At 31.5% G+C, this 105,125-nt stretch carries 91 protein-coding genes, 2 tRNA genes, 1 pseudogene and 1 riboswitch; of the genes and pseudogenes, 60 read left to right on the forward strand and 34 right to left on the reverse strand.

The features are described 5' to 3' along the window. Positions 1 to 215 precede the first annotated feature (215 nt). Both HMPREF2629_RS03045 and HMPREF2629_RS03050 read left to right on the forward strand, forming a co-directional pair. Positions 216 to 1,406: an ornithine--oxo-acid transaminase gene (locus HMPREF2629_RS03045; RefSeq protein ID WP_061544368.1), complete on the forward strand. Its 1,191-nt coding sequence runs from the start codon at positions 216 to 218 to the stop codon at positions 1,404 to 1,406. Between the two features lie 108 nt (positions 1,407 to 1,514). Then, the gene (locus HMPREF2629_RS03050; RefSeq protein ID WP_002448212.1) at positions 1,515 to 2,759 is read left to right on the forward strand and encodes a Glu/Leu/Phe/Val family dehydrogenase; all 1,245 of its coding nucleotides are present in this window, start codon (positions 1,515 to 1,517) and stop codon (positions 2,757 to 2,759) included. A gap of 89 nt (positions 2,760 to 2,848) precedes the next feature. Here HMPREF2629_RS03050 and HMPREF2629_RS03055 read toward each other — a convergent pair. From HMPREF2629_RS03055 to HMPREF2629_RS03065, 3 genes and pseudogenes are all read right to left on the reverse strand, one after another. Continuing rightward, a pseudogene (locus HMPREF2629_RS03055) lies at positions 2,849 to 3,652 on the reverse strand (glycerophosphodiester phosphodiesterase); the annotation flags it as partial. A gap of 682 nt (positions 3,653 to 4,334) precedes the next feature. Then, on the reverse strand, positions 4,335 to 5,714 hold the full coding sequence (argH, locus tag HMPREF2629_RS03060; protein ID WP_019835060.1) for an argininosuccinate lyase: 1,380 nt from the start codon (positions 5,712 to 5,714) through the stop codon (positions 4,335 to 4,337). Next, a complete protein-coding gene (locus tag HMPREF2629_RS03065; protein ID WP_019835059.1) occupies positions 5,707 to 6,909 on the reverse strand; it encodes an argininosuccinate synthase in 1,203 nt (400 codons plus the stop codon). The genes argH and HMPREF2629_RS03065 overlap by 8 nt, the downstream gene beginning before the upstream one ends. Before the next feature lie 324 nt (positions 6,910 to 7,233). Between HMPREF2629_RS03065 and HMPREF2629_RS03070 the strand changes: the two genes are divergently transcribed. The 8 genes from HMPREF2629_RS03070 (at position 7,234) to HMPREF2629_RS03105 (ending at position 19,454) form a co-directional block, all read left to right on the forward strand. Beyond that, on the forward strand, positions 7,234 to 8,565 hold the full coding sequence (locus tag HMPREF2629_RS03070; RefSeq protein WP_017175842.1) for a glucose-6-phosphate isomerase: 1,332 nt from the start codon (positions 7,234 to 7,236) through the stop codon (positions 8,563 to 8,565). A 368-nt stretch (positions 8,566 to 8,933) separates the two neighbouring features. Beyond that, the gene (locus HMPREF2629_RS03075; RefSeq protein WP_025987168.1) at positions 8,934 to 9,509 is read left to right on the forward strand and encodes a TVP38/TMEM64 family protein; all 576 of its coding nucleotides are present in this window, start codon (positions 8,934 to 8,936) and stop codon (positions 9,507 to 9,509) included. Positions 9,510 to 9,513: 4 nt separating this feature from the next. Beyond that, positions 9,514 to 10,038, forward strand: coding sequence for a signal peptidase I (gene lepB, locus HMPREF2629_RS03080; RefSeq protein WP_017175840.1), 525 nt, complete (start codon positions 9,514 to 9,516; stop codon positions 10,036 to 10,038). A 14-nt stretch (positions 10,039 to 10,052) separates the two neighbouring features. Beyond that, the gene (gene lepB, locus HMPREF2629_RS03085; RefSeq protein ID WP_017175839.1) at positions 10,053 to 10,619 is read left to right on the forward strand and encodes a signal peptidase I; all 567 of its coding nucleotides are present in this window, start codon (positions 10,053 to 10,055) and stop codon (positions 10,617 to 10,619) included. A 128-nt stretch (positions 10,620 to 10,747) separates the two neighbouring features. After that, positions 10,748 to 14,236 (forward strand): helicase-exonuclease AddAB subunit AddB, encoded by a 3,489-nt coding sequence (gene addB, locus HMPREF2629_RS03090; RefSeq protein WP_070663385.1) that lies wholly within the window; start codon positions 10,748 to 10,750, stop codon positions 14,234 to 14,236. After that, positions 14,229 to 17,894 (forward strand): helicase-exonuclease AddAB subunit AddA, encoded by a 3,666-nt coding sequence (addA, locus tag HMPREF2629_RS03095; protein ID WP_017175837.1) that lies wholly within the window; start codon positions 14,229 to 14,231, stop codon positions 17,892 to 17,894. Before addB ends, addA begins: the two co-directional genes overlap by 8 nt. Positions 17,895 to 18,020: 126 nt before the next feature. Then, the gene (locus tag HMPREF2629_RS03100; protein WP_017175836.1) at positions 18,021 to 18,923 is read left to right on the forward strand and encodes a fumarylacetoacetate hydrolase family protein; all 903 of its coding nucleotides are present in this window, start codon (positions 18,021 to 18,023) and stop codon (positions 18,921 to 18,923) included. A 129-nt stretch (positions 18,924 to 19,052) separates the two neighbouring features. Next, positions 19,053 to 19,454, forward strand: a complete 402-nt coding sequence (locus HMPREF2629_RS03105; RefSeq protein ID WP_017175835.1) for a YisL family protein — start codon at positions 19,053 to 19,055, stop codon at positions 19,452 to 19,454. A 40-nt stretch (positions 19,455 to 19,494) separates the two neighbouring features. Here HMPREF2629_RS03105 and HMPREF2629_RS03110 read toward each other — a convergent pair whose 3' ends face one another. After that, positions 19,495 to 20,817: a CoA-disulfide reductase gene (locus tag HMPREF2629_RS03110; RefSeq protein WP_070813138.1), complete on the reverse strand. Its 1,323-nt coding sequence runs from the start codon at positions 20,815 to 20,817 to the stop codon at positions 19,495 to 19,497. A gap of 82 nt (positions 20,818 to 20,899) precedes the next feature. Next, positions 20,900 to 21,721: a Cof-type HAD-IIB family hydrolase gene (locus tag HMPREF2629_RS03115; RefSeq protein ID WP_048761188.1), complete on the reverse strand. Its 822-nt coding sequence runs from the start codon at positions 21,719 to 21,721 to the stop codon at positions 20,900 to 20,902. Positions 21,722 to 21,840: 119 nt separating this feature from the next. Between HMPREF2629_RS03115 and HMPREF2629_RS03120 the strand changes: the two genes are divergently transcribed. From HMPREF2629_RS03120 to clpB, 3 genes are all read left to right on the forward strand, one after another. After that, entirely contained in the window at positions 21,841 to 22,149 is a 309-nt protein-coding gene (locus HMPREF2629_RS03120; RefSeq protein WP_002448080.1) for a metal-sulfur cluster assembly factor, read from the forward strand. Between the two features lie 485 nt (positions 22,150 to 22,634). Further along, on the forward strand, positions 22,635 to 24,449 hold the full coding sequence (locus HMPREF2629_RS03125) for an acyltransferase family protein (protein ID WP_017175832.1): 1,815 nt from the start codon (positions 22,635 to 22,637) through the stop codon (positions 24,447 to 24,449). A gap of 291 nt (positions 24,450 to 24,740) precedes the next feature. Beyond that, positions 24,741 to 27,350, forward strand: a complete 2,610-nt coding sequence (gene clpB, locus HMPREF2629_RS03130) for an ATP-dependent chaperone ClpB (RefSeq protein WP_061544380.1) — start codon at positions 24,741 to 24,743, stop codon at positions 27,348 to 27,350. Between the two features lie 101 nt (positions 27,351 to 27,451). Here clpB and HMPREF2629_RS03135 read toward each other — a convergent pair whose 3' ends face one another. Then, complete coding sequence (locus tag HMPREF2629_RS03135) at positions 27,452 to 27,652, reverse strand: DUF2929 family protein (RefSeq protein ID WP_017175830.1); 201 nt, start codon at positions 27,650 to 27,652, stop codon at positions 27,452 to 27,454. A 225-nt stretch (positions 27,653 to 27,877) separates the two neighbouring features. Here HMPREF2629_RS03135 and HMPREF2629_RS03140 point away from each other — a divergent pair, with 225 nt between their 5' ends. After that, on the forward strand, positions 27,878 to 28,819 hold the full coding sequence (locus HMPREF2629_RS03140) for a beta-ketoacyl-ACP synthase III (protein ID WP_070813139.1): 942 nt from the start codon (positions 27,878 to 27,880) through the stop codon (positions 28,817 to 28,819). Between the two features lie 13 nt (positions 28,820 to 28,832). Further along, complete coding sequence (gene fabF, locus HMPREF2629_RS03145) at positions 28,833 to 30,077, forward strand: beta-ketoacyl-ACP synthase II (protein WP_049382334.1); 1,245 nt, start codon at positions 28,833 to 28,835, stop codon at positions 30,075 to 30,077. A gap of 52 nt (positions 30,078 to 30,129) precedes the next feature. Here the strand turns inward: fabF and HMPREF2629_RS03150 are convergent, their stop codons facing one another. After that, positions 30,130 to 30,507, reverse strand: a complete 378-nt coding sequence (locus HMPREF2629_RS03150) for a DUF3899 domain-containing protein (protein ID WP_061544382.1) — start codon at positions 30,505 to 30,507, stop codon at positions 30,130 to 30,132. 231 nt (positions 30,508 to 30,738) lie between these two features. On the opposite strand from HMPREF2629_RS03150, the gene opp3b reads away from it, so the two are divergent. From opp3b to HMPREF2629_RS03175, 5 genes are read left to right on the forward strand one after another with little or no spacing between them, the layout of a single operon-like run. Next, positions 30,739 to 31,665 carry an oligopeptide ABC transporter permease gene (gene opp3b / locus HMPREF2629_RS03155; RefSeq protein WP_017175826.1) on the forward strand — a complete coding sequence of 309 codons (927 nt, stop codon included), beginning with the start codon at positions 30,739 to 30,741 and terminating at the stop codon, positions 31,663 to 31,665. Further along, on the forward strand, positions 31,665 to 32,729 hold the full coding sequence (gene opp3C, locus HMPREF2629_RS03160) for an oligopeptide ABC transporter permease (RefSeq protein WP_002448155.1): 1,065 nt from the start codon (positions 31,665 to 31,667) through the stop codon (positions 32,727 to 32,729). Before opp3b ends, opp3C begins: the two co-directional genes overlap by 1 nt. Positions 32,730 to 32,746: 17 nt before the next feature. Continuing rightward, complete coding sequence (locus tag HMPREF2629_RS03165; protein ID WP_070813140.1) at positions 32,747 to 33,832, forward strand: ABC transporter ATP-binding protein; 1,086 nt, start codon at positions 32,747 to 32,749, stop codon at positions 33,830 to 33,832. Then, positions 33,819 to 34,769, forward strand: coding sequence for an ABC transporter ATP-binding protein (locus HMPREF2629_RS03170; protein WP_019835659.1), 951 nt, complete (start codon positions 33,819 to 33,821; stop codon positions 34,767 to 34,769). The genes HMPREF2629_RS03165 and HMPREF2629_RS03170 overlap by 14 nt, the downstream gene beginning before the upstream one ends. 24 nt (positions 34,770 to 34,793) lie before the next feature. After that, positions 34,794 to 36,452, forward strand: a complete 1,659-nt coding sequence (locus HMPREF2629_RS03175) for a peptide ABC transporter substrate-binding protein (RefSeq protein ID WP_048761206.1) — start codon at positions 34,794 to 34,796, stop codon at positions 36,450 to 36,452. Positions 36,453 to 36,502: 50 nt separating this feature from the next. Here HMPREF2629_RS03175 and trpS read toward each other — a convergent pair whose 3' ends face one another. Further along, the gene (gene trpS, locus HMPREF2629_RS03180) at positions 36,503 to 37,492 is read right to left on the reverse strand and encodes a tryptophan--tRNA ligase (protein ID WP_017175817.1); all 990 of its coding nucleotides are present in this window, start codon (positions 37,490 to 37,492) and stop codon (positions 36,503 to 36,505) included. A gap of 268 nt (positions 37,493 to 37,760) precedes the next feature. On the opposite strand from trpS, the gene spxA reads away from it, so the two are divergent. The 4 genes from spxA (at position 37,761) to pepF (ending at position 42,018) form a co-directional block, all read left to right on the forward strand. After that, positions 37,761 to 38,156 (forward strand): transcriptional regulator SpxA, encoded by a 396-nt coding sequence (spxA, locus tag HMPREF2629_RS03185; RefSeq protein ID WP_002448146.1) that lies wholly within the window; start codon positions 37,761 to 37,763, stop codon positions 38,154 to 38,156. A gap of 198 nt (positions 38,157 to 38,354) precedes the next feature. Next, entirely contained in the window at positions 38,355 to 39,074 is a 720-nt protein-coding gene (gene mecA, locus HMPREF2629_RS03190; RefSeq protein WP_048761209.1) for an adaptor protein MecA, read from the forward strand. A 112-nt stretch (positions 39,075 to 39,186) separates the two neighbouring features. Further along, on the forward strand, positions 39,187 to 40,164 hold the full coding sequence (locus HMPREF2629_RS03195) for a competence protein CoiA (protein WP_048682892.1): 978 nt from the start codon (positions 39,187 to 39,189) through the stop codon (positions 40,162 to 40,164). Positions 40,165 to 40,209: 45 nt separating this feature from the next. Next, entirely contained in the window at positions 40,210 to 42,018 is a 1,809-nt protein-coding gene (pepF, locus tag HMPREF2629_RS03200; RefSeq protein ID WP_070813141.1) for an oligoendopeptidase F, read from the forward strand. 267 nt (positions 42,019 to 42,285) lie between these two features. Here pepF and yjbH read toward each other — a convergent pair whose 3' ends face one another. From yjbH to HMPREF2629_RS03215, 3 genes are all read right to left on the reverse strand, one after another. After that, positions 42,286 to 43,083, reverse strand: a complete 798-nt coding sequence (gene yjbH, locus HMPREF2629_RS03205; RefSeq protein ID WP_048761214.1) for a protease adaptor protein YjbH — start codon at positions 43,081 to 43,083, stop codon at positions 42,286 to 42,288. Between the two features lie 23 nt (positions 43,084 to 43,106). Further along, on the reverse strand, positions 43,107 to 43,472 hold the full coding sequence (locus HMPREF2629_RS03210; protein ID WP_048761221.1) for a truncated hemoglobin YjbI: 366 nt from the start codon (positions 43,470 to 43,472) through the stop codon (positions 43,107 to 43,109). A gap of 90 nt (positions 43,473 to 43,562) precedes the next feature. Continuing rightward, positions 43,563 to 44,141 (reverse strand): CYTH domain-containing protein, encoded by a 579-nt coding sequence (locus HMPREF2629_RS03215; RefSeq protein WP_048761217.1) that lies wholly within the window; start codon positions 44,139 to 44,141, stop codon positions 43,563 to 43,565. Positions 44,142 to 44,350: 209 nt separating this feature from the next. On the opposite strand from HMPREF2629_RS03215, the gene HMPREF2629_RS03220 reads away from it, so the two are divergent. The 7 genes from HMPREF2629_RS03220 (at position 44,351) to fabI (ending at position 51,265) form a co-directional block, all read left to right on the forward strand. Then, positions 44,351 to 44,698 (forward strand): UPF0738 family protein, encoded by a 348-nt coding sequence (locus tag HMPREF2629_RS03220; RefSeq protein WP_002448177.1) that lies wholly within the window; start codon positions 44,351 to 44,353, stop codon positions 44,696 to 44,698. Positions 44,699 to 44,714: 16 nt separating this feature from the next. After that, positions 44,715 to 45,344: a GTP diphosphokinase gene (locus HMPREF2629_RS03225; protein WP_054105360.1), complete on the forward strand. Its 630-nt coding sequence runs from the start codon at positions 44,715 to 44,717 to the stop codon at positions 45,342 to 45,344. A 14-nt stretch (positions 45,345 to 45,358) separates the two neighbouring features. Next, positions 45,359 to 46,165 carry an NAD kinase gene (locus HMPREF2629_RS03230; RefSeq protein WP_019835656.1) on the forward strand — a complete coding sequence of 269 codons (807 nt, stop codon included), beginning with the start codon at positions 45,359 to 45,361 and terminating at the stop codon, positions 46,163 to 46,165. Further along, a complete protein-coding gene (locus HMPREF2629_RS03235; RefSeq protein WP_019835655.1) occupies positions 46,165 to 47,031 on the forward strand; it encodes an RluA family pseudouridine synthase in 867 nt (288 codons plus the stop codon). The genes HMPREF2629_RS03230 and HMPREF2629_RS03235 overlap by 1 nt, the downstream gene beginning before the upstream one ends. An 18-nt stretch (positions 47,032 to 47,049) precedes the next feature. Further along, positions 47,050 to 48,435 carry a magnesium transporter gene (mgtE, locus tag HMPREF2629_RS03240; RefSeq protein ID WP_019835654.1) on the forward strand — a complete coding sequence of 462 codons (1,386 nt, stop codon included), beginning with the start codon at positions 47,050 to 47,052 and terminating at the stop codon, positions 48,433 to 48,435. Positions 48,436 to 48,444: 9 nt separating this feature from the next. Further along, positions 48,445 to 50,289, forward strand: coding sequence for a monovalent cation:proton antiporter family protein (locus HMPREF2629_RS03245; protein WP_049434452.1), 1,845 nt, complete (start codon positions 48,445 to 48,447; stop codon positions 50,287 to 50,289). Positions 50,290 to 50,494: 205 nt separating this feature from the next. Continuing rightward, positions 50,495 to 51,265: an enoyl-ACP reductase FabI gene (gene fabI / locus HMPREF2629_RS03250; protein ID WP_019835652.1), complete on the forward strand. Its 771-nt coding sequence runs from the start codon at positions 50,495 to 50,497 to the stop codon at positions 51,263 to 51,265. A 351-nt stretch (positions 51,266 to 51,616) separates the two neighbouring features. Here fabI and cozEa read toward each other — a convergent pair whose 3' ends face one another. Beyond that, positions 51,617 to 52,702 (reverse strand): lipoteichoic acid biosynthesis protein CozEa, encoded by a 1,086-nt coding sequence (gene cozEa / locus HMPREF2629_RS03255; RefSeq protein WP_017175806.1) that lies wholly within the window; start codon positions 52,700 to 52,702, stop codon positions 51,617 to 51,619. A 270-nt stretch (positions 52,703 to 52,972) separates the two neighbouring features. On the opposite strand from cozEa, the gene HMPREF2629_RS03260 reads away from it, so the two are divergent. Together HMPREF2629_RS03260 and HMPREF2629_RS03265 are read left to right on the forward strand one after the other, a co-directional pair. Then, entirely contained in the window at positions 52,973 to 53,716 is a 744-nt protein-coding gene (locus HMPREF2629_RS03260; RefSeq protein WP_017175805.1) for an esterase family protein, read from the forward strand. A gap of 121 nt (positions 53,717 to 53,837) precedes the next feature. Continuing rightward, the gene (locus HMPREF2629_RS03265; RefSeq protein ID WP_017175804.1) at positions 53,838 to 54,347 is read left to right on the forward strand and encodes a 2'-5' RNA ligase family protein; all 510 of its coding nucleotides are present in this window, start codon (positions 53,838 to 53,840) and stop codon (positions 54,345 to 54,347) included. A gap of 48 nt (positions 54,348 to 54,395) precedes the next feature. Here HMPREF2629_RS03265 and ltaA read toward each other — a convergent pair whose 3' ends face one another. After that, positions 54,396 to 55,592 carry a lipoteichoic acid biosynthesis MFS flippase LtaA gene (ltaA, locus tag HMPREF2629_RS03270; protein ID WP_017175803.1) on the reverse strand — a complete coding sequence of 399 codons (1,197 nt, stop codon included), beginning with the start codon at positions 55,590 to 55,592 and terminating at the stop codon, positions 54,396 to 54,398. Continuing rightward, the gene (locus tag HMPREF2629_RS03275; RefSeq protein WP_017175802.1) at positions 55,567 to 56,745 is read right to left on the reverse strand and encodes a diglucosyl diacylglycerol synthase; all 1,179 of its coding nucleotides are present in this window, start codon (positions 56,743 to 56,745) and stop codon (positions 55,567 to 55,569) included. The genes ltaA and HMPREF2629_RS03275 overlap by 26 nt, the downstream gene beginning before the upstream one ends. A 380-nt stretch (positions 56,746 to 57,125) precedes the next feature. On the opposite strand from HMPREF2629_RS03275, the gene HMPREF2629_RS03280 reads away from it, so the two are divergent. From HMPREF2629_RS03280 to HMPREF2629_RS03305, 6 genes are all read left to right on the forward strand, one after another. Beyond that, complete coding sequence (locus HMPREF2629_RS03280) at positions 57,126 to 58,610, forward strand: UDP-N-acetylmuramoyl-L-alanyl-D-glutamate--L-lysine ligase (protein ID WP_017175801.1); 1,485 nt, start codon at positions 57,126 to 57,128, stop codon at positions 58,608 to 58,610. Next, positions 58,600 to 58,857 (forward strand): YueH family protein, encoded by a 258-nt coding sequence (locus HMPREF2629_RS03285; RefSeq protein ID WP_017175800.1) that lies wholly within the window; start codon positions 58,600 to 58,602, stop codon positions 58,855 to 58,857. The genes HMPREF2629_RS03280 and HMPREF2629_RS03285 overlap by 11 nt, the downstream gene beginning before the upstream one ends. Next, positions 58,854 to 60,416: a peptide chain release factor 3 gene (locus HMPREF2629_RS03290; protein ID WP_017175799.1), complete on the forward strand. Its 1,563-nt coding sequence runs from the start codon at positions 58,854 to 58,856 to the stop codon at positions 60,414 to 60,416. The genes HMPREF2629_RS03285 and HMPREF2629_RS03290 overlap by 4 nt, the downstream gene beginning before the upstream one ends. A 120-nt stretch (positions 60,417 to 60,536) precedes the next feature. Next, positions 60,537 to 60,669: riboswitch (yybP-ykoY riboswitch) on the forward strand. A 56-nt stretch (positions 60,670 to 60,725) separates the two neighbouring features. Further along, positions 60,726 to 61,523 carry a TerC family protein gene (locus tag HMPREF2629_RS03295; protein WP_048682477.1) on the forward strand — a complete coding sequence of 266 codons (798 nt, stop codon included), beginning with the start codon at positions 60,726 to 60,728 and terminating at the stop codon, positions 61,521 to 61,523. Positions 61,524 to 61,756: 233 nt separating this feature from the next. Then, entirely contained in the window at positions 61,757 to 63,616 is a 1,860-nt protein-coding gene (locus HMPREF2629_RS03300) for a trypsin-like peptidase domain-containing protein (protein ID WP_054105367.1), read from the forward strand. An 18-nt stretch (positions 63,617 to 63,634) separates the two neighbouring features. Further along, complete coding sequence (locus HMPREF2629_RS03305; protein ID WP_002488327.1) at positions 63,635 to 64,993, forward strand: TrkH family potassium uptake protein; 1,359 nt, start codon at positions 63,635 to 63,637, stop codon at positions 64,991 to 64,993. 163 nt (positions 64,994 to 65,156) lie between these two features. On the opposite strand, the gene HMPREF2629_RS03310 is transcribed toward HMPREF2629_RS03305, so the two are convergent. Further along, positions 65,157 to 65,759 carry a CPBP family glutamic-type intramembrane protease gene (locus HMPREF2629_RS03310; protein WP_019835286.1) on the reverse strand — a complete coding sequence of 201 codons (603 nt, stop codon included), beginning with the start codon at positions 65,757 to 65,759 and terminating at the stop codon, positions 65,157 to 65,159. Between the two features lie 15 nt (positions 65,760 to 65,774). Beyond that, positions 65,775 to 65,951, reverse strand: coding sequence for a YkvS family protein (locus HMPREF2629_RS03315; RefSeq protein ID WP_002448045.1), 177 nt, complete (start codon positions 65,949 to 65,951; stop codon positions 65,775 to 65,777). A 188-nt stretch (positions 65,952 to 66,139) separates the two neighbouring features. Here HMPREF2629_RS03315 and HMPREF2629_RS03320 point away from each other — a divergent pair, with 188 nt between their 5' ends. Further along, positions 66,140 to 67,129 (forward strand): lipoate--protein ligase, encoded by a 990-nt coding sequence (locus tag HMPREF2629_RS03320; RefSeq protein ID WP_048762301.1) that lies wholly within the window; start codon positions 66,140 to 66,142, stop codon positions 67,127 to 67,129. A gap of 90 nt (positions 67,130 to 67,219) precedes the next feature. On the opposite strand, the gene HMPREF2629_RS03325 is transcribed toward HMPREF2629_RS03320, so the two are convergent. The 3 genes from HMPREF2629_RS03325 to HMPREF2629_RS03335 form a co-directional block, all read right to left on the reverse strand. Further along, a tRNA-Ser gene (locus tag HMPREF2629_RS03325) sits at positions 67,220 to 67,308 on the reverse strand. A gap of 3 nt (positions 67,309 to 67,311) precedes the next feature. After that, a tRNA-Asn gene (locus HMPREF2629_RS03330) sits at positions 67,312 to 67,386 on the reverse strand. Between the two features lie 144 nt (positions 67,387 to 67,530). Further along, entirely contained in the window at positions 67,531 to 68,115 is a 585-nt protein-coding gene (locus HMPREF2629_RS03335; protein WP_017175793.1) for a competence protein ComK, read from the reverse strand. A 207-nt stretch (positions 68,116 to 68,322) separates the two neighbouring features. On the opposite strand from HMPREF2629_RS03335, the gene HMPREF2629_RS03340 reads away from it, so the two are divergent. After that, entirely contained in the window at positions 68,323 to 68,541 is a 219-nt protein-coding gene (locus HMPREF2629_RS03340) for an IDEAL domain-containing protein (protein WP_002488353.1), read from the forward strand. Positions 68,542 to 68,608: 67 nt separating this feature from the next. Here the strand turns inward: HMPREF2629_RS03340 and HMPREF2629_RS11265 are convergent, their stop codons facing one another. Both HMPREF2629_RS11265 and HMPREF2629_RS03345 read right to left on the reverse strand, forming a co-directional pair. Continuing rightward, on the reverse strand, positions 68,609 to 68,707 hold the full coding sequence (locus HMPREF2629_RS11265; protein WP_017175792.1) for an SAR1012 family small protein: 99 nt from the start codon (positions 68,705 to 68,707) through the stop codon (positions 68,609 to 68,611). Positions 68,708 to 68,795: 88 nt separating this feature from the next. Then, positions 68,796 to 69,008, reverse strand: coding sequence for a TM2 domain-containing protein (locus HMPREF2629_RS03345; RefSeq protein ID WP_017175791.1), 213 nt, complete (start codon positions 69,006 to 69,008; stop codon positions 68,796 to 68,798). Positions 69,009 to 69,151: 143 nt separating this feature from the next. Between HMPREF2629_RS03345 and HMPREF2629_RS03350 the strand changes: the two genes are divergently transcribed. Next, entirely contained in the window at positions 69,152 to 69,703 is a 552-nt protein-coding gene (locus HMPREF2629_RS03350; protein WP_017175790.1) for a GNAT family N-acetyltransferase, read from the forward strand. Between the two features lie 47 nt (positions 69,704 to 69,750). On the opposite strand, the gene HMPREF2629_RS03355 is transcribed toward HMPREF2629_RS03350, so the two are convergent. Then, positions 69,751 to 70,689 carry a 1,4-dihydroxy-2-naphthoate polyprenyltransferase gene (locus HMPREF2629_RS03355; RefSeq protein ID WP_049379560.1) on the reverse strand — a complete coding sequence of 313 codons (939 nt, stop codon included), beginning with the start codon at positions 70,687 to 70,689 and terminating at the stop codon, positions 69,751 to 69,753. Positions 70,690 to 70,869: 180 nt separating this feature from the next. Here HMPREF2629_RS03355 and HMPREF2629_RS03360 point away from each other — a divergent pair, with 180 nt between their 5' ends. The 4 genes from HMPREF2629_RS03360 to menB are packed head-to-tail and all read left to right on the forward strand — an operon-like array spanning position 70,870 to position 75,498. Then, positions 70,870 to 72,237 (forward strand): isochorismate synthase, encoded by a 1,368-nt coding sequence (locus HMPREF2629_RS03360; protein WP_017175788.1) that lies wholly within the window; start codon positions 70,870 to 70,872, stop codon positions 72,235 to 72,237. Continuing rightward, the gene (gene menD / locus HMPREF2629_RS03365; RefSeq protein WP_025987184.1) at positions 72,227 to 73,897 is read left to right on the forward strand and encodes a 2-succinyl-5-enolpyruvyl-6-hydroxy-3-cyclohexene-1-carboxylic-acid synthase; all 1,671 of its coding nucleotides are present in this window, start codon (positions 72,227 to 72,229) and stop codon (positions 73,895 to 73,897) included. The genes HMPREF2629_RS03360 and menD overlap by 11 nt, the downstream gene beginning before the upstream one ends. Further along, positions 73,884 to 74,687 carry a 2-succinyl-6-hydroxy-2,4-cyclohexadiene-1-carboxylate synthase gene (gene menH, locus HMPREF2629_RS03370; protein ID WP_054105421.1) on the forward strand — a complete coding sequence of 268 codons (804 nt, stop codon included), beginning with the start codon at positions 73,884 to 73,886 and terminating at the stop codon, positions 74,685 to 74,687. The genes menD and menH overlap by 14 nt, the downstream gene beginning before the upstream one ends. Continuing rightward, the gene (gene menB, locus HMPREF2629_RS03375) at positions 74,680 to 75,498 is read left to right on the forward strand and encodes a 1,4-dihydroxy-2-naphthoyl-CoA synthase (RefSeq protein WP_002448062.1); all 819 of its coding nucleotides are present in this window, start codon (positions 74,680 to 74,682) and stop codon (positions 75,496 to 75,498) included. The genes menH and menB overlap by 8 nt, the downstream gene beginning before the upstream one ends. A 51-nt stretch (positions 75,499 to 75,549) precedes the next feature. Here menB and HMPREF2629_RS03380 read toward each other — a convergent pair whose 3' ends face one another. Beyond that, positions 75,550 to 76,725: an aminotransferase class I/II-fold pyridoxal phosphate-dependent enzyme gene (locus HMPREF2629_RS03380; protein WP_054105422.1), complete on the reverse strand. Its 1,176-nt coding sequence runs from the start codon at positions 76,723 to 76,725 to the stop codon at positions 75,550 to 75,552. 268 nt (positions 76,726 to 76,993) lie between these two features. Between HMPREF2629_RS03380 and HMPREF2629_RS03385 the strand changes: the two genes are divergently transcribed. Then, positions 76,994 to 77,413, forward strand: coding sequence for a MarR family transcriptional regulator (locus HMPREF2629_RS03385; protein WP_002448073.1), 420 nt, complete (start codon positions 76,994 to 76,996; stop codon positions 77,411 to 77,413). 176 nt (positions 77,414 to 77,589) lie between these two features. Here the strand turns inward: HMPREF2629_RS03385 and HMPREF2629_RS03390 are convergent, their stop codons facing one another. The 4 genes from HMPREF2629_RS03390 to HMPREF2629_RS03405 all read right to left on the reverse strand — a co-directional run bounded on the left by HMPREF2629_RS03390 (position 77,590) and on the right by HMPREF2629_RS03405 (position 84,046). Beyond that, positions 77,590 to 81,630, reverse strand: coding sequence for a glucosaminidase domain-containing protein (locus tag HMPREF2629_RS03390; protein WP_054105423.1), 4,041 nt, complete (start codon positions 81,628 to 81,630; stop codon positions 77,590 to 77,592). A gap of 150 nt (positions 81,631 to 81,780) precedes the next feature. Then, positions 81,781 to 82,200: a GNAT family N-acetyltransferase gene (locus HMPREF2629_RS03395; protein WP_017175782.1), complete on the reverse strand. Its 420-nt coding sequence runs from the start codon at positions 82,198 to 82,200 to the stop codon at positions 81,781 to 81,783. A gap of 117 nt (positions 82,201 to 82,317) precedes the next feature. Next, on the reverse strand, positions 82,318 to 82,788 hold the full coding sequence (locus tag HMPREF2629_RS03400; RefSeq protein WP_002448219.1) for a DUF2538 family protein: 471 nt from the start codon (positions 82,786 to 82,788) through the stop codon (positions 82,318 to 82,320). A gap of 19 nt (positions 82,789 to 82,807) precedes the next feature. Continuing rightward, a complete protein-coding gene (locus HMPREF2629_RS03405; protein WP_054105424.1) occupies positions 82,808 to 84,046 on the reverse strand; it encodes an LCP family protein in 1,239 nt (412 codons plus the stop codon). Positions 84,047 to 84,408: 362 nt separating this feature from the next. Here HMPREF2629_RS03405 and HMPREF2629_RS03410 point away from each other — a divergent pair, with 362 nt between their 5' ends. Then, positions 84,409 to 85,578 carry a serine hydrolase domain-containing protein gene (locus tag HMPREF2629_RS03410; RefSeq protein WP_017175780.1) on the forward strand — a complete coding sequence of 390 codons (1,170 nt, stop codon included), beginning with the start codon at positions 84,409 to 84,411 and terminating at the stop codon, positions 85,576 to 85,578. 47 nt (positions 85,579 to 85,625) lie between these two features. Here HMPREF2629_RS03410 and rihC read toward each other — a convergent pair whose 3' ends face one another. The 6 genes from rihC to HMPREF2629_RS03440 form a co-directional block, all read right to left on the reverse strand. Beyond that, a complete protein-coding gene (rihC, locus tag HMPREF2629_RS03415; protein ID WP_017175779.1) occupies positions 85,626 to 86,528 on the reverse strand; it encodes a ribonucleoside hydrolase RihC in 903 nt (300 codons plus the stop codon). A 132-nt stretch (positions 86,529 to 86,660) separates the two neighbouring features. Beyond that, the gene (qoxD, locus tag HMPREF2629_RS03420) at positions 86,661 to 86,951 is read right to left on the reverse strand and encodes a cytochrome aa3 quinol oxidase subunit IV (RefSeq protein ID WP_002448242.1); all 291 of its coding nucleotides are present in this window, start codon (positions 86,949 to 86,951) and stop codon (positions 86,661 to 86,663) included. Next, the gene (gene qoxC, locus HMPREF2629_RS03425; protein ID WP_017175778.1) at positions 86,948 to 87,553 is read right to left on the reverse strand and encodes a cytochrome aa3 quinol oxidase subunit III; all 606 of its coding nucleotides are present in this window, start codon (positions 87,551 to 87,553) and stop codon (positions 86,948 to 86,950) included. Before qoxC ends, qoxD begins: the two co-directional genes overlap by 4 nt. After that, positions 87,543 to 89,531, reverse strand: a complete 1,989-nt coding sequence (gene qoxB / locus HMPREF2629_RS03430; protein WP_017175777.1) for a cytochrome aa3 quinol oxidase subunit I — start codon at positions 89,529 to 89,531, stop codon at positions 87,543 to 87,545. The genes qoxC and qoxB overlap by 11 nt, the downstream gene beginning before the upstream one ends. Further along, positions 89,531 to 90,643 carry a cytochrome aa3 quinol oxidase subunit II gene (gene qoxA / locus HMPREF2629_RS03435; protein ID WP_048762314.1) on the reverse strand — a complete coding sequence of 371 codons (1,113 nt, stop codon included), beginning with the start codon at positions 90,641 to 90,643 and terminating at the stop codon, positions 89,531 to 89,533. The genes qoxB and qoxA overlap by 1 nt, the downstream gene beginning before the upstream one ends. Before the next feature lie 297 nt (positions 90,644 to 90,940). Beyond that, positions 90,941 to 91,258, reverse strand: a complete 318-nt coding sequence (locus tag HMPREF2629_RS03440) for a DUF5011 domain-containing protein (protein WP_017175775.1) — start codon at positions 91,256 to 91,258, stop codon at positions 90,941 to 90,943. A 268-nt stretch (positions 91,259 to 91,526) separates the two neighbouring features. On the opposite strand from HMPREF2629_RS03440, the gene HMPREF2629_RS03445 reads away from it, so the two are divergent. Beyond that, positions 91,527 to 92,672 (forward strand): globin domain-containing protein, encoded by a 1,146-nt coding sequence (locus HMPREF2629_RS03445; RefSeq protein WP_070813142.1) that lies wholly within the window; start codon positions 91,527 to 91,529, stop codon positions 92,670 to 92,672. Between the two features lie 88 nt (positions 92,673 to 92,760). Here HMPREF2629_RS03445 and folD read toward each other — a convergent pair whose 3' ends face one another. Next, positions 92,761 to 93,618 carry a bifunctional methylenetetrahydrofolate dehydrogenase/methenyltetrahydrofolate cyclohydrolase FolD gene (folD, locus tag HMPREF2629_RS03450; protein ID WP_017175773.1) on the reverse strand — a complete coding sequence of 286 codons (858 nt, stop codon included), beginning with the start codon at positions 93,616 to 93,618 and terminating at the stop codon, positions 92,761 to 92,763. A gap of 210 nt (positions 93,619 to 93,828) precedes the next feature. On the opposite strand from folD, the gene purE reads away from it, so the two are divergent. The 11 genes from purE to purD are packed head-to-tail and all read left to right on the forward strand — an operon-like array spanning position 93,829 to position 105,066. After that, positions 93,829 to 94,311: a 5-(carboxyamino)imidazole ribonucleotide mutase gene (purE, locus tag HMPREF2629_RS03455; protein ID WP_002448044.1), complete on the forward strand. Its 483-nt coding sequence runs from the start codon at positions 93,829 to 93,831 to the stop codon at positions 94,309 to 94,311. Next, on the forward strand, positions 94,298 to 95,422 hold the full coding sequence (purK, locus tag HMPREF2629_RS03460; RefSeq protein WP_017175772.1) for a 5-(carboxyamino)imidazole ribonucleotide synthase: 1,125 nt from the start codon (positions 94,298 to 94,300) through the stop codon (positions 95,420 to 95,422). The genes purE and purK overlap by 14 nt, the downstream gene beginning before the upstream one ends. Before the next feature lie 3 nt (positions 95,423 to 95,425). Then, positions 95,426 to 96,130 (forward strand): phosphoribosylaminoimidazolesuccinocarboxamide synthase, encoded by a 705-nt coding sequence (purC, locus tag HMPREF2629_RS03465; RefSeq protein WP_019835351.1) that lies wholly within the window; start codon positions 95,426 to 95,428, stop codon positions 96,128 to 96,130. Then, on the forward strand, positions 96,130 to 96,390 hold the full coding sequence (purS, locus tag HMPREF2629_RS03470) for a phosphoribosylformylglycinamidine synthase subunit PurS (RefSeq protein ID WP_002448160.1): 261 nt from the start codon (positions 96,130 to 96,132) through the stop codon (positions 96,388 to 96,390). Before purC ends, purS begins: the two co-directional genes overlap by 1 nt. Position 96,391: 1 nt before the next feature. Continuing rightward, positions 96,392 to 97,063: a phosphoribosylformylglycinamidine synthase subunit PurQ gene (gene purQ, locus HMPREF2629_RS03475; RefSeq protein WP_017175770.1), complete on the forward strand. Its 672-nt coding sequence runs from the start codon at positions 96,392 to 96,394 to the stop codon at positions 97,061 to 97,063. Next, positions 97,056 to 99,245, forward strand: coding sequence for a phosphoribosylformylglycinamidine synthase subunit PurL (gene purL, locus HMPREF2629_RS03480; protein ID WP_070813143.1), 2,190 nt, complete (start codon positions 97,056 to 97,058; stop codon positions 99,243 to 99,245). The genes purQ and purL overlap by 8 nt, the downstream gene beginning before the upstream one ends. Then, on the forward strand, positions 99,224 to 100,708 hold the full coding sequence (purF, locus tag HMPREF2629_RS03485) for an amidophosphoribosyltransferase (protein WP_017175768.1): 1,485 nt from the start codon (positions 99,224 to 99,226) through the stop codon (positions 100,706 to 100,708). The genes purL and purF overlap by 22 nt, the downstream gene beginning before the upstream one ends. Further along, a complete protein-coding gene (gene purM / locus HMPREF2629_RS03490) occupies positions 100,701 to 101,729 on the forward strand; it encodes a phosphoribosylformylglycinamidine cyclo-ligase (protein ID WP_019835354.1) in 1,029 nt (342 codons plus the stop codon). The genes purF and purM overlap by 8 nt, the downstream gene beginning before the upstream one ends. Before the next feature lie 2 nt (positions 101,730 to 101,731). Further along, positions 101,732 to 102,298: a phosphoribosylglycinamide formyltransferase gene (gene purN, locus HMPREF2629_RS03495; protein ID WP_017175766.1), complete on the forward strand. Its 567-nt coding sequence runs from the start codon at positions 101,732 to 101,734 to the stop codon at positions 102,296 to 102,298. A 15-nt stretch (positions 102,299 to 102,313) separates the two neighbouring features. Next, entirely contained in the window at positions 102,314 to 103,792 is a 1,479-nt protein-coding gene (gene purH / locus HMPREF2629_RS03500; protein WP_017175765.1) for a bifunctional phosphoribosylaminoimidazolecarboxamide formyltransferase/IMP cyclohydrolase, read from the forward strand. A gap of 35 nt (positions 103,793 to 103,827) precedes the next feature. Further along, positions 103,828 to 105,066 carry a phosphoribosylamine--glycine ligase gene (gene purD / locus HMPREF2629_RS03505; protein WP_019835355.1) on the forward strand — a complete coding sequence of 413 codons (1,239 nt, stop codon included), beginning with the start codon at positions 103,828 to 103,830 and terminating at the stop codon, positions 105,064 to 105,066. Positions 105,067 to 105,125: the final 59 nt, after the last annotated feature.

The raw sequence follows: 105,125 nt of genomic DNA on the forward strand, positions 1-105,125 counted from the left end.
TCACTTATCTAGATACTTTATGTCCCGGACTCTTATATTAAAATTTTAGCTAATAGAAATAATTTACTTGTAAAATGATAAGAGGATATGTCATTATCTTTGTAAGGGCTTTCATAAATGGATATAGAGAGACTTTAATGTTTTAAAATAGAATTGCGAAAGCCAGTAAATATAGTGATTAGTTTTAATATAACAATAAGCAAAGGGGAGATATTATGACTAAATCTGAAAAAATTATTGAACTAACAAACCATTACGGTGCTCATAACTATGTGCCGCTACCAATTGTTGTTTCAAAAGCAGAGGGGATTTGGGTTACTGATCCAGAAGGTAATAAATATATAGATATGTTATCAGCATATTCAGCAGTTAACCAAGGTCATCGTCATCCAAAAATTCTTCAAGCATTAAAACATCAAGCAGATAAAGTGACACTTGTCTCTCGTGCTTTTCATAGTGATAACTTAGGGGAATGGTACGAAAAAATTTGTAAATTAGCTGGTAAAGATAAAGCACTACCAATGAATACAGGTGCTGAAGCAGTTGAAACAGCCTTAAAAGCTGCACGTCGTTGGGCCTATGACGTTAAAGGTATTGAACCAAATCAAGCTGAGATTATTGCATTTAATGGGAACTTCCATGGTCGTACAATGGCCCCTGTGTCTTTATCATCTGAAGCTGAATATCAACGTGGATATGGTCCTTTATTAGATGGTTTTCGTAAAGTTGACTTTGGCAATGAAACACAATTAAAAGAAGCAATTAATAAAAACACAGCAGCTGTTTTAGTTGAACCTATTCAAGGCGAAGCAGGCATTAATATTCCTCCAGAAGGTTATTTGAAAACCATTAGAGATTTATGTAATGAACATAATATTTTGTTTATCGCCGATGAAATTCAAGCTGGATTAGGACGATCTGGAAAATTATTTGCATGTGATTGGGATAATGTTAAACCGGATGTATATATTTTGGGTAAAGCGCTTGGTGGAGGCGTCTTACCAATTTCAGTTGTATTAGCAGATAACGAGGTGCTTGATGTATTTACACCTGGTTCTCATGGTTCTACTTTTGGTGGCAATCCGCTTGCTTGTGCAGTGTCAATTGCGGCTTTAGATGTCATTATCGATGAAAATTTACCAGAACATTCAAATGAACTAGGTGAATATTTTAAATCAGAATTACAAAAGATTAATCACCCTGCAATTAAAGAAGTTCGTGGACGCGGGTTATTCATTGGTGTGGAATTACACGACAGTGCAAGACCATTTTGTGAAGCATTGAAAGAAAAAGGTTTATTATGTAAAGAAACCCATGATACAGTAATTCGTTTTGCACCACCTTTGGTTATTACTAAAGAAGAATTAGATGAAGCATTAAATCGAATTAGAAGTGTATTTAAGTAAATAGATATGACGTAATATGGCATGATTTAATTTCTTTAAAAAGTATAGGCGTGTTACAATACTTATGAAAGCGAAAACATTTGTGAAAAAAAAGAGGCGAAAGTGATTATGACTGAGAATAATAATTTAGTGACTTCTACACAAAGCATCATTAAAGAAGCATTGCATAAATTGGGATTTGATGATGGTATGTATGATTTAATTAAAGAACCATTAAGATTCTTGCAAGTACGTATTCCAGTACGTATGGACGATGGTACAGTTAAAACATTTACTGGGTATCGTGCACAACATAATGACGCTGTAGGTCCTACTAAAGGTGGCGTTCGTTTCCATCCTGATGTAGATGAAGAAGAAGTCAAAGCTTTATCGATGTGGATGACTTTAAAATGTGGCATTGTCAACTTACCTTATGGTGGAGGTAAAGGTGGTATTGTATGTGATCCACGTCAAATGAGTATTCATGAAGTAGAACGTTTATCACGAGGATATGTACGTGCAATTTCTCAATTTGTAGGACCAACTAAAGATATTCCTGCTCCAGATGTGTTTACAAATTCTCAAATTATGGCTTGGATGATGGATGAATATAGTGCTTTAGATAAGTTTAATTCTCCAGGTTTTATTACTGGTAAGCCAATTGTCTTAGGTGGCTCACAAGGACGTGATCGTTCTACTGCTCTTGGCGTAGTGATTGCTATTGAACAAGCTGCTAAGCGTAGAGGAAAAGAAATTAAAGGGTCACGTATTGTGATTCAAGGCTTTGGGAACGCTGGAAGTTTCTTAGCTAAATTTTTAAATGATATGGGTGCTAAAGTAGTTGGTATTTCAGACGCGTATGGTGCATTACATGATCCTAATGGCTTAGATATCGATTACTTACTAGATCGTCGTGATAGCTTTGGTACTGTAACTAACTTATTTGAAGATACAATTTCAAATAAAGAATTATTCGAACTTGATTGTGATATTTTAGTACCGGCTGCAATTTCAAATCAAATCACAGAAGATAATGCACACGATATTAAAGCTGACATTGTTGTAGAAGCGGCAAATGGACCAACCACTCCAGAAGCTACACGTATTTTAACTGAACGTGATATTTTACTTGTACCCGATGTATTAGCAAGTGCAGGTGGCGTGACAGTATCTTATTTTGAATGGGTACAAAACAACCAAGGTTATTACTGGTCAGAAGATGAAGTCAATGAAAAATTACGGGAAAAATTAATCGAGGCTTTTGACACTATTTATGAATTAGCTCAGAATAGAAAAATTGATATGAGATTGGCAGCTTATATTGTAGGAATTAAACGTACCGCTGAAGCAGCACGCTATCGTGGATGGGCGTAAATATAACTATTAAAAATGAAACTCCCAATGATGAGAAATATATACTCGTCATTGGGAGGTTTTTTTATAGAGTGATTTAATTAATAAAATTACTCGTTTGGGATAGTAGCTTTATATTTATCAGCAAAATTTGTAAATAGACCGTCAATACCATATTGATTTAAACGTTGCATATCTGTAGTTTTATCTACTGTATAAGGATGAATTAGGAAACCTAAATCTTTTAAATGCTTAGTGTTTTCAGCGTTTAAACTAGTATAATCTGGGCCGACACCTATGGCATATGAGAGAATATGTTGTAAATCTGCTTCACTTTGTTGTTGCAATTCATTTTTATCAAGTAATCGAATCAATGGTACTCGTGAATCTAATTGATGCATTTTTTGTAAACTTTCTTCTGAGAAAGACTGAATTAATATATGTCCATGATTTAAAGAGTTACCAGTTAACATGTGATGTTTTTTTAATGTTTCAAGTAGTTGTTCTTCCATACCTGGATATACATTAGGATTTTTAGTTTCAATATAATAATTAGCCTTTGTACCGTATCGAGATAAAATTTCATCTAGAGTAGGGACTTTAGCATTTTTATATTCTGGTTTCGCATATTCAGGGTGAGCATTGTTAAACCATGACCCAGCATCTAGTTGTTTAAGTTGTGCGAGTGTATAGTCTTCGACACGACCTGTACCGTTTGTTGTACGATCAACGGTTTCGTCATGCATTGCTACAAGTTGTCCATCTTTCGTACGTTGTAAGTCTAATTCAATATACGACGCCCCTAACTCATTATGACTTTTATCATATGCATGAAACGTATGTTCCGGCGCATAGCCACTTGCACCTCTATGAGCGATAGTCGTAAAACGTTCGCCAGTTAAGTTGGTCATCCAATTCGAATGATCTTGATTACGATGTTTACTAATCGCTACTGACGTATATTTATTTTGTGATTGATTAAACTGTTGATGTTCTGCAGCGGAATTAGAAGTAGTGCTATAGTTGTTATGATTATTATTTGCTTCTACTGGATTATGTAATGTTACTAAACCGATAGTGGCTATTGCTAAACTAGATATCATTGCTTTTTTAGAAACCTTCAAAAAATTCATCCTCTCAGTTCAATTTAAAAATACATTAAAACTTTAGCAAAGAGAAGAAATTTTTAGAATAATTTTTTCAAAATTTTAGCAGAACTATTAATTTATTAACAATAAATATAGAGAAAGTTAAAATAATTAAATTAAATTTAACTAAAAAATGAGTCTTGCCAAATCACTTTGTATTTATATGCAATTTTACATTGAAATACTTAAAAAAATAAGGCACTTTCGTATAATTTAATAAACATCACTAAACTAAATTAACGAAGTGCCTTATGCATAAAGATTCTAACATGACTTAACTTACTCTATGAAAAGAAAGTTCAGTACTTATTCTTACAAGTGATGTAATCTTCACAAAATCAAAAACCTTCTTATAAAATGATTAAGCGATTTAAAGTCAATCTTTAAGTAGATGCTTTATTAGAATCTTTATTTATTCAATTTCATAGTCATTTAATAATAGTATTTATTATTGTTTTAAAATATTTTCTGCAACGTTTAATTGATGACGCACAGCATCTTGGCCTGTAGAACCATAACTTTTTCTTCTATTTAAACAATTTTCTGGTTTTAAGTAATCATATACATCTTCTTCGATTTTATCATTTAATTCTTGATAACGTTCAAATGGTACATCTAATAAATAGATGCCTTGTTGAATACATTCAAAGACAATTTTTCCTACAATTTCATGTGCTGTTCTAAACGGTACATTCTTATCTACTAAATAATCTGCAAGTTCTGTTGCATTAGAGAAATCTTGATGCACTGTTTCATTTAAACGATTTGTATTAACTGTTAACGTATTAAGCATGCCTTCAAAAATACGTAATGAACCTTTAATCGTACGAACTGAATCAAATAAACCTTCTTTATCCTCTTGTAAGTCTTTATTATATGCAAGAGGCAAGCCTTTCAATGTGACAAGCATACTCATTAAATGTCCTGTCGTGCGTCCCACTTTACCACGAATGAGTTCAGCCATATCTGGATTTTTCTTTTGAGGCATAATAGATGAACCAGTAGAAAATGCATCGGATAGTGTAATAAATTTCGCTTCATCCGTAGACCAAAAAATAATTTCTTCCGCAAAACGTGATAGGTGAGTCATTGTTAATGATATATTATGCAATGTTTCAATAATGTAATCACGATCACTCACTGCATCAAGACTATTTTCATAAATATATTCAAAACCAAGTAGTTCTTGAGTTTTATGTCTATCGATAGGATGTGTAGTGCCACTCAATGCTGCAGCGCCAAGTGGAGATATATCAATACGTTTTAAACTATCTGCAAAACGTGTATAGTCTCTTTCTAACATCCAAAAATATGTCATGATGTGATGTGCGAAAGAAATAGGTTGAGCACGTTGTAAGTGCGTATAACCTGGCATGATCGTGTCTACATGAGATTTTGCTAAAGTTAAAATAGACTCTTGGAATGAACGAATGAGTGCTTGAATCTCAATGACTTGTTTTTTTACATAGAGATGTAAGTCTGTTGCTACTTGATCATTTCTACTACGACCTGTGTGTAATTTGCCACCTGGATCTCCAATGCGTTGTATCAGTTCATGTTCGATATTTAAATGTATATCTTCTAAAGCATGTTTAAATTCAATATTATGGTTATGAAAATCTGCTTGTATATCTTTCAAACCTTTTACAATGGCATTTTTTTCTTCTTCAGAAATAATGTTTTGGTGTGCAAGCATTGTTGCATGTGCAATACTACCTTGAATATCCTCATCTAAAAGCGTTTGGTCAAAGTCAATAGAAGCATTAAACTCATCTACCCACTCTTCAGGTTGTTGTTGAAAACGACCTCCCCATGCTTTATTACTCATTACTATAACCTCCATGTAAATAAGCATTTACTTGTGTTGGTAGTCCATAAATATCGATAAAGCCGACTGCAGCTGATTGATCAAAAGCATCTTCTTTAGTATAAGTTGCTAACTTTTCATCATAAAGTGTATAAGGCGATTTTCTACCATTAACAATAGCATTACCTTTAAATAATTTAACTCTGACATCTCCTTCAACATATTGTTGAGTGCTATCAATGAATTGCTTTAGACTGTCTGTTAAAGGTGAGAACCATAAACCATTATATGTTTGTTCAGCAAATTGTTTTTCAATGACCGGTTTAAAATGCGCTACATCTTTAGTTAATGTTAATGTTTCTAAAGATTTATGAGCTTTTAATATCACTTCAGCACCTGGCGTTTCATATACTTCACGTGATTTTATACCAACTAAACGATTCTCTACGTGATCGATACGTCCGATACCATGTTTACCAGCTAAATCATTTAATGTTAGAATTAGCTGATCTAAATCATAGTCTTTATGGTTAAGTTGAACAGGAACACCATTTTTAAATGATAAGATAATTTCATCTGGTGTATCTGGTGTATCCTCTAATTCAGCAGTTAAATCATATGCATCTTTCGGTGGAGCAGCATATGGATCTTCTAAAATACCACATTCATTTGCACGACCCCATAAATTTTGATCGATTGAATAAGGTGAATCATGATTAATACTTACAGGAATACCATGTTTGATTGCATAGTCGATTTCTTCTTCACGACTCCAGCCCCACTCTCTAACAGGAGCAAATGTTTTCAAATTAGGGTTAAGTGCTTTAATTGCTACTTCAAAACGTACTTGATCATTACCTTTACCAGTACAACCATGTGCAATACCGATTGACTTTGTTTGTTCAGCAATTTCTACTAATTTCTTCGCTATTAACGGTCTTGAAAGCGCAGATACTAAAGGATAACTATTTTCATACATTAAATTTCCTTTTATTGCATAACTTACATAATCTTCACTAAATTCTTTAGTTGCATCAATAATATGACATTCGATGGCGCCCATGTCTAATGCTTTAGAATAAACAACATCTAAATCTTTACCTTCGCCAACATCTAAACATACTGCCACTACGTCATATCCTTTATCTATAAGCCATTTAACGGCTACACTAGTATCTAATCCACCTGAATAAGCTAAAACAATTTTATCTTTCATATTGTCACCTCAAAATTTTCTGAAAATTGATATAATTCTATACTAACAGATTTATTATGAAAATAAAACCATTTTTTTACATATTTATACAAAATAAAGATAATTTGAATATCATTAATCATCTATTGTTATTTCTATATTTATTGAATATTACTACAACTAAGGAGTTTATTGCTGTTTCGATTGTGTATTCATTACAAGGTAAGGTAATTTAATTATTCTAAAAAAAACAGACTATTTTTTGAATAATTGAACTTGTTCATTGAATAGATAACTTAAAGTTAGTAAAATGAAACTAATTCATAAACATTGGAGGATTTATAAATGACTCATATTCAATTAGATTATGGAAAAACGTTAGAATTTTTTGGTCAACATGAACTTGATCAACAAAAAGATATTGTAAAAACAATTCATAAAACGATTCATGAAGGTACAGGTGCTGGAAGCGACTTTTTAGGTTGGGTAAATTTACCTGAAGATTATGATAAAGAAGAGTTTTCTAGAATTCAAAAAGCAGCAAAACATATTCAATCGAATTCAGATGTATTGGTAGTTATCGGAATTGGCGGTTCATATTTAGGTGCACGTGCTGCAATTGAAATGCTTACTTCATCTTTCCGTAACAGTACAGAATATCCTGAGATTGTATTTGTAGGAAATCACTTATCTTCAAGTTATACACAAGAATTAGTGAATTACTTGTCTGATAAAGACTTTTCAGTAAATGTTATTTCTAAATCAGGAACAACGACTGAGCCTGCTGTAGCATTTAGATTGTTTAAACAATTAGTTGAAGAAAAATATGGTAAAGACGAAGCAAAAAAACGTATTTTTGCTACAACTGATAAAGCAAAAGGTGCATTGAAACAATTAGCAGATAATGAAAGTTATGAAACATTTGTTGTACCTGATGATGTAGGTGGTCGTTATTCAGTATTAACTGCAGTAGGATTATTACCAATTGCAACTGCAGGTATTGATATTGAAGCAATTATGAATGGGGCAAATAAAGCTCGTAAAGAACTATCATCTGAAAATTTAGAAGAGAATATTGCATATCAATATGCAACAATTCGAAATGTTCTTTATAGTAAAGGTTATACAACTGAAATGTTAATTAACTACGAACCATCTATGCAGTACTTTAATGAATGGTGGAAACAGTTATACGGTGAATCTGAAGGTAAAGACTTTAAAGGTATTTATCCTTCAAGCGCAAACTATACTACTGATTTACATTCATTAGGTCAGTACGTTCAAGAAGGACGCCGTTTCTTATTTGAAACTGTTGTAAAAGTAAATCAACCTAAACATGATATTACAATTGAAAAAGATGATGACGATTTAGATGGCTTAAATTATTTAGCTGGAAAAACAATCGATGAAGTTAATACAAAAGCATTTGAAGGTACGTTATTAGCTCATACTGATGGTGGCGTTCCTAATATCGTTGTGAATATCCCACGTTTAGATGAAGAAACATTCGGTTATGTTGTTTACTTCTTTGAATTAGCTTGTGCGATGAGTGGCTATCAATTAGGTGTTAATCCATTTAACCAACCTGGTGTAGAAGCTTATAAACAAAATATGTTTGCTTTACTTGGTAAACCAGGTTATGAAGATAAGAAAAAAGAATTAGAAGAACGTTTATAATATCAACATAAATTTAAATAAAATGATAGTTTAAAGCCTAGGACATGATGAGCTGTCTTAGGCGTTTTTTATATATTGGCAGTCAATGACTCAATTGAATATATACTTATATCAATCTTTTTCAACATACTAGACTTTCATAAAAAGAAGTTTTTGTTTAACGTAATATGGGGTCAAGAGAAGGAAACTGAATTCGTTTTGAATTCAGTCTCACTCTCTTTTAAATGATTAATATGACTAATGTTAAATCTGTTATCTAGTACTTGTGACTGATTTCTTATTGAATTAATAGTTTTTTTAAGAAAAGAGTGTAAAATAATTTTATACTCAATAGAGAATGATGAAATTTCAAGAAAGGATTTGATGATATAGTGTTTCATCAAATTGAACATTGGTTTAATGTGTTACAACAATTAGGATACTTTGCAGGTTTTATTATTCTCTATTTAAGAGCTATGATTCCTGTTTTTCCTTTAACTCTATATGTCATCTTAAATGTTCATGCTTATGGTTTTATTACAGGAACCATTATTAGTTGGTTAGGGATCGTTGCTGGGACATTTACTGTATTTTATTTTTTCAGGAAATTCGTTGATGCATCTTTTATGCAAAGAGTTAAAGCAAAAAAAGGTGTGAAAAAACTTACACATTTTATAGATAAACAAGGACTTGTTCCTATTTTTATATTAATGTGTTTTCCATTTACACCTAATACAGTAGTAAACTTTGTAGCTAGTTTTTCTCATATTAAAATGAAGAATTATTTTATTATTTTATTATTTTCAAAGTTTATTTCCATCTCATTTTTAGCAGTGATGGGTAGAGAAGTGACTACATTTTTAACCCATCCTATAAGAGCAATTATTTTAATTATTGTTACTATAGTCATATGGTTTATTGGAAAAAGAGTTGAAAAACATTTTATGGGAACACATGAGGAGTGACATTTTGCGTCGAATTATAAGTACGAGTATCTCCATTATTTTAGCAATTATTTTTGTGATATTTATCCAAAATTTTTTACTAAGAAGTGCAATTGTTCATACTAATGAGATGGCCCCCACTCTAAATAAAAATGATTATATAATGATTAATAAATTGAAAGTGACATTCAATTTATTAAATGAAGGCGATATTATTATGTATCGTCATCATGATCAAATCCATTTTAGCCGTATTATTGGGAAAGCAGGCGAATCGGTAGAAATAAGGCATGGTAAATTATATAAAGATGATAGACAAGTGAATAAATATTATGCTAAAAATAGAGATATTAATGATTTCGCATTACGAGATTTAGAAAATACTGATGGGGATATTATTCCACCTGACTCATTTTTAGTGTTGAATGATAATAGTAATACATTAACTGATTCGAGAAAATATGGATTAATTAAAAAAAGTGATGTTATAGGAAATGTATGTCTAAGGTATTATCCTTTTAGATCATTCAACTATGAGTTTAATAAATAGATGAGGTGTTATATTTGAAAAAAGAAATAACAGAATGGATTGTTGCGATAGCTGTAGGCTTATTGCTCGTATGGCTTGTAGTCACTTTTGTTGCCAAATCCTATACAATAAAAGGCGACTCTATGGATCCAACATTAAAAGATGGACAACATGTAATGGTTAACATTTTAGGTTATAAGGTAGGAAACATAAAAAAAGGAAATGTTATTGTTTTCCATGCTAATAAATCTGATGACTATGTTAAAAGAGTGATAGGCGTACCAGGAGATAGTGTGACATATAAAAAAGATCAGCTATATGTTAATGGAAAAAAAGTAAATGAGCCTTACTTAGACTATAATGAAAAACATAAACAAGGAGAGTACATTACAGGATCTTTTGAAACTAAGGATCTTCTTAATGCTCATCCTAAGTCTAACGTTATTCCTAAAAATAAATACTTAGTATTAGGAGATAATCGTGAAGTTAGTAAAGATAGTAGAGCGTTTGGATTAATAGATAAACAACAAATCGTCGGTAAAGTATCATTTAGATTTTGGCCACTAAATGATTTTAAATTTAATTTTAATCCAGATAAGTAGGATATCAATTTAAAAATGAAAGTAGAATGTCAATTCAGGTGAATTCACATTCTACTTTTATTTTATCTACTTTACTTTTTAAGAACGTATGTTCCGTGGTAAAATGAGTTTAAAGGAGTGTGTAGATAATGGAATTAAATACATATCTTGGAAGAGCTGGTACCGGTAAATCGTACCATATGATTAAAAATATTAAACAACAAATGAAAGAAAATCCTCTTGGAGATCCTATCATTTTGATTGCACCTACCCAAAGTACGTTTCAATTGGAGCAATCTTTCGTAAATGATCGAGAGTTAAACGGGAGTTTAAGAACGGAAGTTTTACATTTTGAACGTTTGAGCTATAGAATCTTTCAAGAACTCGGAGGATTAACTGAAACACGTTTAACTAAAGCAGCTATTGAAATGATGATATTCAATATCGTTCAACAACACAAATCAGAAATGAAATTATATCAATCTCAAGCAGATTATTATGGTTTTAGTGAAAAATTAAGTGAACAAATCCAAGATTTTAAGAAATATTCTGTAACACCTCATCAACTTGATTCATTTTTAGAAGATCATGAATTACAAACAAGAACCCGACATAAACTAGAAGATATTTCGCTTATTTATCATTATTTTGAAGAACGATTAAATGGAGAATTTATTACCGCTGAAGACAGTCTTAATTATTTTATTGAAATAATGCACAAATCTGAGTGGATTAAGCATGCTGATATTTATATAGATGGATTTTATAACTTTTCAACACTTGAATATCAAATTATTAAAGCATTAGTACAAAATGCTAAACAAGTTACTATATTATTAACTACAGATGGTAATGAAGATCACTTTAGTATGTTTAGAAAACCTTCTGACGTACTTATTCACTTAAAAGAAATTGCAAATGAATTACATATACCTTTAAATGAACATTATTTTACAACACCATATCGTTTCAAAAATAAAGATTTATTACAATTAGAACAACAATTTGACGCACTTCAAGTTAATCCAACTCAATCACATGGTTATATTGATTTACTTGAGTCATCGAATATGAGAGAAGAAGTTAATGAAATAGCACGACGTATTATTAAAGATACACGTGATAAACACTTTAGATATCAAGATATTGCAATTTTATATAGAGATGAAACATATGCCTATCTATTTGAATCTATTTTGCCACAATACGATATTCCTTATAATATTGATACTAAAAAATCGATGACACATCATCCTATAATGGAAATGATACGTTCTTTATTAGAAGTTATCCAAAGTAATATGGGGCTTAGTCCAATGATGAGACTATTTAAAACCAATATTTTATCTCATCAATTTAAAAATAGTAGTTACTTAATTGATCTATTAGAAAACTTTGTCATTGAACGAGGTATTTACGGTAAAAAATGGTTAGATGATAAATTGTTTAATATCGATAATTTTACAAAAATGGGACGTAAAGCGCATCAATTAACTGAAGAAGAAAAAGAAGCATTTGAAGACGTCGTACGCTTAAAGGATGATGTTGTAAATAAAATACTTCGTTTTGAGCAAGCCATGCTTCACTCTAAAAATGTTAGAGATTATGCAACTGCATTTTATGAAACAATGGAAGCTTTTGATTTACCTAAATATTTAATGGCTCACCGTGATGAACTAGATTTAAAAGGGGACCATGAGAAAGCAGAAGAAATTGACCAATTATGGAATGGATTAATACAAATACTAGATGATTTAGTCACAGTATTTGAAGAAGAAGAAATGAGTTTAAATCGATTCTTAGAAGTATTTGACATTGGACTTGAACAACTCGAATTTGTAATGATTCCTCAAACATTGGATCAAGTGAGCATAGGGACTATGGATTTAGCAAAAGTTGATAATAAAAAACACGTTTATATGGTTGGGATGAATGATGGAGTGATGCCACAGCCCATGTCATCTTCAAGTTTAATCACTGATGAAGAAAAACGTTTGTTAGAGGAACGGGGAAGTGTTGAATTAAGTCCAACCTCTGATATCTTACAAATGGATGAAGCATTTGTATGCTACATTGCTATGACACGTGCATGTGAACAAATGACTTTTTCATATAGTCTTATGGGGATGCAAGGAGATGAAAAAGAGAAAAGTCCATTTTTAAATCAGATTCAAGCACTGTTCAGTAATTTGGATATCAAAAATATTCATTATCTTCATCATGCTTATCCTCTTACATTAATGGAACATCCACATCAAACTAAAATTCATTTATTTGAAGCATTGAAATCGTGGTTGGAAGAAGAAGCGGTAGCAGATACGTGGCTTGATGCTTATAAAGTTATAAGTGAAAATGAAGAATTAAATGACAGTATAAACTATTTATCAACAGCTTTAACATATGATAATGAAACCATTCAACTCACACCACAATTGTCAGAAGCATTATATGGAACGTCTATTAATGCTAGTGTTTCACGATTTGAAGGTTATAATGATTGCCCATTCCAACATTATGCTACTTACGGCCTTCGTCTAAATGAACGTACCAAATATCAACTTGAAAGTTTTGATTTAGGTAATATTTTTCATAATGCTTTAAAATATATTTCGGATAAAGTAAATGGAGAATTTAGTCAATTGGATAATCAGAAAATCCATGCACTTACTGAAGAAGCTCTACAATATGTCTTACCACAAGTGCAATTTAATTTAATGGATTCCAATGCATATTATCGTTATGTATCTAAACGTATAGGTGTCATTGTTGAAAGTACCTTAAAGGCACTTCGTTATCAAAATGAGAATACAAAATTTAGACCAAAACGTTTTGAAACGGCTTTCAGAAAGAAACCAAGAACTGAAGAAGAGTTGATTGCACATCCCTTAATGACGACACAAGGGATTCCGATTCATATTCGTGGACAAATTGATCGTATCGATGCTTATACAAAAAATAATACAAGTTTTGTAAATATTATTGATTATAAATCATCTAATCATAGCGCCAATTTAAATTTGAAAAAAGTTTATTATGGTAAACAGATGCAAATGATGACGTATATGGATATCGTATTACAAAATTCAGAGCGACTTGGTTTAAGTTCAGAGGTTAAACCAGGTGGATTGTTATATTTCCACATTCATGATGAACGTTTGAAATTTGAAAAATGGGGCGATTTAACTGAAGAGGCATTAAATAAGAAAAATATTAATCAAGCTATTCTAAAAGAATATAAATTAAAAGGATTAATCAATAGTGATGCTGAAGTTATCGATGCTATGGATATAAGACTTAACGAGATATCTAAATCAGATATTGTACCCGTGACATTAAAAAAAGATGGAGGTATTAGTGCACGGGGAAGCCAAGTTGCTGATGAAACAACGATTCATAAATTTATTCAACACAATAAAAATAATTTTATTGAGACTGCTTCAAATATTATGGATGGTCATACAGAAGTAGCTCCACTTAAATTTGAAGACAAATTACCATGTGAATTTTGTAGTTTCCAGTCAGTATGTCACGTAGATAGCCTTATTGATAGTAAACATTATCGCCATGTAGATGAATCGATTAATCCAATTCAAGCAATTCAAGAGGTCGAATTAGAAAGCGGTGAGGACAATGAATAATATTCCGATAAAACCTAAAGACGCACAATGGACGGATGCACAATGGAACAGTATATATGCAAAAGGACAAGATATACTAGTTGCAGCAGCTGCTGGCTCAGGAAAAACAGCTGTTCTAGTTGAACGTATTATTCAAAAAATCTTAAGAGATGAAGTAGATGTTGATAAATTACTTGTAGTAACATTTACGAACTTAAGTGCTAGAGAGATGAAACATCGTGTAGAACAACGTATTCAACAAGCTTCATTAGAGGATCCTAAGAATGAACACTTAAAAAGTCAACGTATAAAAATACATCAAGCTCAAATTTCTACACTGCATAGTTTTTGTTTAAAGGTGATTCAACAACATTATGATGTTATCCAACTAGACCCTAATTTTAGAACGATTAGTGAAGTAGAAAACGTACTTTTATTGGAGCAATCAATTGATGAAGTACTAGAACATCATTATGAAAATCCTGATATTGAATTTTTGACTTTAGTCGAACAACTATCAAATGATAGAAATGACGATGGATTTAGAGAAATGTTAAAGCGATTTTATTATTTTAGTATAGCTAATCCTTCACCATTTAAATGGTTAGATTCATTAGTTGATCCTTACGAGAATGATGAGAAGCAACAAGACTACCTTAAAGAATTAAAAATACTTGCAGAAATATATATGAAAGCAGCATTTGACTCACTTCTTGAAGCAGAAAATCTTTTATCCTATTGTAATGCTGTTGAAAAACATTTAGAAGTTGTCCAAAGAGAGAAAATGATATGTCAAAGCATATTAGAAGATGGTGTTTTGAATAGAGATGCACTTCTTAATCATACACCTGAAAAATTTCCACAAATGTCATCAAAAATAAAAAAAGAAAATGAAGATTTAGAGACACTTGAAGATATTAAATCTTTCTATAAAGAATATAATGAAACCATTCAAGATGTAAAAAATAAATATTTAATGCGGTCAGTAGATGAACTTAAAGACGATATGAAACAGTTAGCGCCTCGGATAAAATATTTAGTTCAAATCATTAAAGATATCATTAATGATTTTGCTAAGAAAAAACGTAGTAGAAATGTACTAGACTTTGCAGATTATGAACATTTTGCCTTACAAATATTAACAGATGAAAACGGGATGCCTTCTACTATCGCTAAAGATTATCGTCATCAATTTGAAGAAATACTTATTGATGAATATCAAGATACCAATCAGGTACAAGAGGCAATTATATCTACTATCAAACGTGGTGATGAATTAGATGGCAACTTATTTATGGTGGGAGACGTAAAGCAATCTATTTATAAGTTTAGACAAGCGGATCCTACATTGTTTATGAGTAAATATCATCGATTCACTAAAGAAGGGCAACAAACGGGACTTCGAATTGACTTATCTAATAACTTCCGCTCAAGAAAGGAAGTACTTTCAACGACTAATTATCTTTTTGATCATATGATGGATGAAGCGGTTGGAGAAATTAATTATGATGTCGATGCGCGTTTATATTTCGGCGCTCATTATTATCCAGAAAAACCAATGCCACTCGAATTACATGCGCTGATTAAATCTGAAAATGAGGACACAGACTTAGATAGACAGGAACAAGAAGCATATTATGTAGTTGAACAAGTAAAGCATATCCTTGATAATAAACTCGTTTACGATGCGAAAAACAATGCCTATCGTAAAGCAACTTATAAAGATATTGTTATTTTAGAACGTGGAATGAGTAATGCTAGACGTTTGCAAAAAGTATTTAAAGATAATAATATTCCGTTCCATGTTAATAGTAAGGAAGGTTATTTTGAACAAACGGAAGTACGACTAGTACTATCGTTTCTTAGAACGATTGATAACCCATTGCAAGATATTTATCTAGTTGGGTTAATGCGCTCTGTTATTTATCAATTTACTGAAGATGAACTTGCTGAAATTCGAGTAGTCAGTTCAAATGATGATTACTTTTATCAATCAATTTTACACTATATAAAATATGATCAAGCTAACACACAATTAGTTGATAAATTACGTCGTTTTATTGAAGATATACATTTATATCAAGATTATGGGCAAACACATCCTGTGTATCAGTTAATTGATAAGTTCTATAATGATCATTATGTCATTCAATATTTTAGCGGACTGATTGGTGGTAAAGGCAGACGTGCTAATCTTTTTGGATTGTTTAATAAAGCAATAGAATTTGAAAACTCTACGTTTAGAGGACTTTATCAATTTATAAGATTTATCGATGAATTGATAGAGCGTAAAAAAGATTTTGGTGAAGAAAATGTGATAGGACCTAATGATAATGTAGTTCGAATGATGACAATTCATAGTAGTAAAGGTTTAGAGTTTCCATATGTTATTTATTCTGGTCTTTCTAAGAATTTTAATAAAGAAGATATTCGGAAACCTTTAGTATTAAATCAAAAATATGGTTTAGGAATGGAGTACTATGATTTAACAGATAATATTTCTTATCCATCACTTTCATCTGTAGTTGTTAAATCGTTAACAGAAAAAGAATTGATTTCTGAAGAGATGCGTTTAATGTATGTGGCATTAACTCGTGCAAAAGAACAGCTCATTCTAATTGGAACGGTAGATAAAGAAGAAAAGTTAAGAAAGTATGAACGTTTGCCTATTTCAAATCAACTCATTGCACTTCATAAAAGATTATCAGTAGAACGACCTTTTAATCTGGTATATAGTATTTTAGCGAAACACTTATCTCAATCTATCACATCCGATTATCAATTTGAGACATCTATCAATCAATTAGATGACAGTTTGAAACCATATGTAGATTTGAAAATCATTCATTTTGATGAATTATCTTTAATAAGTGATTCAAATGAGACATTACATCGAACTATCAATGATATTGAAGAAGAGGCTCCGAATAATAAAGAAAACGAACAACAAATGATTCATCAATTAACGTTTAAGTATCCATTTATAAAAAATACTCAAAAGCCATCAAAACAATCTGTATCTGAATTAAAACGTCAATTAGAAACTAAAGAAGATGGAACAAGTTACGATAGAGTAAGACAATATCGCATTGGTGCTTATACTTATGAACGTCCTAAATTCTTAAGACAAGAAAGAAAACGTAAAGCTAATGAAATTGGTACATTGATGCATACCGTTATGCAGCATCTTCCATTTAGAGAACAACGATTAACTGAAATAGAGTTAGATGACTATATTCATATGTTAATTGATCAACACATTATTGAAGAAGACGCTAAAAAAGATATCCAATTTGAAAGAATTATGGAATTTATTCGTAGTGACTTATATATGAAAATTGCACAAGCTGATGAAGTATACAGAGAGCTACCATTTGTAGTTAATCAAGCACGTGTAGATGAAATACCAGATTTAGATGAAGATGTCTCCATTATCCAAGGTATGATTGATTTGATTTTTATTAAAGATAATCAATATTATTTTGTAGATTACAAAACAGATGCTTTTAATCGAAGAAGAGGGCTGACGGATCAAGAGATTGGAATACAATTACGTGATAAGTATAAAATTCAAATGAAATATTACAAAAACACCTTAGAAACAATACTAAATAAAAGAGTGAACGGCTATTTATATTTCTTCCAATTCGGTGAGATGAGCATTGAAGATGCTTTATAATATCAATCTTATTTTATTTTAGAAAAGATGCGTCAAATTTCTAAAATTTCAGACATATATATTTGTTATTTATTAATAATTAAAGTTATAATATGAAATAAGATATAGATGAGGAGTTGATAATGAATGAAATTTTTATCATTCAAATACAATAACGCTGAATCATATGGCGTTAAAGTAAAGCGTGAAGACGCTGTATGGGATTTAAAACAAATTTTTGCTGAATTTGGTGAAGGAGACTTCCATCCACAAACGCTACTTGAAGGTTTACAACAAAACCAAACACTTGATTTCCAAGAACAAGTACGTAAAGCAATAGTAGCTGTTGAAAATAGTGGAAAAGCAGATCAGTATAAATTCTCATTTAATGATATTGAATTTTTACCTCCTGTAACACCACCGAATAATGTTATTGCTTTTGGTCGTAACTATAAAGATCATGCCTCTGAGTTAAATCATGAAGTGCAACGTTTATATGTGTTCACTAAAGCAGCTTCTTCTTTAACTGGTGATAACGCAACAATTCCAAATCATAAAGATATTACAGATCAGTTAGATTACGAAGGTGAATTAGGAATTGTTATCGGTAAATATGGCGAAAAGATTCCTAAAGGCTTAGCATTAGATTATGTCTATGGCTATACTATCATTAATGATATTACAGACCGCACTGCTCAAAATGCACAAGATCAAGCATTCTTATCTAAAAGTTTAACAGGTGGTTGCCCAATGGGACCATATATTGTTACTAAAGATGAATTACCTACTCCAGAAAATGTTAATATTGTCACTAAAGTGAATAATGAAATTCGCCAAGATGGAAACACTAGTCAAATGATTAATAAAATTGATGACTTAATTCAAGAAATTTCTAAATATGTTGCTTTACATCCTGGTGATATCATTGCAACCGGTACTCCAGCGGGTGTAGGAGCTGGATTACAACCACCAAAATTCTTACAACCAGGTGATGAAGTTAAAGTAACTATTGATAACATTGGTACTTTGACAACTTATATTGCCAAATAATAATGCTAGTTATGTTTAAAAGGAGAGAAGCTAAGGCTTCTCTCCTTTTTAAATTTTAATACTTAAAAAGTGGAAATATGTTATGATAATTAAAAGAAAATGATTATAAATATTGGAGGTAATCAAGTCTTGTTACATATGCATATTGTGAGTTGGGTTTTAACCATTGTGTTATATATTATTGCATTTTTACACATTTCAAAATCACAGGGGCCAACCCCAACTTTTAAATCATTACATATGGGTCTTAGAGTCTTTATGCTCCTTACAATATTCTCAGGATTTTGGGAATTAATTGAAGAGTTTATGGCAGCGAGTCATGGTGAAGGTGGCAACCACATGCTTCTTACTTTAAAAATGTTATGTGGCTTAGGTGTTGTTGCTTTAATGGAAGTATCATTAGCTAAAAGAAAAAAACATGCACCTAGTCATGGCTTATTTTGGGCAACAATTATTTTAATTATTATTACTATGGCTCTTGGAATTATCTTACCATGGGGTCCATTATCTAAAATGTTCGGTTTAAGTTAAGTAAAAAGAATCGTTTGAGTGTCTACTCAAACGATTCTTTTTATATATTGCGTGCTTTGTAACCAATCATATTGATTAAATCTTTAGGATGACTATAAGGAGGCGCATAGGCAACTTCAAATTCAGCCAATTCATCTACTGTAAGTTGATTCATCATAGCCATTGATAAAATATCAATACGTTTATCGGGGCCTTGTTTTCCAACTGCTGCGGCGCGTATTAATTGTCTATTGTCTTTATTAAAATAGACACGTAAGTGTAGGGGTGTATTACCTGGGTAATATCCTGCGTGTGCACCAGACTTAATTTCAACCATCTCATAATTAAATAGACTTAATTCTTCAGGTTTTATTCCTACGCTCGCAAAAGTGTAGTCAAAAAATTTTACAATATTTGAACCAAGAAAACCTTTAAATGTAATATGTTTATTACCTGAGAGTTGTTCTGCTATAATACTTGCTGCACGATGAGCACCCCAAGCTAAAGGTACTTGAGCATTCATATTTACATGGCGATAATGTGAGGTGATGACATCACCTAGAGCATAAATATCAGGTATATTTGTTTTAAAGCAATCATCAACAGGAATAAAACCTTGTTTATCTATATGAATATTTGATGAACGTAAAAATGATGAATTAGGATGAGTTCCTATACCTTCAATAATGATATCGAAATCTTCATGTATACCAGATTTAAAATAAACAGTATGCGCTTGAATTGATTCAATTTCTTCATTTAATCTATATGAAATGTTTCTTTGATCAATTTCGCTAAAAATGGCTGCATTCATATCTTGGTCCATTAATTTATTGACTTTATCTGAACGATGAATCCATGTCACATCAAGACCACGTTGATAAAGGTTTTCTAATACTTCTAATGAAATGTAACCAGCACCGACAACTAATGCTCGCTTAGCTTTATGACGAGAAATATATTGATCGATTTGGTCCATATCTTCTGCATTTCTTAGAGTGAAAGTAAAATCATTAGTAAATCCAAGAGTATTCGCACTAGCGCCAGGACTTAAGATTAATTTGTCATAAGTTTCGTCGAATGTTTCGCCTGTTTGATGATTTAATACACGTACGACATGTTGTTGATCGTTTACTTCAATTACTTCATGATGTGTTTTAACTACAATATTTTTCTTCTCTTTAAAAATGTCTGGTGTAATAGGCAATATTTGATGACGATCAGAAACGAGATGTCCAATATAGTAAGGTAAACCACAATTAGCAAAACTCATATCTCGATCTTTTTCAAAAATGATAATGTCGCTTTCTTTATCTAAGCGACGAATTTGACTTGCACATGTTGCGCCTCCAGCAACAGCACCAACTATAATAATTTTAGCCATACATATCCTCCATAACTAAGAAGTAAACAAGTGAGATACAATTATAATTTTTAGAATCTTACTTTAAGTACTCTCATTTTTATTATTGATAAGGTATTTCTAGTTTGAAAAATTCATTTAGGTAACGCCCAATTCCATCTTCGTTATTGGAATAAGTGATATGATTAGCGATATGTTTTAAATCATCTAAACCATTGTCCATAGCAATTCCGTATTGAGCATATTTAATCATTTCTAAATCATTATCTTCATCTCCAAATGCAATAATATTAGAAGAATCTATATTTAAATATGATTTAACATAGTCAATGCCACGAGCTTTACTAATACCTCGTTTTACGATTTCAATAACAGGAAAAGGTGCACCCCAACGACGATGTTCAATATTTTCAGCATAAAAACGAGTTAACATTTGTTTAATACGTGTGATATTCACTTCTTCAGCTTCCACTAATATGGAAGTTGGAGATTCATTAAGTTTTTCTAATAAATTGCCTGTTTGGATTTTAGGATTGCCCATTGAAAAACCTTCAAATAATCGAGGATCATGGTCATTGATAAAGACACTGTCTCTCACTTCAGCAATAATGTTTGTAACATTAGCTTTTTGAAGTGCCTCTATCATACTTCTAGCGATATCTACATCTAATACCTCATGTTTGGTTTCAAAGTCATCTGCTTTTGGATGATGAACATAGGCACCATTAAAATTAACAATAGGTGTATTCATGTTAAGTTCATGATAATATATTTGGCTTGCACGATAAGGACGTCCAGTTGCAATCATCAAGTAATGACCTTGTTTTTGTAAGGAAGTTAAAACTTTTTTTGTATAATCACTAATTTCTTTATTATCATTTAATAATGTTCCATCTAAATCTAAACAAATTAAATAAGGTTTCATAAATATCTCCTTGCATTACAGTTCATAAATATTAGTTTATTTGTATCATAGCATTTTATTGGCGTTTTGTCGGATATTTGATATATTAGTGTAAAGATAATTATTGAGAGGTGATACTAATGGAAGAAGCATTAAAAGATAGTATCCTTGGCGCTTTGGAAATGGTAATTGACCCTGAATTAGGTATAGACATTGTTAATTTAGGTTTAGTATATAAAGTAAATGTTGATGATGAAGGATTATGTACTGTAGAAATGACACTTACATCTATGGGCTGTCCACTTGGACCACAAATCATCGATCAAATTAAGACAGTATTAGCCGAAATTCCAGAGATTCAAGATACAGAAGTTAATATTGTTTGGAATCCGCCATGGAATAAAGATATGATGTCTAGATATGCAAAAATCGCATTAGGCGTTGGATAAATTTAAGTGAGCTCAACAGCATTAATTGTATGAAGCTCTTTATTATGAAGAGCTTCATACAATATTTAATAGAGAGTAGGGGATGAATTTTTCTTCTACTCTCTTTTTTAATATATAAGAATGTGACAATTTTATTTTTAAATGAGTAAAAAAGAAATGACACAATTGTAATATAAATTGAATTTACTTCTAGGTTATACTACAATACATAAGACTTATATCTTAAGAAAAGTATAATTTTCAACAATTAAGAATTAATCAATGAAAATGAATTTATATTTTATTTAATTGTATATCAAATTTTCAGTCAACTTAGTATAAAACACAGAATCATATTATACAGTGTATTAAATTCATAGACTATAGAATGACCAATCATACATACAAATTTCTATAATTAACTTTATTGTTATTCTGATTTTAGTGCTTTTATATCTAATGAATTTATTGAAAATTTATTATTTAATAGGGAAAGAATGTGAACAATGAAACAAAATTTAGAAAAAGGCGTTCATGATAAAATAAAAATGCGCTATATGCCTGGTTTAGATGGTCTAAGAGCAATTGCCGTATTAGGCATCATTATATATCATTTGAATAGAAAGTGGCTAACTGGAGGTTTTATTGGCGTAGATACTTTCTTCGTCATTTCAGGATACTTAATTACAAGTTTACTTTTGAGAGAGTATGAAGAAAAAGGAATTATTAATCTTAAACAATTTTGGATTAGACGCATAAAACGTCTACTGCCAGCGGTGATAGCTTTATTAATAACAGTAGGTATTGCGACCTTATTATTTGAACCTCAACAAATTATTAGAGTTAAACATGATATTATTGCGGCGTTATTTTATGTTTCAAATTGGTGGTATATCGCTAAAGATGTTAACTATTTTGAACAATTTTCATTCATGCCTCTTAAACATTTATGGTCTCTTGCTATCGAAGAACAATTTTATTTATTTTTCCCATTCGTTTTAGTGATATTATTACTTACGATTAAAAAATATCGTAATGTGACACTTATATTTTGGATAGTATCATTGGCCTCTTTATTAGAAATGGTCATTATATCACAACCAAATGTGGGATATTCACGTGTTTATTTTGGTACAGATACTCGTTTACAAACATTATTATTAGGCGTCATATTAGCATTTGTTTGGCCACCATTTAAATTAAAAGCTAATCCACCACAACGATTACGTCGTGCAATAGATGGTATTGGTATAGGTAGCCTACTTATCTTAATTATTTTATTCTTTACAGTTAATGACGATAGTGATTGGATATACAATGGTGGGTTTTATTTGATATCTTTAGTGACATTATTTGTTATTGCAAGTGTCGTTCACCCATCTACAATGATTGCTAAATTTTTAGGACATCCTTTGTTAGTGTATATCGGAAAACGTTCATATAGTTTATACTTATGGCATTTCGCCGTCATTAGTTTTCTACATATACATTTTGTTGATGGTCAGTTACCAATATATGTATATATCTTAGATATACTATTAACTGTGGTGTTTGCGGAATTATCTTATCGTTATATTGAAACACCATTTAGACGTGAAGGATTAAGTGCATTTTCTTTTGACCGATTACGTAAACCTAAATTTATAAGAACAATCGTTACTATCATAGCTGTGATTCCATTGTTATTAATATTTATGGGTGCATTTGATCGATTTGGAAAAGATGAAATTGCAAATAAAGCAAACAGTTTTAATACAAGTACTGCTGATAAATATTTAGTCAAAATGATGCCCGGTGAAAATATTAAGTTAAATGGACAAACAAGTAAGAGTGAGAATAAAGATAAAGTTTACACAAATATCAGCCCATTACTTATTGGCGATTCAGTTATGGTAGATATTGGTGAAGAATTTAAATCTCAAGTTCCTAAAGCAACTATAGATGGTAAAGTAGGTCGTCATTTACAAGAAGCCCTGATAGTTGCAAATAATTATACTAATTATAATAAACCATCAAATCAAGTTGTATTAGAACTTGGTACAAATGGAGATTTTACTCAAGATGAGCTTGATCAACTTATTAGTAAATTTGGTAAAGCTAAAATATATTTAGTTAATACAAGGGTACCGAGAAGCTGGCAAGATAATGTAAATAAACAACTTTCAGACGCAGCTAAGCGACATAAAAATGTTGTTTTAGTAGACTGGTATAAACGTTCTGCCGGTCACACTGAATATTTTGCATCTGATGGTGTGCACTTAGAACATAGTGGGGTACAAGCATTATCGGATGAAATACTAAAAAATATGACTAAAAAATAAATAATTAAAAAGGATTAACTAGTTGAGGATGCTCACAAAGTTAATCCTTTTTTAGCATTTAAGAAAAAATTAAGGTAACAATGTTTAAATAGTAAGGTAATATGATAAGTAATGAATGAAACGTAAATGAATGCTTGATATGATAGGATTTATTGAATTGTTAAAAAGATGAGTAAAAGTGTTGATTAATTAGTAAAGAAGGTCTATAATGTAATTAAGGTCAAAGAAAGTCAAAGTCAAACGAAGAAGTATTTGACCATACTCTTATACAAAAAGTAGGGGTGAATACATTTGGATATCAATCAAATGACTTATAAAGTACAAGAAGCTTTGCAAAAAGCAATTGAATTAAGTAAAGAAAATGAATTACAAAATATTGAAATTGAAGCAATACTAAAAGGAACTTTAGAAGAAGACGAAAGCTTGTTTAAAAGTATTTTAGAACGTGCAAATATAGACACTGATCAATTAAATCAAGCGTATAGTGAAAAATTAAAACACTATCCATCAGTACAAGGTGATAATGTTCAATATGGACAATATATTGGCTCAAAAGCAAACGAATTATTAAATAAAGCTGAGTCATATATGAAAGAATATGAAGATGAATATATCTCAATGGAACATATTTTACGTGCTGCTATGGACATTGATGAAACAACACAACAATTTGTAGGAAATAAAGAAGAAGTAGTCAAAGAAATTATTACTAAAGTTAGAGGGGGAAATCATGTGACTTCACAAAATCCAGAAGTAAATTATGAAGCTTTAGAGAAATATGGTAGAGATTTAGTAGAAGAAGTTCGCCAAGGCAAAATGGATCCAGTTATTGGTAGAGATGAAGAAATCCGTAATACCATTCGAATTTTAAGCCGTAAAACTAAAAATAACCCAGTATTAATTGGAGAGCCTGGTGTAGGTAAAACTGCAATTGTAGAAGGATTAGCACAACGTATTGTACGTAAAGATGTGCCGGAATCATTGCTAGATAAAACTATTTTTGAATTAGATTTAAGTGCATTAGTTGCAGGTGCAAAATTTAGAGGCGAATTTGAAGAACGTCTTAAAGCAGTACTTAAAGAAGTGAAAGAATCAGATGGACGTATTATCCTATTTATCGATGAAATTCACATGTTAGTTGGTGCTGGTAAAACAGATGGTGCAATGGATGCTGGTAATATGTTAAAACCAATGTTAGCTCGTGGTGAATTGCATTGTATCGGTGCTACAACATTAAATGAATATAGAGAATATATTGAAAAAGATTCAGCCTTAGAACGTCGATTCCAAAAAGTAGGTGTAAGTGAACCTGACGTAGAAGATACAATTTCAATCTTACGTGGTTTAAAAGAACGCTATGAAGTTTATCATGGTGTGCGTATTCAAGACCGTGCTTTAGTAGCAGCAGCAGAATTATCAGATCGTTATATTACTGATCGATTTTTACCAGATAAAGCAATTGATTTAGTCGACCAAGCATGTGCAACTATCCGAACAGAAATGGGATCAAATCCAACTGAATTAGACCAAGTTAATCGCCGTGTTATGCAATTAGAAATTGAAGAAAGTGCATTAAAAAATGAATCAGATAATGCAAGTAAACATCGATTAGAAGAATTACAAGAAGAACTTTCAAATGAAAAAGAAAAACAAGCGTCATTACAATCTCGTGTAGAACAAGAAAAAGAAAAAATCGCGAAAGTTCAAGAAAAACGTGCTGAATTAGATCGTAGTCGTCAAGCTTTAGAAGATGCGCAAACAGAAAGTAATTATGAAAAAGCAGCAGAATTACAATATGGTACGATTCCACAATTAGAAAAAGAATTAAAAGAATACGAAGAAGCTTTCCATGATGAACAAGGCGATAATGAACGCATGATTCGCGAAGTTGTTTCTGATGAGGAAATTGGAGATATTGTAAGCCAATGGACAGGTATTCCAGTTTCTAAATTAGTCGAAACAGAAAGAGAAAAATTATTAAACTTAAGTGATATCTTACATGAACGTGTCGTAGGGCAAGATAAAGCGGTTGATCTTGTGTCAGATGCTGTAGTGAGAGCACGTGCAGGTATAAAAGATCCTAATCGTCCAATAGGTAGTTTCTTATTCTTAGGTCCAACTGGTGTAGGTAAAACAGAGTTAGCTAAATCACTCGCTTCATCATTATTCGACTCTGAAAAACATATGATTCGTATTGACATGAGTGAATATATGGAAAAACATTCTGTTTCTAGATTAATTGGTGCGCCTCCTGGTTATGTAGGCCATGATGAAGGTGGTCAATTAACTGAAGCGGTAAGACGTAACCCATATTCAGTTATTCTACTCGACGAGGTTGAAAAAGCACATAGTGATGTATTCAACGTGTTACTTCAAATTTTAGATGAAGGACGTTTAACTGATTCTAAAGGTCGTAGCGTAGATTTCAAAAATACAATTATTATCATGACAAGTAATATTGGTTCACAAATATTATTAGAAAATGTTAAAGATTCTGGTGAAATTACTGAAAGCACTGAAAAAGCAGTTATGGATAGTTTACATGCATTCTTTAAACCAGAAATCTTAAACCGTATGGATGATATTGTATTATTTAAACCATTATCTATAAATGATATGAGTATGATTGTAGATAAAATTTTAACTCAATTAAATATTCGATTAATGGATCAACGTATTTCAATTGAAGTATCAGACGAAGCTAAAAAATGGTTAGGTGAAGAAGCATACGAACCACAATTTGGTGCTAGACCACTTAAACGTTTTGTACAACGTCAAATTGAAACACCACTTGCTCGTATGATGATTAAAGAAAATATGCCAGAAGGTACAAAAGTAAATGTTAATCTTAATGATAGTCAAGAATTAACATTTGATGTACAAAAACCTTCAGCTGAATAGTATATAAAAAGGCATTGGAAAGCAAAGCTTTCCAATGCCTTTTCTTATTATTAATCTTGTTAAGAGCGTTATATTACTCCAAACACGTAATACAATACCATTTAGACGTCTCTATTCCCTTTACGAGCGAAATCATTAGGTTTAATCATAGCACCTAAAATGGCAATAGCAATGGTAATGATGATTGCAATAATAATTGGTTTAATCACATCTAAACTGCCGCCACCATTTAAACTATTAAGTACAAAGTTAACCATTTGTGTTAAGATTAACGCCCAAATAAAAGTTACGAGGTATTTCATATATATGACCTCCAATTTATATATATTATCATTTTAAAGTAAAGTGAATTATTTGTATAGTATTAGTAGAGAATGTATAAAAATTTGTGCCATTTTTTATATGAATTATTGGCTCGTGACTGTTTAACAAAATCGTCTAATAAAGTGTAACTACTTGAGTTAGATTTAAAAAGTATGTTAAATTAATACCTGGTATTAAAAAATGAAGTGAGAAGGTGTACGTTCATGAACGTAGGTATAAAAGGTTTTGGTGCTTATGCACCTGAGAGAGTAGTCGATAACGCCTATTTTGAAGGTTTTTTAGATACGTCTGATGAATGGATTTCAAAAATGACTGGCATTAAAGAAAGACGTTGGTCTCGTGACGACCAAGATACATCAGACTTAGCATATGAAGCAAGTAAGAAAGCAATTGAAGATGCTGGTATTAAACCGAATGATATAGATATGATTATTGTAGCTACAGCAACTGGAGATATGCCATTTCCATCTGTAGCTAATATACTACAAGAAAAATTAGGTATTGGTAAAGTGCCTACTATGGATCAACTTGCTGCATGCTCAGGTTTCATGTATTCAATGATTACTGCAAAACAATATGTTCAATCTGGAGACTATAAAAATATTTTAGTAGTGGGTGCGGATAAATTATCCAAAATCACTGACTTAACTGATCGTTCAACTGCTGTACTATTTGGAGACGGTGCAGGTGCAGTAGTAATTGGTGAAGTCTCAGAAGGACGAGGTATTATTAGCTATGAAATGGGCTCAGATGGGTCAGGTGGAAAATATTTATATTTAAATAAAGAGACTGGTAAACTAGTAATGAATGGACGCGAAGTTTTTAAATTCGCTGTAAGAATTATGGGCGAAGCGTCTACACGTGTAGTTGAAAAAGCGGGTTTAGAATCTGATGATATTGATATGTTTATACCACATCAAGCAAATATCAGAATTATGGAATCAGCACGTGAAAGATTGGGTATTGAAAGAGAAAAAATGAGTGTTTCAGTTAACCGTTTTGGAAACACGTCAGCTGCTTCGATTCCTTTAAGTATTCAACAAGAGTTAGAAAACGGAAGAATTAAAGATGATGACACTTTAGTACTCGTAGGTTTCGGTGGCGGCCTAACCTGGGGCGCTATGGTAATCAAATGGGGTAAATAGGAGGATTTAATGTATGACTGAAAACAAAAGAGTGGTAATTACTGGTATGGGTGCATTATCACCTATTGGAAACGATGCCCAAACAAATTGGGAAAATGCCTTAAAAGGTGTCAATGGAATTGATACAATTACACGCGTTGATACTGAAGAATATAACGTTCACTTAGCAGGTGAATTAAAAGACTTTAATATTGAAGATCATATTTCGAAAAAAGATGCGCGTCGCATGGATCGTTTTACACAATATGCAGTAGTAGCGGCAAGACAAGCTGTAGAAGATGCTAATTTAACTATCAATGATGATAATGCTAATCGTATCGGTGTTTGGATTGGTTCAGGTATTGGGGGAATGGAAACATTTGAAGTTGCACATACAATACTGAAGAATAAGGGACCAAGAAGAGTTAGTCCTTTCTTTGTTCCAATGCTTATCCCTGACATGGCTACTGGGCAAGTTTCAATTGATTTAGGTGCAAAAGGACCTAATGGTTCAACTGTTACTGCTTGCGCAACAGGTACAAATTCTATCGGTGAAGCATTTAAAATCATTCAAAGAGGTGCTGCTGATGCTATGATTACTGGTGGTACTGAAGCACCTATTACGCATATGGCACTTGCAGGATTCAGTGCAAGTCGTGCATTATCAACAAACGATGATAAAGAAACAGCATGTCGTCCTTTCCAAGAAGGACGTGACGGATTTATCATGGGTGAAGGCGCTGGTATCTTAGTCATTGAATCATTAGAATCAGCACAAGCACGTGGCGCACAAATTTACGCTGAAATTGTAGGATATGGTTCAACTGGAGATGCTTATCACATTACTGCACCAGCACCTGAAGGCGAAGGTGGTTCTCGTGCAATGCAAGCGGCTTTAGATGATGCAGGTATTGAAGCTAAAGATATTCAATACTTAAATGCACATGGTACAAGTACGCCAGTAGGTGACTTGTATGAAATTAAAGCGATTAAAAATACATTTGGAGATGCAGCTAAAAACTTAAAAATTAGCTCAACTAAATCGATGACAGGACATTTATTAGGTGCTACTGGGGGAATTGAAGCAATTTTCTCTGCATTATCTATTCGTGACTCTAAAGTTGCACCGACGATTCATGCAGATTCACCAGATCCAGAATGTGACTTAGATATTGTTCCAAATGAAGCACAAGATTTAGAAATTGAATATGCAATGAGTAATAGTCTAGGTTTCGGTGGGCATAACGCAGTATTAGTATTTAAAAAGTTTAAAGATTAAAAATTAAGTTAAGAGTAGAAAACCATGCAATAAGATGCATGGTTTTCTTATATTATAGAAAAAGTGAAATGAGAATAGTCAAAATGAAGTAAAATGCACATAGTATTAGAGCAGGTAGTAACCATGTTGAAATGGTATAATGCTCTTTTTTTACTTGTTTTGGATTGAAAAAGTCATCGTTCTCTAAAGTTTTTTTCTTAGAGCGAGAAGCGAGTTGATAACGCATGCGTCTAAAACCAAAACTTGTAGCATCAAATATACCTTCTTGTACAAGGAGAATTAAAAATAACAATATAAATAATACAAGTGATATATAAAATAAGATATTAATAAATGAGATAAACGAATGTTGAGTTACGAACATCCAAAGTAAAAAAGTACATATGAGTGGCAAAAAGAGCCATATAAACCAAGTTTTAATATTGTTCATGTATACCTCCGACTTTTTTATCTATATAGTCTAATTTACTGTAAATTTACTATAAATAAAATCTAAAATTTATATTCTTTTAAATAATATATATAAAAATTACACTTATATTAAGAAAATGTAAAATTATATTGCAATTTTATGAAAATAGTATATATAATATGTATAAATATTTCTGAAAATTTTGAAGGGAATGTTAATTTTGAATATTTAGTAAAGGGGGACTATATGATGACGCGATATATATTAAAACGTTTGGGATATATGGTTTTATCGTTATTTATTATCATCACAATTACATTTTTCTTAATGAAAATGATGCCTGGATCACCATTTAATGATGCTAAATTAAGTGCTGAGCAAAAAGCAATTTTAAACGAAAAATATGGATTAAATGATCCAGTAGCAGTGCAATATCTTCATTATTTAAAAAATGTAGTAACTGGAGATTTTGGCTATTCGTTCCAATATCATAATCAACCAGTTTGGTCATTAATTAAACCGAGATTGATTCCTTCTATGGAAATGGGTATTACTGCAATGATTATTGGAGTGATTTTAGGTTTAATTTTAGGCGTAGCTGCTGCTACGAAACAAAACACTTGGGTAGACTATACAACTACTGTTATTTCAGTTATAGCAGTATCAGTACCTTCATTCGTCTTAGCAGTACTATTACAATACGTTTTTGCAGTACGTTTAAGATGGTTTCCAGTGGCAGGATGGGAAGGATTTTCAACAGCAGTATTGCCTTCCTTAGCATTATCAGCAAGTGTAATGGCCACAGTAGCTCGTTATATTCGAGCTGAAATGATAGAGGTACTAAGTTCTGATTACATATTATTAGCAAGAGCTAAAGGTAACTCTCCGATAAGAGTCCTTTTTGGACATGCATTAAGAAATGCATTAATTCCTATTATTACAATTATTGTTCCAATGTTAGCCGGTATTTTAACAGGGACTTTAACTATTGAAAATATCTTTGGTGTACCTGGTTTAGGGGACCAATTCGTTAGATCGATTACAACAAATGATTTCTCAGTTATTATGGCTACTACAATTTTATTTAGTACATTATTTATCGTTTCAATTTTTATCGTAGATATTCTTTATGGTGTAATTGATCCAAGAATCCGTGTACAAGGAGGTAAAAAATAATGCCTGAAAATTTTAATAAACCATTTGATGACCATTCAAATGCAGCGATGTCACATACCTCTGAGGGAGCGGTTGGGACGGATTTTGTTATTAGAGAACTCGATTTAAATAAAGAACCAGAAATACAACGTGAAAGTAAAAACTTCTGGCAAGATGCTTGGACACAGTTGAAAAGAAATAAATTAGCTATTGTCGGTTTGATTGGACTCATTTTAATTGTCATTCTTGCATTTGTAGGACCAGCATTTAGTAAACATGACTATGCTGAACAAGATGTTACTAGACGAAATTTACCTGCTAAAATTCCAGTACTAGATCAAGTACACTTTTTACCTTTTGATGGAACAGGGGCAGATGGTAAGAGCGCTTATAAAGAAGCGGGCGTGAAAGAAAATTTTTGGTTTGGTACAGATCAATTAGGTCGTGATCTTTGGACTAGAACATGGAAAGGTGCTCAAATTTCATTATTTATTGGCATTGTAGCTGCTGCACTAGATATCTTTATAGGAGTCGTTTATGGTGCTATTTCAGGATTTTTTGGGGGACGTGTTGATAATGTGATGCAACGTATTTTAGAAATTATAGCATCTATTCCTAATCTTATTATTGTTATTTTATTTGTATTGATATTTGAACCATCTATTTGGACGATTATTTTAGCTATGTCTATCACTGGATGGCTAGGTATGAGTAGAGTAGTGCGTGGTGAATTTTTAAAACTAAAAAGTCAAGAATTTGTAATGGCTTCAAGAACATTAGGGGCTTCAAAATTTAAATTAATTTTTAAACATATTTTACCGAATACACTAGGTGCCATTGTAGTAACATCTATGTTTACTGTACCAAGTGCAATTTTCTTCGAAGCATTTTTAAGCTTTATTGGTATAGGGGTACCTGCACCGAAAACATCACTTGGTTCACTCGTAAATGATGGACGAGCAATGTTGTTAATACACCCACACGAATTATTTATTCCAGCTACAGTATTAAGTTTATTAATTTTATTCTTTTACTTATTTAGTGACGGATTACGCGATGCATTTGATCCAAAAATGCGTAAATAACAAAGGAGGCAAAATCTATGTCAGAAAGAGTGTTAGAAGTCAACAACTTGCATGTTTCCTTTGATATTACTGCCGGGGAAGTGCAAGCGGTTAGAGGAGTAGATTTCTTTTTAAATAAAGGGGAAACATTAGCGATTGTCGGAGAATCAGGTTCTGGCAAATCTGTAACAACAAAAGCAATTACAAAATTGTTCCAGGGGGATACAGGGAGAATTAAAAAAGGGACAATTAATTTTTTAGGGGAAGATTTAGCAATTAAATCTGAAAAAGAATTAAACAAACTTCGTGGTAAAGATATTTCTATGATATTTCAAGACCCTATGACGTCATTAAATCCTACGATGCAAATTGGTAAGCAAGTTATGGAACCTTTAATAAAACATCGTCATTATAGTAAATCTGAAGCAAAAAAACGTGCACTTGAGATTTTAAATTTAGTAGGACTGCCTAATGCAGAAAAAAGATTTAAAGCATATCCTCATCAATTCTCTGGGGGTCAACGTCAAAGAATTGTTATTGCAACTGCATTGGCGTGCGAACCTAAAATTTTAATTGCAGATGAACCAACGACAGCACTTGATGTAACAATGCAAGCACAGATTTTAGATTTAATGAAAGAATTACAACAAAAAATTGAAACATCTATTATTTTTATTACACATGACTTAGGGGTAGTAGCAAATGTGGCTGATAGAGTGGCTGTTATGTATGGAGGGCAAATGATTGAGACTGGAAATGTCGATGAAATCTTTTATGATCCAAAACATCCATATACATGGGGATTATTATCTTCAATGCCTGATTTAACAACAAGTAACGAGACAGAATTAATTGCAATTCCAGGTACTCCGCCTGATTTATTACATCCACCAAAGGGTGATGCATTTGCAAGACGTAGTCAATATGCACTAGACATTGACTTTAAGGAAGCACCACCATGGTTTAAAATATCACCTACTCATTATGTAAAATCATGGTTATTAGACGAACGCGCTCCAAAAGTTGAACCGCCAGAGATGGTACAAAAGAGACAACGTCAAATGCCTAATAATTACGACAAGCCACGTCGAGTAGAAAGGGTGTCGTTCGATGGAGAAGAATAAAGAAATATTATTAGAAATTAAAAACTTAAAGCAGTATTTTAATGAAGGTAAACGTAATGAAGTTAGAGCAATCGAAGATATTTCATTTAATATTTATAAAGGGGAAACATTGGGATTAGTAGGAGAATCTGGATGTGGAAAGTCTACAACTGGAAAAGCCATTATTAAATTAAATGATATTACTGATGGTGAAATTCTTTATGAAGGACAAGATATTCAGAAGATTGCTAAAAGAAAAGATTTATTAAAATTTAATAAGAAAATTCAAATGATTTTTCAAGATCCATATGCTTCTTTAAATCCACGTCTAAAAGTCATGGATATTGTAGCAGAAGGTATTGATATTCATAAGTTAGCAAGTGATAAAAAAGATCGTAAACGTCGAGTATATGATTTGCTAGAAACAGTAGGTTTAAGTAAAGAACATGCGAACCGTTATCCACACGAGTTCTCTGGTGGACAACGTCAACGTATAGGAATTGCTCGTGCTTTAGCTGTAGAACCTGAGTTTATTATTGCAGATGAGCCAATTTCTGCATTAGATGTTTCTATTCAAGCTCAAGTAGTGAATTTAATGCTGAAATTACAAAAAGAACGAGGTATTACTTTCTTATTTATTGCCCATGATTTATCAATGGTCAAATATATTTCTGATCGTATAGCAGTAATGCATTTTGGAAAAATTGTAGAATTAGGATCGTCTGACGAAATTTATTATCATCCTTTACATGATTATACTAAATCACTATTATCTGCTATCCCTCAACCTGATCCTGATAGTGAAAGAACAAGAAAACGAATTGTGTATGAAGAAGATGAATCTAAAAATGCAGAACGTAGACTGCAAGAAATTAGACCTAATCATTACGTTTTTGTAACAGATGAAGAAGCAGTACGTTTAAAAGAACAAGATCAAACTCATCTTCAACATAATTAAGTCTGAGGAAGGGAGGACAAGAATGTGAAGAAAAAATATAAATATTTAACGCTATTAGTTATTTTCACTTTAATACTATCAGCGTGTAGTAACAAAAAAAGTTTATATTCTGATGAAGGACAGGTATTCAGAAAAATAATTACTCAAGATATAACTACTTTAGATACAGCTCTTATTACAGATGCTGTTTCTAGCGATGTTGCTGGTCAAACTTTCGAAGGATTATATTCAATAGATAAAAATGACAAAGTAACTTTAGGTGTAGCAAAAGAAACACCACAAAAAAGTAATGGTGGTAAAACGCTGACTATCAATTTAAGAAAAGATGCAAAATGGTCAAACGGAGATCCTGTAACAGCGCATGACTTTGTTTATGCATGGAGAAAAGTTGTAGATCCAAAAACCGCCTCTGAATTTGCATATATAATGAGTGATATAAAAAATGCAGATTTAGTTAATACTGGAAAAAAACCAGTAAATTCTTTAGGAATCAAAGCGTTAAATAAATATAAACTTCAAATTGATTTAGAAAGACCAGTACCGTACATAAATGAATTACTTGCTTTAAGTACGTTTTATCCACAAGATGCTAAAATTGCCAAAAAATATGATAAAAAATATGGAACGAATGCTGAAAGAGCAGTTTATAATGGGCCATTCAAAGTTATCAATTGGCAGGTAGAAGATAAAATACAATTGGTTAAAAATAATCAATATTGGGATAAGAAAAATGTCAAATTAGATAAAGTAAATTATAAAGTTTTAAAAGATCAACAAGCTGGCGCTTCTTTATATGATACTAATTCAATCGATGATACAATCATCACTTCTGAACAAGTAGATAAATATAAAGGCAGTCAAGAATTAAACTATCGTTTAACTGCTGCTACTTTTTATATTAAAATGAATGAAAAAACAGTGCCTGAATTTAAAAATAAAAATTTGAGATTAGCTATTGCACAAGCTATCAATAAAAAAGGGTATGTAAAAACTGTTTTAAATGATGGGTCTCTTGCTTCAAATAATTTCACGGGAATAGGTACAGCGAAGACGCCTGACGGTAAAGACTTCGCAAGTACAGTTGAGTCTCCTTTAAAATATAATCCTAAGGTAGCAAAACAAAATTGGGAAAAGGCAAAAAAAGAATTAGGTAAAAAAGAGTTTGCATTTACAATGAATACGCAAGATACACCAGCTGCTAAAATAGCTGCAGAGTATATTAAATCTCAAATTGAATCAAACTTACCAGGCGTTACATTAAAAATTAAACAAATGCCATTTAAACAAAAAACCACTTTAGAATTAGCTAATAATTACGAAGCGACTTATTCAGGTTGGAGTCCAGATTATCCTGATCCAACAGCATTTTTAGAAACAATGACTAAGGATAATGCTCAAAATAATACTGATTGGGATAACAAAGAATATAACAGGCTTTTAAAAGAATCAAATAGTTCATTGTTACGTGAAACAGAAAAAAGAAATGAAGCGCTACAACGTGCGGAAAGTATCTTACTTCATGATGCACCAGTAGCTCCTGTTTATCAAAAAGGTGAAGCACACTTAACTAATCCACAGGTCAAAGGATTACAGTATCATAAAATTGGTCCAGATACTACACTGAAACATGTATATATCGATAAATCAATTGATCGTGAAACAGGAAAAAAGAAAGATAACTAAAATAAGACCACGAGTATTTTACTTATACTCGTGGTCTTATTTATAATGATTTATCTCTTACGTCCTAAGCCCATTGCACGTTCCATTTTTTTCAGTGTTTTAAAAGAAGCTTTTTGAGCTTTGTCACGCCCTTGATCTAAGATGTCATCCAATCTATCTGAATTATAAAATTCGTTATATTTTTCTTGGAAATGTACTAAAAAGTCTTTAACTACTTCTGATAAGTCTGTTTTGAATGTTCCGTATCCTTCATTCTCGTATTGTGTTTCAAGCTCTTTAATAGATTTATTAGTTAAACTTGAATAAATTGTAAGTAGGTTAGAAATTCCTGGTTTATTGTCTTTATCAAACTTGATAATACCATCTGAATCAGTTACAGCGCTTTTAATTTTTTTCGCTGCAACATTTGGTTCGTCTAGTAATGAGATAAAGTTTTTTTGATTATCATCACTTTTACTCATTTTCTTTGTTGGATCCTGTAAACTCATTACACGTCCACCAACTTTTGGCATACGAATTTCTGGTTTAACTAATATATCGTTATAACGACTATTAAAACGTTCTACTAAATTTCTAGTAAGTTCCATATGTTGTTTTTGGTCTTCACCTACGGGCACAATATTTGTATTATAAATAACAATATCAGCTGCCATTAAAGGTGGATAAGTTAATAAACCAGCTGGAATACCATCTGTACGTTTTTGCGCTTTATCTTTATATTGCGTCATACGTTCAAGCTCGCCAACACTTGAAATGGTTGTTAACATCCAACCGGCTTGAACATGTGCTGGAACTTCTGATTGAATAAATAATGTTGATTTATCTGGATCAATACCTGAAGCTAAATAAATTGCTGCTAACTGACGAATTTGTTTACGCAATTTGATTTTATCTTGTGGGACAGTAATCGCATGTTGGTCTACAATACAAAAGTAACAGTTGTAATCGTTCTGTACGTCTGAAAATTGTTTTAATGCACCAATATAGTTACCTAATGTAGGTATCCCACTTGGCTGTATTCCTGAAAATAATGTCTCCATATAGATGCCTACTTTCTTTAAAAATAATTCATTTTAACTAGATTATAACAGTATTTTTTTAAATTGTAAGTTATGTTATAATAGAGATACACATAAGAAATTAGATTTTGTAGAGAAATTTTTAGAAAATTTGAAATTTCTCAGAAAAATTAGGATTTTCTCATTTAATTTTAATGTTAGCATATTATACTTATAATATAAGCTTAAGACAAATTAGCATAATTATTAATATAATGAATAATATTTATTCAATAGGAGAGTGAGATGTATGGTAACATTATTTACATCACCAAGTTGCACATCTTGCCGTAAAGCGAAAGCATGGTTACAAGAACATGACATTCCGTATACGGAGCGTAACATTTTTTCTGAACATTTAACAATTGATGAAATTAAACAAATTTTAAAAATGACTGAAGATGGAACAGATGAAATTATTTCAACTCGTTCTAAAACTTATCAAAAATTAAACGTAGATATTGATTCTTTACCATTGCAAGATTTGTATACAATTATTCAAGATAATCCTGGACTATTACGTCGTCCAATTATTTTAGACGAAAAACGCTTGCAAGTTGGATATAACGAAGATGAAATCAGACGTTTCTTACCTAGAAAGGTTCGTACTTTCCAATTACAAGAAGCTCAACGTTTAGTCGACTAATATTTAAAATTTAACAACATATTATTTAACAGCACTGGCTTAGCTATAGTGCTGTTTTTTATAATAAAAAAAGGGAATATAATATGATATAGTGTCCTATTTAAAATAGTGAAATTTAATCAAACAAATAAATTGTAATTTAACTTACGTTCTAATACAATATGGTTACTATTCATCGACTGTAAGGAGTGAGATGATATGAGAATAGAACGCGTTGACGACACAACTGTGAAATTATTTATAACTTATGGTGATATTGAAGCAAGAGGATTTAGTCGTGAAGATTTATGGACAAATCGTAAGCGTGGTGAAGAATTCTTTTGGTCAATGATGGACGAGATTAATGAAGAAGAAGATTTTGTAGTCGAAGGACCTCTTTGGATTCAAGTACATGCATTTGAAAAAGGCGTGGAAGTTACAATCTCTAAATCTAAAAATGAAGAAGCAATGAACATGTCAGATAATCATGCAAATGAACAATTTGAGGAACAAGTGAATGAATTGCTAGCTAATACATTAGAACAAGAAGAAAGTATTGAAGATTTATTTGAACAACGTGCACAACAAAAACAAGCACATAAATCTAAACGTAAATCATCACAACAACGTTCTAGTTTAAGAACAATTATTGTGAAATTCGAAGACTTAGAAGAAGTCATTCATTACGCTTATCATCATAATCTATCTACAGATGAGTTTGAAGATTTATTGTATATGAGTGATTCACATTACTACTATGCAATTCACTTCGATAGTACTGTTAGCCAAGAGACAATTAATGATAGCTATAGTCAATTACTTGAATTCGCTTATCCTAGTGATAAGACAGAAGTGTATTTAAATGATTATGCTAAAATTATTATGAGTCATAATGTTACTTCACAAGTACGTCGTTATTTTACTGATTCAGTAGAATAATATATAACGATTAATCGAGAGTAGAGAAGAAATTTAAAATGAATTTCTTTTCTACTCTCTTTTTTTAAAGTAAATGAATCACCTTAAACGTTTAATAGTATGAGGTGAATGCATGTTAGTAGCGATTAATCGTAATAATGAAACTGTATATGCTCATCAAGCTATCATTACTGAAGAATACCGATGTCCATATTGCAAAGAAAAACTTCTTTTAAAAAAAGGGTTAAAAAAGATTCCGCATTTTGCTCATGTTTCTCAAACTAAAAGAAGATGTATGAAAAATGAAACAGAAAAACATTACTACGTTAAATTTTTTATTGCTCAACGTCTAAAACAATATCACTTTAATGTTGAAATAGAGCCTTATTTTTCTGAAATTATGCAGTATCCTGATATTCTTGTGAATGCAAAAGTAGCTATAGAAGTTCAATTTTCAAGAATAAGTATAAAAGAGGTCAAATCTCGATCAAGAGGACTTGAACAAATTGGAGTAGCAGTTATTTGGATTATCGAACAAGTACAATATCATAAGGGTTATTTATACTTGAACACATTTCAAGCTTATTTCATTAATCCGATTGATAGAACGCTATATAGTTGGGAGCATGAAAAACAACTGATAGTAAAATATGTCAATATACAACATATTGGTGGCCGAAAATTTATTGCGCATAGACGAATGATTCAAATTTCTGAATTGTTATCATTCAATGAACAAAAGAATGAGTCATATTGTTATAAATTGTCAAATAGACATATCAGTCGTTATATTTTTAATTGTAGAAAAAAACGTTCAGTGCTAGAACCGTCTTTAAGTGCTATGTATCAATTACAAATAACTGACGATGAGGTATGTAGAGATACAGGTTATATTTTTTCGTATCAAATTTTTATTGAAAATCATCCAGTACAATGGCAACTCAAGCTGAAGTTGTTGTTAAAACATAATCTTCCCAAGCAGTATTTAATGTCGTATTTGAAATTCAGACAATTTTATCTACTGGATATTAATAAAGAAGAAATTACTTTAAAGTTAATAGATGATTATATTCAACAAATAAGCGGGAGTTTAAACGTGCAAAATAAATAAAAGAATGAGAAAATTATAACATTAATTCATTTAGGAGGTACATGTATGAGTCAACAACTTACTAGAGAAGAGCAAGAACGAAAATATCCAAATGAAACTTGGGATTTAACAACTATTTTTGAAAGCGATGAAGCTTTTGAAAAGGCATTAAAAGAGGTAGAGAGCTATCTAGGTAAAGAAGAACAATTTAAAGGACATCTAGGAGATAGTGCTAAAACTTTATATAATGCTTTAGCTTTAGAAGATGAGATTGGAACACAATTAGAAAAGGTATATGTTTATGCACATCTAAAACAAGACCAAGATACATCTAACGATAAATATACTGGTTTTGAATCTCGTGCGCATCAACTCATCATAAAAATTAGCTCAGCGTGGAGTTTCTTAGTTCCAGAGATTTTGCAAATTGATGAAGAGAAATTAGAATCTTTTATTAAGAGTAACGATGATTTAAAACGTTATGCATTTGACTTGAAATTAATTAATGAAAAACGTCCGCATATTTTAGATGCTGATAAAGAAAAATTATTAACCCAAGCGCAAGATGCATTATCAACTCCAGAAAATGTCTATGGTATGTTTAGTAACGCTGATTTAGAGTTTAAAGATGCAGTAGATAAAGATGGGAAAAAACATCCTTTAACACAAGGTACATTTATTAAATATTTAGAATCAGATGATCGTAAATTACGTCAGTCAGCTTACAACAACTTATATGAGGCGTATGGTGCATATAACAATACATTAGGTTCAACTTTAACTGGTGAAGTTAAGAAAAATATTTTCAATGCGCGTGCGCATAACTATAAAACGGCACGTGAACGCGCTTTAAGTAATAATCATATTCCTGAAGAAGTATATGATAATTTAGTTGCAACAGTTCACAAATATCTTCCATTGTTGCATAAATACACTCAATTGAGAAAAGAACTTTTAGGTATTGATGATTTGAAAATGTATGACATCTATACTCCATTAGTTAAAGATGTTAAATTTGAAATGCCATATGACGAAGCTAAAGAATGGATGCTAAAAGCCCTAGAACCAATGGGAAAAGAATATTTAGATGTAGTGAAAGAAGGTTTAAATCATCGTTGGGTAGATGTTTATGAGAATAAAGGAAAACGCTCAGGTGGTTATTCTTCAGGCGCACATTTAACTAATCCATTTATTTTATTAAATTGGTCTGATACTATCTCTGATTTATATACACTTGTTCATGAATTTGGACATTCTGCACATAGTTACTTTAGTCGTAAAAATCAACCATCAAACTCTAGTGATTATTCTATCTTTGTAGCTGAAGTTGCTTCAACATGTAATGAAGCTCTACTAAGTGATTATATGGATAAACATTTAGATGATGATCGACGTTTATTATTACTAAACCAAGAACTTGAGCGTTTCAGAGCAACATTATTCCGTCAAACTATGTTTGCTGAATTTGAACACAAAATTCATCAAATTGAGGAAGCGGGAGAACCATTAACTTCAACTCGTATGAATGAAGAGTATGCTAAATTAAATAGACTATACTTCGGTGATGTAGTAGAAACAGATGATCATATTAGTAAAGAGTGGTCTCGTATTCCACACTTCTATATGAATTATTATGTATATCAATATGCAACTGGATACAGTGCAGCTCAAAGTTTAAGTCATCAAATTTTAACAGAAGGACAGCCTGCTGTTGAAAGATATATAAATGAATTCTTGAAAAAAGGTAGTTCTAATTACCCAATTGAAATTCTTAAGAATGCGGGTGTAGATATGACTACACCAGAACCTATAGAGCAAGCGTGTGAAGTTTTTGAACAAAAATTAAAAGCATTTGAAAAATTAATGAAGCACTAAAAAGAGTGTATTCGTTTTCAATGTGTCTAATTTGTGACGTTTAGGGTGGAAATGTAGTTTAATATTGAAACGACGTTTTGAGCGTGTTATATTATATACATGAAATTAATCACATAACAAACATACCCCTTTGTTTGAAGTGAAAAATTTCTCCCATCCCCTTTGTTTAGCGTCGTGTAATCAGACACGGCGTTTTTTTTATGCTTAATTATTAAATCAAGTTAATATAAAAAGAGCGATACACTTCATATAAGTGATCGCTCTTTGTTATTTCTTAGGCATTTTAGATTGCCAAAATTCGCCGTCAGGATAATTTAGTTTTTCAACTTTTTGTTGTAAAGCTAATTTTTTCAATTCTTTTACGAGTAATTTTTCCGGCCATTCATAAATAGTAAGCAATTCTTCCATCGTTACTAATTGTTTGGATTGAATATAAGTTTCGAGATTTGGAGGTAATTCTTTTTCGATAGGGCATCCCATTAATTCATTAATAATATAAGTATAAATATGATAAGGATAAAGGCCTTCGACTTTCAAACCTTCTTCATGTACATCTTCACTAAAAAATACAAGTGAAGGCGCTTGTTCAATTTCCATTTCTCTTGCAATATGCAAATCTATTTTCAAACTTTCGGTAAGTTTATTTTTTTGTAAGTCTTCTTTGAAAACATCATAATCTAAACCAGCATTTTTAATACAATTACAAATCATTTCTTCAGTGATAATATCTTTTTTCGGTATAATTTCGTTTTGCATTAAATGAATAAAACGTTCCGCTCTTAATCTACCTTGTAATTCAGCAGCTTTATATGCTAAAGCAATATTATCAAAATCTGAAGTACTTTGAGCTTGACATTTAGTCAAGACCTTTAATGAAGGATTCAAAATATGTCTGATTCGAATATATTGATTATACTCAATTCTTAATTTAGAAATAATTGCGGATAATTTAAAACAATCTTTATTAAAAGGATCAAAGAATGAATAAATTTCTATTTTATTTACAGGTGACAGATTAGTGTTTTCACGACTCGCATTATCTACAATTTTAAGTTCTTCAGCCATGTTTAACTCACCTTCAATTATATTTAGGAATTCACCATATGGTTAGCAGTTAAACGCAATCTTTCATACAAGTATTCGCCAACTCCTGCTGGAAATTGAGCTTTATTGATTGCTTTATACATATTTTCTAACCATGCATCTCTTTCATAAGTAGTAATTCTAAATTCCATATGTCTTTTTTTTAACATTGGGTGACCATGTTCTTGAGTGTATAAATCAGGACCTCCTAGAAATTGTGTTAAGAACTGCTTTTGCTTTCTACTTGTTTCTTTAAAATCTCCAGGAAATAAATGGTTGATTCTTTGATCATTCTCTACAAGAAAGTAGAAATAATCAATCATATCATACAAAGCTTTTTCTCCTATTACATCATAAGGTGTTGTAGCCATAGTATCACCAATTTCTATTAATATATTTCTAATATAACATGAATTTTTACATTTAAAAGTAATTTGACTTTTCACAAGTTTATCTCATATCTATCCTAATTGAGCTTGATATTCAAAAAAGCGTTGAACTTTATTTTTAGGGGGCTCATGAACTAGGTCAAATTGTTTTAATAAATTTTGAAATTTTTCAAAGCCTATTTGATAATCATTGACTTCAAATTCTAGTTCATAGTCTGTTTTATCAAAGTATTGACTTTTATCTAATACTAATAGTTCATTTTGAAATTCAACTTCTAATCTTTCAGTTGTCAATGCACCTAAAACACTTAATTCGTTTTCTTCAATATCAAATTCAGTAAGAATTTTTTGAATATCGTTAGGTAATGTTGATTTGACAATTGTTTGTCCAATATGAGGCTTAATATCGATTGGATGATTATATTCTATCAAGCCAACTTTAGCTGGTACTTTTAGTGTGATTTCAAATGTGTTTTGTTTAACACGTATTCTTAAAGCAGAACGATGATCACGTAGTTTGAAACTAGGTGATTCAATATAATAATTTGTTTGAGTGAATGGTGTGAGTTGTTTAAAGTAAGAATCTTTAATCGCGTTATATGTATTGAAATCAATTAATTGCTTAAATTCAATTTCATTATTAGTACTCATAATTACACCTCATTAGAAAATCTTTAGTATATTATTGTAGTTCATTATGACGGACATTTGTAAAAAATTAAAGTAATAACAATACTAAAAATAAAATATATGGAGCTAAATATTTAATCGTTTAGAGCATACTTGAACTATGGTACTCTAATGTGTGTTTGAAAGTTAAATTATGTTAAACTAATAAGGAATAATAAGGAGGAACAAGCATGCGTATATATGTAAATGAAATTAAAATCAAAGATGATAGCATTTATTGCTACTCAGAAGATCCAACTGATGGATTAGATGAAGTAGGACAAATGCTTGTAGATAGTGATAATTTTAGTTTTGCTTATTTATTAGATGATGGCTCGTCGTATTCATATTTGATTTTTGTACAAGAGACGTGGTCAATGTTACATAATAATAGAGATAAAAAAGTAATTATTAACGATGAATTAGAATTAGAACATTTTCAAGATGAATTAAGTTATATCCTAGAAAATGTTGAAGGAAATAATAACTATGGTAAGGAGTTTGTTTCAGCAGTTGAAGAAACTTTCGAACTAAAGTGAAACGGAGTGGAACCATATGAATCAATGGGAGCAATTTTTAACACCATATAAACAAGCAGTCGATGAATTAAAGGTGAAATTAAAAGGCTTACGTAAGCAATATGAAGTTGGAGACAACGCCTCACCCATTGAATTTGTAACTGGTCGTGTAAAGCCTATTACAAGTATCATTGATAAAGCGAATAAAAGGAGAATTCCTTTTGATCGATTACGTGAAGAAATGTACGACATAGCTGGTTTAAGGATGATGTGTCAATTCGTTGATGATATTGATGTAGTTGTTAACATGCTTAGACAACGACAAGATTTTAAAGTTGTAGAAGAAAGAGATTATATTAACAATACAAAACAAAGTGGTTATCGTTCATATCATGTAATTATCGAGTATCCAATTGAAACATTAAGTGGTCAAAAAATGATATTAGCTGAAATTCAAATTCGAACATTAGCAATGAATTTTTGGGCTACAATCGAACATACATTAAGATATAAATATGATGGAGATTATCCTGCTGAGATACAACATCGTCTAGAAAGAGCTGCTGAAGCGGCTTACTTATTAGATGAAGAGATGTCTGAAATTAAAGAGGAAATACAAGAAGCTCAAAAATATTATACTCAAAAACGTGCAAAAAAACATGACTGATGAGGTGTCAATACATGCGTTATACGATTTTATCTAAAGGTGACTCTAAATCAAACACGCTTAAACATAAAATGATGAATCAAATGAACTCTTTTCATATGATGGAGGATACAGAAAATCCAGAAATAGTAATATCTGTCGGTGGAGATGGAACACTTTTGCAAGCTTTTCATCAGTATAGTCATATGTTATCAAATGTAGCATTCGTTGGAGTACATACTGGTCATTTAGGTTTTTACGCAGACTGGTTACCTCATGAAGTTGAAAAATTGATTGATGAAATTCATCATTCTGAATTTCAAGTGATTGAATATCCATTACTTGAAATTATTGTTAAATATAACAACACTAAGAATGAAACACGCTATCTAGCACTCAATGAAGCAACTATGAAAACTGAAAATGGATCAACATTAGTAGCAGATGTCGCAATTAGAGGTAAACATTTTGAACGATTTAGAGGGGATGGTCTATGTATTTCTACACCTTCTGGGTCGACGGCTTATAATAAAGCACTAGGTGGTGCACTGATTCATCCTTCTCTTGAAGCCATACAAATTGCTGAAATTGCATCTATTAATAATAGAGTATTTAGAACGGTAGGTTCACCATTAGTATTACCTAAGCATCATACATGTTTGATTACACCTGTAAATCATAATACAATTAGAACAACAATTGACCATGTCAGTCTAAAACATAAAAATGTGAGCGACATTCAATTTAGAGTCGCAAATGAAAAAGTTCGTTTTGCTAGGTTTAGACCATTTCCTTTTTGGAAAAGAGTTCATGATTCGTTTATTGAAAGTGAAGATGATTGATGAAATTTGTATACCATATTCATAGCGAAGAAATGCTTAAGACATTTTTACAACGTCATAATTATTCAAAGAAAACAATTAGCGCCATTAAACGTGATGGCGCTTTAATTATTAATAGGCAACCTGTGACAGTTAGATATATGTTGAAAAAAGATGATCAACTTATTGTTAAACTGCCGGAAGAAGTTCCAAGTACATATCTTCGTCCTTCAAACAAACATATTGAAATATTATATGAAGATACATATTTAATTATCGTTTCAAAACCGGTGCATTTAAATTGTGCACCTTCAAGAGAACATCCTCATGATAGTTTAATTGAGCGCGTGATGTATTATTTAAATCATTCTACAAATAAAGTACAATATGTAGTACCTCATATTGTTACAAGATTAGATCGTAATACGACGGGCATCGTTATCTTTACTAAACATGGTCATATTCATCACCTTATGTCGACATTTGAAATAGATAAGCGATATATATGTGTGTGTTACGGTAAAACTAAAGAACAATCTATGATAGAGGCACCTATTGGTAGAAACAAAGATAGTATTATTACTCGGTGTATTACGCCATCTGGTAAACATGCAAAAACTGAATATAAAACGTTGAGTAGTCATCACAGTGCAAGTTTATGTGAAGTTAAATTACATACTGGACGAACACACCAAATTAGAGTTCATTTTAAGCATATTGGTCATCCACTTATTGGGGATGACTTATATGATGGTTTTCATCCTCGGATTCAAACACAATCTTTACAGTGTTATAAAGTAAAATTTAGACATCCAATATATAATAAAGAAATCGAGATTATTTTAGACTATAAAAACTTAGAAAAAATATATCAAAGTGTAAATTAAAATTAGGAGGTACATTTGATGTCATTAAATACAGAAACAACTGACATACAACATAATAAAGTATACAATCAAAAACTACTAGATGACAGTTTAAACCGCAATGATATAGATCAATTCAGAAAAGAATTTCTAACTATACATCAATATGAACAAAGTGAATATTTTGAAAATACAACGAATCAGAATAGACAAAGAATATTCGAATTTTTATCGCCTCAAGAAGTGAGTAGATTTTTTAATCAATTAGATATTGAGGGGAAAGAATATGAAATATTATTTGATTCAATGCATGCACATTATGCAAGTGAAGTATTAGAAAATATGTCTACAGATAACGCAGTTGATATTCTAAATGAATTATCTAACTCAAAAGTTGCCAGTTTATTAGCTTTGATGGATAACAGAGTCACAGATAAAATCAAAAAGTTATTACATTATGAAGAAGATACTGCTGGCGGTATCATGACTACTGAATATATTTCATTGGATATTGGTACATCTGTAAAAGAGGCACTCATGCTAGTTAAAAGTCAAGCACCTGACGCAGAAACGATATATGTGATTTATGTCGTTGATACTGCCGGTCAACTCGTAGGTGTTCTATCTTTGAAAGATTTAATTGTAGCAAATATTGATGCTCATGTTGAAGAAGTAATGATTCGACGTGTTGTAAGTGTAAATGTAGAAGAAGATCAAGAACGTGTTGCTCAAAAAATGAAAGATTATGACTTTATTGCTATGCCTGTGATCGACTATCAACATCATTTAGTAGGGATTATCACAATAGATGATATTTTAGATGTTGTAAATGAAGAAGCAGATGAAGATTATTCACGTTTAGCGGGGGTTTCTGATACTAAGTCTACTGATCAATCAGTATTTAAGAAAGCATTGAAGAGATTACCGTGGCTTATTATTTTAACATTTTTAGGTATGATAACAGCAACGATTCTGGGTGGTTTTGAAGATACCTTGTCGCAAGTTGCATTATTAGCAGCATTTATCCCTATTATAAGTGGGATGTCAGGAAATTCAGGAACACAATCATTAGCAGTGTCTGTTCGTAATATTTCTAATGGTGATATTAAAGAAAAAAGTAAACTTAAAATAGCTTTAAAAGAAGCAGGTAGTGGGTTAATCACTGGTTTTGTATGTGCAGTGATTTTATTCTTAATTATTGTCATTATTTATCGTCAACCATTCTTGGCACTGATTGTAGGTGCAAGTTTAACTATTGCCATGACAGTAGGTACGTTAGTAGGATCAATGATTCCAATCTTAATGAATAAAATTCATATCGATCCTGCTGTCGCAAGTGGACCATTTATTACAACTATCAATGATATTGTAAGTATGTTAATTTATTTTGGACTTGCAACAACATTTATGTCATATCTAACATAGGGGGATGAAATGGAATTTTTTTCTTTGGTCATAGTCGTCGTCGCAGCATTTCTTACACCGATTATTGTTAATCGATTAAACGTCACTTTTTTACCTGTTGTCGTAGCTGAAATATTAATGGGAATTATTATAGGAAATTCATTTTTAGGACTTGTCCACAAAGATGAAATGTTAAATATTCTGTCAACATTAGGTTTTATCTTTTTAATGTTTTTAAGTGGATTGGAAATTGATTTCAGCGCATTTAAAAAAGACACAAGAAAGAGACAGGGTATTGATAAAAATGAAAAGAATTTACCAAGTCATTTACAATTAGCACTTACAGTTTTTTCATTAATAATGGTGCTTTCAATCATTTTAGCATTTGCATTTAAATGGTTAGGCTTTGTAGATGATGTATTATTAATGGTCATTATTATTTCAACTATTTCATTGGGTGTAGTTGTGCCAACACTTAAAGAAATGAATATCATGCGCACAACAATAGGACAATTTATATTATTAGTAGCAGTATTAGCAGATTTATTTACGATGGTTTTATTAACTATTTATGGTGGAATCAATGGTGAAGGCGGAGGGTCAATTTGGCTATCTGCAATTTTAATCGTGTTTACTGCAATATTTTATTTGTTAGGTTCTGTATTTAAACGGTTAAATTTTATGCAACGCTTAATGGGTGGTACAACACAAATTGGTATACGGGCCATTTTTGCATTAATCATTTTACTGGTTGCTCTTGCTGAGGGTGTTGGTGCTGAATATATATTAGGTGCTTTTTTAGCTGGTGTAGTTGTATCACTGTTAAAACCTGATGAAGAAATCATTCATACTTTAGATTCATTTGGATACGGATTCTTTATACCGATATTCTTTATTATGGTCGGTGTAGATTTAGATATACCATCTTTAATTAAAGAACCCTCTTTACTTATTATAATTCCGATACTTATATTGTCCTTTATCGTTTCTAAGTTGATTCCTGTCTTATTTATTCGAAGATGGTTTGATACTAAAACAACTATTGCATCAGCATTTTTATTAACATCAACACTTTCGCTTGTTATTGCTGCAGCAAAAATTGCTGAAGAATTAAAAGCAATTACTTCTGAAATGTCAGGAATATTAATATTAAGTGCAATTATTACATGTGTATTTGTACCTGTTGTATTTAAAAAATTATTCCCAATTCCAGATGAAGTGAACCGGAAAATTGATATTGCGTTAATTGGTAAAAATCAATTGACTATTCCAATTGTTCAAAATCTGACTTCACAGTTATATAATATAACGTTGTTTTACCGTAAAGATTTAGGTGATCAGCGTAATTTACCTGACAATGTGACTGTTATTGAAATTAGTGAATATGAAGAAAGTTTATTAGAGAGACTTGGCTTATTTAATCAAGATATTGTCGTATGTTCTGCTAATGATGATGGCTTAAATAAAATGATAGCAAAATTAGCTAAATCTCATGGTGTAAACAGAGTTATTTGTCGACTAGAAAATAGTGGTGATGATGAAGAGTTAAAAACAGATGGTATTGAAGTATTTAGTAATTTTATTAGTAATAAAATTTTCTTAAAAGGTTTAATTGAAACACCAAATATGCTAAATATTTTAAGTAACGTTGAAACTTCACTATATGAAATTGAAATGTTAAATTATAAATACGAAAATATTCTATTGCGTCATTTCCCATTTGGTGGGGACATCATATTTGTACGTATTGTTAGAAATAATGAATCCATTGTACCACATGGAGATACGCAACTTAGATATAAAGACCGTTTAATTGTAACAGGTTCTAAAGAATATGTAGATGAACTCAAATCTGAATTAGAATTTTATTATTAATCTATTTAAAAGAGAGGACAAAATAAAGGGTATCTTTGAAAAATAACATAAAAAGATACATTACTTTATGTACCTCTCTTTTTATTGAGATGATTTGAAAATTTATTATTACTTTATTAAATATTATTAACAATGGTAAAATATGTATGTTAAAAACGTTTATAATGAACGGATTAATATAAAGTAATATAAGGAGATAATTTATATGATTAATTTAGAAAATAAAACCTTTGTCATTATGGGTATCGCTAATAAACGTAGTATTGGTTTTGGCGTAGCTAAAGTATTAGACGAATTAGGTGCTCATCTCGTATTTACATATCGTAAAGAGCGCAGTAAAAAAGAATTAGAAAAATTATTAGGCCAATTAAATCAAAAAGAGCATCATTTGTATCAAATAGATGTTCAAAAAGATGAAGATGTCATTAATGGCTTTGCGAAAATTGGTGAAGAAGTTGGAACTATTGATGGCGTCTATCATTCAATTGCATTTGCTAATATGGAAGATTTACGTGGTCGTTTTTCTGAAACATCTCGTGAAGGATTCCTACTTGCACAAGACATTAGTTCATATTCATTAACAATTGTAGCTCATGAAGCGAAAAAAATTATGCCGAATGGGGGTAGTATTGTAGCTACAACTTATTTAGGCGGAGAATTTGCAATTCAAAACTATAATGTGATGGGTGTTGCAAAAGCAAGTCTTGAAGCAAATGTTAAATATTTAGCATATGATTTAGGCCCAGATAATATTCGAGTCAATGCAATTTCTGCTGGACCAATTCGTACATTAAGTGCTAAAGGTGTAGGTGGTTTGAACTTAATTCTTAAAGAAGTTGAAGAACGTGCACCGTTAAGACGTAATGTAGATCAAGAAGAAGTGGGCAGAACTGCTGCTTATTTATTAAGTGATTTTTCAAGTGGTGTGACTGGAGAAAATATCCACGTAGATAGTGGTTTCCACGCAATTAAATAAGTTTAAATTGAAAAATAGATATAAGATATATGATAAATCCAAGAGTCTGAGACAATGAGTTGTCTTAGACTTTTTTAATAAATTGACAGTTGATGACTGAGTTGAAAATGCATTTGTATCAAGCTTTATTCAATTTCACTTCCAAGGCTAGAACATAGAGACTTTTAATAAGAACATCTATATTCAACGCAAATTGGAGAGGCATAGGCATTGATGATGTAGAACGACGACTTAAAAATGAATTTTATCCCTCTTCTAGCTTTATATTATTTAATGTGATATGACATAAAAAAACTGCGAATAGAATATGTTCTATCCGCAGTAAGTAATTAAAAAGCATTAATAATTAAATTAATCTTTAACATCGCTATTTGCTTTATCAATGATACGTTGACGATACTTAAATACATTTCTTGCTACTGTTTTTAATACTGCATAAAGTGGAACAGCAATTAAAATAAGTGTGAATCCTCCTAAATCACCCGCTGCTAAGATAACAACAATGATTGTAAGTGGATGAATACTTAATGATTTACCCATGACGTTAGGTGTGATGACATTACCTTCAAGTTGCTGTGCAATTAATGTAACAACACAAACCCAAATAAATGTTGATGGACCATCGATAATTCCTAATATTGCAGCAGGCGCAAATGATAACCATGGTCCTAAAAATGGGATTAAGTTTGCTACACCAGCGAATAATACAAGCAATGGAGTATAAGGTAACCCAATAAGGGTATAACCAATATAAAGAATAATACCTAAGATGAAACTAACAGTAACTTGACCTTGAATATACGATTTTAACGTATAATTTAAATCTTTAAGTAAATCAACAACAAAAACTTTACGTTCTCCTTTGAAAAATTTACCAATTGCTGGAATAAATTTTTCATGATCTTTTAACATATAAATCAAGAAGAACGGTACCATAATCAATAAAAAGATGGTTGAAATAAGAGATGTGATATAAGTGATTGAATTTGCTAATATACCAGTTAAACTATCACTGATTGATTTCATTGTTGAATTAATTTTCGCTGTTACATCACTTGGTAATTTATCCATTTGATTTAATGAGAAATTAACCACTTGCTCTGCATCACGTTGTAAAGTTGGTGTTGCTTTGATTAAATTATTAACATTAGAAATAATAATAGGCGCAATGAAAGCTACTACGATAGCGATAATAGCGATTAATACGATAAAGATAGTTAAAATACTTGCCCAACGTGGGAAACCCCATTTTTCCAAAAGTGTTTGAAAAGGTAAGCAGATATAAAATAAAAATCCACTTAACAAGAATGGAAGAAACACTGAACCAATAATAGTTGCTATAGGTGTAAATACACTATGCACTTCCATAAATAACTTTATAAGTACGAACAGGATGATTAAGAAAATCCCAGTTCGAAACCATACTTTATTAAGCATAGACTTACTTCCTCCTAAAGTAATGAATTCATTAGTAATAAGTATATCTTAAATAAGAGATGTTAAAAAGGAAAAGTTGATTAACTAAAAAAGAATTATATTATAATATTTAGTTGTATAAAAATAGATGAGCTTAATTAAACAATTCCTAATTCTCTTAAAAAAGTATATAAAATCTAAAATAAAAAAGCTTATTATAAACGTTTATATCACTGTCACTAATAAATAAAATTGATACAATATGAATATATATGAAGGAGAGAAGATAACATGGGAGAATTTAAAGCTGGAAAAATTAATAAATATATTTTGAGTAGTGACATTCTAGAAAGAGATATCACATTGTCGATTTATCTTCCAGAAGATTTTACTGAATTATTTAAGTCTCAGGTGATTATTTGTTTTGATGGATTGGATTTTTTCCGATTTGGAAGGATTCAGCGTGAATATGAACGTCTAAGAAAAGAGGAACATATTGAACGTGCTATTATTGTTGGATTTCATTATGAAGATGTTGAGAAACGTAGAGAAGAGTTTCATCCTCAAGGTAGTCGTAGTCAAAAGACGATTCAGTCAGTAGTTAAAGAGCTTTTACCTTTCATTGATCAAACGTTCCCTACATATAAGGTGGGAAATTCTAGATTATTAATAGGAGATAGTTTAGCTGGAAGTATTGCCTTTCTTACTTCATTGACTTATCCTTCAATATTTAGTCAAATAGCTATGTTTAGTCCGCACTCAGATCATACTGTTCTTGAAAAATTTGAGACATGTAAGCAACGTAATCGATTAACGATTTGGCATGCGATTGGTAAAGATGAAGTCGATTTTAAATTACCAACGACTGGTGAGCAAGCGGATTTTTTAACTCCAAATAGAAAGCTAGCAAACCTTATTGAACAAGATGAGCGTGTCACTTACGTATACAATGAATTTAATGGTAGTCATAATTGGAAATCATGGAAACCTATGCTCGGAGATATTCTCTATTATTTTTTAAATAATAATAAATAATAGTACATATTAATAGTTTACAAATCTTTTTTGAAAGCCTTTTCAAAAAATGTTGTATCTAATAACGTATTAAATAGAATTTTGATATAATAGAAGTATGTTAAACAAAGGAGGAATTTCAATGAAGATAGGATTAGCACTTATTCCGTCACAATCATTTCAAAATGAAGTAGATGGCTATCGTAAGCGTTATGATACTGAGTATGCACGTATTATGCCACATATTACGATTAAACCTCACTTTGAACTTAAAGAAACAGAATTAGATTCATTTAAAGACGAAGTTAAACAAACATTAGATGGATTTAAACCTGTAGAGGTCCACGTGACAAAAGCTTCAAGCTTTAAACCGACAAATAATGTTATTTATTTTAAAGTAGAAAAAACAGAAGAATTAGAAAATTTATTTAATACATTTAATACCGAATCATTTTATGGTAAAGCTGAACATCCATTCGTTCCTCATTTTACGATTGCTCAAGGCTTAACGAGTCAAGAATTTGAAGATATATTTGGTCAAGTGAAGCTTGCAGGGGTAGACCATAGAGAAACCATCGATGAACTTTCATTGTTACATTACAATGAAGATGAAGATAGATGGAACATTGTTGATAGTTTTAAACTAGCATAATATGTATATAAAAAAAGAAGTCAAAACATTTTAGTTTTGACTTCTTTTTTAAGAATATTTTTGATGCTTTCTACTTTTGATAAAATAAATGCCATAAAAAATAGCGAGTAATAGAAAAATCAAAGCTGAGACATAGAATGTATTATTTAATCCATTTGAGAATTGAGCGATAAGGCCTCCGAAAAGAGGACCAATCATTGAACCAAAGCCTTGGACGCTATTAAATACACCCCAAGTTTCTTCTTGTTCAGATGGATCGATATGTCCAGCCATAAAAGTATTCCAAGCAGGTAATAAAATGCCATACATTAAACCTATAAAGGCGGCAACTATCCAAACAACAATAATATTGTTAACTAGTGAGAGACCAAAAATAAATAGCGTAAACAATATGAATCCTACAAAAATAACGGTATACATAAAGCCAGTGCTATTTTTATCGATCATTTTAGATAAAAATAACATTGATATTGCGCAACCAATACCACCAATAGCGATAGCAGCAGTATATTCAATAGTTGTTACCCCTACAACTTTTGTAGCATACGTCGGCAATATTGGAAGTAAAGCTGATATTGAAGCACCTTGCAACAAAATGCCTGGGAATAAAATCATATGACGTTTCATTACCTCTACAATTTGACCCAATTGTTCTTTCACAGGTTTAGTATTATAATTTGTGAGTTTTACATCTACAAAATAATAAAGTATCCATGCAATGATAACGACAAGAGACATCGCAAATGCAAATCGCGTTGGATGTATTTTGACTAGAACATTCATAAACGCCCAGCCTACAAGCAAACCTAATAACCATGAAAAGTATACATAACCCATTTGTTTGCCACGTTGACTTTCTTCCACACTAGATAACATGATTACCCATATTGGACTTACTGCAATCCCTAGCATAATTGCACTAATAATGATAATGATGGGATTAGCTGGAAAGAAAATAATTAGAAACAAGCTTAAAAAAGCTAATAAAAAACCTAAATTAAGGACGATTTTAGTCCCGAATTTCTTTAATAAAAATCCAATCACAAAGTTTGTAGCTGCATCTGAAATAAAATGAATAGATAGTGCTACTGAAGTCACAGCTACAGCGATAGAGGTTACAGTAGGTAAATAGTTAACATAACTTAATACATACATTCCTCTAGCAAATTCCATTAAAAATAAAATAACGAGCATTATTTTAAAGTTTTTACTTACGCTTTTATTGTTTGACAAAGAACTTGGCATATAATGGCACCTTTCCATAAATTTCTTGCTGTTGAGATGAATGATCGAGCATATTCAATAAATCGATACAAAGTCGATGGGTTGAATAATCTACTCTATCTTGACGCATTGTATTTATCATTAAAGTTAATTTGTTCGAATCATGTGTTAATTCAGAGACAATGTCAATTGCATCTTCAGGAGTATCAGCAATTCTACCATACCCTTTTTCTTGGAAATAATACGCATTTTCTAGTTCTTGTCCTGGAGCAGGATTTAAGAAAATCATTGGGATACTTCTTGTCAAACCTTCGGATATTGTAATCCCACCTGGTTTAGTGATCATTAATTGACTTGAAGCCATCCATTCATTCATATGTTTTGTATATCCTAAAATAAGAACGTTGTCGTAAGATTTAAATCTAGCTTCCAAATTACGTTTAAGTCCTTTACTTCTACCACAAATCATAACGACTTGAGAATGAGGACTTTTTTCTAAGATACGTTCTATCATATGTTCAAAACCTTTTGATACTCCAAAAGCACCTGCAGACATAAGAATAGTAGTTTTTTTAGGGTCTAAATGATATTTTTTTAGCCAAGCCTGTTGATCAATATCCGCTTCAAATTTATCAGAAATAGGGATACCTGTGACTTTAATTAAAGATGCCGGTACACCAACGTTTACAAAGTCTTCTTTTGTATCTTCAGTAGCCACATAATATCTATGAGAATTTGGAGTAATCCAGTTCTTTTGTAGACGATAATCCGTCATGACTGTTGCGATAGGAATACGCATGTTAAATTGTTCAGTTAATACTGACATCACGGGCGTTGGAAAAGTCATTAAAATCAAGTCAGGCTTTTCTTTTAAAAGTAGGTTAATTAATTTATTTAAACCATAGTATTTATAAAAACATTTATCTAATTCATCTGGTCGACTATAATAAAAGTTTTTATACATATTTCTAAAATATTTAAAGCTATTGATATACCATTTTTTACAAATAGACGTAAGGATGGGATGTGCTTCCATAAATAAATCATGCTCAATAACAGAAATATGAGATAGATTCATGTCATTCAATTGATTGACAATACTTTGTGTCACTTGTAAATGACCATTTCCAAATGATCCAGTGATAATCAATATCTTTTTATTTTGAGTAACCATTAATAGTCACCCTCCAATAATTTAAGTTTAATCCATCGAATAATGTATTACAGTAAAAAATACATACGGGTATAAATAATATGTATTTTATTCAAGAAAGTCATAAAATTCATTTATAGTGAATTATAGCATATTCGAACAATGATTACTTTAACTTTATACCCTTATCCTAGCACTAATAAAGTGAAATGTATGGGACTTACACTAAGATAAGAAAAAATTTATAAATAATTAACTTGGAATTAATATTAATAATATAGAAGATACAAAAATGATTTGATTTTGAGTAGTTCAGAATTTACTTTTTTAGGTGAGAATAAATTTATCAACAACTTTAAAATGTGTATAATAGAGATATTGAAAAAAAGGAGCGATACATTTTGAATGCGAATGAGTTGTTCAATAAAATAAGAGTTAAACAAGTTATAGGAACTTTAGATATAGATATCACTGATATTACTACAGATTCTCGAACTGCTAGTGGAGAAAGTATCTTTGTAGCCTCTAAAGGATATACTGTAGATAGTCATAGATTTTGTCAAAACGTCATTGACCAAGGAACTAAAATTATAGTTGTAAACCGTAAGCAAGAAGTTAAAGGAGAAGTCACACAAGTTATTGTACCTGATACTTTAAGAGTAGCCAGTATATTAGCGCATACATTATTTGATTATCCAAGTCAACAACTCACTACCTTTGGCGTCACTGGTACAAATGGTAAAACTTCAATCGCGACAATGATTCACTTAATTTATAGAGGATTAGACAAAAATAGTGCGTATTTAGGTACGAATGGATTTCAAATTAATGAAGAAAAAACAAAAGGGGCAAATACTACTCCTGAAACTGTATTGCTTACTAAGAAAATTAAGCAAGCTGTAGATAGTAAAGCTGAAGCAATGACTATGGAAGTCTCAAGTCATGGATTAGCTCTAGGACGATTAAGAGGGGTAGAATTTGATGTAGCTATTTTTTCAAATTTAACCCAAGATCATTTAGACTTTCATGGCACAATGGAAGCTTATGGACATGCTAAATCATTACTATTTAGTCAATTAGGTGAAGATTTATCAAAAGAAAAGTATGTGGTATTAAATAATGATGATGATTTCTCTAAATATTTAGAAACGGTAACACCATTTGAAATATTGACATATGGTATAGATAATGAAGCACAGTTTATGCCTCAAAATATCAAAGAATCTTTACAAGGTGTACAATTTGATTTTGCGACTCCATTTGGCACGTATCATGTTTCATCACCCTATGTAGGTAAATTTAATATCTCAAATCTTATGGCAGCTATGATAGCAGTGTGGAGTAAAGGAGTCGATTTCAAAGATATCGTAGAAGTGGTGAAATCTTTAGAACCTGTTGAAGGGCGTCTAGAGGTTTTAGATCCATCACTTCCAATCGATTTAATTATTGATTATGCACATACTGCTGATGGTATGAATAAACTGATTGACGCAGTGCAACCTTTTGTTAAACAAAAGCTCATCTTTTTAGTAGGCATGGCTGGCGAACGTGATTTAACAAAAACGCCTGAAATGGGCGCTGTTGCATGTCGAGCAGACTATGTTATTTTTACACCTGACAATCCAGCAGATGACGACCCTAAAATGTTGACTGCAGAACTTGCTAAAGGGGCAACACATAATAACTATGTAGAATTTGAAGATCGAGCTGAAGGCATTAAACATGCTATCGAAGTCGCGAATCCAGGTGATACAGTTGTACTTGCTTCTAAAGGTAGAGAACCTTATCAAATTATGCCAGGACACGTGAAAGTGCCACATCGTGACGATTTAATTGGTTTAGAAGCTGCGTATAAAAAGTTTGGAAAATCCAACTATGATCATTAAGCAACTTTCTGAACAAAATGAAATAATCAATGTCTATCTATATGAAAATGTGGATCATTCTTATTATATGATAGCTATTCCAGATATGTTTTGGTCTGTAGAATTAAATGTACAACTCAATGAACAGGAAATAAATGAAGAGTTAATAATGCAATTATTTACATTTAAAGAAGAAAGTGAAGCATTGCGTATAGCTTCTCAGTTATCTAAGTGGATAATAAAGGATTTAAAGGAGAATAATGAATGAGTTTAAAAGAAGAAATAGAATCAAGAAAGACGTTTGCTATTATCTCACACCCGGATGCTGGTAAAACGACGCTAACTGAAAAATTATTATATTTTAGTGGTGCTATTCGTGAAGCGGGTACTGTAAAAGGGAAAAAAACAGGGAAATTTGCAACCAGTGACTGGATGAAAGTGGAACAAGAACGTGGTATTTCTGTGACCAGTTCAGTCATGCAATTTGATTATGATGATTATAAAATTAATATTCTAGATACACCAGGACACGAAGACTTTTCTGAAGATACATACCGAACATTAATGGCGGTTGATAGTGCAGTAATGGTTATCGATTGTGCGAAAGGGATCGAACCCCAAACATTAAAATTATTTAAAGTATGTAAAATGAGAGGCATTCCTATCTTTACTTTTATCAACAAATTAGACCGTGTAGGTAAAGAACCATTTGAACTATTAGAAGAAATTGAAGAAACATTAAATATTGACACCTATCCAATGAATTGGCCAATAGGAATGGGTCAAAACTTTTTTGGTATTATCGATCGTGAGTCTAAAACTATTGAACCTTTTAGAGATGAAGAGAATGTATTACATTTAAATGATGAGTATGAACTTAAAGAAGAACACACTATTAGCAATGATAGTGCTTTCGAACAAGCGATTGAAGAATTTATGTTAGTTGAAGAAGCTGGCGAAAAATTTGATAATGAAGCATTATTAAATGGTGATTTAACTCCTGTATTTTTTGGCTCAGCATTGGCTAATTTCGGGGTTCAAAATTTCTTGAATGCATATGTAGATTATGCGCCTATGCCTAATGCTCGTCAGACGAATGAAGAAGTTGAAGTTAGCCCGTTTGATGACGAGTTCTCGGGTTTTATATTTAAAATTCAAGCGAATATGGATCCAAAACATAGAGATAGAATTGCATTTATGAGAGTAGTCAGTGGCGCGTTTGAAAGAGGTATGGATGTGACCTTGCAACGTACCAATAAAAAACAAAAAATCACACGCTCTACCTCTTTTATGGCAGATGATAAAGAAACCGTCAATCACGCTGTAGCTGGAGATATTATTGGATTATACGATACAGGTAACTACCAAATTGGTGATACATTAGTTGGAGGTAAACAAAAATTTAACTTCCAAGATTTACCACAATTTACACCTGAAATTTTCATGAAAGTCTCTGCTAAAAATGTCATGAAACAAAAACATTTCCATAAGGGAATTGAACAGCTTGTGCAAGAAGGTGCGATTCAATATTATAAAACACTTCATACGAATCAAATTATTCTCGGTGCAGTGGGTCAATTACAATTTGAAGTATTCGAGCACAGAATGAAAAATGAATACAATGTAGATGTCGTCATGGAACCTGTAGGTAGAAAAATTGCACGTTGGATTGAAAATGAAGAGGATATTCAAGATAAGATGAACACGTCACGTTCTATTTTAGTGAAAGACAGATATGATAAGTTTGTTTTCTTATTTGAAAATGAATTTGCTACACGTTGGTTTGAAGAAAAATTCCCAGATATTAAACTATATAGTTTATTATAAAAAATGACAATATAAGGTTTAATTTAAAATAATAATAAAGAAATACAATATTTTTAGCTTTAACATTGTTTATATATAACAAATCTGGTTATAATACTCTTAACAAATAAATACCTATGACTTAATGTCAGAGGGGAGTAACTTGAGAATTTGAGGGGCTATATTACTAACATCTTAAATTCAGCATTTTATCGTCATTACGAAGTTGATACTTCCGGTAAAATGAGCAAATTTGCTAAGTGAGACCTTTGCTATGAATTAGCATAGGTCTTTTTATTTGTAAAAAATAAATAAAGGAGCTGTCTTTTCATGGATCCAAGCTTAATTTTACCTTATTTGTGGGTAATATTAGTGTTAGTATTTTTAGAAGGATTACTAGCAGCAGATAACGCGGTTGTAATGGCAGTAATGGTTAAGCATTTACCACCAGAACAGCGTAAAAAAGCATTATTCTATGGTTTACTAGGAGCATTTATTTTCCGTTTTATTGCTTTATTTTTAATTAGTATTATTGTGAATTTCTGGTTTATTCAAGCGATTGGTGCTGCATACTTAATTTTCATGTCTATTAGAAATCTTTGGAATTTCTTCCATAAGAAAGATGAAGAGGAACAAGTTGGGGATGAACATCATTATGATGAAACTGGCGCTGAAAAGAAAGTAAGTGCTGGAAAATTTTGGGCTACCGTATTTAAAGTAGAGTTTGCTGACATTGCCTTTGCAATTGATTCTATGTTAGCAGCAATGGCTATTGCAGTGACACTTCCTAAGATGGGTATTCATTTTGGCGGTATGGATTTAGGTCAATTTGGAGTCATGTTCATCGGTGGTATGATTGGTGTTATTTTAATGCGTTTTGCAGCAACATGGTTTGTTGATTTATTAAATAAATATCCAGGTTTAGAAGGTGCCGCTTTTGCAATTGTTGGCTGGGTAGGTATTAAATTAGTAGTTATCGTATTAGCTCATCCAGATATTGGCGTATTATCAGAAGACTTCCCACATAGTACGTTATGGCAAGCAATCTTTTGGACTGTAATGATTTTATTAGTTGTGATTGGATGGTTAACATCAGTACGAAAAAATAAAAAGAATGCTAAGCATTAGATGTAATCGATACCTTTTGAAGTTTTTTTATAAAAGACTTCAAAAGGTTTTTTCAATTAATAACTATTTGTCAAATATTTTTAGAAAATATTTGACAATCGTTTGCTTATTAACACTAATGATATTAAAATTTAAGTAATATATAAATAAATTAAGATAGATATATAACCACATAAAAGTAAATCATTTTTTAGTGATATATATTGTGATTTCAAGGTTAGGAGTGGGCATCTTTGGATAATGATAAAAAACAAGTGATACCGCGTAGTAAATATGGGCGTAAACGTCACGAATACTTTCATAATGAAGAACGTGAGGAACGTATTGAACGTGAAAGACAAAAGCGTGAACATTTAGCAGAAAAAGAACAGCATCAAGCAAAAGTAAATGAAGAACGTGTCAAAGATAATTTAAGAAAAGCTAGAATTGAGAAATTAACACAAGAAGAAATTCAACAACAACAACATTTAGCTAAGTTAAGATCAAAAAGAGATGCATCAAACACAGCTAAGAAAAATAATAGGCATCATTTAACTCTGCCTGAAGAACAACACCTTAAACAAGAAGACATACATAATGAGGAATTGAAACAGCAAAAACCAATTTCGAGTAATGACTCAAAAAGTGAAAATGAAACGAATAAATCTATAGAACCAACTTATAGTAGATTGAATAAAAATAATGAATCTCGTCCAAAGTCTAAACAAGAAAAAGACAATCAACATAATGATACAATTAAAACACAATCTAAACATCCAACAATCACTGAAGAATCATACACTTCAACTAAGGATAAAGAATCAATCCATACTGAGAAAGAACAAGTTTCAACTCAGCAACGTTCAACTCAAGTAGAACATACTAAGAGTGAACAATCAAAGCACATATCTAATTCTGATAAGAATACGACAGAAAATATATCGGATCAACAATCTCATGAATCACATGAACAATCATCAAATGATACAAAAAATAAAGTCGTTGACTTTTTAAAAGAACATTGGATTAAAATTTTAATCGCAATTGCGTTAATATTAATTTTAGTTTTAGTAAAAGCTATTTTTACTGAACCTTCACAAGAACAACATTCAAATCAAACACATACACAAGATAAGAAGTACACAACAACTATGAAAAACGCTAATAATACTGTCAGATCAGTGGTAACAGTAGAAAGTGACGCACCTAAGAATACTTCAGTTCAAAAAACAAATTCAAAATTAGATAGTGAACTTGGCTCAGGTGTCGTCTACAAAACTGTAGGCGATACTTTTTTTGTATTAACAAATACACATATTGTTGGTGAAGCAGATAAAGTTAAGATTACATATGGAGAGAATAAAAGTATAAAAGGTGACGTGGTCGGAAAGGATAAATGGTCAGATATTGCAGTAGTGAAAGCAAAAATCAATGATAAAAATATTAATTCTATCCATATTGGAAATTCAGATAAATTAGTTTTAGGGGAATCGATATTAATTGTAGGTAATCCTCTAGGAGAAGAGTTTAGAAATACGGTATCAAAAGGGATTATTTCGGGGCTAAATCGGTTGGTTCCTGTTGATTTTGATAAAGATAATAAAAATGATGAATTGATGCAAACGTTTCAAATTGATGCTTCTGTTAATCCAGGAAATTCAGGTGGGGCTGTAGTTAATAAAGATGGAGAGCTTATTGGTATCGTTTCATTAAAAATTAATATGCCAAGTATAGAAGGAATGGGTTTTGCTATTCCCATTAATGAAGCTAAATCAATCGCTAAAGAGCTTGAGAAAAATGGGAAAGTAAATTACCCCAATACTGGAATAGCTTTAGAAAATGTAAATGATTTAAATCATTATGAACGCTCACTTTTAAAATTACCTAATGATATAAATGATGGGATTTTAGTGAAAAAATTAAAAGATGACGGTTTAGGTAAAAAATCAGGTTTAAAAATTGGTGATGTCATTGTAAAATTAGAAGGTAAAACATTAAAAGATAATTTGCAGTATAGACACATCCTGTTTAACCATCGACAAGATTTAAAAACGTTAACGGCTAAAATTTACAGAGATGGAAATATTCAAGATATAGAAATTAATTTGAAATGACATTGAGGTGACAAACTAATGTCTATTTTCAGTAAATTATTCAAAAAATCAACGCCTCAACAAGGTATTGTTTTATATTATTTAATTGCAATTGTCGTTGCATTTTTATTACTCAATTTACCTTTTGTACATAAACCTGGCGTGAAGGTGAGTCCTATAGATACATTGTTTGTAGCTGTATCTGGAATTAGTGTGACCGGTTTAACGCCAGTCAGTATTATTGATACCTATTCATCATTTGGCCAACTTATCATTTTAATTATCTTAAACATCGGTGGCATAGGCGTAATGGCGATAGGTACAGTGTTGTGGGTAGTACTTGGTAAACATATTGGTATGCGCGAACGTCAACTTATCATGCTTGATAATAATAAAGACACAATGAGTGGGACAGTTAAGCTTATTATTGAAATTGTTAAAACCATCATGACTATCGAAATTGTAGGTGCACTCTTGCTTGCATTTTATTTTTACAGAGACAATCCTGATTTAAAAAATGCTTTAATGCAAGGTTTGTTTGTATCTATTTCAGCTACTACAAATGGTGGGTTAGATATTACTGGCCAATCACTAGTTCCATATGCCAAGGATTACTTTGTACAAACTATTGTAATGTTTTTAATTATTCTTGGATCAATTGGTTTTCCAGTATTACTTGAAATCAGAGCTTATATACGAAATAGAGTAAGTCATTTTAGATTTTCTTTATTTACTAAAATTACAACAACGACTTACTTTTTCCTATTTATATCTGGATTTTTATCTATTTTAGCACTTGAGTACAATCATGCATTCAAAGGATATAATTGGCATCAATCTTTATTCTATGCATTATTTCAATCTGCAACTACACGTAGTGCTGGATTACAAACCATTGATGTGACACACTTTAGTGATGCAACAAATGTCATTATGAGTATTCTCATGTTTATTGGATCTTCTCCGAGTTCAGTAGGAGGAGGTATTCGAACAACGACATTTGCGATACTTATTTTATTTGTGATTAATTTTAATAACAATACAGAAAAATCATCGATTAAAGTATTTAATAGAGAAATTCATACCATCGATATACAGCGTTCTTTTGCTGTGTTTATAATGGCGACAGTACTTACTTTTGTAAGTATCATTATTATATTAGCAGCAGAAGCCAATAATTTATCATTCTTACAGGTATTTTTTGAAGTCATGTCTGCATTTGGAACATGTGGCTTATCACTTGGGGTGACAGATAATATTAGCAGTATTACCAAGGTCGTCTTAATGCTTCTTATGTTTATAGGACGTGTCGGTTTAATATCATTTATTATTATGATATCTGGGCGTAAAGAACCTGATAAATTTAGTTATCCAAAAGAGAGAATTCAAATTGGATAACTAAAAAAGGAAAGTGGGATACATTCATTTTGAATTCGTTATCCCACTCTTTTTTGTATGTAGATAGTTATGTTTTAAATAAAAAAAGAATATCGTTATTGAAATGAATCGTGATACCAATTAAAAAAACCTTTTCTTAGTTTTAGCAACTAAGAAAAGGTTTTTATCCATGAAAGATAAGTAATAAAATGATGGCAACAATTTGACCTAAAGACGATGTAACAATACGTCTTGTATACTGATAACTCAATGATAATATGACTTGAGCTATAAAGATAAAAATAACAATCCACCATTTATCAAGATAGATAAATAAAGAACTAGAACATAATGCAGGTATTAAAATTGTTAGCCAGCGAGGTAGTCTAAATTTATTTAACTCTTTTTGTAAGACAGCACGCATGTATAACTCATGACAAGGGATGACAAATAAGATAGTAACTAACATTTGCCATTTAAAATATACACCTGTTCTTGATAATTCTTTAATTAATTCGGTATAAGTAATTTGTGACGATATAAGTGAAAATATAAGTTGTATTATCACTAATACAACACCTGTGATTACGCCCACACCAATAGAGGTTAATAGACGTTTTGATGTGATATCACGTTGATAAAATACATAACTAATGCCAGCAATTAACATTATACCAGTATATAAATACCAATATTCTTGATGTTCTCCCCACATTATAAATAAGATAAGATGAAATACAATAAAACTTGCAACAAACCAAATTAAGGGTTTAGATGTATTTTTCATTTAATATTAACCTTCTTATTCAACGATTTTATATCGTTTGTGATTAATAACTGTTTTTTCAGGTAAATCTAGTTCATTAAAATTTTCCATAATTGTCAAATCAACAATAACTGAATTATCATTAATTTTTTCAACACGGCCTCTTAAACCGTCATAAAATTCTACAATATTTCCAACTTCTGCAACAGTCATTTCGAGTCCTCCTCAAATCATAGCTAGACTATATTGTACTAAAATTTACACTACAAATAAACAAATATATACTAAAATCAGAAAATATTATATTATTTTTGAAAATAATGCCATAATTAAGTTAAATAATCGATAGTGGAAGATATATTGCATTATTAAATTTTAAAAGAAAGAGAAAGGTGAGAGCTATGAAATTTGTAAGTAATAATAATATTACTGATCCTACAATTAACTTAGCCATGGAAGAATATGTACTTAAATATTTACCTGCAGATGATAGTTACTTTTTATTTTATGTTAATGAACCCTCAATCATTGTAGGTAAAAATCAAAATACAATTGAAGAAGTTAATAAACAGTATGTAGATGAGCATCATATTCATGTTGTACGACGAATTTCTGGAGGAGGAGCTGTGTACCATGATAAAGGCAATTTGAATTTTAGTTTTGTAACGAGTGATGATGGTAACAGTTTTCATAACTTCAAGAAATTTACTGAGCCTATTGTTCAAGCTTTACAATCTATGGGTGTAGATGCAGAAATGACAGGCCGTAATGACATTCAAGTAGGCGCAGCTAAAATTTCTGGAAATGCTATGGTTAAGGTTAAAAATCGTATGTTTAGTCATGGTACATTAATGCTAAATAGTGATTTAGAAGAAGTACAAAACGCATTAAAAGTGAATCCTAAAAAAATTCAATCTAAAGGTGTGAAGTCTGTACGTAAACGCGTAGCAAATATTGAAGAATTTTTAGATGACTCTATTACAATTGATCAATTTAAGCAAATTATTTTAAAAAACATCTTTGGTGAGCATGAAGTAGAGGAATATCATTTAACGGAAGAAGACTGGAACAATATTAAGCAATTAAGCAATGAAAAATATCGCACTTGGGATTGGAATTATGGTAAAAATCCGAAATATAATTTTGAACGTGACGAGAAGTTTGAAAAAGGATTCATTCAAATTAAATTTGATGTCAAAAAAGGAAAAATTGAGCATGCTAAAATCTTTGGCGATTTCTTTGGAGAAGGAAATGTCAATGAATTAGAAGATGCTTTAGTAGGAACATTACACGATTATACTCATATAAAAGAAGTAATGGAAGACTATGACTTTTATCATTACTTTGGTGATATTGATAAAGACAGTATATTGAAGTTAATGGCGTATTAGTTTAAATATAAAAAAGGAGTCAAATTGTAGAAACATTGGCTCTTTTTTTATAAAAAAAACTCTTTACTTAAAAAGTAAAGAGTCAAATGACGGAAACGGAGGGATTCGAACCCTCGCGCCGCTCTCGCGACCTACACCCTTAGCAGGGGCGCCTCTTCAGCCAACTTGAGTACGTTTCCATATGGCTCCGCAGGTAGGATTCGAACCTACGACCGATCGGTTAACAGCCGATAGCTCTACCACTGAGCTACTGCGGAATAATATAACGTGTTCTTCAATCAATACAAATACAATTATATCAATAATCTTAAAATTTGCAAGAGATTATCTTTAAAAAATATACGGAACATTTACACTAAATTAATATAATCGTTCCGTATATTTTAAAAATAAACATACAGCTATTTATCTTCTAATAAAGAATAGTGTGAAAGTGCCTCAAAAATATTTAAAGATGTTTTTTCATAATCGATTGGCATATCTGGATTATTAGATTTCATTCTTGCTTGTTTATCAATCATATAGTAATAGAAAATAGAATTAGAATATTGATGCCATAAACTATGAAAAGATACATTTAATGTTAGTGCTTCTTGATTTGCAAAGATAATTTTACTCTTTCTGTTTTTTAATGGCTTAATATCAGAAATATAATGCATATTAATCCATATATTTTCTTCTAAACGGTCTGAATGTGTTGGGAAAAAGTAAGTTGGAAACAATGGTGTGAGAAGGATGGGAGGTTTACTAGTTATTCCAGCAATGCGTTGAGTTTCAGCTTTCTTGCTTAAGTAGTTATTGCCATAAAATCTACAAGATCGTTCAATAATTTTTTGAGTTTTAAAAGGACTTATTTCTCGTGAGGTATCGAATTTGAGGATTTCTGAGCCGTTCGGTTGTTGATGATCGTCAAATGTAGGTCTAATCACCATATCACCTTTACGTATGACATAAATCGTATTAGGAGGTTTATTGAACTGAGTCATAAGATCAGCTCCTTATTTAATTATTTATTATTAAACACGAAGAGTGATTAATAATATAAAATTATTATATAAAAAAAGTATATGTTGTCAAGTTATTATTTAAAAATAAAATTACACTAATTTATTTAGAAAAGTCTGAATATTCATTGATTTCAAAATAAAAAGCTTGTATACTATTTTTAAATTAATAGAAAGGTAGTGAATCTTATGTATTACAATACAAATGTTAAACATACCACACTAGAAGAATTTGTAACGACGGTGAATGATTTAGGTGTAGAACTTGTGATTGACGAAGCGTTACGTTTAGAAAGAAAGAAACAACTTGTAACATTAATTGATGAAGCTTTGGTTAATAGAAATGAAGATGATTTTAATCAATATACTACTGAATTAAAACATTTGGAGGCATTTCTCAATGAGTAAATCCGGTTCCAATGAATCACTATAAAAAGGTCTATTCTCTAAAATAAAGTGAATAGACCTTTTTAAATTATTTTCTTTTTGAATTTCCTTCTATTTTATTTTTAATCCATTTTAAGACATAGCCTGTAATAATTGTTCTCACAATACGTTTAATAAAGTTTTTCATAGTCACATTCTCCTTTTTAAAACTATTATTAATTTATACCCCATTTTCTTTAATTTAAAGAAGAAAGTTTAAAAACTTTCGCTTGTTTTTATCTGGGTATAAAAATATATCCATTATTATCAGCTTTAGTAGTAAAGATAATGATAATGCCATGAATAATCGAAACAATTGTTGGAATAAGTGTCCAAAAGAAGACCAAATGTAATACACCTTGTCCAACTTTATCTGCATAGAACTTGTGAATCCCAACACCACCTAAGAACAATGCACATAATACATATAATGTTTTGTTTACTCTCATATTATGGATGCCTCCTTATTTTTATATTGTAAGTAATTTATGACTAAAATCAAGAATGTCACTTATAAAAGAATCAGTTTATACTTACTATAATATTTAATTTCTTGTAAGAAGATGAGTATGATGTAGATGGAGGGATAAATATGATTAGAAAAGCGACACCAAGTGATAATAAGCAAATTGCAAAACTTTATTATTTAATATGGAAAGATATGGAACTTGACATTGTAAAGGAAATTTCTAAAAAACGTATGATTAATTTGCTTGAACTTAGTATAGTTAATGTACATTATCGTACCTATTATAAAAATATATGGGTATATGAAAAGAATAATGAAGTGGCCGGTTGTATTATCGCTTATGATGGTTCAAAAGAAATGGAGTACGAAGAACAATGGAACCAACTGCCTCTTGAAGAAGATATCAGATTAGTTGGAACACCTTTACCTATAAAAGAAGCTAAAAATGATGAGTGGTATATTGAAGCAGTGGTCACATCGCCTGATTATAGAGGACAAGGTATTGCGACACAATTGTTGGAACACTTGATCACCACAAGTTTTAATAAAAAATGGAGTTTAAATTGTGATTATAATAATGAGAAAGCACTTAAACTTTATAAACAACTAGGTTTCAAATGGGTTGAAGATATTAATTTATATGGCCATGATTATCTACATATGATATATATATAATAATAAAAAAACTAGCATTGTTAAAACACAATGCTAGTTAAAACAAATTAGATTCCACCTAAAAGTGCGCTGATATAAATACCCAAAGCGTACAAAATACCAAAGACTGTATTCGTTTTGCCAGTCGCTGCCATCGCTGGCATCATGCTTGCTGGTGTATCATTTTTATTAAAACGACGAATTGCTTTGATTGGCATTGGGAATGAGAATAATACTAACAAGTAGAATAATGAGCCGCCTGATTTGAATAAAGCAGTAAATATTACGATTAAGTAAGCTAAGATATACATTGCTGCCATAAACGTAATAGAAGCTTTTTTACCTAATAAAATAGATAAGGTTTTACGACCACTTGCTTTATCTTTAACACGGTCACGAATGTTATTAGCCATATTAATTAACCCGATTGTAATGACAATAGGTAAGCTAATCCAAACAATAAAACCATTCACATTACCTGTTTGAATAAAGAATGCAAGTAAAATGATAATCATACCCATAAATAATCCGGAGAATAATTCACCAAATGGCGTCCATGAAATAGGAATAGGTCCACCAGTATATAAATAACCAATTGCCATACATACAATACCAACTGGAATAATCCAAAATGAACTATTAACAGCTAGATATATACCAAGTAAAGCGGCAATAATATAAAAAGCAATTGCTAGATTCATGACAAGTTTTGGACTCATACCATTTCGAACAATCGCGCCACCGATGCCTACAGATGTATGATCGTCTAATCCTTTTTTAAAATCATAATATTCATTAAACATATTAGTCGCTGCTTGAATTAAAAGGCATGCGATTAACATTGCTAAGAATAGGCTGAATTTAATATGATCTTGACTGCCCAGTAAGAAAAGTTTAGCTGTCGCTGTTCCTACTAATACAGGGACAATAGACGCGGTTAAAGTATGAGGTCTCATTAAATGCCAATATTTTCTAACAGTTGAATATTGTTGATATTGATCTGCCATAATGTAATCTACCTCTTATAATATAAAGTTTTAACATATGTATTTTATAGGAATAGGTAAGAAAGGTCAATCAACGTGAAATATTTCTCTAAATTGATTAAGCAATTATGATACGATGAATAACGAAAAATGTTACAATACTTTAATGAGTAAAAAAAGATAATGAAAGAAGTGAAATGAATGGCTGCCAACCTAATGGAAGACAAAATTATGGAATCTATATATGAAAGCAATAAAAACTGGGTTTCTGTTGAAGTCGTGTTAAATAAATCTTTAACACCAAGTGAATTATTTAATTTAACTGAAAAACAAGCTGGAGATCGATTTTATTTGCGATTAAACGATAATATGTCTTCATTTTTCGGCTATCATGCAATTCAAAGGTTTAAGAATAACTTTGAAAATAAACAATCTATCTTTCGGGAATGGGAAAAATTTAAAAACGATGTAGAACTAATTCATGTTAATACGCAAAAGCATCACCTTAAAATAGTAGGGGGATTCCAATTTTCAAATCATAAGTCTGATGATGAGTGGCGTGAATTTGGGATTAATCATTTTGTGGTACCTGAAGTACTTATTTCTTCAGTTAACAATCAAACCATTTTGACATATACAGTTGAAAAAGCTCAATTTGAAATGGAAAAATTAAATCAAATTATTAATTATTTTGAAAATACTCAAGTCGATACGACAGAACGAGAGACAGCTTTAGGCAATGTAACACGCATGGAAGATATTTATGTTGATGAGTGGAAAGATCTTGTAAGTCATACGATTGAACAACTTGATAAAGATCAAAAAGTAGTGCTTGCGAGACGTCGTTTAATTAAGTTTGATAAGCCAATTAGTATTCCTTATGTACTTAATCGTGCGTTAAACAATGAGAAAAATAGTTACTTATTTATTCTAGAGTCTAACCAATCTGTATTCTTCTCTCAAACACCAGAGCAATTATTAAAAGTTGAAGACGGTGTATTATCTACGAAGGCTGTAGCAGGAACCATTCCTCGAACACAAGATGCTGAAAAAGATGAAAAAAATGTTCAAGCATTTCTACAAGACAGTAAAAATCTAGGTGAACATCAATTTGTCGTTAGAAGTATTTTAAATGATATTGAACCTTATGTAGAAAATGTAGAGTACAATCAAAAACCTAATATTTTAAAAAATGATCATATGTATCATTTGTATACTGAAATAAAAGGAACATTATTGAATCATTCGTATATTAGTTTAATTGATGAGTTGCATCCTACACCTGCCTTAGGTGGTTATCCTAAGAAAGAAGCAGTTGATTATATTGAAAAAAATGAGTTTGGCACACGAGGATTATATGGGTCTCCAGTTGGATATATCGATGTAGATGATGATTGTGAATTTATTGTGGCTATTCGTTCTATGTTAATTAAACAAAATCAAACTACTTTATTTGCAGGTTGTGGTATCGTAAAAGATTCTAATGCTGAAAGTGAAGTTGAAGAAACGTCGGTGAAATTTTCACCAATGATGAATGCTTTAGGAGTAGTGAATGAGAATGAATCATAAAGAAGCTTTAACTAAACAAGTTTATACATTTGCATCAGAGTTATATGCCTATGGTGTGCGAGAAGTCGTTATTAGTCCGGGCTCACGTTCGACTCCTTTAGCGATTGCATTTGAAGCGCATCCAAATATAAAAACTTGGATACATCCTGATGAACGTAGCGCAGCTTTTTTTGCTTTAGGATTAATTAAAGGAAGCGAACGTCCAGTTGCGATTTTATGTACTTCTGGAACAGCGGCTGCTAATTACACGCCAGCTATAGCCGAAAGTCAAATCAGCCGTATACCGCTTATAGTATTAACTAGCGATCGTCCACACGAACTTAGAAGTGTAGGCGCACCACAAGCGATTAACCAAGTCAATATGTTTGCAAATTATATTAACTTCCAATTTGATATGCCTGTAGCTGATGGCAGTCAAGAAATGCTCAATACTATCAATTATCAAATGCAAATTGCAAGTCAATATTTATATGGTCCACACCGTGGTCCAATACATTTTAATTTACCATTTAGAGAACCGTTAACACCAGATCTTGAAATGACTGAGAATTTAAAATCTGAACATAAAATATTGCCTCATTATCAAAAAAATATAGATATACAAGATATAAAAAATGTATTAAAAGATAAGAAAGGTCTTATTATTGTAGGGGATATGCAGCACCAAGCAGTCGATCAAATTTTAACTTACGCTACAATTCATGATTTACCAATTCTTGCAGATCCACTTAGTCAATTACGCAAGTTTAACCATCCTAATGTTATTACAACATATGATTTATTATACCGTTCTCATTTAAATATTGATGCTGATTTTATTATACGTGTAGGTAAACCAGTTATTTCTAAAAAATTAAATCAATGGCTTACACGCACAAATGCATTTCAAATATTAGTTCAAAATAATGATAAAATTGATGTATTTCCAACACCGCCACACATCTCATATGAAATATCAGCAAATGATTTCTTCAGAAGTTTAGTGAATGAACCAACAGTAAATCGTAAGGATTGGATTGAACGTTGGCAATCTATAGAAGCACAATCTCGTAAAGCAATCACTCAACATATGTCTCAAGCGACAGATGAATCAGCATTTGTAAGTACACTGATTCAAAAACTCACTAAAGATGATGCATTATTTGTAAGTAATAGTATGCCTATTCGTGATGTAGATAATTTATTATTTGATAGTGAAGTAGAAGTGTATGCTAATCGAGGTGCAAATGGTATTGATGGCGTTATTTCTACTGCTTTAGGTATGGCAGTACATAAAAGAGTGACATTACTGATTGGAGATTTAGCTTTTTATCATGATATGAATGGATTATTAATGGCTAAATTAAACGATATTCATATTAATATTGTTATACTTAACAACGATGGTGGAGGTATATTTTCTTATTTGCCTCAAAAAACAGCAGCAGAGCAATACTTTGAACGTCTATTTGGTACACCAACTGGACTAAATTTTGAGTATACTGCCATGTTATATGATTTTTCATTTAAACGTTTGAATAATATTACCGATTTTTCTCAAGTATCATTTTCAAATATGAATTCATATATATATGAAATGATTACAAATCGTGAAGATAACTTAGAACAACATCAACTTTTATATCAGAAATTGAGTGAGATTTTAAATGTTACATTATAATTTTTATAAATCTGATCATCCAAGCAATCAATTATTAATTTTACTTCATGGTTTTATTAGTGATAGTCAAACGTATATGAATCATATAGAGGCTTTTCTTACTCAATGTAATATTTTAACTATTGATTTACCTGGACATGGCAAAGATGACTCACCTATAGATCAAACATGGGACTTTCCGTATATAACGGAACAAATAAATCGAGTTTTATCTCAATTTGAGAAATATAAATTCAGTTTATTAGGCTATTCAATGGGTGGGCGCGTAGCACTTTACTATACAATATATGGTCAATATGAAATCAAACAGTTAATATTAGAAAGTACATCGCCAGGCATTGCTGACGAAGCCTTACGTAAAGAACGACAGGCTATCGATCAAGCACGTGGACGTGTATTAGAAATAGCTGGAATTGAAGTGTTTGTAAATGATTGGGAAAAACTCCCTTTATTTCAAACACAATATCTATTAGATGATAATAAAAAACAGGCAATGCGTCGTATGCGACTTTCGCAGGATCCTAATAAATTAGCGAAAGCTTTAAGAGATTATGGGACTGGACATATGCCTAATTTATGGGGAGATATTAAGCGTATAAAAAGTGATTGCCTTATTCTAGCAGGAGAATTAGATGAAAAATTCGTTAATACTGCTAAAAAAATGGCACAAGAAATTAAAAACTATCAAATTCGTATTTTAAAAAATGTAGGTCACACAATTCATGTGGAAGATGAAGCGGAATTTGATACAATAGTATTAGGCTTTTTAAAGGAGGAGCAAAATGACTAGACAGTGGGAAACACTAAAAGAATATGATGAAATTAAATATGAATTCTTCGAAGGAATTGCAAAAGTAACAATTAACCGACCAGAAGTACGTAATGCATTTACACCTAAAACAGTAGCTGAAATGATTGATGCATTTACTAGAGCACGTGATGATCAAAATGTTTCTGTTATTATCTTAACAGGTGAAGGCGATAAAGCGTTTTGTTCAGGCGGAGATCAAAAGAAACGTGGACATGGTGGTTATGTTGGTGAAGACCAAATTCCTCGTTTAAATGTATTGGATTTACAACGTTTAATTCGTGTTATTCCTAAACCAGTTATTGCAATGGTTAGAGGTTATGCAATTGGTGGAGGTAACGTATTAAATGTAGTATGTGACTTAACAATTGCTGCAGATAATGCAATCTTTGGTCAAACTGGACCTAAAGTAGGTTCATTTGATGCTGGTTATGGTTCAGGATACTTAGCTCGTATCGTAGGCCACAAAAAAGCACGTGAAATTTGGTACTTATGTCGTCAATACAATGCTCAAGAGGCATTAGAAATGGGCTTAGTTAATACTGTAGTACCTTTAGATAAAGTAGAAGATGAAACAGTAGCTTGGTGTAAAGACATTATGAAACATTCACCAACAGCATTACGTTTCTTAAAAGCTGCAATGAATGCAGATACAGATGGTTTAGCTGGTTTACAACAAATGGCTGGAGATGCTACATTACTGTATTATACTACTGATGAAGCAAAAGAAGGTCGTGACGCATTTAAAGAAAAACGCGATCCTGATTTTGATCAATTCCCTAAATTCCCATAAACAATAGTAATAAAAAAACGCAAAATTGACTTAGTCAATCTTGCGTTTTTTTTAATTATCTAACACGTTAGGATAGTGTTCTTTTAAATATAATTCTAAACGACGCATACCTTCTTTTAAGACGTTCATTTCATAAGCATAAGAAATACGAATATAGCCTTTTCCTATATCTGTGAAAGAAGAGCCTGGCACCATCGCAACATGTGCCTCTTCCAGTACATTGACACAAAAGTCAAAATCATTATTAGTGAATCGTTTAATACTTGGGAAAATATAAAATGCACCTTCAGGTTGAGCTTCAAGTTCGAATCCTAGAGATAACAATTTAGCTTTTAAATAATCACGGCGTTCAATATAAGCTTTGTTCATATATTTTGGTGCTTCTAAGCCCTCATTTAATGCAGTGATACAAGCAATTTGAGCAGGAACATTAGCACAAATACAGTTATATGCATGCATGAAAGTTAATTTTTCAATTAAATATTCAGGACCGATTAAAAAACCGATACGGATGCCTGTAGCTGAATGTGATTTACTTAAGCCACCAATGAGTAATAGTTGGTCACGTATCTCTTCATATTCTGCGAAAGAAGTATGTGTTCCTGTAAACGTATTTTCAGCATATATTTCATCACTGATAATAAATATTTCTTTAGTTTTTAAATAATGTACAAGGGCTTCAACTTCTGAGCGCTCTAATATAACACCAGTTGGATTAGTAGGGTAATTTAATAAAATTGCTTTAGTTTGATTAGTAAAGTAAGTTTCAATTAGCTCAGGTGTTACCTTAAAGTCAGAATGTGTGGTATCAATATAAATAGGTTTACCACCTAAAGTTTCAACTAATGGAATATATCCGGCATAAATAGGACCAGGGATTAAAATTTCATCTCCAGGTTCGATTATACTTCTTAGCGATGTATCTAACGCTTCACTTGCACCGTTTGTAACAATAATTTCTTCTTCGCTATAAAAAAATCCATATCTACGTTTAAAATATTGACTAATCGCTTGACGCGTTTCAGTAAGACCTTTGTTATGTGAATAACTTGTTTTATCTTCACTTATTGCATTAATATATGCTTGCTTAACCACATCAGGCATTGGAAAATCAGGTTGGCCAATAGTTAAATTAACACAGTCGTCAATATTTTTTATTCGACTTGAAAACTGTCGGATACTTGGCGCTCTTAAAAACTTAGAATTTGAATTTAAAGTTAATTTCATATTTACACCTCTAAATATAATCATTCAAAGTATTATGACCTCATTACTTTGAAATAGAATATAATTATCATATCATATTTTTATTTATAATATTTAATTAATAAAATCTCATTTTCTCTCAATTTAAATAGAAAAATTAGAAATCGTGTATAATGAATAGATAATATCATATTATTAAAATGAATTTAGTCAATTTATTGAATAGTATTGTCTAATTATAAAATTAACTTTATAATATAAACAATTACTAGAGTGGAGTAGAACAGCTATGTATAATCAACTAGAAAAACTTATTACCCTAACAAACAATGATCTTAATTTAGTAAATAGACGCTTTGGCCAACGGACTGATATAACAAATGACCAACTGGAATTATTAAGAATTCTTTATAACTATGATCGATTATCACAATATGATTTAACAATGAAGATTAGTAGAGAGCAGTCCATTGTATCTCGTTGGATAAAGAAATTAGTTCATAAAGGTTATATTACAAGTCAACAGTCACACGAAGATTTACGTTGTAAGGATTTATGTTTAACAACTGAAGCTAGAGATTTAATTAAACAAATCAATATAGCAAGATGTGAATTAATCGAAGCGAGATGTCAATGTTTAACAGAAGAGGAAATCAATAATTTGAATCATCTTTTAAATAAACTTAATAGTCGTCATCTTTATATCTAACATAGCACCCATCTTATTGTTCTTTATAACATAGTCCAATAAGATGGGTGCTTGTATGAAATATAAAATTTAGAGCAAAAAAGCATCTGAGACAGAAATAAGTGTCTCAGATTCTTTTAAGTATGGGTAGGCGATAACTGAAGGGCAACTGAATTCAGTCTCACTCCCAAGTAGTATTATTGATTAAATACTGGTATTTCAAAATATTTACCAACTGAATTAATTTGATCGTATAAGTATTTTAAACCTTCAGCATTCACATTTGCCCAATTAATATCAGTAGCATATTGATGTGTACCAGGTTGATCAGGATTCCAACGCATTTTATAAAGTGTATTTTGACCAGATTTAATATAATCTTGAGCAATAAATTTAGCTCCATCAATAATAGCTTTAGAAATACTATTCCAGCCAGATCGTTTTGCGTAATTAATTCCATTTACAAGTGGTGCATAATCATAAGCACCAATACCATATACATTATAGTATTTAATAGGGGAATTAGAAACGACTTGATTATTAACCAAATTTGCACCTTTAGCAAGTTTAGATTGGCCATTACCCGTTTCAAGTAGAGCATGAGCAATTAAGTAAATTTCATTAACACCTGTCAATTTTGCAGCATTAGCAAATGCTTGACCTTGGTTTTCTAACATTCCCTTACCTTTAAGTAGTCGATTTAAACGATCTACAGATAATGATTGTGGGCGATCTAAACGTAAAAATTGATATTTTAAAGTTGGATGTTTAGCAAGTGTTTTCGCGTTCATCGCATTTTTAATTTCACTATACGTTGCATTTGACCAACCGCTATTATTACGTTGAACTTGTGGTGGTGCACCGTAAACATTTTGTTGAATTTTAGTGACATCATCAAGTGTTCTATAGTTTTTAGATAGTTTAACTAATTGTTGTTGTAAATCGCTTTTCTTAATCCATACTGATTTACCATTACTTAATTTACCATAATACCAAGTGATACCATTTACTACTTTTCGTTTTGTAACTTGAAAAATTTGTTCATTAAATGGCTTGAGTAAGTACCCTTTAGCTGAAGTAGGGTCGTCATAGTAAAAACTATTACCATTAGTTATAACTAAATCATCGTTATAGTCTTCTACTGTATCGAAAGATGAAGCGTTAGTTAAATCATTTAGTGCAATCCAACCTGTTTGATTATTAACTGTACCGTATAAATACGTTTTACCATCAACAATTGTCGATTTAGAAGCTGTGAAAGTTTGATTAGCAATGTTGTTTTTATCTAATCGTTGTTGATTAGTGCCCCAAGCAATCGTATACAAGCCCTTATTATTTTGATTGACAGTATAAGTACCTTTCACTTTTTGTTCTTTATCTAAATTTTTAATATTTAAGTCTTTAACATTATACCAACCTAATGGGGTATTTCCAGAAGTACTAGATAATAAAACATATGTATTATCATCTAATTTTTTTTCTTTAGTTACAACATATGTTTTGTTAGCATATTGCTTTGCATGCTTACCACTTGCATCGTAAATACTTGAACGTATACCATCATTTGTTGAATTTACTTGAGCAATTTTTGAAACAGTTTGAACACTACTTGTTTTTTGACTCGTTTTTACAGTTTGAACATCGTCTGATAAAATCCAGCCCCAAACATTATTGATAACACCGTGAAGATACGTATTTGAGCCTACTTTTAAAGCGTCTATAGATTTTAGAACATCTCCCTTTGAAGGAACAGTTGCTTTAATTTGAGACGAACTGCCCCAAGGTGTTTCATATATATTACTATTTCCTTTGATATTGTAATTTTTAATACCATCATTTATAGGTGTTGTAGTTTGAATATTAATTTCTGATGAAGGAATCCAACCGTGTGATTGATTACCATTAAAGTCAGAAATCAAATAAAAGTTTTTATTATTTAATGTCGCTTTTTTAGTTACACGATAAGTATTACCGTTAATAGAAGGATTTATTTTTCCTGATGAGTCATATACTGTTGTGTAAGCACCACTATTTTTTTTAGCTACTTGTCCTAAAGTGTTATTTAATTGAGAAACATTAAGTACATTAGTTGTATCCGCTTTGTTTTGAATATCATTTAAATAATATTTACTTACCCAACCAGTTAAACCATTTACTGAACCATATACATAAGTTGATTTACCTACTTGTTGTGATGCACTCGCTTTAAATGGAGATTGATTTGATTTAGATACTGTTCCAGCAATTTGATTATAATTACCCCATGGAACCGTGTATAGTGTCGTTCCAGGTTTAATAGTATACGATTTATTTACTTTTGTTTTAGAAGTAGTAGTATTATAAATCGTTTCACTTTGTTTAACCCATCCATATAATTTTCCACTATTATAATCGGATACTAGGTAATATTTATCTTTACCAAGCTGTGCAGATTTTGTAACTGCTAAAGTATTATGAACTTGATTCGTTGTTTTTCCCTTAGAATCATATACAGTAGTATAAAGACCGCTATTATCTGATTTAATTTGAGCTAAGCCATTATTAGATGTTACTGTTAATTTTTTATTATTTACACTTGGTTTAGTAGTAGGAGTTGAATTATTTGTAGATGTTGTACCCCATGGTGCAACTTTACCCATTTTAATTAAATATTTTTCGTTAATTAAATCATATAATTCATCATAACTATAATTATGATTACTCAAGTAGGCATGTGGATCAGCGTGATCTGTACCTCCAAGATAACGACTAATAGCATAATGAGTCCATACTGTTCCTTTAGCATCATATTCAGCACTATCTGGTTTTAATCCATAATATTGTAATTGTGTAGCAGCGTAATCTGCATAGTTATTCATTGAACGTGCAAATGAAGCATAATCATGTGTATGAACAATTTCAACATTAATAAAACGATTATTTCCATATGGTCCAGCTCCCCAAGATAAATAATCAGTAGGGGCAGTTTCAATAATACGATTTCCATCTACAAATGCATGTACAAACGCATTTGTATAATTATTTCTCATATAATTAATTTCGCCTTCAATCGTTGAATTGTCATTTGCAGTATCATGCACGACGATGCCTTCAGGTTTTCCTACTCCATTTCGATACCCATATTTAGGGAAGTAAGATGTATAATGTTCTTCAATCGAAGGAGCTTTCAAATTATTTGAGCGAATATAATTATTAATTGAAGATTTAACTTGTGGTACATATTTTGGTAGTGAAGAAGTAGTTGAATATGTACTTACTGTAGCTGGACCACCTTTTCCACCGATACCTTTATACACTGATGATGTAGAGTCAGAGACAGATGCATCATTTGATTGAGTTGAAGTTGTAGTTTTATTATTAACATTAGTATTATTTAAAGCTGCACTGTATGCACGTACTTTTAAAGTATTATGCATTGGTGAAGTTTGAGTATTATTATTTTGAAGAGTAGTATCTTCATTGTTAACTGTAGTGTTGTCTGATTTATTTGATAAATTGTTAGACGTACTGTCACTTTCAGTAGTAGAAGTAGAAGATGTTGATACTTTATTATTGTCATTATTTGTCGTTGTCGTATCATCATCTACTTTTTGTTGCTTATTATTAACGAAAGTAGTGCTTGATTGAGTTTTTGATATGCTATTGTTTTGACTATCTACGTTATTTAATGTTGTTTTAGGCTCATCTGTATTTAACTTTTGTGTATTTGAAACTTGAGCACTTTCATTATGAGTTGGTTGTGTTTCAGTAGTTACATGATTTGAATTTATTTTATTATTAGACTCTGCTGAGGTAACTAATTTAGTTGAATCAGTTGAAGTAGTAGAGGTAGTAGTTACTTCATTATTATTATGTTTTGTATTATCAGATTGATAATTTGATATTGTATCATTGTTTTTAACTGTATCATTAGTATTAGAACGCGTTGAGTTATTTTGAGATGACGCTGATTGATTTAAGTGATCTAATTTTGCATCATATGTGTATGTATTATTAGTAGTATTTGATTTTACTAATGTAGGGTCTTGGTAAGTTTGCACCCCAGAAATATTTTGAGCTGCATTACTGACTTGATGTTTAGCTACATTGGCATTTTCAATATTTTGTTGATCATCGATTACATTATTAGCAGCCTCTTGTTTGTTTTCAGAGGCTTCAGCATGATGTGTAGTAAATGCTGCACCAAATAAAGTAAGGGCGATCATTGATGGGAATTTAAAGCTAAATTTTTTCGACATAATAGTTGCTCCTTTTTTAATTTACTTTTTTATTATAACGTCAAGAAAAGTAAGAGTAATTATTTTTAACTAATTTGTAAACTAAATTTAATTTTGTTTTTAAAAATATCTACCTGGTGTAAATGGAATTCAAGTATCGAAAAATGTAATTTAAATTATTTTATACATTTTAATATGAACAATATTTTCTTCTTGAAAAGGAAGACCAATACTAACATAACCTAGTTTTTCATAGAACGGTTTAGCTTGTAGTTGTGCGTTTAAAATAAGTTTATGATGATGTTTTCGTTTTGCAATACTTTCAATCGTGTTCATTAATGTTTTACCGAATCCTTTATTGCGATAAGGTTTTAAAATTGCTACACGTTCTACTTTTATACCATCTTCATATGGACGAAATCGTGCACAAGCAAATGGATGATTATCGTGATATCCAATAATATGAGTAGAAGTATTTTCAAATGCATCTAATTCGTTTTCTAATGGAACCCCTTGCTCTTCTACAAAAACTGACTTTCTAATTTCAAAACAGTCAGAAAGCATAGATTGATTAATTACTTCTCTAAACATGTGACATTTACCTACTCTCTTAAATTAAATAAACTCAATCATTGTATAGAATCATTTTATATTATTTAAATATAGAAAAAAAACTCCTTTTACTAAAAAGTAAAAAGGAGTAATAAATTATAATGCTTCTTGGCGAACAATTGCGCAATATTGCCAAAAGATCCTTAATTGTGCGATGTTCCAGTTATTCATACCCATAGTGAAACCTGAAGGTCTAAAAAGATTAACGTCTGTCACCTCTAAAGCAGCTGCAATTAAATATTGCAAAGGAATACTAATGCTTTGCATTGTTTCTGTAATTCCATTTTCATCATATACCCAAGAAAAGGGTAAATCAGATTCAAATACATCTACTTTATTAAAAATTTCAGGTAAAGCAACAATGTAACAAGCTCCATTTACAATTGGATTCACTGAATTTTCACCATAGTATACTAATAATGCCTCATAGTTTTCACGATGTTCATGATTAACATAAAAGAATTCACTTCTAAATAAAGCCATGTCTTGACTATGAATAATTTGTTGTTCTAATACGTTAAACATACCGTTAATATTAGCAATTTTTTCATATGTTTTGCGTGACATTCTACGTGCTCCTCTCAAATTAATATAATTGATTTATTTCATTTTGATTGTTGAAGTCGTTTGAGTTGTCTAGATTGTTGCTATTGACTTGATTACTCGTTTGATCTTGCTGAACCATAGTACTATCAGATGGATTTTGTTCTGATTGTGATTGCGTAGAAGGGTTAGTATCATTATTTTGAATAGAGTTTTCATCTGTTGTGGTATCTTTTTGATTATTTTCTAACAGAAACGAATCAATAGGTGTTAACGGTACTAGATTGCCATAATGTTTAATGACTCTTTCATCCAATAAATCATTCTTATCTGTTATTTTAGATAGTCCTAAATCAGAACGCAATAAATTTGAATATTTTAATATGCTCTTAATGCTAGGGTGATAATAGTAGATACCATTTAAATAATCATTGTCACCTTTAAGTTGAGACTTTTTAAAGTCTATATTATCAGATAAATAAATTGAAGCTATCGATTTAATTTCTTCTGTTGTTAGGTTATGTTTAGCATTTTTACCTACTATTTGAACGAGTTCATCTAGTCTGTCATATGAATCTAAATTTTTTGCTTTCTGAAATAAAATTTTGATTAAATCCATTTGTCTCTCGCCACGTTTTAAATCTGAATCGTGATGACGCGTGCGTGCTACAGCCAAAGCTTCATCACCATTTAATTTGTGATACCCTTTTTTAACTTTGATTCTTCCAGTATCATCTGTGTTAGGTTCATCTAAATCATAAGGTACATCGTAATAAATACCACCTAATTTATCTACCGCTTGAACAAAGGCATCCATATTAATTCGAACATAATAGTCGACAGGGACATTAAGTGTGGCTTCAACAGTATCCATAGTAGCAATAGGACCTCCATAGGCATGTGCGTGTGTAATTTTATCGTAATAACCTACTTTAGGAATATAACTGATTGTATCACGAGGAATACTTAATAAACGGATTTGTTGTTTATTTGGACTAAGTGTTGCTAAAATCATTGAATCAGTTCTTGAATGTTCAGTCGTTTGACCATTTTTACGTCTACCTTCATTATCGTCTATCCCAAGAAATAATATTGATATAGCGTTTTTAGAAGGATTTATTTTGCTATTTCTTAAAGTAGAATGACGTTTTGCATCAGATTTATTATATGAAGATTGCAAAGCATTCTCAGAATGATGATATAAATTGACAATAAAAATGACAGGAACAACAATAAGTAATAATGTTAATAGCATCATAAAATATTTTAAAAAACGATTCATAATTATGTGCTCCTATACGTATTTATTAAAAAAATAAGTTAATAATTTAATCATACCATTTTAATATAAAAGAATAATAATTATTACTCCCATAGCCATAAATTGTATTACTAATTGGCTAAAATTACAACTTAATTTTAATATAAAAAGATAATGTTTAAAAACTTTTATTTACAATGAAGCAGGCTTGAAAATTTACTTTATCGGTCTAAAGAATGATGTAATAAAAAATAGTCGGAGTAAGATATATTAAAGATGATATTTTAGGGGGGATAATATATAATATAATTTATTGAAAGAATAAAAAATTAATAAAATAGTGTAGAGTTAATAGTTTTTATTAAATTGTAATGAGGCAGCAAATGAAAAAAAGAATAGAAATAATAACATTAATCATAGTTTTAATCATCTTAGTAACATTATTCGTTATATTCTTAATGAAAGTATATAAAACAAATCATAAAGATACAGAATATAACAAAATTAATGATAATAAAACGTATTTACAAAAAAGAGATTATCATGTATCGAAATTGCCACATTTAAAGATAATTGAAGTCGAAGAACCACATATCAAAAATATTGATGAATATTTAAAAGCAATTCATTTTAATGGGGCAGTTACAGTTCTTGAAAATGGTAAATTAAAGTTGAATAAAGGATACGGTTATCAAAATTTTCATCATAAAACTAAAAACTCACCAAATACAATGTATTTAATTGGTTCCGCACAGAAATTTACAACTGGATTAATTCTAAAAAAATTAGAAAATGAAAATAAAGTGAATATAAATGATTCTGTCACTAAATATTTACCTTGGTTTGAAACGACAAAAAAGATAACTTTAAAAGATCTAATGTTACATAGAAGTGGGCTATATAAATTTGAAGCTTCTCCTAAAACTAAAAGTCTTGATGGTGCAGTACATGCAATACAAGCAAGGGGAATTGATGAAAAATTTTATCATAAACATTTATATAATGATGCTAATTACTTAGTGCTTGCTCAAGTAATAGAAGTAGTCACACATAAACCCTATGCTGCGAATTATTATGATGATTTAGCACAACCATTTAGTTTACAACATAGTGCTTTCTTTAATGAAAAACCATATAAAAAATATATGGCTACAGGATATAAAATGATTGACGGTAAATTAACTGCTATGAAACCAAATATATTAGCTCAATATTATGGAGCGGGTAATTTATATATGACAACATATGATATGGCTCATTTAGTAAATAATTTAAAAAATAATAATATTTTTAGTGAATCAGTGTCAATACCACTGACTCAGCAATTAGGAACAACAGCATATCCTGAATCTTATCGTTACGGATTTTATGTTACACCGCAATATAACAGAATTAATGGTGTATTCTATGGACAAATATTTACCGTCTATTTCAATCAACATTATGTCATCGTACTTGCTTCAAATATAGGTGATAATTCTAAAGTAACAAATGAAAATCGAATCTCATATATTTATCATAAAATACTAAATCAACAATCTTATTATCAATAAGAGTAAAATTAAATATTAAAAGGTCGGAACATTAATTGTTTCGACCTTTAATTTTTTAAAGTATTTAAAAATATTGTTTTATAATGTTCATTTATACTTGATACGACTACAGAACAATTAGGATAGGAAGATTCAAAATCAACTACAGTAGCACCACGAGTCAGTGACCCTTGTAATTCAATTTGCACATCTGCTTCTTTAATTTCATAACTCTTAGGATCAAGTAAATAAAGAATTGTAAATGCATCATATAGTTTTATTCCTTCTTTAAAATCTTCACCGCGATAGTGTTGGAAAATATGATACAACATTTGTGTTGTGTTGTTTTTATCTTTAAGAGTGTCTAAATAAGAATGAGTAAATAATGATTGACGCGCTAAATCTAAGCCAATCATCGTTAAAGGTAAACCAGCATTAAAAACGATATGAGCTGCTTCAGGATCACAATAAATATTAAATTCAGCTAGGGGAGTAACATTACCTCTTCCAGTACTACCACCCATCATAATAATTTCTTTAACATGGTTTTTGCATTCAGGATACGTATTAAAAAGTAGAGCTATATTTGTTAAAGGGCCTAAAGTTACAAGAGTAATAGGTTCATTAGAATGACTTAATATCTCATTCATAGCTTCTACAGCATGAGAAGACGCTAAATCTGAAGTAGAAATTGTAGGGAATTGATAGCCATCCATACCACTTTCTCCATGAATATGACTAGCATCTTGTATTTCACTTATTAATGGTTGAGAAGCTCCTCTATGAATAGGGACCTCACTGTTGAAAAAGGCTTTTAATTTTAAAGCATTCGCTGTGGTTTTCTCAACACCTACATTTCCATTTACAGTAGAAATCATTTTGACATCAAATTTTGTATGAGATAATGCAAGAGCGATTGCTGCTGCATCATCTATACCTGGATCAGTATCAATAATAATAGGTAATGACATGAATACACCTCCAAAGATTTTTACTTTTTCTTATATCTATCATACACAAAGAAGTAATTAATATAAACAAAACAAAAAGCCTGTACAAGTTAAAAAACTCGTACAGGCTTTTTAAGAAAGGTAGAAATTGAATTATAAGTGACTAGAATGTCCACCTTGCATAACCCAATAAGTACCAATAACTGTGATTAAAGTAATAATAATCGCAAAGATAACTTTGGCAGATTGTAAACGTCCATCTTTACCTTCAGTTAAGTGCATGAACATTAATAATTGTAATGCAGCTTGGATGAAAGCAAAACCAAAGATAATTGTTGTTTTAGCATGGAATGTCATGTTTGTGTATAGAGTTACAAAAACTGCTAATAACGTTAAAACGATTGAAGCAATAAAGCCAACTGTATGTTTTACGATTGTGTTCATCCGCTATACACCATCCCTATCATATATACGGCAGTAAAGATGAAGATCCATACAACATCTAAGAAGTGCCAGTATAAACTTACTATAAATAATTTTGGAGCATTAAATTTATTTAATCCACGTGTTGCTACTTGGATTAATAAACAAATAATCCAACCGATACCTAATGAAACATGGGCACCATGTGTACCTAATAGGATGAAGAAACTTGACCAGTAAGAGCCTACTTTAGGTGTTACACCTTCAGAAGCATAATGTGCAAATTCATAAATTTCGAATCCGACAAATACTAAGCCAAGGATTACTGTTAAAATCATCCAAAACATCATTTTACCTTTTTCTTCTTTACGTAAGTAGTAAATTGAAATACCACAAGTATAAGAACTGATTAATAAGGCAAATGTCATGATTAGGACAAGTGGTAATTCAAACAATTCAGTTGTCAATTTACCACCGTAACCGCCCCCATGTTGCAACGTTAATAACGCTGCAAATAGGGTACCGAATAATGCAAATTCGGCTGTAAGGAAAATCCAGAAGCCAAGTTTATTCAATTGACCTTCATGCGTACGTGAATCAATAGTGTTTGTATCATGACTCATGACCTACAGCCTCCCTTTCTTTAATACGTGCTTCTCTTAAACGTGCTTCGTTTTCAGCAACTTCAGAAGCTGGAATATGATAACCGTGATCTTGTACGAAACTTTGATAAATCATAGTTCCGAAGATACCAGCTACACAAATTAGGAATGGAATGATAGATTCGAAGATTAAGAAGAAACCACCAACTAACATGAATATACCCATAAATACACCAGTATGTGTGTTGTTAGGCATATGAATGTCTTTGTAGTTATGATTGTCTAAGAAATGACGACCATGTTCTTTCATATCAACAAATGTATCATAGTCATTCCAATCTGGAGTGATTGCGAAGTTGTATTTAGGTGGAATAGCAGAAGCTGTTGACCACTCTAAAGTACGACCTAAACCATCCCAGTTATCTCCAGTTGCTTCACGTGGAGATTTAATGTGGCTGTAGATAATGCTTGCTACTAAGAATAGGAAGCCGACTGCCATCATTAATGCACCGATAGTTGAGATGAAGTTTAATAACCACCAACCATCAGATGGCATATATGTGTATAAACGACGTGGCATACCGTCTAAACCAAGAATGAATTGTGGTAAGAAACATACGTTAAATCCAATCATGAATAACCAGAATGCCCATTTATTTAATTTTTCATTTAATTTGTAACCCATCATTTTAGGATACCAGAAGATTAAACCAGCTAGACAGGCAAATACTACACCAGTAACCAATGTATAGTGGAAGTGAGCTACTAAGAAATAAGTGTTGTGATATTGATAGTCAGCTGATGCCATTGCTAACATTACACCAGTAACCCCACCTAATAAGAAGTTAGGGATAAAGGCTAATGAGAATAACATTGGTGACTCAAAAGTAATACGTCCTTTATATAATGTTAATAACCAGTTAAATAATTTAACTCCGGTAGGTACACCGATTAACATTGTTGAGATTGAGAAGAATGAGTTAATTAAAGCACCATTACCCATTGTGAAGAAATGGTGAACCCAAACTAAGAAACTTAAGAACGCGATACCAGCAGTTGCCCACACCATACTTTGGTGACCGAATAAACGTTTACGAGCAAATGTTGGAATAATTTCTGAATAAATACCAAATGCAGGCAAGATAACGATATAAACTTCAGGGTGCCCCCATACCCAGAAGAAGTTTGCCCATAACATTGGCATACCGCCATCTGCTACTGTAAAGAAATGAGTTCCGAATACTCTATCAGCTGTCATTAAAGCAAGAACAACTGTGAATACTGGGAATGCTAAAATTACGATTAATGTCGTAATAAAAGTAGTTACAGTAAACATAGGCATTTGCATAAACTTCATAGTAGGTGTTTTACATCTAAGTATTGTTACAAAGAAGTTAATACCTGTCATTAAAGTACCGATACCTGAAATTTGAATTGCTACTAAGTAGTAGTTAACTCCTGGACCAGGACTAAATTCTCCTGCTAGTGGAGCATAGTTTGTCCAACCAGCTGCTGGTGATCCACCTACGATAAATGATAGGTTAAATAAAATCATACCAACAAAGAATAACCAGAAGCTGATGTTGTTCATTACAGGGAATGCCACATCACGAGCCCCAATTTGTAAAGGAACAACAACGTTCCATAAACCGAAAACGAATGGCATAGCCATAAAGATAATCATGATAACGCCGTGCGTACTAAAAATTTCGTTATAGTGATTTGATTCCAAGAAAGTATTATCCGGAATAGTTAATTGAGTACGAAGTAATAACGCATCAATACCACCACGAACGAACATTAATACTGCACAAATTAAGTACATTAAACCGATTTTTTTATGGTCTACGGATGTGAACCATTCTTTGTATAGATATTTCCATAATTTGAAATAAGTAATTACTGCGATTAAACCGATAACTAAGAATGGAGCACCAATTTGTGCCATAGTAATCATCCAGTTACCTTTAACGAGTAATTCATCCCATGGAAAATTCATTAATGTTCACCTCCATGATCATTATCTGCTTTAGACGCATTCTCGTCTTTAGCTCCTTTATTGATTTTTTCCATTTCCTTAGCGTTGTGAGTTTCTTCATCTTTGAACTCACTATCGTAAGGGTCATCGTTGCCTAAAATCATTGGCTTCATACCATGACGAGGATAGTTGACATTTGTAACTGTTACCTTACGAGCTGGTTTTTGAGGTTTATCTGTTACATCTTTGTAAAGATCTTTTTCAGCAACGAAGTTAGGATCTTTTTGAGTATAGTTGTAACGTTTATATGCATAGAAGATATACTCTGGATCAGCTGCAGGATCGACAAATGCCATGTGAGTACCACTAAATGTTAATTCTTTATTTGGAGTACTTGGTAAGATTTGTTTATCAAACTCATCTTGGCTAATAGTTTTCTTACTTTTAGCATCTTTAACCCAAGCATCGAAATCTTTTTGGTCTACAGAGTGAACTTTAAATGTTTGGCGAGAGAAACCTTCACCATTGAAGTTAGAGTTACGTCCTCTGAATGTACCAGCTTGATCGGCTGTTAAAGTCCAATTCATTGTCATGCCAGTCATGGCATATTTTTGACCACCTAATTGAGGAATCCAGAAACTAGTCATTGTATCCATAGATTGTAATTTAAATACCACTGGACGGTTTTTAGGAATAGTTAATGTATTCACTGTTTCAACCTTTTGTTCTGGATAAGCAAAGAACCATTTATATCCGGCACTAACTGCATAGACAACTAATGGATCTTCCTTACTTTCAGGTGGTTTCTCGTAATCGTATAATGTTTTAACTGTTGGAATAGCTAAAGCAATTACGATTAAGATTGGTACCACAAACCAAATTGTTTCAATTAAAGAATTGTGGTGCATCTTACCAGATTCGTCATTTTTATTGTAACTATACTTGAAAATAAAAACAGCGAACATAGTAAGTACAACAGCAACAATAACAAGCATGAAGATGATTGAGTAAATAATCAAGAACTTCTGACTACTTGCTACTGGCCCTTTTGCATTAAACACTTCTATGTTTGAACAACCACTAAGTAAAATTAGTGTGCCAAACATAAGAAGCAACGACTTAAATTTTGACACTTTTTTGACCTCCTAATACTACAAATGTAGGGCTTACCATTAATTTTAGTTTATTACGCGATATTTACAAGACCTTATTAGAAAAAAATTACAATAATAAATAGGAAAAAACTAGTAACAATAGGAATGACGGGGAATGTAAGATTTGTTAAAATTATGTGTCTATTCTGTGAAAAATGTCAAAAATAGAAAATTGTTCGTTACATTTGAGAAACATTATCAATTCTAGCGTTTACAATAAAAATTAAATAAAAAAGACGAGATATTCATCTCGTCTTTTTCAGAAAATTGACACATTTATTTAACTTTTATGTAACGTGTTGATGATTCTTCGGCTCCCTCTGAGTCGATGACATTATATCTTACTTTATAAGTACCTACTTTTGACGTATCTACGTGACCATCAACTGTAATTTTATGTGTTAAATCACCATCTTCTTTATCATAGGCACTAATTCCATTTAATACATTATAATCTTGACCTTTTTCAATAACAATATCGTTTACTCCTTTAAGCTGTGGAGTATGATTTGAAGTAGCTTCTGCACTTAAATTTGGAGTCACAAGAGTAGCGGAGACACCGAGAGCTGAAAGAGATTGTATGAGTTTATTCATTACGTTAACCTCCGAATGTAATAAGTCATTTGAATAATTTAACTATACTTTAATTTCTGATTTTTAACATCATACTATAGTCTTAATATAGCTTATTCAAGATTAAATTTAAATGAACTTAAGATAAATAAATATTAAATTTATGTAAAATGAAAGTTCTGTGAATTTAAAAAAATCTATATTACATTATAATAAGTATTGTACTAAAATATATTTGTAGTAAATAAATATATTTTACACATATAATTTTAAGTAGGAGTGGATTTGAATGTTAACAGAACAAGAAAAAGGAATTGTAAAAGAAACTGTTCCAGTATTACAAGAAAGAGGAACAGAGATCACTTCTTATTTTTACAATAGAATGTTTCAACAACATCCAGAGTTAAAAAATATGTTTAACCAAACTAACCAACAAAAAGGATTCCAATCTACTGCTTTAGCTCAAAGTGTATTAGCAGCTGCAGTTAATATTGAGCATTTAGAAAATATTTTGCCAGTTGTTAAAGAAATTGCATATAAACATTGTGCGTTGCAAGTACCACCAGCTGGATATGATATCGTAGGAGAAAACTTAATTGAAGCAATTAAAGCTGTTTTAGGATTAGAAGATAGTCATCCTATTATTCAAACTTGGAAAAAAGCATATCAAGAAATTGCTGATGTATTTATTAAAGTTGAAAAAGATATTTATAGTAAAATGTTATGGGAAGGTTTCCAACCATTTAAAATAGAAAAAATTGACCAACTTTCATCTGATATTAAATCCTTTACTGTAGTATCAGATAAATATGATTTAAGTCAATTTACACCAGGAGAATATATTACAGTTGATGTAAGTAGTGAAAAAATGCCTTATCGTGCAAAACGTCACTATTCAATTGTTAGTGGCGATAACAATCATTTAACTTTTGCTGTCAAACGTGATGTATCTACAGACCATGAAGGTGAAGTTTCAACTATTTTACATGATGAATTAAAAGAAGGAAATGATATTAACTTATCAGCTCCAGTAGGTCCATTTGGTGTGGTTAACCAAAATCAACCACAAGTATTTATTGGTGCGGGTATTGGTGTCACACCACTTGTTTCAATGTTTGATAAAGTAGCTGAAAATGGAAGTCATGCACAGTTTATTCAAGTAACTGGAGACGTTAACGATACACCATTCACTTCTCATTTAAAAGATATTTCAAAACGCTACGACAACGCGAAATATGAATTATATGATAGACAAGCTAAAGGTTATTTAACTAAAGAAACTCTTGAAAATTATGTGAATAATGATAGTGAAGTATATGTTTGTGGAAGTGCTAAATTTATTCAATCAGTGATTGAAGTATTAAAAGAAATAGGCGTAAGCCAAGAACATATTCATTATGAAACATTTGTTCCAAAATTAAGTGTTTCAGTATAAATGTAATATATTATTAAAAAAAGAGAGAGGCATAATTAATTTGAAATTATGTCTCTCTCTTTTTTAATAATAAACGTTTGAATTTAAATTATTCAATGCCTCTACGCATTTTTTCAGCTAATAATGTATTATTTAAAACCATCGTAATAGTTAAAGGACCTACACCGCCTGGTACTGGAGTAATAGCACCTGCAATTTCTTTTACTTCTTCAAATTCAACGTCACCTTTTAGTTTGCCATTTTCATCAGGAGTATTACCTACATCCACAATCACTGCGCCTTCTTTTACATCGTCTTTAGTAACTAATCCAGGTTTACCTACTGCACTGACGATAACATCTGCATGTTTTAAATGGCTATGCATATCTTTAGTACGTGAATGTAAGATTGTTACTGTCGCATTTGCTTGTAATAATAACTTAGACACGGGTTGACCTACAATGTGACTTCGGCCAATTACGACAGCATTTTTACCTTCTAAATCGATATCTGCATGTTTTAAAATTTCCATAATTCCTAATGGTGTACAAGGAACAAACGTTTGTTCATCAATGTATAATTTACCAATGTTTGATGGGTGAAAACCATCAACGTCTTTTTCTGGATTAATTGCTTCTAAAATTTTTTGTTCGCTAACCTGTTTAGGAAGAGGTACTTGGACTAAAATACCACTTACCGAATCATCATTATTTAAACGATCTAGTTCTTTTAATACGTCTTCTTCAGAAGTATCTTCAGATAAATGAACAATTTCAGATATCATCCCTATTTTTTCAGCAGCTTTCTTTTTAGAATTAACATAGCTTTGACTTGCACCATCATTCCCAACTAAAATAACGGATAATTTTGGTGTATATCCCTTTTCTTTTAAAGTTTCAACTTGGTCTTGCAACCCTTGTCTATAATCTTTTGCAATATGTTTCCCATCTAAAATTTTTGCAACCACAAAAAACTCCTCCTTGTTTATTAAACATCTGTCTATAGATTAACTTTAAAGGTATAAAAACGTCAAATTTTAGCTAAAAAGCGTAAATTAAGTTAAGAAACATAGATAAAGTTCGATTTTTGATTGAAATTAAATCTTATACTTGGTATGCTATACGTGTAATATACAACTAATAAGATTTATATTTTAAACTTTGAAAGGGTGTACAAAGTGAAAGTAGCAGTCATTATGGGTAGTTCCTCAGACTGGAAGATTATGCAAGAAAGTTGTGCAATGTTAGAACAATTTGAAATACCATATGAAAAGAAAGTAGTGTCAGCACATCGTACGCCAAAGTTAATGTTTGATTTTGCAAGTGAAGCACGTACAAACGGTTATGACGTTATTATTGCTGGCGCTGGTGGTGCAGCACATTTACCTGGGATGGTTGCTTCAATGACAACGTTACCTGTTATCGGTGTACCTATTGAATCTAAAAGTTTAAAAGGACTAGATTCACTATTGTCTATTGTTCAAATGCCTGGTGGAATTCCTGTTGCTACAACGGCAATCGGTAAATCTGGGGCTAAAAATGCTGGTATTTTAGCAGCGAGAATTTTAAGTATTGGAAATGATTCAGTTCGTAAACATCTTGAACAATATGAACAATCTTTAGTAGATAAGGTAGGCGAAATGCAAGATGAACTTCAATAGATTAAAGTTCGGAGCAACAATTGGTATTATTGGTGGAGGACAATTAGGTAAGATGATGGCACAATCTGCCCAAAAAATGGGCTTTAATGTAGCGTGTTTAGATCCTAATCCAGATAGTCCATGTAAATCAGTAGCAGATGTTTTTATCACGGCAGAGTATGATGATGAAGAAGCCTTAAACAAATTGGGTCAACAATCAGATGTGATTACTTATGAATTTGAAAATATATCTGCTCAACAACTTAAGCAACTAACTCAACAATTTAACATTCCTCAAAGTTATCAAGCAATTGAATTATTACAAGATCGTTTAACTGAAAAACAAACATTAGAATCTGCAGGTACGAAAATTGTTCCTTATGTATCTTTAAAAGATGAAAAAGATTTGAATCAAGCAATTGAAACATTAAGTTATCCATTTATCGTAAAAACACGTTTTGGTGGATATGATGGTAAAGGACAAATTTTAGTGAAAAATGATTCCAATGTTGAAGAAGCTAAAGTACTTGTTTCAAAACATGAATGTGTGGCAGAAAAATTTTTAGATCTCGATCGAGAAGTATCTTTAACTGTAACGATTGGTAATCAAAAACAAATTGCTTATTTCCCACTACAAGAAAACGAGCATCGTAATCAAATACTATTTAAAACTATTATTCCAGCTAGATGCGATAAAGAGCAAGAAGCGAGAAAAGAAGTAGATAAAATAATCGAAAAAGTTCACTTTGTTGGTACTTTTACCGTGGAATTCTTTATTGATAAATCAAATCACTTATATGTAAATGAAATTGCACCGAGACCACATAACTCTGGACATTATACGATTGAAGCATGTGATTATTCTCAATTTGATACACATATCTTAGCAGTAACTGGTCAAGATTTACCTCAAGAGATTGAAATTTTAAAACCAGCTGTGATGATGAATTTACTAGGACGCGATTTAGACTTATTAGAAGATAAATTTGGAGATCATCCTGAATGGCATGTCCACATCTATGGAAAAACAGAACGAAAATCGGATAGAAAAATGGGGCATATGACCATTCTTACAAATAATGTTAATGAAACTGAAAATGAAATGTTGAAACAATTTAAAGGGAGAGAATAATCAATGTCATTACTTTATGAAGGTAAAGCAAAAAGAGTATTTTCAACTGAAACAGTACATCAGTTGAGAGTTGAATACAAAGATGAAGTCACAGCAGGTAACGGCGCCAAAAAGGATAAGATGCAAGGGAAAGGACGTTTAAATAATCGAATTACTTCAATTATTTTCGAATATTTAAATAAACATGGCCTTGAAAGCCATTTTATTAAACAGCTTTCTGAAACTGAGCAATTAGTTAAAGAAGTAAAGATTATACCACTAGAAGTAGTTGTAAGAAATATTGCAACAGGTTCTATTACGAAACGTTTAGGTTTTGAAAAAGGCCATGTATTTGACGAACCACTTGTAGAGTTCTTTTATAAAAATGACGATTTAAATGATCCATTGATTACTGATGATCATGTCAAATTACTTCATATTGCTAATGATGAGGAAATTAAGACATTAAAAGATATGGCTAAAAATATTAATAAAGTATTAATTCAATTAATGAATGAAATGGATTTAAGATTAGTAGATTTTAAAGTTGAATTTGGAAAAACAGAAAATGGTGATATTTTATTAGCGGATGAAATTTCACCAGATACTTGTCGTATTTGGGATAAATATTCAGATACGAATTTCGATAAAGATGTATATAGAAATGATACAGGTTCTTTAATAGATACGTATCAAACATTTTTGGATAAATTGGAGGAACTAAAATAATGAAAACAATTGAACTTCACATTACATTACAACCACAGGTATTGGATACACAAGGTCAAGCATTAAATCGTGCTGTGCATGACTTAGGTTATAAACAAGTTAATGACATTAGAGTAGGTAAAGTATTATATATGACTGTTGATGAAGCTACAGATGAAGCAGTAAATAATATTATTACGACATTAAGTGAAAAGTTATTTGCTAATACGGTTATTGAAGAATATAGTTATAAAATTGTTGATGAAAAGGAGAATGCATAATATGAAATTTGCAGTTCTCGTTTTTCCAGGATCTAACTGTGATAGAGATATGTATAATGCGGCTATTAAAACAGGTGCAGAAGCTGAATATGTAGATTATCGTGAAACATCTTTAAAAGGTTTTGACGGGGTATTAATTCCAGGTGGTTTTTCATTTGGTGACTATTTACGTTCAGGGGCTATGGCAAGTGTCGCTCCAATTATTAGCGAAGTGAAACGTTTTGCCAGTGAAGGTAAGCCCGTTTTAGGTGTATGTAATGGATTCCAGATTTTAACTGAGATAGGACTATTACCCGGCGCCTTATTACATAATGATTCACATCTATTTATTAGTAGAAATGAAAAACTGAAAATTGTTAATAATCAAACTCCTTTTACTAATTTATATGGAGAAAATGAAATTGTTGTTTATCCTGTAGCACATGGAGAAGGACATTATTATTGTACAGATGATATGTACAATGAATTAGTTGAAAATAATCAAATTATTTTAACATATGAAGATAACCCGAATGGGTCTCATGAACATATTGCAGGTATTGTAAATAAAGCAGGCAATGTATGTGGAATGATGCCTCATCCTGAAAGAGCACTTGAAACACTTCTTGGTACAGACAGTGGTGTTAAATTATTCGAAGCAATGGTAAATAGTTGGAGGGAACAAAATGTCTAAGTTTATCGAACCTAGTATTGAAGAAATTAAACTTGAAAAACTATATCAAGACATGGGTTTAAGTGATGAAGAATATAATAAGGTACGTGAGATTTTAGGAAGAGAGCCTAACTTTACAGAAGTAGGTATTTTCTCAGTCATGTGGAGTGAACATTGCTCTTATAAACATTCTAAACCTTTCTTAAAGCAATTCCCGACAACTGGCGAGCATGTCCTTATGGGACCAGGTGAAGGTGCTGGAGTTGTAGATATTGGTGATAATCAAGCGGTAGTTTTCAAAGTAGAATCTCACAATCATCCTTCAGCAATCGAACCTTATCAAGGTGCAGCTACTGGTGTAGGAGGTATCATCAGAGATATCGTATCGATTGGAGCAAGACCCATTAACCTACTAAATAGTTTGCGATTCGGTGAATTATCAGTAAAACAAAATCAACGTTTATTAAAAGGCGTTGTCCGTGGTATTGGTGGTTACGGTAATTGTATTGGTATACCAACTACAGCAGGAGAAATCGAATTCGATGAACGTTACGATGGAAATCCGCTTGTCAATGCAATGTGTGTAGGTGTTATCGATCACGATATGGTACAAAAAGGTACTGCTAAAGGTGAAGGAAATTCAGTCATTTATGTAGGCCTTAAAACTGGACGTGATGGTATTCATGGTGCCACATTTGCATCTGAAGAATTAACTGAAGAAAGTGAAAGTAAACGACCTTCAGTACAAATTGGTGACCCATTTGTAGGTAAAAAATTAATGGAAGCCACACTTGAAGCAATCACATTTGATGAACTTGTAGGTATCCAAGATATGGGAGCAGCAGGTCTTACCTCTTCTTCATCAGAAATGGCTGCTAAAGGCGGTAGTGGATTAGTACTGTATCTAGATCAAGTCCCAACACGTGAACCAGGAATCTCACCATATGAAATGATGTTATCTGAAACACAAGAAAGAATGTTACTTGTTGTTGAAAAAGGAACAGAACAAAAGTTCTTGGACTTATTTGATAAACATGAACTTGATAGTGCAGTAATTGGTGAAGTAACGGATACTGACCGCTTCGTTCTTAAATACGAAGATGAAGTGTATGCAGATATTCCTGTTGATGCACTAGCTGATGAAGCACCTGTCTATATTTTAGAAGGTGAAGAAAAAGAATATAATACCTCAAAAAATGATTATAGTGAGATCAATGTACAAGATGTATTTAAGAAATTATTAAAGCATCCAACAATTGCTTCGAAACATTATTTATATGAACAATACGATCAACAAGTAGGTGCTAATACCATTATTAAACCTGGACTACAATCATCTGTAGTAAGAGTTGAAGGAACAAATAAAGCCATTGCTTCAACCATTGATGGTGAAGCTCGATATGTATTTAATCAACCTTACGAAGGTGGAAAAATGGTTGTGGCAGAAGCTTATAGAAATTTAATTGCTGTAGGCGCAACACCATTAGCTATGACAGACTGTTTAAATTATGGTTCTCCAGAAAAGAAAGAAATTTACCAACAATTAATTGATTCTACAAAAGGTATGGCAGAAGCTTGTGAAGTATTAAAAACACCGGTAGTATCAGGAAACGTTTCTTTATATAACGAAACTAGAGGAACTTCTATTTTCCCTACACCAGTAGTAGGAATGGTAGGACTCATTGAAGATATTCAATATTTAAATGATTTCCATCCAGAAACAGGGCATACATTATATCTTGTAGGAGAAACAAGAAATGATTTTGGTGGAAGTCAAATTGAAAAACTTTTATATAGTAAAGTCAATCATGAGTATGAAGAAATTGATTTAGGTGATGAAGTGGCAAAAGGCGAAGCAATAAAAACATTTATTAGAAATGGAATTGCTTCTCATGTACAAACTGTAGGTAAAGGCGGTTTACTTATTACGCTTGCTAAAATAAGTGCTTATTATAATTTAGGATTAGAAGCAAAAGTAGAACTCTCTGATGCACAATTATTTAGTGAAACACAAGGACGTTATGTCGTTGCAGTCAAAGAAGGACAAACACTAGATGTAGATGGAGCTATTAAAATTGGTGAATTAACAGATGTTGATGAATTTAAAGTATCTAATACTACATCTACAATTACAGAAAAAGTCTCAGATATTAAAGCAATTTGGGAAGGAGCTATTTCAGAATGTTTAACTACAGTGGATTAAACGAAGAATGCGGTGTCTTTGGCATTTGGAATCATTCAGAAGCAGCTCAGTTAACTTATATGGGATTGCATAGTTTACAACATAGAGGGCAAGAAGGTGCAGGGATTGTAGTTTCTGATGAAGATACTCTAAAGGGTGAACGTGGTTTAGGTTTACTTACTGAAGCCATTAAAGAACCACAACTTAATAAACTAAAAGATGGCAATCATGCTATTGGACATGTTCGTTATGCGACATCAGGAAATAAAGGTATCGAAAATATCCAACCATTTTTATATCATTTCTACGATATGAGTGTCGCAATTTGTCATAATGGTAATTTAATTAATGCACAAACTTTAAGACAGTACCTTGAAAAACATGGTGCCATTTTCCACTCATCTTCTGATACTGAAGTGATTATGCATTTAATTCGTCGTAGTAAAGCTCCTACATTTGAAGAGGCGCTAAAAGAAAGTTTACGACAAATTAAAGGCGGATTTACTTTCGCAATATTGACTAAAGACGCTTTGTATGGTGCTGTTGATCCAAATGCGATTCGTCCTCTAGTAGTTGGTAAGATGCAAGATGGAACATACATTTTAGCTAGTGAAACATGTGCCATAGATGTGCTAGGAGCAGAATATGTCCAAGATATTCATGCTGGAGAGTATGTTGTCATTAATCACAATGGCATTGAAGTAAAATCATATACAAGTCACACTAACACAGCTATTTCAGCAATGGAATATATTTACTTTGCGCGTCCAGATTCAACAATTGCTGGAAAAAATGTGCATGCAGTTCGTAAAGTTTCTGGTAAAAAATTAGCTCAAGAAAGTCCGGCTCAAGCAGATATGGTTATCGGTGTTCCAAACTCATCATTATCTGCAGCTAGTGGCTATGCTGAAGAGATTCAATTACCTTATGAAATGGGGCTTGTGAAAAACCAATATGTCGCACGAACTTTTATTCAACCTACACAAGAATTACGTGAACAAGGAGTACGCGTTAAGCTATCGGCAGTGAAAGATATTGTAGAAGGTAAAGACATTATTTTAGTTGATGACTCTATTGTAAGAGGAACAACAAGTAAACGTATTGTCAAAATGCTTAAAGATGCTGGAGCAAATAAAATACATGTACGTATAGCTTCTCCAGAATTTATGTTCCCTAGTTTTTATGGAATTGATGTGTCTACTACTGCTGAATTGATTTCTGCTAGTAAATCTCCAGAAGAAATTTGTGAGTATATTGGTGCAGATTCTCTTGCATATTTAAGTGTTGAAGGTCTTATAGAATCAATTGGATTAGATTTTGATGCACCATATAGTGGATTATGTGTAGAAAGTTTTACAGGAGATTATCCAGCAGGTCTATTTGACTATGAAGAAAACTATTTAAATAATTTAAGTACACGTCAAAAAGAATATATTGATAATCATAAACATTATTTTGATAGAGAGGGAAATATACATGTCTAAAGCTTATGAACAATCAGGTGTTGATATTCATGCAGGTTATGAAGCGGTAGAAAGAATGTCTAGTCATGTTCAACGTACAATGCGTAAAGAAGTACTTGGTGGATTAGGTGGATTTGGTGCGACTTTTGATTTATCCCAGCTTAATATGAAAGCGCCAGTATTAGTCTCTGGTACAGATGGTGTAGGAACAAAATTAAAGCTTGCCATTGATAATAATAAGCATGACACGATTGGTATTGATGCAGTTGCCATGTGTGTAAATGATATTCTTACAACGGGCGCAGAACCGCTATATTTTTTAGATTATATAGCAACAAATAAAGTTGTTCCGGAAGTGATAGAGCAAATTGTAAAAGGTGTGAGTGATGGTTGTGAAGCTACTCATACTGCTCTTATTGGTGGAGAAACAGCCGAGATGGGTGAAATGTATCACGAAGGAGAATATGACTTAGCAGGTTTTGCTGTAGGGGCAGTCGAAAAAGATGAATATATTGATGGATCTGAAGTAGAAGAGGGACAAATTATCATTGGTTTAGCTTCTAATGGAATTCATTCTAATGGGTATAGTTTAGTAAGAAAGTTAATTCAAGAATCCGGAATTAATTTGAATGATTCATTTGATGGAAGTACTTATCTTGATACATTTTTAGCTCCGACTCAATTGTATGTGAAACCTATTTTAACTTTAAAAGAAAAAGTTAAAATCAAAGGCATGAATCATATTACTGGTGGCGGATTTTATGAAAATATACCTAGAGGCTTACCTAACGGGTTAGCAGCTAAAATTGATACACAATCCTTCCCAACACCAAAAGTATTTGAATGGTTACAACAACAAGCTGACATTGAAACGAGTGAAATGTATAACGTTTTTAATATGGGCATAGGCTATACTGTCATTGTAAATAAAGAAGATGTATCTAAAGCACTTGATATCTTAAAAGAACAAGATATTGCTGCATATCAAATAGGGGAAATTGTTAAAAGTAATGATGAACCGATTTATCTTGAGGGGGTATAGATATGACTAAGGTGGCTATATTTGCCTCTGGATCAGGAAGTAACTTCGAAAATATTGTATCTAAAGTTGATAAGGGGCACCTTAATAATATAGAAATTACTTCTTTATATACAGATCATCACGATGCTTATTGCATTGAGCGTGCAAAACAGTTGAAAGTGATGGTTCATATTAATGAACCTAAAGACTTTGAAAACAAAGCAGAATATGAACAAAAATTAATTCAACTTCTTCATAGTGAAGAGGTGGAGTGGATTATCTTAGCAGGTTATATGAGATTAGTGGGACCAGACTTATTAAATGCTTATGAAGGTAAAATATTGAATATTCATCCTTCATTATTACCAAAGTACAAGGGGAAAGATGCAATTGGTCAAGCATTTAATAGTGGGGATAAGGAAACAGGTTCAACAGTTCACTATGTAGATAGTGGAATGGATACGGGAGAAATAATTGAACAACGAAAATGTGATATAAAACCGGACGATACAAAAGAAGCGTTAGAAGAACGTGTGAAACAATTAGAATATGAACTTTATCCAAGTGTAATAGCTAAAGTTATTAAATAAGGAGCATAGTTAATCATGAAAAAAGCAATTATTAGTGTTTCAAATAAAAGTGGAGTCGTGGAATTTGCTAAATCATTAACGCAATTAGATTATGAATTATATTCAACGGGCGGTACAAAACGTGCTTTAGAAGAAGCTAATGTAACTGTTAAATCTGTATCAGAGTTGACGCAATTCCCTGAAATTATGGATGGTCGTGTAAAAACGTTACATCCAGCAGTACACGGTGGTATTTTAGCAGATCGTAATAAACCTGAACATTTAGAACAATTATCAGAACAACACATTGATTTAATTGATATGGTTGTGGTCAACTTATATCCTTTCCAACAAACTGTAGCTAATCCAGATGTAACTGAAGATGATGCAATTGAAAATATCGATATTGGTGGTCCAACTATGTTACGTGCTGCAGCCAAAAATTTTAAACATGTAACAACCATTGTCCATCCATCTGATTATAATGAAGTTATTCAACGAATTAAAGAACATCGACTTGATGAATCATACCGTAAGTCATTAATGATTAAAGTATTTGAACATACAAATGAATATGATCATGCAATTGTAAGTTTCTTCAAAGGAGATAGTGAAGAATTACGATATGGTGAGAATCCTCAACAATCAGCACGTTTTGTTCGTACTTCTAATAGTAAACATACTATTGCTGGTGCGAAACAATTACATGGTAAGGCATTGAGTTTTAATAATATTAAAGATGCAGATTCAGCATTAGCATTAGTGAAAAAATTTAAAGAACCAGCTGCCGTTGCAGTTAAACACATGAATCCATGTGGTGTAGGTATTGGCACTGATATTGAAACTGCATTTAAACATGCGTATGATGCAGATAATCAGTCTATCTTTGGTGGGATCATTGCACTCAATAGAACAGTTACCAAAGATTTAGCGGAAACGTTACATTCTATTTTCTTAGAAGTTGTCATTGCACCAAAATTTGATAAAGAAGCTTTAGATATTTTAACTCAAAAGAAAAATATTCGCTTATTAGAAATTGATATGACAATTGATAATCGTGAAGAAGAATTTGTTTCAGTCTCAGGTGGATATTTGGTTCAAGATAAAGATAATTACGAAGTGTCTAAAGAAGAAATGAAGGTTGTTACAGACGTTGAACCTACCGATGCTCAGTGGGAGGCAATGCTTCTAGGATGGAAAGTTATTCCATCAGTGAAAAGTAATGCAATCATTTTAAGTAATAATAAACAGACAGTTGGAATTGGTGCAGGACAAATGAATAGAGTAGGTGCAGCTAAGATTGCATTAGAGCGCGCAATTGAAATAAATGACAATGTAGTAATGATTTCTGATGGCTTCTTCCCAATGGATGATACTGTTGAACTTGCTGCAAAACATGGTATTAAAGCTATTATTCAACCAGGCGGTTCAATTAAAGACCAAGATTCGATTGATATGGCTAACAAACATGGTATTGCTATGGTTACTACTGGTATGCGTCATTTTAAACACTAATTTAAAATAATTGAGAGAATAGAGGGAGAAAAGAAATGAATGTTTTAGTTATAGGTGCAGGCGGTCGTGAACATGCATTAGTATCAAAATTACATCAGTCGCCACTTATTGAAAAACTTTATGCTATTCCTGGAAATGATGCAATGACTCATTTAGCTGAAATACACACTGAAATTGCTGAAACCGACCATGAGGCTATTTTACAATTTGTCCACCAACATCATATAGAATGGGTGATTATTGGTCCAGAACAACCATTGATAGATGGTTTATCTAATAAATTGAGAGACAATCATGTTAAAGTCTTTGGTCCTAACAAAGAAGCAGCCCAAATTGAGGGTTCTAAATCTTTTGCTAAAAGGTTAATGGAAAAATATGATATTCCAACTGCTGATTATAAAGAAATAGACAATAAAACTGAAGCACTTAATTATGTAAATGAATGCGAATTACCTATTGTAGTCAAAAAGGATGGGTTAGCTGCTGGTAAAGGCGTAATTATTGCTAATACACGAGATGAAGCAATTGAAGCGGTAGAAGTGCTATATCCACAAGAAGATGGAAAAGTTGTCTTTGAACAATTTCTTGAAGGAGAAGAATTCTCATTAATGACATTCATTAATGGTGATTATGCAGTTCCTTTTGACTGTATTGCTCAAGATCATAAACGTGCCTATGATAATGACGAAGGTCCTAATACTGGTGGGATGGGCGCTTATTGTCCTGTTCCTCATATTTCAAATGACGTTTTAGAACGTACAAACAAAGATATTGCTCAACCAATTGCTAGAGCGTTAAAAGAAGAGGGTTATGACTATTTTGGTTTACTTTATATAGGTGCAATTTTAACTAAGGAAGGTCCTAAAGTTATTGAATTTAATGCACGATTTGGTGATCCAGAAGCGCAAGTATTGTTAAGTCGTCTAGAAAGTGACTTGATGGCACAAATCGTTGCTCTAGACCGTAAAGAACCTATTCGTTTTCAATGGATTAACGATTATGTGGTAGGAGTAATGCTTGCTTCGAAAGGCTATCCTGGATCATATGATAAAGGTGCAGAGGTTTCAGGCTTTGAATTAAATAACCATTATTTCGTTAGTGGTTTGAAAAAAGAAAATGATACATTTCTTACATCCGGCGGACGAGTTGTATTAGCCATTGGAAAAGGAAAAACTATTCAACAAGCACAAAAAGATGCTTATGGAAATGTAGAAAAAATTAAGAGTGATCAACTATTTTATCGTAAAGATATTGGAAATAAAGCGCTCAAATAAACTAAAAATAATAACCCATAGATGATAGGCACTGAACCCTTAAAATGGGAACTTAATAA

The sequence above is a fragment of the Staphylococcus sp. HMSC034C12 genome (assembly GCF_001835895.1).
GTDB classification, from domain to species: domain Bacteria; phylum Bacillota; class Bacilli; order Staphylococcales; family Staphylococcaceae; genus Staphylococcus; species Staphylococcus hominis.

Bases quoted from the DNA above. Each gene is read 5' to 3' on its own strand.
- HMPREF2629_RS03440 (WP_017175775.1), bottom strand. From the start codon at position 91,258: ATGAATAAACTCATACAATCTCTTTCAGCTCTCGGTGTCTCCGCTACT.
- yjbH (WP_048761214.1), bottom strand. From the start codon at position 43,083: ATGGCTGAAGAACTTAAAATTGTAGATAATGCGAGTCGTGAAAACACT.
- HMPREF2629_RS03100 (WP_017175836.1), top strand. From the start codon at position 18,021: ATGAAATTTTTATCATTCAAATACAATAACGCTGAATCATATGGCGTT.
- HMPREF2629_RS03065 (WP_019835059.1), bottom strand. From the start codon at position 6,909: ATGAAAGATAAAATTGTTTTAGCTTATTCAGGTGGATTAGATACTAGT.
- HMPREF2629_RS03445 (WP_070813142.1), top strand. From the start codon at position 91,527: ATGTTAACAGAACAAGAAAAAGGAATTGTAAAAGAAACTGTTCCAGTA.
- purL (WP_070813143.1), top strand. From the start codon at position 97,056: ATGTCTAAGTTTATCGAACCTAGTATTGAAGAAATTAAACTTGAAAAA.
- pepF (WP_070813141.1), top strand. From the start codon at position 40,210: ATGAGTCAACAACTTACTAGAGAAGAGCAAGAACGAAAATATCCAAAT.
- opp3b (WP_017175826.1), top strand. From the start codon at position 30,739: ATGACGCGATATATATTAAAACGTTTGGGATATATGGTTTTATCGTTA.
- HMPREF2629_RS03355 (WP_049379560.1), bottom strand. From the start codon at position 70,689: ATGGCAGATCAATATCAACAATATTCAACTGTTAGAAAATATTGGCAT.
- purF (WP_017175768.1), top strand. From the start codon at position 99,224: ATGTTTAACTACAGTGGATTAAACGAAGAATGCGGTGTCTTTGGCATT.
- fabF (WP_049382334.1), top strand. From the start codon at position 28,833: ATGACTGAAAACAAAAGAGTGGTAATTACTGGTATGGGTGCATTATCA.
- HMPREF2629_RS11265 (WP_017175792.1), bottom strand. From the start codon at position 68,707: ATGAAAAACTTTATTAAACGTATTGTGAGAACAATTATTACAGGCTAT.
- HMPREF2629_RS03215 (WP_048761217.1), bottom strand. From the start codon at position 44,141: ATGAGTACTAATAATGAAATTGAATTTAAGCAATTAATTGATTTCAAT.
- HMPREF2629_RS03290 (WP_017175799.1), top strand. From the start codon at position 58,854: ATGAGTTTAAAAGAAGAAATAGAATCAAGAAAGACGTTTGCTATTATC.
- HMPREF2629_RS03395 (WP_017175782.1), bottom strand. From the start codon at position 82,200: ATGTTTAGAGAAGTAATTAATCAATCTATGCTTTCTGACTGTTTTGAA.
- HMPREF2629_RS03210 (WP_048761221.1), bottom strand. From the start codon at position 43,472: ATGGCTACAACACCTTATGATGTAATAGGAGAAAAAGCTTTGTATGAT.
- qoxD (WP_002448242.1), bottom strand. From the start codon at position 86,951: ATGAACACAATCGTAAAACATACAGTTGGCTTTATTGCTTCAATCGTT.
- mecA (WP_048761209.1), top strand. From the start codon at position 38,355: ATGAGAATAGAACGCGTTGACGACACAACTGTGAAATTATTTATAACT.
- HMPREF2629_RS03195 (WP_048682892.1), top strand. From the start codon at position 39,187: ATGTTAGTAGCGATTAATCGTAATAATGAAACTGTATATGCTCATCAA.
- HMPREF2629_RS03140 (WP_070813139.1), top strand. From the start codon at position 27,878: ATGAACGTAGGTATAAAAGGTTTTGGTGCTTATGCACCTGAGAGAGTA.
- HMPREF2629_RS03360 (WP_017175788.1), top strand. From the start codon at position 70,870: ATGGCTGCCAACCTAATGGAAGACAAAATTATGGAATCTATATATGAA.
- HMPREF2629_RS03115 (WP_048761188.1), bottom strand. From the start codon at position 21,721: ATGAAACCTTATTTAATTTGTTTAGATTTAGATGGAACATTATTAAAT.
- qoxC (WP_017175778.1), bottom strand. From the start codon at position 87,553: ATGAGTCATGATACAAACACTATTGATTCACGTACGCATGAAGGTCAA.
- purS (WP_002448160.1), top strand. From the start codon at position 96,130: ATGAAAACAATTGAACTTCACATTACATTACAACCACAGGTATTGGAT.
- HMPREF2629_RS03225 (WP_054105360.1), top strand. From the start codon at position 44,715: ATGAATCAATGGGAGCAATTTTTAACACCATATAAACAAGCAGTCGAT.
- HMPREF2629_RS03125 (WP_017175832.1), top strand. From the start codon at position 22,635: ATGAAACAAAATTTAGAAAAAGGCGTTCATGATAAAATAAAAATGCGC.
- cozEa (WP_017175806.1), bottom strand. From the start codon at position 52,702: ATGCTTAATAAAGTATGGTTTCGAACTGGGATTTTCTTAATCATCCTG.
- HMPREF2629_RS03410 (WP_017175780.1), top strand. From the start codon at position 84,409: ATGAAAAAAAGAATAGAAATAATAACATTAATCATAGTTTTAATCATC.
- HMPREF2629_RS03350 (WP_017175790.1), top strand. From the start codon at position 69,152: ATGATTAGAAAAGCGACACCAAGTGATAATAAGCAAATTGCAAAACTT.
- HMPREF2629_RS03305 (WP_002488327.1), top strand. From the start codon at position 63,635: ATGTCTATTTTCAGTAAATTATTCAAAAAATCAACGCCTCAACAAGGT.
- HMPREF2629_RS03390 (WP_054105423.1), bottom strand. From the start codon at position 81,630: ATGTCGAAAAAATTTAGCTTTAAATTCCCATCAATGATCGCCCTTACT.
- opp3C (WP_002448155.1), top strand. From the start codon at position 31,665: ATGCCTGAAAATTTTAATAAACCATTTGATGACCATTCAAATGCAGCG.
- purC (WP_019835351.1), top strand. From the start codon at position 95,426: ATGTCATTACTTTATGAAGGTAAAGCAAAAAGAGTATTTTCAACTGAA.
- HMPREF2629_RS03260 (WP_017175805.1), top strand. From the start codon at position 52,973: ATGGGAGAATTTAAAGCTGGAAAAATTAATAAATATATTTTGAGTAGT.
- HMPREF2629_RS03220 (WP_002448177.1), top strand. From the start codon at position 44,351: ATGCGTATATATGTAAATGAAATTAAAATCAAAGATGATAGCATTTAT.
- HMPREF2629_RS03315 (WP_002448045.1), bottom strand. From the start codon at position 65,951: ATGACTGTTGCAGAAGTTGGAAATATTGTAGAATTTTATGACGGTTTA.
- HMPREF2629_RS03150 (WP_061544382.1), bottom strand. From the start codon at position 30,507: ATGAACAATATTAAAACTTGGTTTATATGGCTCTTTTTGCCACTCATA.
- purH (WP_017175765.1), top strand. From the start codon at position 102,314: ATGAAAAAAGCAATTATTAGTGTTTCAAATAAAAGTGGAGTCGTGGAA.
- HMPREF2629_RS03345 (WP_017175791.1), bottom strand. From the start codon at position 69,008: ATGAGAGTAAACAAAACATTATATGTATTATGTGCATTGTTCTTAGGT.
- menH (WP_054105421.1), top strand. From the start codon at position 73,884: ATGTTACATTATAATTTTTATAAATCTGATCATCCAAGCAATCAATTA.
- argH (WP_019835060.1), bottom strand. From the start codon at position 5,714: ATGAGTAATAAAGCATGGGGAGGTCGTTTTCAACAACAACCTGAAGAG.
- purK (WP_017175772.1), top strand. From the start codon at position 94,298: ATGAACTTCAATAGATTAAAGTTCGGAGCAACAATTGGTATTATTGGT.
- HMPREF2629_RS03340 (WP_002488353.1), top strand. From the start codon at position 68,323: ATGTATTACAATACAAATGTTAAACATACCACACTAGAAGAATTTGTA.
- HMPREF2629_RS03295 (WP_048682477.1), top strand. From the start codon at position 60,726: ATGGATCCAAGCTTAATTTTACCTTATTTGTGGGTAATATTAGTGTTA.
- addA (WP_017175837.1), top strand. From the start codon at position 14,229: ATGAATAATATTCCGATAAAACCTAAAGACGCACAATGGACGGATGCA.
- purQ (WP_017175770.1), top strand. From the start codon at position 96,392: ATGAAATTTGCAGTTCTCGTTTTTCCAGGATCTAACTGTGATAGAGAT.
- HMPREF2629_RS03400 (WP_002448219.1), bottom strand. From the start codon at position 82,788: ATGTCACGCAAAACATATGAAAAAATTGCTAATATTAACGGTATGTTT.
- HMPREF2629_RS03335 (WP_017175793.1), bottom strand. From the start codon at position 68,115: ATGACTCAGTTCAATAAACCTCCTAATACGATTTATGTCATACGTAAA.
- HMPREF2629_RS03275 (WP_017175802.1), bottom strand. From the start codon at position 56,745: ATGGTTACTCAAAATAAAAAGATATTGATTATCACTGGATCATTTGGA.
- HMPREF2629_RS03310 (WP_019835286.1), bottom strand. From the start codon at position 65,759: ATGAAAAATACATCTAAACCCTTAATTTGGTTTGTTGCAAGTTTTATT.
- fabI (WP_019835652.1), top strand. From the start codon at position 50,495: ATGATTAATTTAGAAAATAAAACCTTTGTCATTATGGGTATCGCTAAT.
- HMPREF2629_RS03070 (WP_017175842.1), top strand. From the start codon at position 7,234: ATGACTCATATTCAATTAGATTATGGAAAAACGTTAGAATTTTTTGGT.
- HMPREF2629_RS03230 (WP_019835656.1), top strand. From the start codon at position 45,359: ATGCGTTATACGATTTTATCTAAAGGTGACTCTAAATCAAACACGCTT.
- HMPREF2629_RS03170 (WP_019835659.1), top strand. From the start codon at position 33,819: ATGGAGAAGAATAAAGAAATATTATTAGAAATTAAAAACTTAAAGCAG.
- HMPREF2629_RS03235 (WP_019835655.1), top strand. From the start codon at position 46,165: ATGAAATTTGTATACCATATTCATAGCGAAGAAATGCTTAAGACATTT.
- HMPREF2629_RS03045 (WP_061544368.1), top strand. From the start codon at position 216: ATGACTAAATCTGAAAAAATTATTGAACTAACAAACCATTACGGTGCT.
- purD (WP_019835355.1), top strand. From the start codon at position 103,828: ATGAATGTTTTAGTTATAGGTGCAGGCGGTCGTGAACATGCATTAGTA.
- qoxB (WP_017175777.1), bottom strand. From the start codon at position 89,531: ATGAATTTTCCATGGGATGAATTACTCGTTAAAGGTAACTGGATGATT.
- HMPREF2629_RS03245 (WP_049434452.1), top strand. From the start codon at position 48,445: ATGGAATTTTTTTCTTTGGTCATAGTCGTCGTCGCAGCATTTCTTACA.
- HMPREF2629_RS03120 (WP_002448080.1), top strand. From the start codon at position 21,841: ATGGAAGAAGCATTAAAAGATAGTATCCTTGGCGCTTTGGAAATGGTA.
- HMPREF2629_RS03265 (WP_017175804.1), top strand. From the start codon at position 53,838: ATGAAGATAGGATTAGCACTTATTCCGTCACAATCATTTCAAAATGAA.
- HMPREF2629_RS03110 (WP_070813138.1), bottom strand. From the start codon at position 20,817: ATGGCTAAAATTATTATAGTTGGTGCTGTTGCTGGAGGCGCAACATGT.
- purM (WP_019835354.1), top strand. From the start codon at position 100,701: ATGTCTAAAGCTTATGAACAATCAGGTGTTGATATTCATGCAGGTTAT.
- HMPREF2629_RS03135 (WP_017175830.1), bottom strand. From the start codon at position 27,652: ATGAAATACCTCGTAACTTTTATTTGGGCGTTAATCTTAACACAAATG.
- addB (WP_070663385.1), top strand. From the start codon at position 10,748: ATGGAATTAAATACATATCTTGGAAGAGCTGGTACCGGTAAATCGTAC.
- rihC (WP_017175779.1), bottom strand. From the start codon at position 86,528: ATGTCATTACCTATTATTATTGATACTGATCCAGGTATAGATGATGCA.
- HMPREF2629_RS03380 (WP_054105422.1), bottom strand. From the start codon at position 76,725: ATGAAATTAACTTTAAATTCAAATTCTAAGTTTTTAAGAGCGCCAAGT.
- purN (WP_017175766.1), top strand. From the start codon at position 101,732: ATGACTAAGGTGGCTATATTTGCCTCTGGATCAGGAAGTAACTTCGAA.
- ltaA (WP_017175803.1), bottom strand. From the start codon at position 55,592: ATGCCAAGTTCTTTGTCAAACAATAAAAGCGTAAGTAAAAACTTTAAA.
- mgtE (WP_019835654.1), top strand. From the start codon at position 47,050: ATGTCATTAAATACAGAAACAACTGACATACAACATAATAAAGTATAC.
- trpS (WP_017175817.1), bottom strand. From the start codon at position 37,492: ATGGAGACATTATTTTCAGGAATACAGCCAAGTGGGATACCTACATTA.
- HMPREF2629_RS03285 (WP_017175800.1), top strand. From the start codon at position 58,600: ATGATCATTAAGCAACTTTCTGAACAAAATGAAATAATCAATGTCTAT.
- HMPREF2629_RS03320 (WP_048762301.1), top strand. From the start codon at position 66,140: ATGAAATTTGTAAGTAATAATAATATTACTGATCCTACAATTAACTTA.
- HMPREF2629_RS03385 (WP_002448073.1), top strand. From the start codon at position 76,994: ATGTATAATCAACTAGAAAAACTTATTACCCTAACAAACAATGATCTT.
- HMPREF2629_RS03050 (WP_002448212.1), top strand. From the start codon at position 1,515: ATGACTGAGAATAATAATTTAGTGACTTCTACACAAAGCATCATTAAA.
- spxA (WP_002448146.1), top strand. From the start codon at position 37,761: ATGGTAACATTATTTACATCACCAAGTTGCACATCTTGCCGTAAAGCG.
- menB (WP_002448062.1), top strand. From the start codon at position 74,680: ATGACTAGACAGTGGGAAACACTAAAAGAATATGATGAAATTAAATAT.
- HMPREF2629_RS03405 (WP_054105424.1), bottom strand. From the start codon at position 84,046: ATGAATCGTTTTTTAAAATATTTTATGATGCTATTAACATTATTACTT.
- HMPREF2629_RS03165 (WP_070813140.1), top strand. From the start codon at position 32,747: ATGTCAGAAAGAGTGTTAGAAGTCAACAACTTGCATGTTTCCTTTGAT.
- menD (WP_025987184.1), top strand. From the start codon at position 72,227: ATGAATCATAAAGAAGCTTTAACTAAACAAGTTTATACATTTGCATCA.